The following is a 98395-nucleotide window of genomic DNA, read 5'->3' as shown; positions in this document are numbered from 1 at the left end:
TTATGTTGCACGGAAGGAGCAAATGGCACAGAAACAGGTATTGCAGTTTTCTGAGCATAAAACTATACTCCCTGCATAGAGCAACAGCTTCTATACAGTTTAAGTAGGCCCCGTTAATCTTCTATCCCGCCAAGAATGGAAAGATTATCGGGGTTTTTGCTTTTCTGGCTCCGGGTAGACACCTCATCAGAACCAGTTCCCTGCCACCTTACGGCGTGGCCAGCCATCAAAATTCTTTATACGAACAGGAATTTAGCATTCAAAGACAGTTCGATCAAGAAACGTGACTACTCACCTAACAATTCTCGTTTTATGAGTAGCTCTATCGCTTCAGCCTGAGTTAACCCATTTTCCTGACAAAATGCGTCCAGTTTATCTTTATGAGAATTCTGAATGAACACATTTACAGGTTTATGGGTCTCCCTTTTACGGGATACCGAACGCATTTTCCTCTCACTTACACTAAGAGGCGTACCTTTTCGGTAAGCTCGTTTCGATGAGGAAGTTACTGCATTTTCGACCTGCGACATCTCTGCCTCCTCAAGGATCAAATCAGGATCTTTGCAGAGAGTACTACAGATTCCTGAAATCAGCGACTTACTTTATGAACGTAACCTGTGTTGGCGCACGGTTTACGTTTCAGGATCGTTTCTGGGGATGTCAGTACGTCTGTTTCCAGTCCGTTCCCTGCGCCCAGCGGGATGTCCAGTGGTTCAGGTAGCTGCGGGCTAAGGCCGGGTCATCCCAGACGACAAGCACGTTCTCCGAATTCGAACGGTCTGCAGCCTGGCTGAAGTTAAATGAGCCGACCTGGGTGTTGCGGCCATCAACGACGATCACTTTGTCATGGAGAATTTTGTAGGCACTGACTGTACGAACCGGAATACCAGCACCAACCAGAATGTTCATGGCTGCTTTACTGGCGTTGTTGTTCTTTCCGGTATTAGCTTTCCAGTCCAGAACCACGCCCACATCTACGCCCCGACGTTTTGCCCTGACAAGTGCCCTGGCCACCTCCGGAGAGGTGAAGGAATAGCCCATCAGACGGATTTCCTGTTGCGCGGTCTCAATTGTCTTAAGAACCAGCTGGAGAGCTGTACCTTCCGGAGAAAATCCTGCCTCAACGGTGGCTGCGTAAGTATTCGGTACTGGCGCGCACAGAACCAGACCGAGCAGGCCGGGCAGAAACCATCGGCACATATGTTTTTTAGGCATTGCTTGCATGGTATTTCCTTCGCTGGATGTATTCAGAAACGCCGGAATCGGGGGAAACTCGTTTTTCCCCGATTGCCGGGGTTGGACAACGACGCACTGCGGAGGCGTCAGGCCGTTTAGTTGAACAAACCAGGATCAGGCGGAAGTTTTTTCGGCCCTCAAGCTTTGTTCCCCTCGATCCATTGCGGGTAGTCCTTGCTGATATCGCATCGCAGCGTTTTATTGCCAACGCTGATGATGTAACCCGGAGAATACTTCTTCTCACCATCGCTACAGCGGTTATCCTCCTTCAGGCTGTTTGCCTTTATCACCTCCGCCAGAATCTGTCGCAGAAGCACGTTAGTCGTGACCTGCTCAGCCACTGCGGTAGGCTCTGCCATAATTTGTTCAGGTAGTTCTGAATAGATAAGTACAGGCCCTTTTGACGAAGCAAACGTCGGCCCGCTTAATGACAGGCAACCGGAGATAACCGCAGATAAAACGATTTGCTTATTTTTCATGTGAATTCCTTTTGTTTGATTGAAGCAACAGTAAAGACAGGTCAGAGAACACTGACCAGAAAACCAATACACAGCAGATGGAGGGCATACGCTGGTGCAAACCACCGTCCGGCCTGCAGGCGTCGCCCGGGAGCCGGTACCAGGCCGTGCACACAAAACAGCACAGTCAACGTCAGCAGTACGCCGGAGAGCATCATCACATCACCGTGACGGGCATTAAGCAGGGCTACCAGCAACAGCCAGACAGCAAACAGGGCTGGCCGCAGTGAGTCCCGGACCTGCCAGATAAGAACCGCGCCGGCGAGCATCAGCAGACCGGGTATACCGTAACTGGCAGAGCTAAGCGGCAGATACCCCACCAGGGCTGAAAACGCCGCAACGCCATTAAACACGGACGCAGCCTGCAGGAATCGAGCCACCTGCATAACTACGGCGAAGGCGAACAGGATATTCAGTTGCCACCACATGAGTCCGGCTTCCCTGAAGGCCAGCCAGTAACCCGGCTGGGCCATGAATGCCACTAGCCACAGGTGGTTGAGGCTGTGCTGACGCAGGGTTTTGCCTGCCATGTTGCAGCCGCTGACCAGCGCAAACAGGGGGAATGCACAACGCCCGGCCATGTTCAGTAAGGGCATCTCCAGCTGGAAGGCAGTGGCGATGTGGTCCCCCACCATTGCCATAAACGCGACCATCCGGATGACATCGCGCTGCAGCGCGGAGAAATTCAGGACCGGCCTGAAAGGATGCAGGGCAACAGATTTCCCCGGACTCATGTCGCAGTCTCCGGTCGTTGTGCACAAAGGTGTGCCCTGACGCGCTCAGCCAGTAGCTGCTCATCATCGCCACGCAGCAGCGGGATACCAGCCTGTTTCAGCACCTCATCCAGCAGCAGGTCACGTCGCTGACGTTTCGGCGCCTGATGGGAACGGTCGTCCAGCTCCACTGCCACAATGATTCTTCCGGTGCGGTCCGTGATAACCACATCGCAGTGCCACTGCGATACCAGGCGGAACAGTTGCCACCATTCACGGCTCCCGGACTTACGGTCGGGCGCCACTCTGACGATATCGGCCACTCGAACCTGCGGACACAGCCGCCACTGGCGGGTATCGGTCACCCTGTCGAGCCGGCGCAGAAAACGCTGCTCCCGCTCCGTCATCAGCTGACCGGCACTGACGAACGACGGTCGGCGGCACAGCAACAGTTCAGTTTTGCCCGGCCGAATCCCTTTTTCTCGCAGCATCTGCAAAAGCGGATGCCGGGCCGAACCGGCCTGCCTGAGCAATACCACAAATCCGGCGAGCAGAACGGCAATGATGAATATTCCGGTAAACATACACATATCCTCCCTGAATCAGTCCCCACCGAGCGTTTTTTCCAGCTCAATGTCTTTTTCCGGTACATTCGCCACCCACTCACGCTCGGTACGCAGCATCTGTTCGCGCACCTGCTGGCGGATACCCCGACCGTCTGCCACCGCTTCCTGAATAGCCTCTTCCAGCTCACTTTCTCCCCGTGCTGTACCGTCACGCAGCCGACGTTCTTCATCGGCAGACAACCGTGTTTCGGGTCTGGTGCTCTCCTCACCCGGCACTGCCGGCAGCAGTTCCTGCCGGGCCTGCTCCGCCAGCTCCCGGGCCGCTTTTTCCTGTGCCTCTGCCAGTTTCTGCTGCTCATCCGGAGGCAGCGTAATGGGGTCTTCCGCTTTCGCCGCCGATTCAGCCTCCGCCACACTGCGCACTGTTCGTGCAACCTCATCAGGTTCCATGATTCGTCCCCCGGTCAGGCGGGCTGCATTGAGCAATCGTTCTTCACCGTGCAGGCGTATCACCACCCCGCTCTCCGGGTTCTCCTGTGCCAGGCGCAGCGCCGTCTGTGCATCATCAGCAATGAGTGTCTGTCCGTTACGGCTCGCCTGCAGGCCGGCGAACTGCGCATCCTCCCCACCACGCAGCCGGGACTCATCACTGAGCACCACGCACATTCCGTCATCCTCAATCCGGATTTCGGTCAGCAGTGCCCCGGCTTCTTTTCCGTGACGGGTCCACGCCGGCAGGGCTACATAAGGTGTCGGGTATTTCCTGCCGGCAGCAATGAAGCGCGCCATTGTTTCGCCCTCAAGGCCGTTTTCCGCCAGAACCCTGCGTCCCAGTGCTGTTTTATCCAGTCGTGAGGCGGTGGCCAGCAGTCGGTTGCCGGTGTCGGATTCGTGGTCACTTTTCTGGTGCAGCAGGTCGTGAGCGGTCTGTCCGGCATTTGAGTGCCGGGCATCGGTACTCCAGCCAGCCAGATCGTCGGTATAGACCTGCACATGCTCCTTTGCGCGTGACAGCGTCACGTAAGTGGACTCCAGAGACGCCATTCTTTTCCTGCCACCTTCGGTACCGGTCAGGGCAATGGCAAAGCGTTCACTGGCCCCCTGCACGCCATACACCGTCAGGGCATAGGCGAGGTCAATATGACGGTCCTCCGTCATGGCCTGCGGGTCGACAATTTTCTCTTGATCTCCCTGGCGAAAGCGGATGGCCCCGTCGTCAGTGAACCCGGCCACCTCCCACAGGCTGTTGGCCACATAGCCGCGGTCGGTGTCCGAGCGGGTAAAGCGCACCCTGTCCCCCTGGCTGATCGTCAGATCGCGGGGTGTGAAGAGGGAAATATCCTGTGCAGTGTTCTGCTGAGGAGAGATCAGCACCGACTCCCCGTCAGCATTACGCAGCGTGACCACGGCGTCCTGCATATCCACCTCCGCCACAGTCCAGTAGCGCTCGTTCATCATGGCCACGGCGCCGGTGTACTCAGCAAAGGTTTCAGCCGCACGCAGGGCGTTGTCAGGCACCCGGAGCGGCTCCAGGACGGTGAACGTGCGTTCTTCAGCACCTGTATCGCCTTTCTCATGCCGGGCGGCATGTATGGCATCATTGATGGCATGACGGTCGGCGTTGAGTTCTGCCACAACCAGCGTCTGCTGCTGCGCCTCCGGGGTGCGCCCCATCCAGTCATCCCGGATGGCTTCAATGATGTCGGTCCGGACCAGTGACAATTGCTCTGGTGTCAGTGTCTGTTCACCGGCGACAGGAGTGTCCTGCTCCTGGTCCTTTTTCGGCGCACGGATTTCCATGACGGAATTCCCGGGCACCCAGGCTCCTTCCTGACGTGGTACCTGTTGCGGGCTGACGTCATCCACCTGGCGCAGTGATGTATCAACCTGACCTGCGATGATGCTTTCAATCGCCGGGCGCAGCGCCGGGGTCTGGCGGACAATCTCCTGCATCACCACCGTATCGATGGCGCTGCGCTGCTGCACCAGGCGGAACGGCAGACCGGTTGAGATGGCCTGCAGCTGTGCGGTATCCCCGCTGGAGACCATTCGTCCGCCGCCTGCGGCAACCAGCTGATAGAGCTCGGCCATATCACGGTTACCCACCATCGAGCTCTCATCAGTCAGGAACAGGACATTGCGGAAGTCCGGTGTTTCCCCGGCTTGTATGGCCAGCCGGGTTTCACTCAAAAAACTGGCGAGCGTTCGTGCCTCCACCCCGGCCTCACACATCTCATGCACGGCCCGGTGCGTGGGTCCCAGACCAATGACCTGCGGGCGCACGGATTCAGACAGGGTGTTCAGGGCACCCATCACCGCCCGGAACTGGGTGGTTTTCCCCACACCGGCATACCCCTGAATGGCCATAAAGCGGTCGGTGTTTTCCAGCACTGTCCGCGTGGCCTCCCGCTGGCCTGCCGTCAAACCGGCCAGCACTGAGGCAGGCGTCAGCGCCATCAGGGGCTGTACCGCATCCTTACCCTCAGCAATATGGCGGATGATGGTCTTTTCCATCTCATACGCCACTCGCGGAACCAGCACCCTGTTTCCCGCCCCGGAAACTGAATCCAGTTGTATCAGATCCCCACTGTCCACCTGCCGGGCGATTTCAGTCCGGACATCAGTCAGCGGCTGGCCGGATTTTACCGCTTCTGACAGCAGGGCAATTTCACTGAGGTGTACCTGTCCTTGCTGCGCGCGCGGGATGGCCAGACTCACCGCCTGCTCAGCATCCGACATCAGGCGGTCACGACTGGCCTGTATAGCAGTATCCAGATTTGCCTCGCCGGTCGACTGACGGACCTGGTCACTGGCCAGTCGCACGGCAGACACACTCTCCACTTTGCGTGCTACCTGCCGGCCTTCCAGCGGCGTATAAATCCGGATGTCGCTGCCGCTCTGCGCCAGCGCGTTCAGGGTCTGTTTATTAAGCCCGCGCGGACCGACGGCGGCCAGTACCGTGCGCGACGCGCTGGTACCCGCTCCGGTCCCTTCCACATAGTCATGGGCCAGCTTCACGGCCCGTTCAGTGGGCAGACGCAGTTCCCGGTCGCCGCTGCGCAGCCGTACCACGCCATTTTCCAGCCCCGCCACGGTGAACTGCTCTTTCGCTTTGATGGCTCCCTTCAGCTCTCGCCCCAGCGCCCTGACGCGGTCCCCTTCAGAAACCTCCAGTGTCCGGCTGCGGTACAGGCTCCAGCTGCCGTCCAGTTGCGTCACCTTCAGGGTCAGCCTGGTGCCGTCTTCCCCCTGCAGCACCAGGCTGTTGGTGGCCTCAGCCACCCGGTCAATGGTGTGCCGCGTCATTGTTTTCTTCTCAGCGTCCCACTGCTCCATCACCATCCCGGGCCGGTAGTTATCGCGCTGATGACGGGTTTTGCTGTCCAGCCACACCGGCTCCAGTACCCGTAGTGTCACCTGCTCCCGGCCCAGCTCTCCGGCCTCACGCCGCGTATCCCGGATAACCTCCGTCAGTTGCTGCTGTTCCCGGGTACCGGTCACCTGGGCCACGACATCCCGCCCTTCAGCAGACAGGCGCACGTACTCTTGCGCCAGCTGGCCATAACGGCTCCGTTTATCCGCCTCGCTGACCAGTCGTACCTCCGGCAGCTGCGTGCCGTAAAACCGGTACTGGGGAATATCTGCCTCTTTCAGCACCGACAGGGCATTGCCCGTTCCCTGCCGGTTCTCCGTGTCCATAAATATCAGCTGCGCCCCGGCGCTGAGCGCCTTTTCCTGCAGCAGCACGGTTTCTTTCAGCGACAGTCTCTCCGCCCGGTCAACGATAACCGTGCCCTGCACCGGCAATACGGTGTCTGCATTCATCTGCGAGCGCAGCATTACATGGCCTGCCAGATGCGGGCTTTCTGACAGAAACTGGCCACTGCGACCGTCGGCTGCAATCACCATCACCTCACGGCCCTGTGAGCGGGCCATCATGGCCACATCTTCCGTGCGATCACGCAGGGTCTGCGCGCCTCCGCGACCGCTGAGAATGGCCACAGGGCTTTTATCCTGCGACAGCACAGAGACAGCATCCCCGGCAGGTATATCGCGCTCCTGTGCCCGTTCAGGAAAGACCAGCACGGTTTGCTCCGCAACAGCCGTACGCGCCAGCTGATGGACGCTGAGTTCGTTCAGCAGGTGAATATCGGAAGTAAAAATACCCTTTTCACGGTCAAGCGGGATAAGTCGCTGCCCTTCAATCGCGGCCTCAATGCCGGCACGAGCCTGCTCAAACAGACCTGACGCTGACGGCAGACGACTGACCGTGCCGGCCAGCATTTCCGACCAGGTAAACTGGACCTTTTTGTCCGACAGCGCGGAGATTGTGTCGCTGACCGCCTTCTGCACCAGTTCGTCAGCTGCTTCGCCGGAAGACGCGATCCCCGGCTGGCCCGGCGCCCGCATCCCCCCCTGGCCAGCAACAACAGAACCAGTAATTTCCACACGCGCCTGCGCCTGACTGATGTAATGTCCGATATCAAATTTTTCGTCCGTTAAGCGTCGGCGCCAGTCGGCTTTCAGCAAATCCGGGTCAGCCCAGGCTTTAGCCTGTCGTGTATCGAGTGCGGCAACATCACGCGATTTTGCTGACGCATCAGGCCCGGCGGCTTCCCGAATTGCCTGACTGCGCGAGGAAAAGATGTCCACCGGCACATCCTTCAGCTCCCACAGGCCATGTTTACCCGCCGCCACCGTTTCGAATCCCATCGACTCAATGTCTTCACGTAAGGCAGAACGGTACAGGTTTCCCAGCGCTATCTTGGTGGCGTACAGATTCTCAGAAAAGCCAGTTTTCATCCGGGTATCGCTGGCCAGAGACCGCCATTTTTCATCGGCGAATGTCGCATTAAAGACCAGGGCGTGGGTGTGCACCTGCGGGTCCAGGTCCCGGGAGGTGTCATGGTTATACAACGCAGCCACCATACTGCCAGTCAGCACCGTTTCCGTTTTTCCCTCCTGCGTGATGCGGGCGCTGACCAGTTGCTCCACCTCCTTCATCACCACCGCCACGGCCCGGTTATGCGCCTCAATAAAACGCCGATCTTCCCCGACCAGCGCCATGACGGACACACTTTTGGGGGCGGAGAACGTCAGGTCATAGCCACTGCGGTGTTTGTTGACACCATCCACCATCCGGGACAGGTCACTGCCATCAGGCAGTCTGCCCTGGCGGACCGCATCCATATCGGCGCTGGCCACTTCCCCCTTCAGGCCCAGCTTCTCCGCGCCTTCCCCCATCCAGCGGGAATCCAGTGAACCGCTGGCATAGTAGTTGTCTTCGTGGCTGTAATAGCCCGCATCACCCTTGATGGAAGAAATGGAGAGCATCAGTATTCCCTCCCGTCATCCATCTCATGCGTTTTATCTTTCGCATGGTTAATGTTGACCTCTTCCCTGCGGGTCATATCGCGAGTCTGGTGTGAGGTCTGAGCCCATGCCTCATACGCTGCGAAATCCACAACCTCACCGTCGCTGTTCAGGCCCGGGGGAATATCCTGTGGTAAATCCTGTTCGATATCCCGCTCAGTCCCTCCGGTCGAGGCTGAGGCGCCTTCAGCGGCAACTGCAGTGGAAGCCGTGTTTTCGGTATCTGCATCGCCGGAAGCACCCTTTGTCTGCAATGGCCACGTCGCAGGAGGCGTGTTCGCTTCCGCAAGAACAGCAGCCACCAGGTCGGCAGAAGGGGGAGGAGTATTCGAAAGATTACCCTCCGGTATAAACGCACCGCCCGGAACAGCCTGAATTAACGATTCTCCCTCAAACAATCCGGCAAACTTGTGCCGTTCTTCTTCACTACGGCGCCGAATTTCATCCTCAAGCGTCTGGTCGAGACTGGTCTGCACATCCCGCAACAGCAGAGCGTCAGCCACTTTGGGCATCGCCTCATACTTCATTGTCAGTTTCACGACCGGATAATTTCCCGGCAGGGTGACAAAACACTGCAGGTCGTTCAGGGACTGCACATCGGAATAACTGACGATACTGACGCGTTCTTCTTCCTTGCCAAAAGAAATCCCGTCACGCACCTGTTCATGACCAAAGCTGGTCTGTTCACTGAATTTTTTTCGCCAGGTTTCCCCAATATCTTCCTCCACAAACTTCGCAATCTGGGCGCTCGGGGAACGGAAGAAGAACTTGGTATTCAGCAGGTCAAACAGCCCTGCAGCCGCTTTCGGGCCGTAGATTTCTTCCATCTGAGCTTCGTTCTGAAAACCCAGCACAAAACAGCCGCCAAACTTACGCGCTTCGGCAATGATGCGCGGTAGCGTGGCCAGTTTGTGCAATGAAGGCAGTTCGTCATAGAAAAACCAGACGCGTCGCTGACGGTTTTCCCCCATCGCCAGCAGACTGGTGGCGGCAATACTGAGCCACATGGAAATCAGCGGCTTGAGCGACTCATGGTTCTGTTCATCAGAGGTAATAAACAGCCAGCCATTCTTCGATTTATCAGCCTGGCCCTTCATCCATTCCCGTATGGTGAATTTCTCCCGGCCCGGACGATCGATGCCCTGTAGGTATCGCATCGCCTTGACATAGTTGGTCAGCACACTTCGGATGGAGATGGCTGTCTTCTCAATCTTACCGTCAACCAGCGTGGAGGCCGGTGTACCGGCAAGGAAAGACCGCAACTGATCCAGCTTTATGGCCAGAAGTGTACGGAGAAATTTGTTGTAGCTGCGGTCTTTATCCTGGCGCATGCGCTCTGCGCCTTCAGCAAAGATAGTACGCGCACTGCCTTGCCAGAACGGGTCTTCGCCACTGCTGGCAGGTATTAACGTTGTTGCCGCATTCTCCAGTTCGGAGATGTCCCGGCACTCCTCCCACATGTCCCAGTTAGGACAACGGGCATCTTTTGCGTTAAGCACCTTGTCCCGTGATTCGTCATAGAAGTCTTCAACAAAAGTGCAGCCTTTATCGTAAATAATCACCAGGTCACCACGGTCACGCAGCTGCTTCAGGATCTTACGCATTAACTGGGACTTACCGGAGCCGACCGTCCCGTGCATGGCGAAGTTTTGGATTTCAGAATCGAGTTTCAGCGGCAGGCCATCGATACGGATATCGGATGCTTCTCCGCGTTTTTTCATCATCCGGGCGACTTCCTTTGGCGATTCGCAGAGTACCCGGCCCCCGATAATTTCATCCTCACTTTGTTTACGGCCAGCACGCCCGAGATACCAGTACACGGCCAGAGTGGCCAGAAAGGCGATCAGTAGCGCGGCACATCCTGCAATAATCAGTTCCTGTTTCAACAATTGGCCACAGTACATGGTGTAACTGTCACTCAACACCTGCCTGGCGCTGTACTGCAGGTTATGTTCGTAATAACGGATGGTATAGACAGGCTGACTAACCATTTTTTCAGTAAAAGGCGACATTACCCGGACAAACCAATAAATAATGCCGTTGGTCAGATTCTGAATACTCATACGCATCAGCAGTACGGCAATACCAAATAATACCGTCCCCATAATAACGTAATAAGAAATCAGGTTATTTATTTGCAGGAACATTTTCAGGCGCATAAAAGCGACCTGACCGCCCTGCGTTAAGTCGCGAGGATTCAGGCTCATTATATTTTCCCGGAAGCAGGTAACCAGCAGACATGCCGGATACAGGTCTGTCTGCATGCGCTAAAAGATTATTTAATGTAATTAAATAGTGTGATGTATTTCAGGAAATGAAATTTAAAACAGGGTGGCCCGGCGGCCACCTTGAGTGTATTACAGAATATTGGCGACAGATTTCGCCAGCTGATCTTCGAGGACAGGTTTTGCTTCTTCGAATTTCAGGTTAACTTTATTGGCAGATGACACGATACGGGTCTGGTATTTATGCTGATTACCGGTCTGCGTGCTGGTCTGCACTTTATATCCAGAAGTACCCTGTTTCAGGGCGGCGACATTATCGGTCTGCACGCTTGCGGTGGTTTTTTCAGAAATCTGAATATCCGTCACCATCGTATAGTTGATATCTTCCACCATCGCGTCAGCGGCCATTCCCACCAGGCCCGCCGCCAGGCCAACACCTAATGTCGCGCCGGCAGAACTGGAGTTATAACCGGTGATCCCCGCACCTAATGCAGCGCCCGCTATCGCGCCTTCGTATCCCTGGCTCAGGAACCCCTGGGCGGTACGCAGGTCCATTTTATCGGCTTTCAGGACATTGGCCTGAATCCAGTAGTGTGCGCTGTCCGGTGATGACGTGATGGTATAGCCCTTATCCTGAACAGCTTTGGTCACTTTCGCCTGCAGGCCGGACATGTCTTTGTCAGAGGTATTTTTTATCTGGAGATACACGGTTTTCTGTGAGGACGGCTCCAGCCAGATAGTTTCACTCATCTGAGTTTTGACTTCGAGGTTACGTTTCTTAATCGCTGTGCTCATCGCGCCACATCCAGAGAGCACGAGGACGGAGGATAAAACGGCAGTCATTGCCATCAGCTTAACGTTGTGTTTCATATAGTTTTTCTCATTTCCATATAAGTCGCATGTTATATGCCATACCCGGAGGTACTTATTGTTATTACTCCACACATTCAATGTGTGTATAGTTAATGTACAGGCAGAAGCACAACCACATCAACACTATGGTTGTACTTTGCGAATTTTCAGAGTGCGTCACAAAATCAGACGCTTATTTTGTGGAGGCAGAAAGTAACTCTTTCACTTTAGATAAACTGCTTACCACTGCAGGGGTCATGTATCGGGATAGTGATGTCTGAAACGCTATAATCCCCATAATGTACGTTACAAACCATGCTGCACCGAATCCAACAACAAAACCATCATCTATAAAAAGCAATACAATGCCAACAGCACAATTCAAAGCAAACAGCACATGCCAATAATGTCTTACTTTCTTTATTAACAACTGAACAACTAAAGAACTTTCTTTTATTTCATCAGTTAATGACAGATACATACTAATCGGCTGATACAAAGACGCGATGAAAACAAGGCTAAAAATCGCAAGAGGCAATATAGAAAACACAAGCACTGCCAGAAGGTCACGCCATTCATCCTGATACAACAAAAAGTTCAAACTAACTAGCACTACTCCAATAAACGTTACCATGAACAATTTCCGCAGGAGAATCTTCATAACACCAGAATTCTCCGGAATATCATAGTCACTGGAAACTAATCTTTTCAGTAAATCATCAACATCTTTTTCAAGCTCTGACTTTTTCATAAATCCCTCTTACATTAAATCTTTTGATTTCTTTCCTAGCTCGTCCTTTATATCCTTAATTTTATCTTTATAATCCGTAAAAGCATCATTCTTATAGAATTTTTGCCTTTCATTTTCAGATAATTTCGCTTCATTAAAGTTTTTATTACCCTGTTCATGCTCACTCTGCAAGCGATTGTATTCTTCCTTCGGTGTATTGCCGGATGAGATCACAGTATTTTTTTCACTATTTACCTGAGATTCAGCGTGACGGCGTCTGTCAGCCACATCACTGCTGACATCATCCTGCAGTCTCACGCCGCCAGCATTTGCCCGGTTTTCCATTTGTGTCTGTTGCGTATCATATTCACTCTGCAGATTACCGCCACCAGAGGAAGCTCCCACACTTCCCATCCCCTCACCGGTACGGCCCCTGTTCTGCTCAAACTCCTGCAGCAATTGCGGCTTCATGCGGTCTTCCACAAATGCCTGCGCCAGTCTGTCACGCTCAGCACGGACTTCCGGGCTGGCCGCGTCAGAAAGCAACTGGTCAGCTTCACCCGGACGCTTACTGGTGACATACCCGACAAACTCCTGCGAGTAGTTCTGGTTAATACTGGCACTGTTGTTCTCTGCATAGCTGGCCAGCTGTGAGTATTCATGGCTGCGGGTAACCGCATCATTATACTGCGATGCCTGGCTTTTCAGGCTGGAGAAGGTGGACGACAACTGGTTCGCCAACGAGGCCGAGGCATTGTCCGTATGGCTGCCGCTGTCGGTGACGCGGCTGGAGGTCACCACGTCCATTGCATCGCGGAAATCCTTAAGCTCCTGAGCACTGAACCCTTTGCTGGTCCCGCCCTGCTGGGTCAGATCGGAACTGGTGCCGTGCGAGGAGCCGCTTCTGCCCGTATACTCACCTTTCAGATGCGCTTCCCCTGAGACTTTCCCTCCGGTCACAAGGCCGGCAACTTTGCCGAGAATCTGACGGTCTGAGTCAACAGAACCCTGCACACTGGCCCCGGCGCCAAAACTCATATCCTGACTCTTCGTTGCCGCTGCCCGAATCCCTTCCGCCAGAGTGGTATTTTCATCCCGGGCATAGCGGGAACCAATAGACTGAATGGTGTTCAGCGCTTTGGTCAGATTGCTGCTGGCAGAGGCATCGCTGCCTGTCACCGTGGTGTCGCTGTTTCCCCTCTGCTGGCTCCACTGACTCATCTGCGAGGTGGCCAAGCTGGAGGTCTGTGACAGACTGTTGCTGAGGCTCTGCGCTTCGCTCAGGGCATCACGTTGCTGCTGCTGCCAACTGCTGGATGCAGTTTTACCCAGCGCAATATCGACCGGTAGTTTTGAAATTGCTTCCGTGGTGTTGTAGACCGACTGCCCGGATGACGTCAGGGTTTTCGTCGCCCCGCTCTCAAGCTGGTTAGTCATATGACCTTCACGATGGCTGTAGTTGGTATCCCACTTGTTACCCTGTACATTCCCGGTCGTCATATTGTTATACGACCAGTTGCCGTCAATGGCCTGCGAGGAAGACTGTGTGGAGGCAGACTGAAGGGTCTGTCCCAGATAGTTCCCCGCCTGCGACACTACCCTGCCCAGTCCCATCACCAGTCCGTAGGCAATAAACGGGATGGACAATGCCAGCCAACCTGCTGTGGTCCCGATATCTGAGTAGGTATTCTGTACCTGGTCAAAGGTGGCCAGCGTCACCGGCGTGCCGTTGAGTTTGCCCTGCAGGTAGAAGTTCATCGCATGGTTCAGTATGGAGAACAGAATGGGCCACATCTGCAGATAGGCAATGGTGTAGATATAACCTTTGATAATGGTCCAGGACAGGGAACTCACCACAGCCAGCACAATCAGCACCGGGAACAGCGCCATTGTCATGCCCAGCAAAACGCTGTGCATCACCGGCAGCGTGTTTGCAGCGATGGACGCACTGGTCGCCTGAGACAGCCGCATTTTTGCCATCGATGTCTGCGTTGCGGTGTTCACCAGTCCGGCCGTATCGCCATTCTGCGCTGAAAAGCTCTCCAGACCACTGCGCAGGCCATTCATCACCACGTTCTTGCGGATGATTTCGGTGGAGGTCATGGAATTGCCGTGAAAATAGTTATAGCTGTCGCCCAGCATTTCGGTGAACAGTGCCGTACTGGCACCGTTTGTCGGCCCGAACACCTGGTTCGTGAAACCGTGCATCCGGTTAAGCACCTGCTGGAGAAACGGAAACATATTCCGGCCACTGATATCACTCGAATCAGTGTTTATTTTGGTTGTGGCCTGCTCACAGGTCAGAAAATTGCGGTTTTTGTCATACAGACCACGCAGCGGACTGGGTTTACTGAATATCAGCGCGTAGGGGTCAGTGGAATTCATCAGGTCACCAATGCTGTACTTGTTGTTCAGCATAATGTCACCCACCACGCAGTTATGAACGTAATCAGAGAACATGCGCTGAATTTCCGGCTCAGAGAACCGGAAATCACTGCTCCCCGCCGCCAGCTGCGCGCCGAACAGCATCCCGGTTTTGCTGTAAGTCAGCGCGTCCGGGCGGGCAAACACAAAATCGTAAACCTGTGCCATTCCGGCACCAATACGGGTGATCAGGCTGGCCGGGGCTGCAAGGCCGGTAGGGACATTATCCACCTGATAGATGGCCGCTGGCTCAGACAGGTCAATAATCTGCACGTTCCGCTTGTCCCCGACCAGAACGGCAATCACCAGGACATAAAACCCGGCCCATTTGACCAGGTCCATAATATTGCGTGTCCGGATATAGGTTGCCGCCCCGACAATCACCGATACGGCGGTGGCCATAGCAATCAGTGAGTCTCCGGCCCTGCTGTTAAAAAATGCCGCCACGCCATTGAGCGTATCCTGAAACCATGCCCCGCCGGCAACGGTGTAAATCGTATCAACGGCCATATTAATTCACCCTGCTGAACTGGTAGTTACCCAGCACACGGTCGCTCATCTTTGAGGAGACCTGCTGGCGGATAAAGCGGATTTGCTGCTGCGCGGAGATAAGGGCATCTTCTTTGATCTGCACTTCCATACGCAGCGAGTTAAGCGCCTGACGCGCGTCGGCCAGCCCGCTTTTCAGCTCTTTCATGTTGGCGCCAGGGTAATCTTTGGTGGCAAGCGATCCGTTAACCACCTTCATCACGGCTTCCAGGTACTGCAGATAGATGTCGACCGCGATGTAATCCGTCAGCTGGGCAAACAGGGACTGCGAGATGCTCAGTGACGACTGGTCCACAATCCAGGAGAGAATGGGGATGGAGGTACTGTTGATGAACTGCTTCTCTTTTTCCGTCAGAGGCGTGTCGGTGATGGCCTTGTTCTCGATGCTGGTCAGCATGTCCTGCACCATCTTAATCAGCGATTTGTCTGCGGAAATCGTCACGTTATTGAGGGTCGGGGACAGGCATTTATTCTGGTTATCACAGACGTATACTTTCGCACTACCGCCGCTCATCATCGCTGTCAGCAGGCTCCTGTCGGATGCCATGGAAGACAGGATCCGCACTTCCCCGGAACTGCCGAAAATCACCGAGCCACTGATGCTCATGGCAAACTGACGCAACTCTGCATTGCTGCTGAGCGAGCTGTTGCCGAGCGCATCCCACATCAGGTTAATATCCTTCAGGACCTGGTCCTTTTCCGCGCCGGTGGCTTTGTCCGCGACGGAGCCGTATTTCCCGCCGGAGGTGCAGCCCTGACGGGATGCCACCCAGTCCGAGAATACGCTTTTCTGCCCACCAACAGACTGGCAGACGTTCTGCTGACTCTCACCCCACAGCGATGCCACGCTGTCGACCATCGCCTTTGCCGCCTGACAGCTGGACATATTGAACCGGTTAATATCAGCGGCCATCTTCTGCAGGAAGTCTTTCGCGGCCTTCAGTTCCGGGACCGTGGTTTCCAGCGCAAGGTCAAAGAAGTAGCCCGCCGCGTTGGCCATCGTCTGTTTCACAAACGCCATAATCTGGTCGGAGTTTATGAAAGAGAACGCGCCCAGATACACATCAATCCCGCCACACCCTGCGTTAATGGACGGCAGACTGATGGAAACCAGTTGAATGTTCTTGTTACCAGTGCGCGCATAAAACGAGCCTCCGGAGACATAACGTGCAGCCTGCCCCTGCCAGGCTTTGGCAGACGTGGCGTTACTGGCGTAGCTCATGTCATTGAAGAAAGAATTCATATCATCCTGCAGCCCGGCATGCGCCGTTCCTGCACTGTACAGGCCCAGCGCAAAGGCCAGGCAGAGCGGTTTCAGTCGCATTATTTTTGTCCCTGCGCGTTGAGTGGAATGCTTTTCCCTGACTGCCGATCCTGTGCCATACGCAGCACCTCATCGAGCCGGCTGCGAAACTCACCAGTCTCTGCGGCCCCCTGCAGCAGCGGCCAGGTTTCCATCGTGTTGACGTTGGTCAAAAAGGTGGTTGGCGTGGCCACCGGCAGGCCGCTCTGGAAATATTCCACCATCACATCCGGGGTTGCTGGCAGAACATCGGGGAATTCGGCATCTCCCTTCCCGTCAAGGCTGATTGGGAAAACGTCAAGACCGGTTTGCTGAGAAAAGGCTTTAAGAACCGGCGCAAACTGACGGCAGTACTGACAGGTCGACTGCATGAACAGCACTACCTTCCAGTCCTGCAGGTTAACTTTTCTGCCATCACTCAACGAATACCAGACGGGTGAAGTATTCTGAACAGCACGCTCTGCGGTTTTTGCTGCCCCGTTTTCTGGCAGGATGAGCGAATCCATTGCGGGTGCGCTCCGGCCCGTTTTTCCGGCTTCAAGAGTACGAATATCATCCAGTGTCCCGGCCTGCAGACAGCCGGACAGCATCGCCACCATCAGGATGGCGGTCTGCAATACAGAAATAATCATGGATTACCTCAAACAGGTGTTATCAGTAGTCAGGTGCAAAGTGGGTAAGGACGCTGACCATCTGACGGTCCAGGTCGTCGTGGCTCATAAACCCCCAAGCAAGGGGTTGCCACTGGTGAGTTTTCGGGTCGACCAGAAACGTGGCCGGGAAGTGGGTGACGCGCATTTTTTCAGCCTGTCCGGTGTCAGGGCGAGTTTGCGGAAGCTGGTCGCTGAGTTTACCGTCCACGCTGACGGCCATCAGGCTAATTCCCCGATCTTCACAGAAAGCCCGTATCACCCCGGCCATCAGGTTGTCGACGGCATTGTTGCCCCGGTAGAAAAAGAACAGGCCATAACGCTGCGCCACCTGGCTGATAACCGCATTCTGGACCTTCTTCTCTTCAGTCAGGCGGGCTTCCACCGTGCCGTTGTAATGGCTGCGCTTCACGTTGTAATCCAGCTCCGGATACTTCAGCCGGGCCAGTTTCGCCGTCTGGGTGAAGTCCGTTGCCCGGTCAGTCCAGAAGTTCTGCAGCGTCATAAAGCGGCGAAAATTCTCCGCAGAGGGATACAGAATGGCGGTGTCCAGCGCTTCACGGGTAGCCTGCTGGAGCACCTTTTTCTGCTCTGATGGCGTCATGCTGGCCAGACGTTCCCGTAGTGTCGGCGGCGACGCCGGTTCGGGTTCGGCCTCTTCAGCACTGGGGTTGTACCACTGCCATCCCTCTTCCCGGGCATACTCAGGTGCCAGTACATCCTCGGGAGCTGCATGCAGTGATGCTGCCATTATCAGGGCAAGCGCACCGGCAATACATCTCATGGCACGTTCTCCTGCATTTTTTCGGCAATGATGTCCTGCGCCTTTTTCAGTAATGCCTGGTCTTCCGGGATTTCACTGCCGGCATTAAGATCATCATAGAAGTCGCTGAAGTTCATCACGCCAAAGTCGAGTCGCTGCAGTTCATCCACCGTGATGCCCCGGCAGTCCGGTGACTTGCCTTTACCGAACCCCACGCCCAGCTGGTCACGACGCCCCTGCTCCTGGACGATACGCGCCAGTTTGGAATCAAACACGCAGTAACCCCGTTTTTTCTCGAGACACACGCCCAGCACTTTCTTGCTGCAGTATTCCCCGACATACACCGTCAGCTTTTTATCCTTCGCTTTGCCGAGCGCTTTTTCCTCGCTGCTGCAGCTCGACAGGCCCACATCCTGGCCCCAGCCGGAGTCCTTGCAACAGTTATTGAAGCCCACCGCCATCTTCTTGCAGTGCTGCGCTTCGCCGGTAAAGGCGCGGACGTCCACACCATTGAGCGCGGCCACATCCTCGCCAGCGGCGGCCACTGCCGCGAGCGCCGAGACGGCCTGACCGAACATGTTGCTGGTTCCTGTCTGCGCCTGGGCGCAGCTGCCGTCCTTGCAGAAGAATTCCCCACCGCAAATCTGGCCGTTACCCTCCTTTTTACGTTCACAGGAGTAGGTCACCTGCTGGCTGACGCAGAAGCCGTCGACCGTATCGGCACACTCGCTGCGGGCCACCGTGCAGGCCGGATTCTTTATGAACTCCCCGCAGGTGCCTTCAGTCTCGGTCTGGGTCAGGTAGGTGTCCTGCCATTTCCAGCAGTCCTGATGAATGCTGTACGTTTTACCGCCCACAACAACGGTCCGTGTCTCCCCCGGCTCCACACACTGTGAGCCGGTCATGGCCCCTTCGGTCTTACTGAACGGGCAGCTTTCAGACCATTCAACCCGTGGCACCCATTCTTTTTCGCTGACTCTGACGTACATGGTGAGCGTAAACGTCGATTTCCCACTGGCCAGCGATTGATAAACCTGCCAGTCCCCGTTACCACCGCTGATACAGTTGCCGTTAGCTGTGCAACCGGAGCCCGTCAGCACCTGTCCTTCGGTAATGTTCAGCCCCGGCGCACCACTCAGAGTGAACGTATCCGTCGCGCCCGGTACGGTCCCGACGTTGAACACAGAGTTCATGAATGTATAACGGGAGTTAAGAAAATAAAAACTGGAATACACCTTCAGTTGTGCATTCATCACGACGCCCGTAACCGGAGAGGTCACGCTGAATACCAGTTGCTTTCCGTTCTGGCTGTAGCGAAACTGCCCCGGAGAAATCGTCACATACCGGTAAACCTCGGTGTTTTTCCAGTCCCCGGTAATGGTCGCGGTGCGTGTGCAGTACTGCTCAATTTTGGTGTCCCGCAGGCACTGGTGAGTGGTGATTTCGGTAAAGCTGGCAGGCTGGTCCACGCAACCGTCAAACCCGCCGCCGGTGATGGCCTCCGCCTTGTCTTTCATCGCCAGCCCTTCAGAGATAAACGGCGCATCCAGTGAAGGCTTGTTATCCGGCGGCGTGTTCAGAATTGATTCGGTGATGGTTTTCCCGGCCTCAGACGTGTTCAGCGCCGTCGAACCGGGAGAGGTCATGTCCCCCCCGGACGACGTGACGCCCCCGTAATAGCCGCTTTCAGCTGGCGAGTCGGTATAGCCGGGGATCACTTCCGCCGGATTAAACCCCTGTATAGCGCTGGCCCCCTGCCCTTTGCTGGCGTTACCCTGCTGCATGCCCTGATTAAACTGGTCATTGGCGACAAGCGGCGCGACCAGACAGAACGATGTCATCGCCATCAGTAAAGGAAGATAGTGTTTCATTGCACCTCCCCACGCAGCAGGTTCCGGGCCGTGTCAGCGCAGTCCCCCTCCTCCGCCACCCGCTTCAGGGCCTGATGTAAGGTCAGGTCCCCCTGAAGCCGGTCAACTGTATCGCCCTGGTTGCCGCAGGCGACAATCAGTACCGGTACGGCGGTAATGTTGTACTTACGAAAGGTGGTCGGGTCTATCTGCACGCCTCCGGTATTGCTCTCTTTTACCAGACCAGCTACAGCATTCGCCGTAGCCCGCATGTCGCCGTTCACCATCCCCCGGATAACCACCGGAATATTGAGTTCCGCCGCATCCTTCACGCGCTGCTTCAGTTCATCCGGAGGCATCGAGAAGGACACAAACACCAGGGCCGCATCCACCGGGCGTTCCCCGGGTTGCATGGCCTGACGGAACTGTGAAGCCAGTGAGTCCAGAAAAGCCTGATCCTGTGGTGCTACCGGGCGTGGCTGTTGCAGAAATTCGGGCGTCTGCAGGGCACGAAAACGCTGGCGGTCCAGCTGCAGCTGGTCGTGAATAAACTGGCGGTTCTCAGTATGATCGCTGGCCATCCCGGCCCCGCAGGTCAGAAGCAGGGCCAGCGATATCAGTACGCGTTTCATTTTTTTTCTCCCTGTGACTTGTCGCGCACGATTCCATAAGCGTGATCTGCAGAGCGAGTTTTCAGCATGTCCTCCCACATCAGCCGCTCCCGGTCGGGCATCCGTCGTGTCAGGGACGGCAGCAGGGCACTTACCCACCGGTCAATAAACGCCAGGCGCTCCAGCGTCAGCCACACCTGTTCACTGCCCGGCGTGGATACCGCCATCGCCGCTTCACGACACTCCAGAATGCACTTGTACGGTGTGCCATGTTTATCAATCGCCCCGTTCAGCTCGGCAAGTTGCCGCTCCAGCAGGTCCGCCCGGGAGGTGGCCTGTTCGTAGCGGTCGAGCAGAAAGTCATACTTTTTTTTACTCACGATCATGCTTTGCTCCTTACAGGAATACGCAGTTGCGTTTGCGCCAGAAGAGGTAGCCGAAGTTACGCCGGTCATTGGGCATGTTTTTGCCGGTTTCCCAGCGGGTCACACTACGGCCCAGCGGATGACACTGGCCTGCATCGGGGTATTTATTAACCAGGTGATACCGCCAGCGGCTTTTAGGGATGATCGGGGACGGATATTCAAAACACACGGCGGTGTTTTCACCGATACTGTTCATCACCATGCCCTGACGGTGCAGTTTGAACGCCATACGTTCACTGAGCAGTAAAGAGGTCTGCAGCGGGCTGAATTCGTTAGAGACATAGCCGTTAAACGGATACATGCTGCCCTGGCTACCGGCACACCAGAACAGGGCATCAATGGGTTTCCCCACCAGACTCGCCACGGCGTCTGCCGCACAGGCCCCCTGCGCAATAACGTTGCCAAAGAGAATGGCTTCAGGCTGGATGATCATGCTCAGCGAACTGCTGTCCCACATCGGGTCCAGCTCGGACAGATAACCAATATCCAGGTCGCCGCCCTGAAGGCAGCCCATTGAGGTGATAATGTTGAGCCAGTAGGTGAGCGGGTATTTGTACCAGTGGACATGGTAGAACGCGCCGGGATTTGCGCGGTTTTCCTGTCCTCCGGTCCCGCTGCCGACGTTACCGATATTGATATTGAACCCACCCAGATTCACCATGCAGTACGGTGAACGCGTCACGTCCGTCAGCGCCATCGGCTCCCAGTAGCCAATGGCCAGCCCCACCCGGTACAGAATGCCCATCGGGCAGAACTGGATGGGCATCGACGGGTTCGGCGTGTCCGGCTGGCGACCTTTGACTACCGGCACATTGCCGATGGTCACCGGAAAGATGCACTCCCAGCAGACATCGGTGATCGGGTTAACAAAATTCCCCTCACATTCTGCTGAAGCCGCCTGTGCCGTGCCGCTCATCCCGGTCAGACACAGCAGCATCAGCCCCAGACCGGCCAGATAACGTTTCATGGCTTCACCTCCGGCGCATCCAGGGCGAACGTGTCCACCCGCAGACGGCGGCGATCTTCTGCCAGCGTCACCCGGGCCGGGATAGCTTTCAGCTTAAACTTCCGGCAGAGTGAACCGTCCTGGTCAAAATAGATACGGGTATTGAGGGCGTTCGTGGCCTCACGGACATCCCCGTTAACCAGAATGACGCGGTACGTCAGTGTCCCGGGCTTCTGTGCCTTCATCCATGCCAATTGCTGCGGGTTATCTGCATCAATAAAATAGAGCGTGTCGGTGAACGGCACCGTATCCAGCGGGTTAATCACCTGCCCTTTATGGGCGAACACCCGCCCCTGATGGTCTTTCAGGTCTTCACTGACCGTCAGCGATGGATCGATATAGTGCGTGGTGTTCTCCTGCGCCAGTGTCAGTCCTTCAACCGGCCTGGGACGCAGAGTATTTTCAATGACGCGCTGTTTGAATGCTTCCTGCTCCCGGGCCATCTCACCACTGGCCTCCATTGCCTTCAGGCGTGTCTGGATGGTAGTGAGCATGTCCTGCTCAGCAATGGGGTACATTTCCCCCCATGTCCCCAGATTTTTTGCCTGTGCTACGCCGGAAATCAGCAACAGTGTCAGCAGCCCTTTTTTCATCAGTTGCCGCCTCCCGCCGCCATTCGGTGTGCCACCCCTGTCTGAATCTCACCAGTGATGTCGCCCGCCCCACTGACCACAGCAGGCGTCACCAGGATGAGTGCATCATGGCGGCGCTGCCAGTCCTGCAGCTCCGCATTGAGGCTGGTCATAAATCGTTCGGTAAGAGCCTTAGTCTGAGCCTCATCCAGTGACTGAGCGCTGGCCTGTTCTGTGAACTGATCCAGCGTTTTTTTCATATCAAAGGACACCACCGTCGGCGTACGCCAGCTAATCAGCAGCGTCGTTACCGCCGCGTTGATACACATAATGGTGGCAGCGACCAGTAGCAGATTGAGCAGGCAACGACGGCGACGTTGCTCCCGCCTGTGTCCTCCCGCTGTGATGTTTATCCCCTTCCTGACGTCATCGGAAGTGAGAGGGGATTCAGACTGAGCAGGAGTAAGTTTTTGGTCAGTAGTCATGCAGCCTCCGCGAGCGCTTCCAGTTCGCGCATCTCATCAGGAAAGTTACGTTGTGCCAGCTGGTATACAGCGTCATGGATATCCATGTTTTGTTCCCGGCACTGGCGGATAAACTCGAAATCATCACCCTTTGAACTGAACATCGCTCGACTGAGCGGATCGACAAAGAGACGATGGAAACTGCAGGTATCGTTGATGCGCAGCATAAAGGAGGAGAACCACTGGTCTTTGGCATCACCGAACTTGCCGATAACACTACGCTCCAGCTCGCTGAACTGGTTGGGACGGTTCTGGTTATACTGTTTAAACTCAGAGGCATCCTGTTTGAGGATCACCTTGAAGGCTGAGTTACCCCAGGCCGCTTTTGCAGCTCCGGAAGCATCATCGGCGTCAAAGTCTTTGATGTTCTGGCTGATGGTGATGAACGCGCCACGGTGGCGGCGTACCGTACGGTAGCCGGTTTCAATGAACTGACCGACCTTCTCATTTTTAAAGTTGAGCAGCTTCCAGCCTTCGTCGATGGTGCAACATTTCTTCAGGCTGCGCGGCGTGCGGTACATTTTGTCTTCGATGTAGATGATGAGAGAAAACATTACCGCAACCAGCAGGTCAGGCTTGTCCTGCAGGCCCCCCAGTTCCAGGACGATAAAGCGGGCATCATCGGTCAGTGACGGCTCGTCGCTGTTAAAGTATTCGCCGTAAATTCCCCAAGAGCAGTACTTACCGAGCAGTTCGATAATTTCATCCAGTCGGTTGGTGATACCCGGTGAGTTCTGGTATTTATCATCCTCACGGATGGTCGTCAGCTTCTGCACTACATGGTCAATTCGGGCTTTTTCTCTGTGCGCTTCCCATGCCTCCTGAACCCCGCGCAGCAGCAGACTGTGATGGACTTCATCCAGCGTACCGTTAGGGCTTGCCAGCACAGCCAGCTGGTCACGGATACGTTCCCCGGACTCATTGATACTGGAGATGTTGGCAAACGGATTGAATTTGAGTGACTTACCGTCAAGGTACGTGCCACCCACGTTCTCACAGAACGATTTGTAGCCGTCCCCCATGTCAAACACCCAGGCGATACCGCCGGAGTCCAGTACGCTGCGCAGGATAGGCTGGACCAGACCAGTTTTACCGGCTCCGGACGTACCGGTGACTGCCATGTTGTAGTTGGTGTTGCCCATCCCGTCGCCGTAGATATCGAGGAATGCCAGTTGGTTACGGTAGGACGGCGTCAGCAATCCTCCCTGACACAACCGGTTGTCAGCCACCACCGGCAGCAGGTTCACGGCCTGGATACTCTCCGCCCGGCACGTGGCTCCGCCCATTTTGATGTCTTCCCAGAGCCCTTCCGCATGAATGAAGGGGATCATCGCTATCCAGTTACGGAACTGCATATAGGTCGGGGAAAACAGATCTATGCCGTTCTTCTTGAAGGTATTAATGACCTGCTGTTCGCAGACCAGCGCATCCTCATCTGTATCCGGACAGAACGTGGTGACGTTATAGTAATAGCGGACAATACAGGTCTGGTTGCTGTTAAGATGTTCGCGGATTTCCTTCCATTCTTTGGCCTGTTTGGCCACGCCGGGAAACAGGGTGGCATAGGGCGAGTTTGCTTTTTTCTCCCGGTCGAGATACTTGCGCGTGGCTTCTCCCTGCGTCGCCACCTGGTCTTCGGCCTCCATCACCATCGTGATGACGAACGGGCTGGCGATTGTCAGGTCCGGGCTGAGCAGGTTGGACAGGTTATCGCCCCCCATCCACAGCATGAACATATCCGGGTTGTTCTCCAGCATGAAATTCATGGCCCGCGTGGAGGTCACGCTGCCCTGACGGTCGGCAAGACTGATGAGGACATCATCCGGACGCACATCGATACCGATGCGCTGGTCAACACAGCGCTGATGCAGCTCATCAAATTTGCCGACACGAACCTCATCCGGGTACAGCTGATCATGACGGGCATTCAGCATCCCGTGAACCAGTGTGGCCAGCTCCTGGTCATCGGCCGCCTGCGTGTAAATTTTTGCCGCGTCCAGAGAAGAACGCAGCACTTTCAGGGTATGAGCGACTTCCGTCATCACGGCCGCCGTCCGCTTCTTCGCCTTCACGCAGTAAGAAATATACAGACGGTAGTCACGCAGGGTCAGCGGCAGGCCGGTCGGGCTGTTGAACTGCTGCTGCGCTGCGCGCTGATAATATGCCCGTGTGATACGGTTAAATTTGTCTGCATGCTTCCCCTGCCAGCGGAACTCAGACAGGCCGCGGTCAAGCTGATCACCGATCAGCTTGCTGGAGACCAGGTGGAATGATATTGGCGTTTTACGCGGCAGCTTGCTTTTGATGAGATCTTCCAGCACATACACAATCTGTTCGTTAGCGCCGATAAGAGGCTCTGCACGTAGCAGAAAACCCACCGTACTGCGGTTCACAAACAGCCCACTGTCACGGTCATAGTCACGGTATGGCAGGACGCTGGTCAGCTGCGGAAAGTCCAGGCTGGCCAGATTGCGCGTCATCTCCGACGCGCCATCCGGCATCCGGAAGGCGTTCTGCAGATTTTCCAGTACGTTCAGAAATTTTTTCACCCGAAACTCCTTAATTTACCCGGGCCGGAAGAACCCAGTCGGCAGGACTGACCACAAATGACACCCGGCCGGGCTGATGGAAGGCGTTATCGCTGTCCACCCAGGGCGCAATCCAGACCGTGGCTATCTGGTCCTGGCTGCGTTGTGGGTGCACAGAGCCGGGATTGTCACAACGCACGTTCTGGCATGACAGTGTCGGTGTGACCACAGAGACGACCGGACGGTAAGCCACTGATGACGGGGTGGTTGTGACCGACGTTCCGGCAACCGGACGGGGCGTCAGTGTTGACGTTGCCGTGTTTGTGTTTACACCTGCGGACGTGCCTGCAGATACGGTGGGCGTGGTGCTGACGGTCCGCGTGCCGGAAGGGGGACTGACGGCGGAACGGGATGCTGACGGGCCCCCCACCGCAGAGGTGGCCGGTAAATTAACCAGGGAAGGCAGTCCGCCCGCAGCCGGCTTTCCCGCCTGTTTTGCCGCCTTATCGCGGGCCAGTTGATTAGCCTTTGTCATGGTCATACAGGTATCAGACGTTGTGGCATCGCAGTCGAAACTGCTTTTGACACCGGCACAACCGGATAACAGCAGGGCGCTGCCTGCCAGCAAAAGTGTGATTTTTTTCATTGATGTTTCCTGAACAATTATGCGCTGAAGGGTCTGGCTGGGAGTGTCGTGGTTTTACCGCTACCGGTTTTCCCCACGCCCATCACATTGGCTTTTCTGCTTCCCATCCTTCACCTCTGATAATTTTTTTCCCGAATTTCCAGTACCCGCTGACACTCAGTGCAGGTACGCACGCCAGGTATCGCTTTCTGGCGCCGTTCCTGAATACGGTTTCCACAACATTCACACCGGGTAAGGCTTTCGCCTTTAACACTTAACTGTTGTCTGACCGCCTGAATGTGCAGCCTGTGAATCAGGTCTTCCTGCTCCTGCAACTGGTCCAGTACGTCTGCCATCACTCTTTCCTGTGTATGCTGCCCGGACACGCTACCGCCCATCCCTTTCTCGTCTTCCAGGGCACTAACTATTCCGGATTGTGTTGTTGTGGCCGGTTTCCCGGCCCCGTTTACTGTGTGACGACCTGTCCGGTCGTCGGATCAACGGTGTCCCCTACCCTGAAGTCCTGTAGCTGCTTCAGCATGTCCGGGGTGTTACCTGGCATGGCAGCAGGCGTGGATGAGGCAGGAGGCTGATTTTGTTTCTTACGTGCAGCCGCTTTCGCGCGCGCTTCTTCCAGTGTTTCGAGCTGGAAACCGTCCTGGAAAACCAGCGTGACTTCATTGCCCGCACCGATTGGAATGACGGGGTGGTACTGTTCGGCGCGTTTGATGTAGTAATCAGAGAGTGTTTTGGCCGCAGAACTGACACCACCGCCGAGCCCTGCCTGGCCGATATCGCCGGCGCTCATGCTGGCAGTTGCGCCGACACCCACGGTAGTGGAGGAGGCTTTCTCAATGCCCTTGCCGATCCCGTCCAGGAAGCCCGCGCCCCCGGCATACAGCAGGATCTGGCCGTTACGCATAACCACTTCGCCCTTGATGCCGTTCTTGCCCATAAAGGACACATGACCGGCAATCTTCTGGTCGATGTCGTCATCACCCAGCTTGCAACTGATTGAGCGACTACGAACGATGGCTCGTTCACTGGAAACATCCCCCCATGCCTCCAGGGTCACAAAGCAACCCGTCAGATCGAACTCTTCATCGTTAGGCATCTGAACTTTGCCGGTGAGACGCAGCTGCATCGGGGCGGTATTTTTATCGCCGGTAACGGACGCATTGGCATCAGCCCCTTCCACCACGATCGCTTCAGCAAAACTGCCGGAAGAAATCCACGGGAAACGGGGCTTTTTAGGCCCGGTATCCGGCAGACTAAATTCCTGACTGTCCATCATTCCTGGACGCTGAATGGGGGTCATCACCGGCGCAGCCGGGGCCTGTCCGCCGCCTGCTGGCCAGAAACTGGTCGGGGGTGGAACATTACCCGCGGGTGCAGGTTTCCCCTGAGAGGCCAGCGCCCCCGGCAGAGGTTCGGCACTGAGAGAGTCAAAATTCTTCCCGGCCTCAAGCTGTGTCTGCAGCAACTGGTTCTGGTCTTCCAGTTCACGAATGCGATCCTGACTGCCTTTAAGGTCGCGACTGACAAGCCCCATTTCGGTACGCAGTTTTTTAATCTCTGTCTGCGTTTCCTTATTAAGCCGCTGGGCTTCCGCGATGGCAGAACGCTGGACTTTGTTATCAAATGACTGATTGACCACACCGGTCATATCCGGCGCGGGTTCTCCTTTTGGCGCTTTTGCGGGCGGCGCTTTCTTCAGGTTCATCTCTGAGACCATCCATGTCCCGGCACCGCCAGCACCAATCCCCAGCACAAGAGCTATAAGCAGGGCAACCTGACGACGGCGGACGACTTTATTAACGTTGGCCATCTTCACCCTCCCCGTTTCCACGGATAACGGTGACGGTCATTCTTCCTCCGCCAATCAGAGTCTGTGCGTTGTTATCAAACATCACGGCACGCACCCCGGGCTTCCAGAAGTCCTGCTCCCGCAGCGCCACCCCCCAGGTATTGGCATTACGCAGCTCATAACGATCGGCACGCAGCTGGTCGCCCGCCCAGGCTTTCAGGGGGGTAACAGAAAAACCACCGGGGAGACGAATACCGTCAGAAAGAGGTTTTACTTCGCCGTAGCCATCAGGTATGTCGCCCGTCAGCACGGCACGGTTAAGGCTGATGAGCAGCTTTTCGTAAGCCTGAGCGGTTTCCCATTTACGGGTTTCAGGCCGTGAGGGCGGTTCTGCGCTCATCAGTCGATAGACGCGACCTTCTCCTTTCACCGGAGTAGCCACGACAGAGAAGGTCTGGCCCAGCGCAGTTTCTACAAAAATCGTGAAAGTCCGGGTGGCCACCGAGGTGAACAGCACACCGCCAGCCGTTGTCAGTCGCTTGTCTGCCAGCATTCCCCCAGGCGCTGTGATGGCGGTGACTTTGTCTCCTGGGATAAAAATCATGTTGGGATCGGTATTGCTGATACTCAGCCGGAACTGGCCGCCCTGTGGCAGGCTTATTGTGGCAGGTGACTGTGCCTGCGCAGCCGGGGGCATAACAACCATCATGGCTGTACCAAACAAAAACGCCGGAAGGTTATTTTTCATTCGTCACCTCATAGAACCGACCGATACGGGTAAAGCCTCCGGTGTACTTCAGACGAAGCCGGTAGGTTTTTATTTCCGTGGAAGGCCTGGAGTTACCAATCCACATTTTCAGCACGCCACGCACATCGATGCGGCCGTCAACGGGATAGACATTGATTTCTGTGGTGTAGAACGTGGAATTCACATCATTGGCTTTAATCTGTGCAGCCTCTTCCTGGAGGACTTTTTTAAATTCCTCCCGGGCCTCTGGTTCGACAAAAGACATCAGAAAAGCGTGGTTGGAATCGACCGTTTCAGGCGAGACATTGAGACGCAGGGCCAGGAAGGACAGCGTCATCATCCGGAAATACTCGGTATCGGCTTTCGTTTCGGATACCACAAAAGGAGCGTTGTAGGTCATCGGTGTGACGACTGTACGTTGCTCGTGGATGAGTGCTCTGTTGGTCACAGCCAGCCATGCCACGGCAAAGCCCAGAATAAAGACCAGTGTCGTGAGCGACAGAATAATAACGGCAATAATTTTGGTGGATGAATTACGAGCGCTAATTTCCATAATATGGCCCTGCGGTAATTTATTTTATCCATTTCCTGAAACTGGAATCGGGAATAACGCGGTAGACAACCCGGAATAATTCAGTAGGCAGATACCAGTAACACCAGTTGTATAACCAGCGGGAGCTTTTTCCGCGTTTCGCCGCCCTGATCAGTTGCCAGATAACTGCCGCAATAATCAGACTGAATAAATATTTCTTGGTGAAAAATCCCCACAGCAAAACAACCGCTGCGGGGATAGCTTCATCAAGGGGCAGTCCAATAATACGGTTCTGCTCTGACAGGGTTTTCGGGAAACGGTATTTGTCTAAATCGTTTCCCTCCATATCAGTTGATGAAGGTAAGACCGACGGTAGTGAAGACGATAACCACAACCAGGCCCAGCAGGATCAAGAGGTTCTTGGTGCGGATATACATCGCCACACCGACAATCAGTTCGGCGATGATGATACACATCATGACGAATGAGTCGGCACCGAAGGTGGCTTTCACATCATCCTTGCCCCCGGCCAGCAGGTCGGTTGCATTGGCCATCTGTCCCACACCGAGTAACAGCAGCGGAGACAGCGCGGCCAGACGGGACAGCGCTTTTTTACTGGTCACACCACGCCATGCCATCTGGCAGTACTGCCATGCACGGTTTTTTACAGACGCGGGGAGGCCGCCTTTTGATAAGGATAAATTCATAGAAACTCCATTTATATTATTTACAAAACAACCCAGAGCGGTATTGACGGGTTAAGTCAATCCGGCACAGAACCATCAGATAAGACCAATGATTCTGAAACAGAAAACTTAACGTATTAATCCACTTTTTTTTCAATATACTGTTCTTCAGCAGGTACGAGAGAAAATCTGCGTAAATGATCCTCCAGTCTTAATTCAGCTTCTCTTTTTTTACTCCTCCCACTCTTGAGTGCACTCTCCATTAATAGTTCATCAATGGCTTCATCCAGACTACAGCTAATATTCACTTTCTTGCCAATTAACCCACCAATGTCAATTAGCTTTCTGATATTAGATTTTGGCTCCTTCATCTCTCGCTACCTGTTTTAATTTGCGATAGGGATATTAGATAGAGTCAATTTCCTCCATTCAAGGGTTTGGGGTAAATTTATTTTTCATCGAAAAAACAACATATTATTTTTCAAAAGGTGAGTTAATTCACAAAATCGACGAAATAAAGATTGAGCTAAATCAAAAAAACAAGCTCCAATAAGCACTCAGATAAACACTTAAAACTTACAAAAAAACTGTAATCTTCATGAAAAAAAGCATCCTGAGAGACTCCAAATCTTCAATGCCAAGGTTGTTCCTGATTTTAATTAGCTCATCATATATATCACATCGATATATATCAAAACGCCGGGCAATTGTTGACCTTTTTGGATAGAAGGAAAATGCAGACAGAATATTTATCTGTTCTGATGTTAACTCTGGAAAAACTCTCTCAAAGTTAACAAACTTATTTATTACTATGAAGTAAAGCTCAAAGTCGCTCTCAACACCCATTTTTTGCCTGCAACTCTTCAAATGCTTAATGATTACATCAGGCTTACGATTCTGATAATCAGCAACCATCTGAACATTCATCATCTGACAGTATAAAACTAACGTTTCAAACTCTTTATCTGTCAAAGATGGAAAATGATTACGTTCATACATAAAACGTGCCGGGTCAACAACAGGCATCCACGCCTCCTGAAAAAAGACAAAAGAATCCCACAAGCAATGAACAGGTCCATTGCAATTTTTAATACATGGTGGAGTTATTTATCATTGCTGGCTTTTAAATTTTTCACACCCTCATTTGACTTAGATAAATTAATAATAGCGACCAGACGTTTCAAATCCACCAGAACATTCAAAGAGCCAGATTTATGTGACGTGAGTCGCTAACGCGAATGTAAAGATTCCATATTTTTAAAGAGACCCAAAAAAAAAGCCGGAATCAGGGAAATGATTCCGGCTTTTAGAAATGAAACCAGGTTCACTCCTGATCATCCTCATCATCAGGGAAAAATATACTGACCTGCTCTCTGGCAAACTTATCAATAGCGGGTTTGATAACGGCGTAATCAAAATTACCGCTGGCAATCGACTCCTGGTTTAAGACGCTCATTTTTAGAATTTCTGTACACATAGCACGTACCCGCGAAACGTTTTCCAGCATGAGTTTGTTGTACTCCATCTGATTAAAGCCCCCCTCTCTCTTTTCCTGCTGAATCATATAGACGCGCAGGCCCAGTTCCAGCAGCATTGAAGAAACATTGGAAAGCGATGCTTCTTCTATACCTTCCTGTTTCCTGATGGTAACGAGATCGGTGATCTGTTCATAAACATTATTGTTCACATAAGTCTGTATTTTTGGCATTTCAAAAACCTTATTAGAAATTTAAATTTATCTGATTATCAAGAGTCACATGTGAATCGGCCATTTATTTTATTAGAGTCAGCATGGATTCACCAACTTCATACAGGCGAATCTGTTATACCGAAATTAAGGATTCGAATCCAGATTCGAATCCTTTAATTTGTCTTAATTTAGTGGTCTGATTCGTAGATGAATCTGGATTCAACTCCTTTACGATTCACTAAAGATTTGCATGTGAATCTAGTATCTATATCGGACATAGAATAACGATAAAAATATTAACCTAAAACACTGAAATAAAATGATAATCATGCAAAATTAAATCTTGCGACGGGTGTGGGGCTTTGATGTTAAGGAGCAGGCATACAGAAATATGCTGGCCGGGCAGGATTCCGTATTTACGGGCATTGCCGTTTTTTATGAAAAATGGCACTCTGGCTAAAGAGAAGAGAATGAGGAATAGCTGACGTGAGGAAAACTCTGATTACTGGGCTACTGGCGATAACATTTTCTGTTAATGCGCAGGACTGTTTTGAAATGGCGGGCAGGGATTATAGGATCGAGCCGGATCTGTTACGGGCGGTTTCGTTCCGTGAGTCGTCCTGGCGTGATAACGCGCTCAACGTTGTATCACAGAGCGAATATGCTGTCGGTAAGATGCAAATACACTCACAAAATTTTTCGCATCTGGCTCAGTTCGGGATCACTCCCCAACAACTTTATACTGACAGTTGCCTTAACATTTACACTGGCGCTTACTACCTTGCCATTGCTTTTAAACGCTGGGGATACTCATGGCGGGCTGTAGGGGCTTATAATGCAGGATTTCGTGAAACGGAAGTACAGGAGAAAAAGCGCCAGCAATATGCAAAAGAAATTCAGGCAATTTATGTTGCCATCAAAAAAAATGCGCCACCAGAGTGACGCAATTGTTTTAATCGATAGCCCGCCATATCAATCCACGTTCCGGATGTTGAATAAGACTGACATAATCCTTCAGGGCATCCTGACGGGCGACAAGATATTTACAGACTTTCGCATATTCAGCCCCCATATCGGCTGCCTGCCAGGACAGCCAGTTCATTATCATCAACGTTGCAATAATTCCGGCAGCATCGGCACTGACCTCTGATTCAAAATAATTACCAGGAATGCACATGTTATATCGTTGTTCTCCTGCAGGTGCGATATATCCGGTTTGTGTAGTAGTGAAGATAATTTTGTTCGGTGCCACATTTCCACCAACACCCTGCGGAATGATCCAGTAGTTCCAGAAACCGCCATCATAATCTGAATGCTGGCGTAACCAGCTGGCGATCATATTGTCTGCGGTTGGTGTAAAAAAGAGGGCAGGGATGAAATCAAGTCGTTCATTATCATCGATTACACAATCGCGCTGGAATTTATCTGTTTTAAATTGTTCGGCTGATTCACGAGTGGCGGTTTTGACGTTAATTGTGTGCATTCTGGTTTTCTCCTTATGGATTTATTAAATCGTTCGACTTCATCACTGAGCGGCAAAGGGCAATGAGCAGCTGCCAGGAATAAATAAAAGGGCGCGCAGCGTTTATATACCCTTTTATTTATTCCTGACTGATGCTAAAAGCAGCCCTCCGCGAATTGATGAAATCGGGCGATATATACTCAGGGAGAATGCACACAATCCGGAACGGAAAATCGGCGCGAGACGAATTACCGTTCCGGCCATTAAAGTGGCGGGAATTTATTACCGCCACGGTTCAGGCGGCGCATCCTTAAAGGATGCAGCAAGCGGCATTTTGATGTTGCGACAGCCTGGGATGGAAACCCGCTGCCCCGCAGGGGCCGGGCAGAGACAGCGCAGCTGGCTCGGTGCGAAGCATGACAGCCCCGGTTCCCGTCAGGGAAGTCGCCCGGTTTGATATTTATTATTTTATATACAATGAATAAATACCAAAAGAGACAAACAGAATAATTCCGGATGAGAGGTGACAGGCAGGAATAAATAATAATATGACAATTACGCGCCTGAGTAATATGTGCGGCGCGTAGCGCAGCAGGTATTACTCTGCGCCGCAGGCGCGCGGCCTTTAACAGCAGTCGGGCAGGTTATCCCCTGCCCTTCTGGTTACTTACGCGGCATCCGATAGTCCGCGCATAAATGCCAGCATAACCCTGTGTCGGTTCAGGTCCGTCAGACGTTTTTCAAAGTCGTTGAAGTAATACACTGGCGTATACCGCACCCGGTTAAACTGCATAGTGAGTGTGTTACCCGTCACCACTTCCGCAGCAATACCCAGCAGTGACAACTGGATAAAAGCCATATCAGCCGCCACAGGATCGATATCGATGCAACTGCCGAACATGTGCCAGGAAGGATTGATATCTGCTTCAAGCAGACACTCGGCATAAGCAATCAGCATTCCCGCCGCACCACTGGCGGGGTCACTGACTGTCACTATTCCTTCCCGCCGGATGGTGTCCTGAATTCCCGGCATCAGCAGGCGCGCCATCAGGCACTGTACGGAATAGGGGGTAAAATACTGCCCGCGAAAATTATCTCCGAGTTCAAGCTCCATGAAAATCGCGCCGAGAAAATCATGAAATTTTGCCTCCAGCGCACACACCATCAGGCTGAACATTTCGTTCATGTTCTCAATATCGGCGGTGGTGTAGCGATCGCAAATTTTCCGACAGTGCGCCATACTCTCCGGCGTTCTTATCCGGGCCATATCCAGCTCACTGGCTGCCAGCGCCAGAAAATCGCTGAACACTTCCCAGCGCCGAAGATGGCAGCCTGTGGACCTGAACACGCTGATAAAGCGGCTCCGGCTGTACTGTGCACTCATCAGCCTGTGAACAGACGGGAAATACCCGTTACCCGCCTGCGCATCCTGAGTGACACAACAACCGCCAGCGCTCTCTCTGGCCATATCAAAGACATCGACAAAATTCAGTTGTGACATGAAAATCTCCTGTAATGCCGTCCCCGAAGGGACGGCAGGTTTCACATCACGCGAGGCCGAGGCCAGCGTATACCACTGTCATGAACTGCTGCCAGTACTCCAGTTTTAAGGCCGGAACACGGGCGCGTTTACCACTGCGCAGGGCATTTACAAAAGCGTTCGCCTGTGCGACGATTTGCGGGTCAAATTGCATGGTTTAATCTCCATGTTGATTTTGCGTATGCCGGATGCAAACTTTTGCGGGTGTGTCATCCGGCGTGGAATGAGCAGGCTTATGCCTGCTTTTTTCATTTCTGGCTCTTGTCTGATACCTCCTTAACGCGGGCCAGAATTTCCGCGTGGTCAAGGTTGCTGTAGTCACGCATCCGGTAATAACGGATACCGATTCGTGCATAAATTTCGGTCACGTTGCCGCAGATCATTTCTGCCAGCATGAAGGTTTCGCACTCACCGTTCTCACTGCTTCGCCAGTTCATCGGATACATCAGCCCCAGCGCATCATGGAAAGCGTGTACGTCGATTTCAGCAGGGGCTTTCACCGCCGCCTGTTCACGCCTCAGCCAGTAGGCCCGCTCAGCCTCAGCGGTGGTCTGCATCCCCGGCACAGCGGAAGATTCAGTCAGGTGTAAATGCATGTTGTTCTCCTTCTGTTAAAAAGGGCCAGCACACCGCTGCCCCCGATTCATGGATCAGTAATCTGCCGCCAGTTCGTTCATCAGATCGTCACATTCACCCTGTGCGCGTTCTTCCTCTGCCAGTGTCAGCATGTAGCCTCTTTTCGCCGCTGTGCCGATAAATACAGGACGGTCTTTCAGTGGCAGTTCTGCCAGGTAATTCATGGCCATACCTAACAGACGGGACTCATAAATCTCGTAGTGCAGGCCACAGCCACGATTGGCCTGTTTTTCCATGCGAGCCAACACCACATCTGCGCGAATAACGTCGAACGCGTTACGGGAATAGATATTGCGAACAAAACCATCAGTACGCAGATTCATATTTCTACGGTTCATAACAGTTCTCCTTCAGTGGGTTAATTCACACCTAAACGCTGGAACATATCTGCGATAATGTTCCGCCGTGCATATGACGCACCAACTGCCTTCAAATCAGCCAGGACGTTAAATGCATAGCTGGCGTCCTGTCCGTGGAATGCCAGTACCTTTGCAGCAATAGGTTCAGCGCCGGACATAACCCATCTTTCGGAAGATTCTTTGGTGGCGGTTTTGACCTTGACGTTCTGTGTGTTCATTCTGCTTTTCCTCTTGTCTGGTGGTTAATCCATCTCTCGGTGAGTTCCCTGGCGGCAAAGGGCAAAGGAGCAACGACGTACGGAGGAAGGAAAGGGGCGGAGACAAAAGTTTTTGCGGTCCCAGGCAAAAAGTTTTGGCGGAGTTTATATACCCCTTGGATGACGACACGGCGGTGCTACGACCAGCCCTCCGCCCGGGGACTTAACGTGAGATGGCTCACCAGATGTATGAGAAGAGGATGAACACACCCGACACGGCGGAACGGCGTGGCGTCACTTGAATGCCGGCGGCTTTATCGCCGGCACGGTGAAAAGCGGCGCATCCGTTTACGGATGCAGCAAGCGTGGTGTTGACGTTGCGACAGCCTGGGATGGAAACCCGCTGCCCCGAAGGGGCCGGGCCGGGACAGCACTGCTGGCCCGGTGCGAAGCATGACAGCCCCGGTTCCCGAAGGGAAGTCGCCCTCAGTCATGGCCTGTAACCCCATCCGACAGCAGGCAAATTTGAAAAAGTAATCCAGACAACAGCCATCACAATTGGCAGAGTCCGTTCTTACAGGGAGATACTCACCCGGGTATGACAAAGAATGAAGGTTAAAAAAAAGAGCAGTCGTGCCGCAGGCACCACTGCTCTTTTACTTTCCTGCCCTCATTCTGGCGAATTATTTGTTACCTTTGCCTCCAGGATATCCAGGCACTAACCAGAATCACAATACCGCTCAGCAATGCCAGATTTGGCAGAAGGATGTCAAAAGCGCTGGTGAAAACTTCATCGGGGTTATGATTCCCCCAGAATTCCAGCTTGTATCCGATACCCCAGAAAAAAAACGCCAGACCTGAAGCCACAATTCCCCACTTAATGAGAAACAAGAGCGCGTTGTCCAGCATCCCTGGAGGATCTCGCCAGGTAATAACTATCGCTATAAGAGCACAGATCCCAGCGCCGACATAATGCTCAGTGCTTCCGAACATTTCCGGCGCGGCAAAGTGCATGACCAGCGCAAACAAGCCATTTAGCAGAACAACCAGTATCCAGTATCTCATATATAAATTGCCTCTTTTAAGTTCCCTCTTGTCCCCTGCTGACTGTATATCGTGAAGGAAATATATCGATCATTCATGTGATATTACTGATTAACAGGCTTATCAGTCTTTACCTCAACACAGCGAACCAGGCTTACCCGAGGGAAATTAAGGTCAAATCCCCGGGGTTTAGTAATACTTTCGCTGAACTTATTGCAAACATCCATATTAGGCATAGGGGTTACGTTCCAGCTACTGCCACCGTGTACAGATGAAGCGATAACGAGATAAACAAATACGTGAGTCATAGTCTTTCCTTACCAAAAGTGTTTTAACAGATGTAAATCCGTTGTCTGACCATACTGCTCATAACCTTCAGCATGACTCCCCTCCTTTGGGAGGCATATTCATGGTTTTTCCCTGAAAATATGCAGGTCGTTCTTCCATTTCCCGTTCGATGAATTCATCAGCAAACAACGGTGCAATCCGGTTCACGCGACGTTCCAGATTCCGCCGACGGGCAGCCGCTTTACGTTCATCACTCCAGCGCCTGATCTGCCTCTCATCCAGGAAATCCACACACACCGCATACCCGGCCCCTGCTACCCAGCGGGCCATCACCGATTCCGGGGCGGGCTGCCCGGCCTCCACCACTTCCGATACCAGTTCATGCGCACCCGGACACGGTCTGTGCGGCAGCTTCCAGCGCAGCGAGTAACGCCACTTCATACATGGCTCCTGTGCGTCAGTTTGTTGGGGACCATCCAGCGCTCCATTTGTCTGACCGGTTCCGGGCTTTCTTTTGCGAGAACATCAGATTCCACCATCACACTCCAGAAGGGCTGATTCGCCATCATCCAGCGTTCCATTGGTGCCAGCGACGGAAAACGCTCACTCCAGCGCCAGAACATTTCCTCCAGGTCGTACTGGTGCACTTCAGTACCGGACCAGCGGGCGCTCCAGCTACTGACCGTTTCTGGGGTATGAAAAGCCAGCTCAATTTCCGCCTGTCCCGCCAGCGCCTGATACGCCGTTTCGCGCTGGCACGCCTCCTTCCGGCGCTGGCGGGTGTATTTTTCAGCCCCCAGTTCACTGTGCCGGCGGGTACGCTCCTGCATCTGAAACTTTGTTTCCGGGAAAAGTCGCCAGCCATCCGACAGCGACAGGGGTAGCCAGCAACATGCGCCCCGGCTTTCAATCAGCCGGTCAATCGCCGCCAGCCAGTCCCGCTTATTTCCCCGCAGGGACTGTCCTGTCAGCCCCGGAGAGAACCAGCCGATATCCTTTACAGTGACACGCTTACTGCCGTTCAGGATGCGGAAAAAGGTGCGGGCATAGGGAAATTCAGCGACACAGATACCGCGCTCGTACTTTGCTTCCACCTCTGCGATGGCCTGCATCACCGCACGACGCTCATGACTCAGAGGGACCAGTGACAGGTTTGCCGGGATCATAATGCCCCCTCCATCGCCAGAACGCTGATGATACTGGCCTGACTGTAACCATCGGCATCGAGGCGGGCGACGAGACTCAACGTGTGGCTGATAACCTCCGGCGACCAGGCTGTCAGTGTGCGGATGACAGAGAAAGGACGACCACTGGCAGGAATAAACACCACCATCCAGGATGGGCTGATATCACCGGGACTGCACACTGCCAGGCTGAAATTGCCGTGGGATGGCGTGAAACGGATCTGCACCGGGAAAAAACCGCCGAACTCGCTACGGTATTCGCCGTTCATATCCCAATTAGCCGGACAGTCAAGGTCACGCATCACGGCATGGGTCAGTTCGCGACGAAAATCTTCTCCACCTTCCCGCCAGTCTTCGAATTCCTGGGGGATCATGGTTTTCAGTACATCGGGGGTAATAATGTTACGCATCATGTTCTCCTTACTGCCGCCCCCGAAGGGGCGGCCTCCGTTATCAGGCTGCATCAGGAATGTTGTTGTGAGCCACAGGCGGGACGTCAGTGGCGGTAGCATCAGAAGCGTTATTTGCTGCTTCAGCATCCGGCGTTTTTGCATCAGGGGCGCGCATCCAGACAGGCACCCACTGAGGACAGTGACGGGCCATCATGGTTTCAGCCAGGTCCGCTGCGTCAGATTTCTTCATTTTCAGCGCATCGCTGGCGGCCCCGGTCAAACCGTTCTCACTGAGGATTTGAACAATCTGTGGCTTTTTCAGGTAGTCGAAGAAATTGTTCTTCGTCGGCTGCCACCATTCATACAGATTGAAATCAACAGCACATTCAACACCATCAAGATCACTGCGCGTCGTATGTCCCATCGTTCTGGTCTGCACTCCATCGACAGAACAGGCCGTACAGAAGACCATCAGGGACATCAGCGTCTTTCCGTCAAGGGTAAAAAAGGTAGTGAAATCCTTTTTCCAGCCTTCCGGCAACAGCGCCTCCAGACGGGCTTTTTCCTGCATAAGGGACTGCCATGCTTTTCCCTCTTCACCGGACGGGGCTTCACTGACCAGACGGTTGTGATGCACCTCCAGACGCATAACGAAGGGATCACGAGTCGTGTTGCAAGAATCGAAAACGCAGGTACACAGACGCCAGACCATCAGAGCTACCGTTTTCTCTGGCTTCTGTACCAGCGCAGCCTGAAGGGCCAGCGTACGTTCAGAGGACATCTTCGTCAGCAGAGGCAGACTGATTTCGTCAACGGGTTCGGGCTGGCGCTTATATACCGGAACCTGAGCAGGTTCGTCTTCCGTTTCAGACTGTTCACGCAGGAAAATCCCGCGCTGGACACAGATTTCACAATCACGCCATGACACCACCACGCCGGACTGTGCGCGCATTTCCGGCGTCCATGCCCGGAGCTGTGCCGCGCATTCGATGGCCTCCATCTCTGACTGCATCGCGTCGGTTTCATCGCTGGCGGTCTGGTTCTCGTCATACTGATCCTGCAATTCATCCATGCGCTGCTGTTCCTGCTCCGTGTAAACCGCATCAGGCTCATCCTGAATACGATAGACCGCGCTGTCCTCGCCGTGAGAACTGACGGCGTCCAGACGTCCGGAGGCCCATGCCCAGCCCTCAGCCTCTTTCAGGCACTCCGCAACCACCTGGAGTTTTTCCAGCAGGGCCGTATCCAGCGCCAGTTTGTCCACAAAACAACCCTGTTCGTCACTGAACAGGTCAGCGCGGATTTCATCGCCGGAGAATGCCTTTTCCCCTACAAATGCGTACTTGCTGTTGTTGAGGGTGGAAACCTGGCTGTCGGTGATCAGATTACGTATCACACGCACTTCCGGTTTATTGTTCCAACTCTGACGACACGCAGCCTCATACACCTGCACCTGACGGTCGGGATTATCTTCCAGCGCCAGCGCCTGACAGTGTTCGGTGGTTATTTTGTCCTCTGCCAGTGCCTGAAGAAGAACCGGAGCCAGTCCTGCGAGCCTGAGCATGCGCTGGACGTGCTTCACACCGTAGCCCAGCAGGTCCCCGATTTGCGCTGGTGTTTTCCCTTCTTCTGCCAGAGAACGGAATCCGGCGATCTGCTCGGCAGGGTGCATTGTCTTGTGTCTGCCGTTTTCAGTCAGGGAGATAGCCCTCGCCAGTTCGCGGGGAACCACTTTGCAGGAGATCCATTCGTGATCGGGGTCGACCTTCCCTTCTTCAACCAGCAAACCGATGGCTTTGGTACGCCCACCGCCGCATACCACTTCCAGCCGACCATCATCACATTCCACGACCACGATGTTATGGATTTGCCCGACCGCGAAAATACTGTCGGCATAACCCCTGATTTCTTCCGGCGTGTGCGGGATAAGACGGCAGTTGAGATCCCCGATAAACAGGCGGGACCATGCGGTGTAACTGACAGGGGCACTGTCCAGTACGGCAACCAGGACGTCTGACTGAGCATCTGCTTTACGCGTTGACGCTTTGGGGCTGGCTTTTTTAACCTTTTTTGCTTTAGACTCGGTTACTGACATAGTTGATACTCCTCACAGATATTGATTACTGTCCGGCCCTGCGGAGTGGCTGCTCCGGCAGGGCACCTTTTTACTGCTGTTTACGGATGCCGTAGTCCCGGATATAACGGTTCATCAGGTGCTCACCACCCGGCTCAAAATTCCATACCCGCCATACCATTTCGCCGTTCTGACGAACCACCAGGCGAAAGTGCGTTCCCTGATCGTCTTCAATCGCGACATTCTGATACTGAGCTACGACCGCTTTAGCCTGTTCGCGAGTGAATGTGCCATCTGGCAGTGACTGAAGGGGCGGTATAACGCTGCTGGTCATGTCTTTCTCCTTTTCCTGCCCCGCAGGTTGCGGGGCGTTTTCATCATGCAGGTCAAAATGGGGCATCATCATCCATAGGCGGATAATCGTCCGGTAACGGCTGCGGCACCTGCTGAGACGGTGCGGCGCTCTGACGGGGTTTTCTGCCGCCTTTTTTCGGGGATTTTTCAGGGGAGCCAGCAGGTTGTGCCGGAGCGGCAGGACTCTGCGGTTGTGCGGGTTGCTGCGGAGCCGTGTTCTGTGGCTGACCGCCGTCACGACGACCGCCCAGCATCTGCATGGTGCCGTTCTGTCCGACAACGATTTCAGTGACATAGCGCGTTACGCCGCTGTCGTCCTGCCAGTTGCGGGTACGTAACTGCCCTTCGACGTACACCTGAGCGCCCTTGCGCAGATACTCGCTGGCCACTTCCGCGAGCTTGCCAAACAGCACCACGCGATGCCATTCGGTGTTTTCGCGCATCTCTCCGGTTTGTTTATCGCGCCAGGACTCAGAGGTGGCGAGGCTGAGATTAGCGACCGCGCCGCCATTGGGCATATAACGGACTTCCGGGTCCTGGCCCAGATTACCCACGATGGTGACTTTGTTGATGCCGCGTACTGTCATGATGAATCTCCTTCCGTTTGTTTTGCTTTTAAAAACCATCACCCGTTGAGTTGCCGGGGCCGCGGTTTTGACGTTTTGCGGGGACCTGCTGAACGCGCCCGCTGGTTGTTACCTTCACCCGTTTGAGAGCCGTTCGCCGCAAGGGCGTAAACCAGCGCGGGCGATGGCGGATGTCCAGGGCGCGGTTTACCGCGTGCCATTTACCCTGGACAGCTGACAGCGACTGTGCTTGTCTCAGCCCCGGCGAAAGGACTCAAAAGGGTGAAAAAACCAGGCAAGGAATGAGCAGGAACCCGCCGCAACGACGGAAAGCGCGGGCGCGAAACGGCGTTGCGCCTTACATCCCGGCGTCAGTTTGCCGGGGTGCAGAAAGCGCAGGATACGGCGCGTAAAAAGGGCGGCGTGACCGGAACGGTCGCAGCAAGCCTGCCGTTGACGTTGCGACAGCCTGGGATGGAAACCCGCTGCCCCGAAGGGGCCGGGCAGAGACAGCGCAGCTGGCTCGGTGCGAAGCATGACAGCCCCGGTTCCCGTCAGGGAAGTCGCCCGTAGTGAAAACGGGAACGGGAGGATAAGAATGGATTACATGCGGCTTAGTGGGAAACCTCGCCAACAGGGCGGGGAGCAGTCACGAGATGGCTGACAATTATCCGGCTTAATACCTGCCGGGAACATCAGGAGCGAAAATGCTTTTCTTTTCTTTTCTGTACTGCACAACGCTGTACCAGGCCGAAGCCAGGAAAGCAAAAACGGTGATCAGCACTCTTAATTCGTCCCCCGGCTCCTTCCCCTTCAGCATCAACGTTATGATGATGCCGGCAACGATAATCCATGCAACGCCACTCCAGAGACGCAGTTTATCCGCCGCGACATTAATCAGGATAAAAGCAACGGCCAGGATTCCCCCCCACAGAGCCGGTACAGGCTGAAACGGAATAAACAACAGGTTAATACCGGTTAAAAGAGTCACGGCTGCAAACATCAGAGACATACGCATAAAATTTCCTCCCTGGACACTCTGACTATACGGATCACTTCTGCTGCTCATCTCCGGGTTTATTATATTCGGGCGCATTTGCGCGCGGCAGCTGCTGACTGTTCTGCCGATGAACGTCAAGCCGTTCACGGAAATACTGGCGAAGATGTTCAGGCTGTTCCCGTTCAACAATCTCAGGCACCACAGGCTTGTTCATCCGTTCCTGCCAGGCAACGGCAGCGGCGGCTTTATCGACCGAGACCTTATCCTGCTCTTCTTTTGAGAAAGAGGCGATATTCCACTTTGACATATGCATCACCGGTCTGCTTTACAGGAAGATATCCCGGATAATACGCGCATTCCAGGGCTTCAGCGACTGACAACGGAGAGGAGAGTGCGCGGCGCCGGAGGCGCGGCGAAGTTTCTCTCCGGCAGGCGCAGCCTGCCCGGGTTTTCGCGCGGGCTGACAGGCGCCCTCCGGCCCGGACGCCTGCCATCATACTTACTGGCCTTTTCCACCCTGTAAGATGAAATGACCGCCGATGTACACGGCACACTGACAGGTCATGTATTCGCAGATTTCATCCATCACCTGCGCGGTGGTCAGTTCCCGCTGACCGGCATCACGGCGGCGGGCATTAATCAGGGCTTTGTACTGTCGCAGGATCTCACGGCTTTGTGGTGCAAGTTTCATATGTTTTCTCCTTAACCGGCGGGTTTCCCCGCCGGACATTAATCAGTTGCTGAAGACATAGCCGTCATGGAACACATAGCCGCTGCTGAACAGGTCACGCGCCCAGGCTTCAAAATCGAAATAACTGCGCAACGGCTCCGGCACCTCATTCAACAGGCCGTTGTCCTCAACCATCTCCCGCGCAAAGTCCTCCTCGCTTTCCGCCTCGCCCCGGTACGCATCATCAAACGCGTCATAATCACACTCGCCGGTATACTCCGCCCAGGCGATAAAAGCGGCTTCCCTGCCCTCTTCTTCGGCGCGTTTGTAAGCGGCGATAAAATCCCAGTCAATGGAGCATTCAGAGACGAACTGCGACGGGATACCTTCCCAGTCCTGAAACATAAACTCGGCATCCCATTCATCGGCATGCAGCGCCTGACAGGCCTCGTAAAAATCCTCCCTGCCGTCAAATTCCGTCAGATCAAACCATTTGCCGAAAATGCTGCCGCAGTTGTATTTGTGATACGTGCCCACGTAAACAGCGGGTGTGGTGGTCGTAGTGCTCATAAAAAATCCTCCCTAGTCGATGTCGTCTGAGTTCCGGCTTACGCCGTGCCGACACGACAGCCGGGCGAAAAGCGGAGGATGCAAGGGCGTCACCGAAGCCGCAGCGCAGTAAAAAAGCAGGAGCAGGCTGGACGGTTTGACGGCGAAAACTGAGCCGGAAAACGACGGGAAGACGGCGGATAACGTATGAAATAAACTGCGACCGGGTGAAGGTGACGGCGTTTACGCTTCCCTTGCATCAGCCGCGGCCCGGCTACAGTAGAGGCACGGCGTTTGCCGCAGGCCGCACGGGACGTAACTCACTGCGAAGCCGGAACAACGTGGAGGAAGAGCCATAAAAGCGGAGCCGGCGACATCCTTATCCTTCGTGCCAGATTCAGGGGGCCGCCGCCCCCTGCTGTTCGCTACACTGGCCGTATTGCTGACAGGGCATTGCGGACAAGACTGATTTCTGCACGCGCTTCTGCCATGACCTCATGTAAAAGGGTTAAATCCATCCACCGGCGCGGAGGCTCGCCCGGAATACGCAGCACATCGCACATCTGGCCACATGCCAGGATTTGATCCACTTTGTCGCTGATAACAAAGAACTCAACGCTGCTGTAGCGTGCCCCTTTGTTCAGGATGGCATCGAGCACCACCGGCAAATTGTCATCATCGTCCAGCCAGCAGGGCATATCATTTTCCTTCACAACCAGACGGAAATTTCGGGTCTGGCGATAAAACAGCGTTTCCCCGCGCGTGTTCAGTGCCGCCTTTATCCGGCGCGCATCCTCCCATACCTGCCGGGATACATCCCGCACGGCGCGGGACAGGCAATCCGTTACAGCCTGAATCTCCGGCTCCGTCAGCCATTCCCCGGCCCAGGGGAAAGCTATCTGTGTTCCGTCCTCCGGAAGCTGCGGCGCGTCAGCATAGCGGCTGCCGGATAAAATAATCTGCGCTGGCGTCCCGGCTATTTTTGTCATGGCTCTTTGCAGCTCTGCGGGTACGTCACCGGTACAAAGCAAAGGAAGCAGTTGAACAATATTTGCCGCATCCAGACGGACATAAATGCTTATCCAGCCCGGTTTATTGACCGGATCACGCTGATCAACATCGGTATGGTCAGGCCATCCATAATCAGCAATCAAATCGCGCGCACGGCGCATAACAAGGGCGTTTAACGTGGTGGTTTCCTGCATAATGGGTTCCTCTGAACGGGGTCAGTACACGCCGCCCGGGCGGCGTGTTGATTTCATTTTTTCAGTAAGGCGCGAACTTTCGCCGCATCAGCCAGGCGACGGGTAACGCTTTCCGGGACCGGATGATTGCTGTCACGGGCGGTCCATTCCCTGTGCCATAACGCCTGTTCGGCAGTGGTCAGCAGGGTTTCAAGCAGGTCCGCCGGCACCATCACCGCCGGAACTGCCTCTTTCACCTGTTCAATAAGATCCATCACCGCACCGGCAGACACGCCCGACTCAAGCCGTTGTTCCTCCGGAATGGCATCCATACGCGCCAGTACCGCCCTTGTGTCCTGCTCCGAAACGGCATATTCCATTCCGTCGGCCAGTGCTTCGATATCCGCCGGGGACCAGATAATGAGGTTCAGCGGGGTTTCTGCGGGATACTGCTCACGCAACAACCGGCAGAGGGTTTCACAGGTTCCGTACATGTTTTTCTCCTTAGTCCTTAAAGCAGGCATCCAGCTCAAGAATTTCGTTGTATGCCGCCATAAACAGGGCATTGATGCGAAAAAGGGTCTGACGGGTCAGGCGTTCGGCCAGCACATCGGAATCAAAGCGATAGCGGTGCTCCATACCATTCAGCGCCGCACGCAGGTCACACATGCTGTTGGCGACTTCCGCCACTTCTGCGCGGAGTTTTTCGTGTCCTGCATAGTTCATTACGCGGCCTCCGGGAACTCGTCGTTAGCGGCCGGGTACTGCATGGCACGCCGGACGGCGGCCAGACGTTGCTGTCCGGCCCGGTGATACTGCTCCAGCAATTCAATACCGATGTAACGACGGCCAGCCCGGAGGGCGGCCACGCAGGTGGAGCCACTGCCGGCAAAGGGGTCGAGCACAATCGCGCCGGGATGTGTGAAGGACTCGATCAGCGGTTGCAGGCTGGTTACGGGTTTTTCTGTCGGGTGGTGCCGGTTGCCGCTGTATTTCCAGCCCAGCACGTCCGGCAGCGGGTTTTGTGGCAGACGTGGACGGCCTTTTGCAAGGATGTAGGCGCATTCGTGGCGATAGCCCACGTATGCGGCCTTCGATGTGTAGGTTTTGGTAAACACCAGGTGGCCGACAACGCTGAATCCCGCATTTTTCCAGGCAGCCATAAAGCGATCGACGCGGTTCCAGCCGTAGAAGCTCACCATCAGCGTGTCTTTTTTCAGCACGCGATACATCTCATGGCAGGCGGGTTGCAGCCATTCATCGGTTTTATCGCCGGCGATGGTACGCCCCTGACGGTCACGAAAACCGACGAGATATGGCGGGTCGGTGAGAATGAAATCGACAGCATTATCCGGAAAGCCGGACATGATATGGACGCAATTACCCTGGATAAATCGGGACATGGTAGTTCTCCTTTCTCAAATGCGGCGCCAGTTACGCCGTGCCGATACGACAGCCGGGCGAAAAGCGGAGAATGCAGGGGCGGTGCCGCAAGCCGCAGCGCAGTGAAAAAGCCCACGCTGGCTGGACGGTTTGACGGCGAAAATTGAGACGGAAAACGACGGGAAGACAGCGGGTAATGCCTTTGAAATTAACTGCGACCGGGTGAGGACACCGGCGGAGCGAACCCTTGCATTCGAAGCGGCCCGGCTACAGTAGCGGCACGGCGGCCACAGGATGGCAGGAACCTCAAATACGGCCTATGTTCAGAACTGAAGAAAACAAAGATTTCGCATGCGAAATCTTCACCGGAGCAATGCTAATGTGCGGTCGGTTTACGCAATACAACTCCCGCGAGGAGTACCTGTCCTTTCTCGGAGAAGAAGCAGAACGGAATATACCGTATGATCCGGAGCCCGTCGGCCGCTACAACGTTGCGCCCGGAACCCAGGTATTGCTGCTGAGTGAACGCCGCTCGCAGCTGCATCTCGATCCTGTTCACTGGGGTTATGCCCCGGAGTGGTGGAACAAGCCCGCTCTCATCAACGCCAGAAGTGAAACTGCGGCCAGCAGCCGGATGTTCAGGCCACTCTGGGAGCACGGACGGACCATTGTCTTTGCCGACGGCTGGTTCGAGTGGAAACAGCAAAACGGCGTTAAACAGCCATTTTTCATTTACCGTAAGGACGGAAATCCACTCCTGCTCGCAGCCATAGGGAAACCACCCTTTGAGAACGGCAATGACCACGAAGGATTCCTGATCGTCACGGCAACTGCGGATGAGGGGCTGCTGGATATTCACGATCGGCGACCGCTCGTGTACTCACCGGCTGCCGCACGGGAATGGCTTAGCGAAAACACTACCGGTAAAGAGGCAGAAGACATTGCCCGTGAGGGCAGTCTTTCCGCCGAAGATTTCACATGGCACCCCGTCAGCCGGGCTGTTGGCAATCCGGGGAACCAGGGCCGGGAACTGATAGAGCCACTGGCTTAGCAGACGGTGAGATACCCGGCATCCACTCACAGGGTTATGCACCGTTTCTGTGGATAACCCAGAGCCTGTTTTATCCGCCAGAACAATGACCTGGCAGGAGCAGGTAAAATTCTTCTTGCAGGACGGGAAATATCTTAAATAATACTGTATATAAAAACAGGTATTTTAAGAGGTATGCCATGTTACTTTTTGTCGCCCCCGAACAGGAGCCGGTGCCGTCCACTGCCCCGCTGTTCACCGAACGTTGCCCGGCGGGTTTTCCGTCGCCGGCCGCCGATTACACGGAGGAGGAACTGGACCTGAATGCCTATTGCATCCGGCGTCCGGCTGCAACGTTCTTCGTCAGGGCTATCGGGGATTCGATGAAAGAGATGGGCCTGCATTCCGGCGACCTGATGGTGGTCGACAAAGCCGAAAAGCCGCTGCAGGGTGACATTGTCATCGCGGAGACTGATGGCGAATTCACAGTTAAACGCCTGCAGCTGACACCCCGTATCGCCCTGCTGCCGATGAACCCGGCCTATCCCACTCTCTATCCGGAAGACCTGCAGATTTTTGGGGTGGTGACAGCCTTCATACACAAAACACGGGGCATGGACTGATGTACGCGCTTGCTGACGTGAATTCGTTCTATGCCAGCTGCGAAAAGGTTTTTCGCCCTGACCTGCGAAACAAACCCGTCGTCGTTCTCTCAAATAACGATGGCTGCGTCATTGCGAGAAGTCCTGAAGCGAAGCGGCTGGGTATCAAAATGGGGGTACCGTGGCTTCAGCTGAAGTCGATGAAATTTCCGGAGCCGGTTATCGCGTTCTCCAGTAATTACGCCCTCTACGCATCAATGTCGAACAGGGTCATGGTTCACCTGGAAGAGCTGGCGCCGCGCGTGGAGCAGTACAGCATCGACGAGATGTTTCTGGACATTCGCGGTATAGACAGCTGCATCGATTTCGAGGATTTCGGCCGGCAGCTGCGTGAGCACGTTCGTTCCGGCACAGGGCTAACCATCGGCGTCGGAATGGGACCGACCAAAACGCTGGCTAAAAGCGCACAATGGGCGTCGAAAGAGTGGCCACAGTTTGGTGGCGTGCTGGCGTTAACGCCAGACAATATCCGCCGTACGGAAAAACTGCTGTCACTGCAGCCGGTGGAGGAAATCTGGGGGGTTGGCCGCAGGATCTCAAAGAAGCTGAGCACAATGGGGATAACAACTGCACTGCAGCTGGCGCGCGCGAACCCTGTATTTATCAGGAAAAACTTCAATGTAGTTCTGGAGAGAACGGTCCGGGAACTCAATGGAGAAAGCTGTATTTCCCTGGAGGAAGCACCTCCCCCCAAACAGCAGATAGTCTGCAGCAGGAGCTTTGGGGAGCGTGTCACGACGTATGAAGCCATGCGACAGGCAGTCTGTCAGTACGCTGAGCGTGCAGCTGAAAAGCTGCGCGGAGAGCGTCAGTTCTGCAGGCATATTGCCGTGTTTGTGAAAACATCGCCGTTCGCCGTAAATGAGCCCTACTACGGTAATCTGGCCAGTGAAAAACTACTCATCCCCACGCAGGACACACGGGACATCATTGCCGCTGTCGTCAGAGCTCTGGACAGGGTCTGGCTGGATGGTCACCGTTACGCAAAGGCAGGCTGTATGCTGAACGATTTCACGCCAACCGGGGTATCGCAGCTGAATTTGTTTGATGAAGTACAGCCGCGGGAACGGAGCGAGCAGCTGATGCAAGTCCTGGATGGTATTAACCATTCCGGTCTGGGGAAAGTGTGGTTTGCGGGACGTGGGATTGCGCCTGACTGGCAGATGAAACGAGAAATGCTTTCCCCTGCGTACACAACGCGCTGGAATGATCTTCCGGTGGCAATGATAAGATGATCTGCCACCGAAAGATTTCGCATGCGAAATCTGGGTTACATCTACCCGTCAGAATTCGTCATCCGAATAGCCAGATTTCGCATGCGAAATCACTTCTTTTGTGCGGCCTTCCGTTAAATAGTGCGTGACTGTTGTTTCTGATGTGGAGTAATCAACACCCTCTATTTTATGAACTTCTATGCCATCGAGTTTTAGCTCAAGTATATCTTCCCTATTTTTCTTACGTGATAGCACCTTAAATTCACGACGGAAATCATCGGGAGTCGTCCTTATCTCTGGGTCAAAGTATGAAATATCCTCATCATGCTGATACATATTTACTTCAGCTTCCCGGAACCTTCGGTCTGCATTCAGTACCCCAGACGATTTATGAAACAGGATAATATTCATGACAGAAGGGTCTGTACTTTCCTTTGGCTTTTGCGCGGAAGTAAACAGTATCCCATCGAGTTCGCAACGCTCAAATGTTGAGAGATAATCAGCGATAGCTTGCGTCAACAAGTAATTTGTTTCTTCAAGCTCAGGAACAACCGGCATAACAAGTTTTCTGGAGAGATTCTGAATAAAACTACTGCGCTCATATCGAAGTAGATACTCCGGATCAAAGCGGCTAAATCCGTTAACAGCCAGCCCTTTCAGACTGGAGAGGTCGAGTAATCTGACTGTCCGCAACAAAGTGAACTCAGCAACAGCAACATAACTACCTACAGGTGGCCGCACTTCGGATATGGCATTTTTTCTGGACGTAGCGCCATAGAAGACTGAGATACCTCTAGCATTCATTCTGCCGGAAGGTGTCAGTTCAGGAGGAGGAGGACCGAAACTCGACTCGGGCATACGTAATGCGATTTCAAGTGCATCCTCTGACTGAAAAATACGACCACGGAAAATTGGTTTGTTAGGCTCAAAATCGATGAATGCTGAGGGATGATTTTCGTGAAGGTAAGTAAAAACCTCTTCGAAAGTTGCCATCGCGTCCATATTAAAGAATCGATTACTCTCCCGAAGTTTCCTTTCCATTGAATTCCATTTTCTGGACAGGTTTCCTGAGATGGTTACAGCTTCAACAAAATGAGGCTCATCACCATATTTTCTATCATGTGAGCTCCAGTCAAACCATAACTCCTCGAGCAGTTCCGATAAGTCATCAATGATATTATCATTGGCTGTGACCTCTTGCTCCAGAACTGAGAAGAGAGGTTCACCTTCATACTCTTCCAGATAATGGTTACATTCTCCGCCCCTATAATAATTTTCAATCAACCAGTCGACCTTTTCAGCCAGTGTTTCCATCGACATCGTCATCTCTTCGGAGTCACAATAATCGCATGATTCTGAGGCATCAGGATCGCTTGCGATGATGTTGTTCAGATAACGGTCATCGTTCAGACACTGCCTGCAAATTCTCTTTGAACCCGGCACTCTGTTTAATCCTTAGGTTAGATAGATTTCGCATGCGAAATCTTTCGGTTTAATCTCGTCGATGCAGCTGTATAAGAGCCTCAGAAGGACGATAGTGCTGCTTTGCCCACCGCCCGTAATTATTAACGGACTCATACTGACGTTCTGCAGCACCATCACGGTAATACAGTATATGGATAATCCCGTGTAGCTGCAGATAACTGGCTACAGTGGTTACATTATTACGAACGAAACGCGTGTGGCTCTGGAAGATATCAAGATCAACTCCGTCCTGTCCGTCATCAAGCGCATCAAGAATAAAAGCGATTAATGCAGAAGCGATAGAACGTCTGCCAGAGCCTGCGATACAAGCATCAAGCTCTTGAAAAGTCATCTGGATTTCCTGTTGTTACGGTAGCTGGAATCCTCTTCAATTGCAGCCACGAACCATCCGGTAGCAGTTTGCCTGTCTATGCTATCAGGCAAGGAAGCCACTAACTGCTCAAGTGGAAGTGTACGATTGGCTCTGAATATCAGCGCCGACATACCACACCAGTCCTGGTTACTTTCGGGCTTCCAGCCGATGCTGAGCATCAATGTTAACGCCGTCTGAGCTGCCCACAACGGAGTTTCAGCCGGGTTAGAGGCCCATGAAAGTAATGCCGCGCCGGGTACGGGCCTGCTTCTTGTAACGTATCCTAGATTGATAGCCGCTTCTGTTAATGCGGCAGCTGCTTCGGATTGCGTTCCGGGATAACGAAGCGCCCAGTGGCGGACAATTTGGCCACGGAATGCCGTGGCCATTTCGGTGAACGGGGTTGATTTCATCACTGAGAGCGCATTCCTTTGACGCGTAGTTCAGAAGCCTCAACTGAAATCTCACCAATGTCCATTTTCACCCACACATACCCAGCTTTGTCTGGCGCACGGTCAGTCATTATTACCCCTTGCTGATCGTCTATCTCGACAACAACCTGCCAGGTTTTTACATCTGAATTGCTGCCCAAAGGCTTGGTTGGTTTTTTGTTCTGAGCCTTAGATTTCGCATGCGAAATCTCACCTTTGTTTTTGTTTTTTACTGCATCAAGAACAGCTTTAACCTGCGAACGTGAAATACCAGACTCTCGCGCAGCTGCGACAAGCTTCTCGGCCTCTTCGGGAGACTTTTCATTTACCTGTATCAGTGTGTATGCCAGATCGACATCAGATGTGACTTTATCCCGGAGAAGGGCGGTAACATTTTCTGGTGCATCAATGAGACGAAGGTGTTTACTGACAAATGAGGTAGGCTTCCCCATTGTTTTTGCGATTTGCTCACCCGTCATATTGAACTCATGCTTGAGCTCATAGAACGATTTTGCAGTCGCTAATGGTTTCAAACCAGACTGCTGCAGGTTTTCAATGAGCTGACCGATGATGCGTTCTTTTCTTTCCCGTGGTGGTTTACCAACATAAATATCAATGTGGGTATCACCACGCTTGCGGGCAGTGCGAACACGCGTTTCGCCTAACCATATCTGGTAGCCACGTCTGTCACGAGGATAACAACGAGGTGGGGTAAGCATCCCTATCGTTTCGAAGGTATCAGACATACCATCGATGATATCTTCCTCGAAGTCTTCTTCAGGTCGCACTTGATCTTCAGCATAAACCAGATTTATATCGACGCGTATTATCTGACCATCAGGTTCGATATCCGGGCGTGCAATATCCGCCATAATCTGGTGTGCAGCTATATCATGGCTCTGCTCATCTGGCTGTTTATTTGCAATGACTTTTTCAATATCAGAAACAACAGCAGAATTTTTTTTCATTTCCTGCTGCGCCTGTAGTCGCTTCATAAAAGGTTTCTTGGCCATTACTTACCTCCTGCGAGCATAATAATTTTCTGGGTAAGTTCTTTATACTGAATTGCAGGAAGACATTTTGGGTCGTATTCATCAAAGGAGAGACCAAGTTCGATCGCTTCTTTTGCAGCAGCAGGTACAAATGATATATAGGCGAGAATGTATTCTTCAGAGTAGCCTTTTCCCTGAAGGATCTCGATGAGGAGATTCAGATTCAGTGTATCAATAGGCCCCAGATATCCTTCTTTAAGTGGTTTTTTATAATTTTTCACCTGCGTCTGGGTCACGTAAGTCCCCATGAACTGCAGCGAAGGATTGTAGTTCCGCTTAATTTTCTGCATATAAGTAAGCTGTTTACCAACTGCATTACGGGCCTGCTTCTCCAGCAGGGTAGGGATCAGAAGATAATCAGCTGACATATGCGCTGCGATCATAACATTTGAATAAGATGGCGCTGAATCAGCAATAATAAAATCAAACTGTTTCTTCAGTTCTTCAATACGTTCCCTGAAGTCGAACATGCAGTCGCTGTTTCGGTAGTTAATTTCATTAAGTTCACTGGTAGCACCGATAAAAAAGCGCCCGCCAGGAAGCTCAATCGGTCGAATCTCTGTTTCAGAAAAGAAAAGCTGATATGTATTCGCTTCACCGGGTGTAAAACTGTTACTTAAAGGTTCGCGTTCTATCTCATAAGGTAAGCCGTCAGGGAATGCCCTCTCCGTCAGACCAGTTGTCCAGTCCATATCAATTTCAAGCACGCGGAAACCAGCTTTACGAAGATCATGTGCAATTTCACTGGATGACTGCGATTTAACGATTCCGCCCTTCTGACTACATACAACGATCAGTTTTCCGATAGGTCCAATTTTCAGTGTCATGTAACAGTCCTTAAGATTTCGCATGCGAAATGTTTGAGAAGGGGCGGCACGGCTTGAAAGAGTATTTCAATAATGAAATGAATTCATTGCGGGATTTCATACACACTCCTGTGAGTCAGGCGTTTCGCCAGGTGCAGAAGCAGCTATCTGCCACTGCGTTTGTTGTCGAGCTTTCATGACGACATAAACAGTATACAGATAAACATTAGAGTATCAATAATGATACGCAATAGATTTCGCATGCGAAATCACATTTTGATTATTTCTGGTGATCGTAATTGATTTTGTTGACCCACTACGCAAACCGTGAGTCTGTTCAGAGCTTGCATCTGAGCAGGCGAAGGGTTGGACAAGCCCGATGGGCGCGTCAGCCTGTCACATTTGGGTATCCCCAAAGATGACCATCCAGTTTGATTTAGAATATTTGATATGATACCAATATAAAGTTACCACCATATATTAGACCATTCATATTAGACCATGAGTATAAAAAATGTACATCTACGCATATCTTCGAGCGTCAACTGCTGAGCAGGATGCGTTTCGTTCAAAGAACAGGCTAAAAGAATTTGCAGCGCTTCATGGTCATCGAATTGCTGGCTGGTATGTTGAAAATGCATCAGGCGCATCCCTGAACCGTCCGGAATTAACTCGGATGCTTGCAGATATGGAGCCTGGGGACGTTATTTTGATTGAACAGGTGGACCGGCTATCCCGTCTGAATGATGCTGGCTGGGAGATTCTTAGAAAAGAGATAACAGATAAACGGTTATCTGTTGTCAGTCTTGATCTTCCAACCAGCCATATGGCCCTGACCAACGCAGTCAGCGATGACTTCACCAAAAGCATGTTAAAGGCCGTAAATGGCATGATGCTGGATATGCTCGCCGCTATTGCCCGAAAAGACTACGAGGACCGGCGACGTCGTCAGTCAGAGGGAATCAGTAAGGCCAAAGCTGAAGGCAAATACCGGGGCAGGGTGGCCGATGCGCAGAAACATGAACTAATACGCACTCTGCGACTGGTCAACGGAAAATCACTGCGTGAAACAGCCCGGCTAGCTGGCGTATCAAAGATGACAGTAATCAGGGTCTGTAACGGCAATCAGAAACAGGATACTGATTGACGATACTTATTCACGTTAGGTTCAGATCAAACAATTAAGCTTATGGAGCGAATATGGCTGAAAGATTATCTCAAAGAGAACATGAGATGTTGGAGGAATTCCTTTGTACTGTTCTTGATGATTTCAGTAAAGGCAATATAACCCGCCATCAGGCTGTCAGCGGTATCGCGACATTATATACAGCTGCCGCAGAAGGACGGAGAGAAGAGATTTTAGAATATCTGAGAAAGGGAAGAAAGTTGCTAAGAGGGGAGCCCGCAGAATTCGGAAAAAATCGTACGCTAAGGTTTTCCGGGCATCCGTAAGGGCCGAAACTTCCCGTCTTCCAGTCTGCGGCTCTGCCGCCAGACGTAATCGCCGGTTAGGTTGATGTGCTCCCAGCCCAGCGGCGACAGGAATTGCAGCAGCTCGCCGTCCACCGGCTTGCCGGCCTCGACCAACCCCTGGGTGGCGCGTTCCAGGTACACCGTGTTCCACAGCACGATAGCCGCCGTCACCAGGTTGAGGCCGCTGGCCCGGTAGCGCTGCTGCTCGAAGCTCCGATCCCTGATTTCCCCAAGGCGGTTGAAGAACACCGCCCTGGCCAGCGAGTTGCGCGCCTCACCTTTGTTCAGGCCGGCATGCACGCGGCGGCGCAGTTCAACACTTTGCAGCCAGTCCAGGATGAACAGCGTGCGCTCGATCCGGCCCAGCTCGCGCAGGGCCACGGCCAGTCCGTTCTGGCGCGGGTAGCTGCCGAGCTTGCGCAGCATCAGCGAGGCGGTGACGGTGCCCTGCTTGATCGAGCTGGCCAGGCGCAGGATGTCGTCCCAGTGGGCACGCACGTGCTTGATGTTCAGGGTGCCGCCGATCAGCGGGCGCAACGTCGGGTAGGCTTGCACGCCCTGCGGCACGTACAGCTTGGTTTCGCCGAGGTCGCGGATGCGCGGCGCGAAGCGGAAGCCTAGCAGGTGCATCAGGGCAAAGACGTGATCGGTGAAGCCGGCCGTGTCGGTGTAGTGCTCCTCGATCCGCAGGTCGGACTCGTGGTACAGCAGGCCGTCGAGCACATAGGTGGAATCGCGGACGCCGACATTCACCACGCGGGTGCTGAACGGCGCGTACTGGTCGGAGATATGGGTATAGAACAGCCGTCCCGGCTCGCTACCGTACTTCGGGTTGACGTGCCCGGTGCTCTCGCCCCGGCCACCCGCGCGGAAGCGCTGGCCATCGGAGGATGAGGTCGTGCCGTCGCCCCAGTGGGCGGCAAAGGCGTGGCGATACTGGTGGTTGACCAGCTCGGCCAAGGCCGCCGAATAGGTTTCGTCGCGGATGTGCCAGGCTTGCAGCCAGGACAGCTTGGCGTAGGTCAGGCCGGGGCTCGACTCGGCCATCTTGGTCAGCCCGAGGTTGATCGCATCACCGAGGATTGCGGACAGCAGCAACGTCCTGTCTTTGGCCTCGGCCCCGTCCTTCAAGTGGGTGAAGTGGCGGCTGAAGCCCGTCCAGTCGTCCACGTCCATCAGCAGTTCGGTGATCTTGATGCGCGGCAGTAACTGGCTGGTTTGGTCGATCAGCGCCTGCGCCCGATCCGGCACCGCCGCATCCAGCGGGGTGATTTTCAGCCCTGACTCGGTGAGGATGGCATCGGGCAGCTCGTTGTCCTTGGCCAGGCGGGTGACGGTGGCCAACTGCTCGTCCAGCAGCTGCAAACGCTCTTCCAGGTACTGGTCGCTGTTCGGGTTGATCGCCAGGGGCAGGGCCTGCTCGCGCTTGAGTGCGGCGAACTTCTCGGCCGGCAGCAGGTAGTCGTCGAAGTCGCGGAACTGCCGCGAGCCCTTGACCCAGATGTCGCCGGAGCGCAGGGCGTTCTTCAGCTCGGACAGGGCGCAGATTTCGTAGAATTTCCGGTCGAGGCCTTCCGGGGTGATCACCAGCGGCTTCCAGCGCGGCTTGATGAAGGCCGTGGGTGCATCGGCCGGCACCTTGCGCAGGTTGTCGGCGTTCATCTCACGCAGGGTCTGCACGGCTGCCAGCACGCCTTGCGCGGCCGGCCCGTGCTGTTCCCCAACTTTTCGCTCGGCGAAGTGTATGAACATGCGCCGCCGGCGACGAATCGCCAAATCTCACCGTATCTCCCGAGCGGACGATTTCGCACCGGTCTGCCCGTCGAAGGGCTTGCGATCGAACGGGGCGACCTTTTCTATGCATGTCCGCGAGCCAGCGTCTTTTATGGCACGGCGCTCGACGCCGACCTTCGGACGCGCGGCGTAAGCACGCTTGTCATGGCCGGGATAAGCACCACCGGCGTTGTTCTTTCAAGCGTCGCCTGGGCTAGTGATGCGGACTACGACGTGCGTTTGGTCCAGGACTGCTGCTACGACCCGGATCGGGATGCCCACGAAGCTCTGTTGCGTTCCGGGTTCGGCGGACGTGTACAGGTCGTGTAATTTTCGGGCCTCGCATGATCGCGGCCATAGCCGCAGGTGGATTGGTGCGAGGCAGGGCCAGTCCAAGTCAGGGTGCGGTCATCGCGGCGCCTGCAACTCTCAAAAACCCATCGCCGTAGCGGAGGTCTTGTAATCGCATGTCATTACGCACGCCCGATTTATTGTTCACAGCGATAGCACCTGCCATTTGGGGCAGCACCTACATTGTCACCACCCAATACCTGCCGAACTTCTCACCGATGACGGTCGCGATGCTGCGGGCGTTGCCGGCGGGTTTATTGCTCGTGATGATCGTCCGACAGATTCCAACGGGAATCTGGTGGATGCGCATCTTCATCCTCGGCGCACTTAATATTTCGCTATTCTGGAGCTTGTTGTTTATTTCGGTCTACCGCCTGCCGGGCGGGGTCGCGGCGACGGTAGGCGCTGTGCAGCCGCTGATGGTCGTGTTCATCTCTGCCGCTCTGCTAGGTAGCCCGATACGATTGATGGCGGTCCTGGGGGCTATTTGCGGAACTGCGGGCGTGGCGCTGTTGGTGTTGACACCAAACGCAGCGCTAGATCCTGTCGGCGTCGCAGCGGGCCTGGCGGGGGCGGTTTCCATGGCGTTCGGAACCGTGCTGACCCGCAAGTGGCAACCTCCCGTGCCTCTGCTCACCTTTACCGCCTGGCAACTGGCGGCCGGAGGACTTCTGCTCGTTCCAGTAGCTTTAGTGTTTGATCCGCCAATCCCGATGCCTACAGGAACCAATGTTCTCGGCCTGGCGTGGCTCGGCCTGATCGGAGCGGGTTTAACCTACTTCCTTTGGTTCCGGGGGATCTCGCGACTCGAACCTACAGTTGTTTCCTTACTGGGCTTTCTCAGCCCGGGGACCGCCGTGTTGCTAGGATGGTTGTTCTTGGATCAGACGCTGAGTGCGCTTCAAATCATCGGCGTCCTGCTCGTGATCGGGAGTATCTGGCTGGGCCAACGTTCCAACCGCACTCCTAGGGCGCGTATAGCTTGCCGGAAGTCGCCTTGACCCGCATGGCATAGGCCTATCGTTTCCACGATCAGCGATCGGCTCGTTGCCCTGCGCCGCTCCAAAGCCCGCGACGCAGCGCCGGCAGGCAGAGCAAGTAGAGGGCAGCGCCTGCAATCCATGCCCACCCGTTCCACGTTGTTATAGAAGCCGCATAGATCGCCGTGAAGAGGAGGGGTCCGACGATCGAGGTCAGGCTGGTGAGCGCCGCCAGTGAGCCTTGCAGCTGCCCCTGACGTTCCTCATCCACCTGCCTGGACAACATTGCTTGCAGCGCCGGCATTCCGATGCCACCCGAAGCAAGCAGGACCATGATCGGGAACGCCATCCATCCCCGTGTCGCGAAGGCAAGCAGGATGTAGCCTGTGCCGTCGGCAATCATTCCGAGCATGAGTGCCCGCCTTTCGCCGAGCCGGGCGGCTACAGGGCCGGTGATCATTGCCTGGGCGAGTGAATGCAGAATGCCAAATGCGGCAAGCGAAATGCCGATCGTGGTCGCGTCCCAGTGAAAGCGATCCTCGCCGAAAATGACCCAAAGCGCGGCCGGCACCTGTCCGACAAGTTGCATGATGAAGAAGACCGCCATCAGGGCGGCGACGACGGTCATGCCCCGGGCCCACCGGAACGAAGCGAGCGGGTTGAGAGCCTCCCGGCGTAACGGCCGGCGTTCGCCTTTGTGCGACTCCGGCAAAAGGAAACAGCCCGTCAGGAAATTGAGGCCGTTCAAGGCTGCCGCGGCGAAGAACGGAGCGTGGGGGGAGAAACCGCCCATCAGCCCACCGAGCACAGGTCCCGCGACCATCCCGAACCCGAAACAGGCGCTCATGAAGCCGAAGTGCCGCGCGCGCTCATCGCCATCAGTGATATCGGCAATATAAGCGCCGGCTACCGCCCCAGTCGCCCCGGTGATGCCGGCCACGATCCGCCCGATATAGAGAACCCAAAGGAAAGGCGCCGTCGCCATGATGGCGTAGTCGACAGCAGCGCCGGCCAGCGAGACGAGCAAGACCGGCCGCCGCCCGAAACGATCCGACAGCGCGCCCAGCACAGGTGCGCAGGCAAATTGCATCAACGCATACAGCGCCAGCAGAATGCCATAGTGGGCGGTGACGTCGTTCGAGTGAACCAGATCGCGCAGGAGGCCCGGCAGCACCGGCATAATCAGGCCGATGCCGACAGCGTCGAGCGCGACAGTGCTTAGAATTACGATCAGGGGTCTGTTGGGTTTCACGTCTGGCCTCCGGACCAGCCTCCGCTGGTCCGATTGAACGCGCGGATTCTTTATCACTGATAAGTTGGTGGACATATTATGTTTATCAGTGATAAAGTGTCAAGCATGACAAAGTTGCAGCCGAATACAGTGATCCGTGCCGCCCTGGACCTGTTGAACGAGGTCGGCGTAGACGGTCTGACGACACGCAAACTGGCGGAACGGTTGGGGGTTCAGCAGCCGGCGCTTTACTGGCACTTCAGGAACAAGCGGGCGCTGCTCGACGCACTGGCCGAAGCCATGCTGGCGGAGAATCATACGCATTCGGTGCCGAGAGCCGACGACGACTGGCGCTCATTTCTGATCGGGAATGCCCGCAGCTTCAGGCAGGCGCTGCTCGCCTACCGCGATGGCGCGCGCATCCATGCCGGCACGCGACCGGGCGCACCGCAGATGGAAACGGCCGACGCGCAGCTTCGCTTCCTCTGCGAGGCGGGTTTTTCGGCCGGGGACGCCGTCAATGCGCTGATGACAATCAGCTACTTCACTGTTGGGGCCGTGCTTGAGGAGCAGGCCGGCGAGCGCGGCGGCACCGTTGAACAGGCTCCGCTCTCGCCGCTGTTGCGGGCCGCGATAGACGCCTTCGACGAAGCCGGTCCGGACGCAGCGTTCGAGCAGGGACTCGCGGTGATTGTCGATGGATTGGCGAAAAGGAGGCTCGTTGTCAGGAACGTTGAAGGACCGAGAAAGGGTGACGATTGATCAGGACCGCTGCCGGAGCGCAACCCACTCACTACAGCAGAGCCATGTAGACAACATCCCCTCCCCCTTTCCACCGCGTCAGACGCCCGTAGCAGCCCGCTACGGGCTTTTTCATGCCCTGCCCTAGCGTCCAAGCCTCACGGCCGCGCTCGGCCTCTCTGGCGGCCTTCTGGCGCTCCTGCTGCGGCGTCCGCTCGTGGGCCGTGGCGCGGGTCCGCGCGCCGGCCTCGTGCGCCTGGCGCTCGCGGGCGAGGTCCAGGGCGGCCGTCTTCACGTTCTGCCTTGCGCAGATGAGATAGGGGAGCCCGCAGAATTCGGAAAAAATCGTACGCTAAGGTTTTCCGGGCATCCGTAAGGGCCGAAACTTCCCGTCTTCCAGTCTGCGGCTCTGCCGCCAGACGTAATCGCCGGTTAGGTTGATGTGCTCCCAGCCCAGCGGCGACAGGAATTGCAGCAGCTCGCCGTCCACCGGCTTGCCGGCCTCGACCAACCCCTGGGTGGCGCGTTCCAGGTACACCGTGTTCCACAGCACGATAGCCGCCGTCACCAGGTTGAGGCCGCTGGCCCGGTAGCGCTGCTGCTCGAAGCTCCGATCCCTGATTTCCCCAAGGCGGTTGAAGAACACCGCCCTGGCCAGCGAGTTGCGCGCCTCACCTTTGTTCAGGCCGGCATGCACGCGGCGGCGCAGTTCAACACTTTGCAGCCAGTCCAGGATGAACAGCGTGCGCTCGATCCGGCCCAGCTCGCGCAGGGCCACGGCCAGTCCGTTCTGGCGCGGGTAGCTGCCGAGCTTGCGCAGCATCAGCGAGGCGGTGACGGTGCCCTGCTTGATCGAGCTGGCCAGGCGCAGGATGTCGTCCCAGTGGGCACGCACGTGCTTGATGTTCAGGGTGCCGCCGATCAGCGGGCGCAACGTCGGGTAGGCTTGCACGCCCTGCGGCACGTACAGCTTGGTTTCGCCGAGGTCGCGGATGCGCGGCGCGAAGCGGAAGCCTAGCAGGTGCATCAGGGCAAAGACGTGATCGGTGAAGCCGGCCGTGTCGGTGTAGTGCTCCTCGATCCGCAGGTCGGACTCGTGGTACAGCAGGCCGTCGAGCACATAGGTGGAATCGCGGACGCCGACATGGCACTGTTGCAAATAGTCGGTGGTGATAAACTTATCATCCCCTTTTGCTGATGGAGCTGCACATGAACCCATTCAAAGGCCGGCATTTTCAGCGTGACATCATTCTGTGGGCCGTACGCTGGTACTGCAAATACGGCATCAGTTACCGTGAGCTGCAGGAGATGCTGGCTGAACGCGGAGTGAATGTCGATCACTCCACGATTTACCGCTGGGTTCAGCGTTATGCGCCTGAAATGGAAAAACGGCTGCGCTGGTACTGGCGTAACCCTTCCGATCTTTGCCCGTGGCACATGGATGAAACCTACGTGAAGGTCAATGGCCGCTGGGCGTATCTGTACCGGGCCGTCGACAGCCGGGGCCGCACTGTCGATTTTTATCTCTCCTCCCGTCGTAACAGCAAAGCTGCATACCGGTTTCTGGGTAAAATCCTCAACAACGTGAAGAAGTGGCAGATCCCGCGATTCATCAACACGGATAAAGCGCCCGCCTATGGTCGCGCGCTTGCTCTGCTCAAACGCGAAGGCCGGTGCCCGTCTGACGTTGAACACCGACAGATTAAGTACCGGAACAACGTGATTGAATGCGATCATGGCAAACTGAAACGGATAATCGGCGCCACGCTGGGATTTAAATCCATGAAGACGGCTTACGCCACCATCAAAGGTATTGAGGTGATGCGTGCACTACGCAAAGGCCAGGCCTCAGCATTTTATTATGGTGATCCCCTGGGCGAAATGCGCCTGGTAAGCAGAGTTTTTGAAATGTAAGGCCTTTGAATAAGACAAAAGGCTGCCTCATCGCTAACTTTGCAACAGTGCCCTCGCAGCCCATCCGTGCATAGGTTACGCGCCATGCCCCATACTGCTTGAGCGACCACGGCCACAGCCACCACTTTTAAGCCATGCAACGCGCCCTGCGAGACGTAATCGCCATAGCTGGAGATGCCGAGCGCAAAAAGGATCAAGGCTATGGCAGACGGCAGCGTGAAGCCAGCCCAAGCAGCCAGCGCCCCGCTGTATCCAGCCCGAGACAGTCCTACCGCTATGCCGACCTGGCTGCTTGCAGGCCCTGGCAAGAACTGACAAAGCGCGACCAAGTCAGCATAGCTCCGTTCGGAGAGCCAGCGCCGCCGTGTGACAAATTCGGCGCGGAAGTAGCCCAAGTGCGTAATGGGGCCGCCAAAAGATGTCAATCCAAGCCGCAGAAAAATAAGAAAGACCGACCATGGTCTGCTGTCATCGGTAGGGTTATTCGTCATACTTTCGCCTTCATGATCTGCAACGAGTTGATCAATAATAAGCGAAATTCGATAACGAAATTCGATATAAATCTAGAAAAAAATACCTCTATGTGTACTACGCAGTTTTAGCTGTGGCTTTCACAGGAGCACGCTTACTTACGGCTTAGCGTGCTTTATTTTCCGTTTTCTGAGGCGATCCCTAGGAGCTCGGATCTCAGGACGAAGGTCTCCGCGAATGTCCGGTCGATCCGCGCGACGTCCCAGGCGGGCGTTCCCTTGGCGGACATCCACGCCGCAGCGTCGTGCATCAGCCGCACAACCTCGTCGATATCACCCGAGCAGGCGACCCGAACGTTCGGAGGCTCCTCGCTGTCCATTCGCTCCCCTGGCGCGGTATGAACCGCCGCCTCATAGTGCAGTTTGATCCTGACGAGCCCAGCATGTCTGCGCCCACCTTCGCGGAACCTGACCAGGGTCCGCTAGCGGGCGGCCGGAAGGTGAATGCTAGGCATGATCTAACCCTCGGTCTCTGGCGTCGCGACTGCGAAATTTCGCGAGGGTTTCCGAGAAGGTGATTGCGCTTCGCAGATCTCCAGGCGCGTGGGTGCGGACGTAGTCAGCGCCATTGCCGATCGCGTGAAGTTCCGCCGCAAGGCTCGCTGGACCCAGATCCTTTACAGGAAGGCCAACGGTGGCGCCCAAGAAGGATTTCCGCGACACCGAGACCAATAGCGGAAGCCCCAACGCCGACTTCAGCTTTTGAAGGTTCGACAGCACGTGCAGCGATGTTTCCGGTGCGGGGCTCAAGAAAAATCCCATCCCCGGATCGAGGATGAGCCGGTCGGCAGCGACCCCGCTCCGTCGCAAGGCGGAAACCCGCGCCTCGAAGAACCGCACAATCTCGTCGAGCGCGTCTTCGGGTCGAAGGTGACCGGTGCGGGTGGCGATGCCATCCCGCTGCGCTGAGTGCATAACCACCAGCCTGCAGTCCGCCTCAGCAATATCGGGATAGAGCGCAGGGTCAGGAAATCCTTGGATATCGTTCAGGTAGCCCACGCCGCGCTTGAGCGCATAGCGCTGGGTTTCCGGTTGGAAGCTGTCGATTGAAACACGGTGCATCTGATCGGACAGGGCGTCTAAGAGCGGCGCAATACGTCTGATCTCATCGGCCGGCGATACAGGCCTCGCGTCCGGATGGCTGGCGGCCGGTCCGACATCCACGACGTCTGATCCGACTCGCAGCATTTCGATCGCCGCGGTGACAGCGCCGGCGGGGTCTAGCCGCCGGCTCTCATCGAAGAAGGAGTCCTCGGTGAGATTCAGAATGCCGAACACCGTCACCATGGCGTCGGCCTCCGCAGCGACTTCCACGATGGGGATCGGGCGAGCAAAAAGGCAGCAATTATGAGCCCCATACCTACAAAGCCCCACGCATCAAGCTTTTGCCCATGAAGCAACCAGGCAATGGCTGTAATTATGACGACGCCGAGTCCCGACCAGACTGCATAAGCAACACCGACAGGGATGGATTTCAGAACCAGAGAAAGAAAATAAAATGCGATGCCATAACCGATTATGACAACGGCGGAAGGGGCAAGCTTAGTAAAGCCCTCGCTAGATTTTAATGCGGATGTTGCGATTACTTCGCCAACTATTGCGATAACAAGAAAAAGCCAGCCTTTCATGATATATCTCCCAATTTGTGTAGGGCTTATTATGCACGCTTAAAAATAATAAAAGCAGACTTGACCTGATAGTTTGGCTGTGAGCAATTATGTGCTTAGTGCATCTAACGCCGGAGTTAAGCCGCCGCGCGTAGCGCGGTCGGCTTGAACGAATTGTTAGACATCATTTACCAACTGACTTGATGATCTCGCCTTTCACAAAGCGAATAAATTCTTCCAAGTGATCTGCGCGTGAGGCCAAGTGATCTTCTTTTTGTCCCAGATAAGCTTGCTTAGCTTCAAGTAAGACGGGCTGATACTGGGCAGGTAGGCGTTTTATTGCCCAGTCGGCAGCGACATCCTTCGGCGCGATTTTGCCGGTTATTGCGCTGTACCAAATGCGGGACAACGTAAGCACTACATTTCGCTCATCGCCGGCCCAGTCGGGCTGCGAGTTCCATAGCTTCAAGGTTTCCCTCAGCGCCTCGAATAGATCCTGTTCAGGAACCGGGTCAAAGAATTCCTCCGCTGCCGGACCTACCAAGGCAACGCTATGTTCTCTTGCTTTTGTAAGCAGGATAGCTAGATCAATGTCGATCATGGCTGGCTCGAAGATACCCGCAAGAATGTCATTGCGCTGCCATTCTCCAAATTGCAGCTCGCGCTTAGCCGGATAACGCCACGGGATGATGTCGTCATGCACGACAAGGGTGACTTCTATAGCGCGGAGCGTCTCGCTCTCGCCAGGGAAAGCCGAAGCCTCCATAAGATCATTGAGCAATGCTCGCCGCGTCGTTTCATCAAGCTTTACGGCCACAGTAACCAACAAATCAATATCGCTGTATGGCTTCAGGCCGCCATCCACTGCGGAGCCGTACAAATGCACGGCCAGCAACGTTGATTCCAGATGGCGCTCAATGACGCTTAGCACCTCTGATAGTTGGTTCGAAATTTCGATGGTCACCGCTTCCCTCATGATGTCTAACGGGCGAGGTAAGCCGACCGCAGAATGCGGGTCGGCTTGACCGAAATGTTAGAACCAGAAGCCAAAACGGATAACTTGAATTTGGCGACGGGCGCTAACCGTGAAAAAACGCTGCGCCACCGAGGCGGCACAGCACTGCAAAAACGATAGCTGCTTGCGCTTGCTACGCAAGGGCTAGAGGCCAAAAAGACTGAAAACCTGCGCAGCCCATGCAGGCGAAGCCCGGAAAAAAGGCAAAACAGGCACTGAATAACGCCTGAAAAGCTAAATGCCGTTTGAATAAACATGAGCTAAATAAAGCTGGGTTTCAGTGGTGCTAACGTTGGACGTAACGAGAGCCGGAGCGCAGCGGAGGGAACCAAAATGCGCAGCATTTTGGCGTCCCGTTGACGGAATGGTTAGCCGTTTCGACGCGCATAAACGGAGTGGGTGTACGGAATTACAGCTTGAATGGTTTCGGTTGAGACAAGCTCGAATTCTGTTTCGTTGAGCATTGGGAAGAAGGCGTCACCCTCGAAGGTTTGATGTACCTCAGATAGAAACACGCCGTGGGCGTGAGGTAGTGCCAGAGTGTATATCTCAGCTCCGCCCGCGACGTAGAGTTCATTGCCGAGTTCGGATGCCAAAGCGATAGCGTGCGACAGCGTTGAAACAACTACGCAGCCAGTGGCGCGGTAGTTAGCTTGGCGTGAGATTACCAATGTGTGACGGTTCGGTAGAGGCTTGCCGATAGACTCAAAGGTCTTTCGCCCCATGACAACGACTTTTCCCTCAGTGAGTCTGCGAAAAATCTTCTGCTCACCCGGAATTTTCCAGGGGATATTAGGACCATTGCCAATAACCCGATTGGCTCCCATCGCAGCAACGAGATAAATGCGTACTGATTCCGAGTTCATATGGCTAACTTTGTTTTAGGGCGACTGCCCTGCTGCGTAACATCGTTGCTGCTCCATAACATCAAACATCGACCCACGGCGTAACGCGCTTGCTGCTTGGATGCCCGAGGCATAGACTGTACAAAAAAACAGTCATAACAAGCCATGAAAACCGCCACTGCGCCGTTACCACCGCTGCGTTCGGTCAAGGTTCTGGACCAGTTGCGTGAGCGCATACGCTACTTGCATTACAGCTTACCAACCGAACAGGCTTATGTCCACTGGGTTCGTGCCTTCATCCGTTTCCACGGTGTGCGTCACCCGGCAACCTTGGGCAGCAGCGAAGTCGAGGCATTTCTGTCCTGGCTGGCGAACGAGCGCAAGGTTTCGGTCTCCACGCATCGTCAGGCATTGGCGGCCTTGCTGTTCTTCTACGGCAAGGTGCTGTGCACGGATCTGCCCTGGCTTCAGGAGATCGGAAGACCTCGGCCGTCGCGGCGCTTGCCGGTGGTGCTGACCCCGGATGAAGTGGTTCGCATCCTCGGTTTTCTGGAAGGCGAGCATCGTTTGTTCGCCCAGCTTCTGTATGGAACGGGCATGCGGATCAGTGAGGGTTTGCAACTGCGGGTCAAGGATCTGGATTTCGATCACGGCACGATCATCGTGCGGGAGGGCAAGGGCTCCAAGGATCGGGCCTTGATGTTACCCGAGAGCTTGGCACCCAGCCTGCGCGAGCAGCTGTCGCGTGCACGGGCATGGTGGCTGAAGGACCAGGCCGAGGGCCGCAGCGGCGTTGCGCTTCCCGACGCCCTTGAGCGGAAGTATCCGCGCGCCGGGCATTCCTGGCCGTGGTTCTGGGTTTTTGCGCAGCACACGCATTCGACCGATCCACGGAGCGGTGTCGTGCGTCGCCATCACATGTATGACCAGACCTTTCAGCGCGCCTTCAAACGTGCCGTAGAACAAGCAGGCATCACGAAGCCCGCCACACCGCACACCCTCCGCCACTCGTTCGCGACGGCCTTGCTCCGCAGCGGTTACGACATTCGAACCGTGCAGGATCTGCTCGGCCATTCCGACGTCTCTACGACGATGATTTACACGCATGTGCTGAAAGTTGGCGGTGCCGGAGTGCGCTCACCGCTTGATGCGCTGCCGCCCCTCACTAGTGAGAGGTAGGGCAGCGCAAGTCAATCCTGGCGGATTCACTACCCCTGCGCGAAGGCCATCGGTGCCGCATCGAACGGCCGGTTGCGGAAAGTCCTCCCTGCGTCCGCTGATGGCCGGCAGCAGCCCGTCGTTGCCTGATGGATCCAACCCCTCCGCTGCTATAGTGCAGTCGGCTTCTGACGTTCAGTGCAGCCGTCTTCTGAAAACGACAATGGAGGTGGTAGCCGAGGGTGTGGAAACACCCGACTGCCTTGCGTGGTTGCGGCAGGCGGGTTGCGACACGGTGCAGGGTTTCCTGTTCGCCAGGCCGATGCCGGCGGCGGCCTTCGTCGGCTTCGTCAACCAATGGAGGAACACCACCATGAACGCCAATGAACCGAGCACCAGTTGCTGCGTGTGCTGCAAGGAAATCCCGCTCGATGCCGCCTTCACGCCGGAAGGGGCCGAGTACGTGGAGCATTTCTGCGGGCTGGAGTGCTATCAGCGCTTCCAGGCGCGGGCCAGCACTGCGACCGAAACCAGCGTCAAACCGGACGCTTGTGATTCGCCGCCGTCAGGTTGAGGCATACCCTAACTTGATGTCAGGCAGGGCCGCGCCGCTTCGTCAGAATAGAGTCTGCTTTCCCATTTTTTGACACATGCCCGCGAAGGTTATAGATTTCAGCCTGACAGAAATGGGCTTTGAGGCACAACGGAACAGAAAGTGCACTTAAGCCGCCTTCAACCAAGGAGACATCGTGCAGGGGCACCGCATCGGCTACGTCCGGGTCAGCAGCTTTGACCAGAACCCGGAACGCCAGCTGGAACAAACCCAGGTGAGCAAGGTGTTCACCGACAAGGCATCGGGCAAGGACACCCAGCGCCCCCAGCTCGAAGCGCTGCTGAGCTTCGTCCGCGAAGGCGATACAGTGGTGGTGCACAGCATGGATCGGCTGGCCCGCAACCTCGATGACCTGCGTCGCTTGGTACAGAAGCTGACTCAGCGCGGCGTGCGCATCGAGTTCCTGAAGGAGGGCCTGGTGTTCACTGGCGAGGACTCGCCGATGGCCAACCTGATGCTGTCGGTGATGGGGGCCTTCGCTGAGTTCGAGCGCGCCCTGATCCGCGAGCGGCAGCGTGAGGGCATCGCCTTGGCCAAGCAGCGTGGCGCGTACCGGGGCCGCAAGAAAGCCCTGTCCGATGAGCAGGCTGCTACCCTGCGGCAGCGAGCGACGGCCGGCGAGCCCAAGGCGCAGCTTGCCCGCGAGTTCAACATCAGCCGGGAAACCCTCTACCAGTACCTCCGCACGGACGACTGACACATGCCGCGTCGCTTGATCCTCTCGGCCACGGAGCGGGACACCCTGCTTGCGCTGCCGGAAAGCCAGGATGACCTGATCCGCTACTACACCTTCAACGACTCCGACCTGTCGCTGATCCGCCAGCGACGCGGCGACGCCAACCGCCTCGGCTTCGCCGTGCAGCTCTGCCTGCTGCGCTACCCCGGTTACGCGCTGGGAACCGACAGCGAGCTGCCCGAGCCGGTCATCCTGTGGGTGGCGAAGCAAGTCCAGGCCGAGCCGGCGAGCTGGGCAAAGTACGGCGAGCGCGACGTGACCCGTCGCGAGCATGCCCAGGAACTGCGCACCTACCTGCAACTGGCCCCGTTCGGCCTGTCCGACTTCCGCGCCCTGGTGCGCGAGCTAACCGAGCTGGCCCAGCAGACCGACAAAGGCTTGCTGCTGGCCGGTCAGGCCCTGGAGAGCCTACGGCAGAAACGACGCATCCTGCCGGCGCTGAGCGTGATTGACCGGGCCTGCTCGGAAGCCATTGCGCGAGCCAATCGGCGGGTCTACCGCGCCCTGGTCGAACCACTCACGGACTCGCATCGGGCCAAGCTGGACGAGCTGTTGAAGCTCAAGGCCGGCAGCAGCATCACCTGGTTGACCTGGCTGCGCCAGGCACCGCTGAAACCCAACTCTCGGCACATGCTGGAACACATCGAGCGGCTGAAGACATTTCAGTTGGTGGACTTGCCCGAAGGCCTGGGCCGGCACATCCACCAGAACCGCCTGCTCAAGCTGGCCCGCGAGGGTGGGCAGATGACGCCCAAAGACCTCGGTAAGTTCGAGCCGCAGCGCCGCTACGCGACCCTGGCCGCCGTGGTGCTGGAGAGCACCGCGACCGTGATCGATGAGCTGGTCGATCTGCATGACCGCATCCTGGTCAAGCTGTTCAGCGGCGCGAAGCACAAGCATCAGCAGCAGTTCCAGAAGCAGGGCAAGGCGATCAACGACAAGGTGCGCCTGTACTCCAGGATCGGCCAGGCGCTGCTGGAAGCGAAGGAAAGCGGCAGCGACCCCTATGCCGCCATCGAGGCGGTGATTCCCTGGGACGAGTTCACCGAGAGCGTCAGCGAGGCCGAGCTGCTGGCCCGGCCGGAAGGCTTCGACCACCTGCACCTGGTCGGCGAGAACTTCGCCACCCTGCGCCGTTACACGCCGGCCTTGCTGGAGGTGCTGGAACTGCGCGCCGCGCCGGCCGCGCAAGGCGTGCTGGCAGCCGTGCAGACCCTGCGTGAGATGAACGCCGACAACCTGCGCAAGGTGCCGGCCGATGCACCCACGGCCTTCATCAAGCCGCGCTGGAAGCCGCTGGTGATCACCCCGGAAGGCCTCGACCGGAAATTCTACGAAATCTGCGCCCTGTCCGAGCTGAAGAACGCCCTGCGCTCCGGCGACATCTGGGTCAAGGGCTCGCGGCAGTTCCGCGACTTCGACGACTACCTGCTGCCGGCCGAGAAGTTCGCCGCACTCAAGCGCGAGCAGGCCCTGCCCCTGGCGATCAACCCGAACAGCGACCAGTACCTGGAAGAGCGTTTGCAGCTGCTGGACGAGCAGTTGGCCACCGTCACCCGCCTGGCCAAGGACAACGAGCTGCCCGATGCCATCCTCACCGAGTCAGGGCTGAAAATCACCCCGCTGGATGCGGCGGTGCCGGATCGGGCGCAGGCGCTGATCGACCAAACCAGCCAGTTACTGCCGCGCATCAAGATCACCGAACTGCTGATGGACGTGGACGACTGGACGGGCTTCAGCCGCCACTTCACCCACTTGAAGGACGGGGCCGAGGCCAAAGACAGGACGTTGCTGCTGTCCGCAATCCTCGGTGATGCGATCAACCTCGGGCTGACCAAGATGGCCGAGTCGAGCCCCGGCCTGACCTACGCCAAGCTGTCCTGGCTGCAAGCCTGGCACATCCGCGACGAAACCTATTCGGCGGCCTTGGCCGAGCTGGTCAACCACCAGTATCGCCACGCCTTTGCCGCCCACTGGGGCGACGGCACGACCTCATCCTCCGATGGCCAGCGCTTCCGCGCGGGTGGCCGGGGCGAGAGCACCGGGCACGTCAACCCGAAGTACGGTAGCGAGCCGGGACGGCTGTTCTATACCCATATCTCCGACCAGTACGCGCCGTTCAGCACCCGCGTGGTGAATGTCGGCGTCCGCGATTCCACCTATGTGCTCGACGGCCTGCTGTACCACGAGTCCGACCTGCGGATCGAGGAGCACTACACCGACACGGCCGGCTTCACCGATCACGTCTTTGCCCTGATGCACCTGCTAGGCTTCCGCTTCGCGCCGCGCATCCGCGACCTCGGCGAAACCAAGCTGTACGTGCCGCAGGGCGTGCAAGCCTACCCGACGTTGCGCCCGCTGATCGGCGGCACCCTGAACATCAAGCACGTGCGTGCCCACTGGGACGACATCCTGCGCCTGGCCAGCTCGATCAAGCAGGGCACCGTCACCGCCTCGCTGATGCTGCGCAAGCTCGGCAGCTACCCGCGCCAGAACGGACTGGCCGTGGCCCTGCGCGAGCTGGGCCGGATCGAGCGCACGCTGTTCATCCTGGACTGGCTGCAAAGTGTTGAACTGCGCCGCCGCGTGCATGCCGGCCTGAACAAAGGTGAGGCGCGCAACTCGCTGGCCAGGGCGGTGTTCTTCAACCGCCTTGGGGAAATCAGGGATCGGAGCTTCGAGCAGCAGCGCTACCGGGCCAGCGGCCTCAACCTGGTGACGGCGGCTATCGTGCTGTGGAACACGGTGTACCTGGAACGCGCCACCCAGGGGTTGGTCGAGGCCGGCAAGCCGGTGGACGGCGAGCTGCTGCAATTCCTGTCGCCGCTGGGCTGGGAGCACATCAACCTAACCGGCGATTACGTCTGGCGGCAGAGCCGCAGACTGGAAGACGGGAAGTTTCGGCCCTTACGGATGCCCGGAAAACCTTAGCGTACGATTTTTTCCGAATTCTGCGGGCTCCCCTAAGACAGTAATTGATGATGAGTAAAGATGGTTTAGGAAGGGGACCGAACCACCCCGGAACGGCCCCCTGAAGGAATGGCAATTCCGTTCACCACCAATATTAGCTTTTTCCGGGCTGTGATAACATCTCCGGGTCATTTTTCAGAGCCAGGGCAGATGAAGAAGAAAAACAGCACACCCACTCCTCACGATGCCACGTTCAGGCAGTTCCTGACGCAACCGGATATTGCCCGGGATTTCATGGAAATCCACCTGCCTGCAGAGCTGCGAGCAGTCTGCGATCTCAGCACGCTGAAACTGGAATCAGGCTCGTTCGTTGAGGATGATCTCCGCCAGTATTTCAGCGACGTCCTCTATAGCCTGAAAACTACAGCCGGCGACGGCTATATTCATGTTCTGGTCGAGCACCAGTCAACGCCGGACAAACATATGGCTTTCCGCCTCATACGCTATGCGGTAGCCGCCATGCAGCGCCACCTGGAGGCTGGGCATAAAAAACTGCCACTGGTGATACCGGTGCTGTTCTATACCGGTAAGCGCAGCCCGTATCCGTACTCTACTCGTTGGCTGGATGAATTTGACGCTCCCGAGCTGGCAGGCAAACTCTACAGCAACTCTTTCCCGCTGGTAGACGTTACGGTCATTCCGGATGATGAAATCGCTGGCCATCGCAGCATGGCCGCCCTGACTTTACTGCAAAAGCATATTCACCAGCGGGACCTGGCAGAACTGGTCGACCGGCTGGCACCCATCTTGCTGGCGGGATACTTGTCTTCATCGCAGGTGATATCGCTGGTACACTATATAGTGCAGGCAGGCGAAACATCCGACGCCGAAGCCTTTGTACGCGAACTGGCACAGCGTGTGCCGCAACACGGAGACGCACTTATGACCATCGCACAACAGCTTGAACAGAAGGGCATCGAGAAGGGGATTCAGCTCGGTGAACAACGCGGCATTGAAAAAGGCGAGCGCGAAGCCACCCTTAAAATTGCACGAACCATGCTCCAGAACGGCATTGACCGCAATACCGTCATGAAAATGACCGGTCTGACTGAAGACGACCTGGCACAGATCCGCCACTAATCACCCTTTCCTGGCACTCCCTGTCTGGTCATCAGCGAATACTGGTGGGGCAGGGAGTCACCAGACTCAAGTTCAGCCAGCCACAGCGATTAAACAGCTTCATCACCTCGCCACATTTCCCCGTCAGACACGCTGTCAACGGATTTATCTGTAAAACGACATAGAGATTGGTCCGTAAGAGATAAATGCCGTTCACACCCGCACTGAGCGCCACAGCATTCCGACCGGCCCCCAGTTAGCAGCTTCTCAGTCGGGCACAATCCAGTAAAAAAGCGATGAGTCATCGATGGAGATACAGGCTAGAAAAGTGCGGTTCTGGCTTGTTCATATCCCGAATGACCACGTGCGTAACATTTTCATTAAATACAATTATGTCAATTATTTTTATTCACAATATGTTGATAGTGTAGCGTACGCGCCAGCAAGTAAATATTGTTAAAATTTTAAGCAATAAATGTACTCACATTCGTCCAGTAAAAAGCGTAGATCATTGAAAGCATTGTACGATTGTGTTGAGCTGAGACTACCTCTTCGTCGCGGATAATGACCATACATTACATTGAGACTCAGTCTGGTGATATGGTATGCTCAAGTTGAGGATGATGTAATCAAGTTATCCCAGTAACAATTTCTTTTTAGGAAAAATAGCAAACATATTTTCCGGGGCTGAAAATATGGGATTATGCAGATAATTGCAAGTTCGCACCCATGCCGGATATCGAACTGTATGTTTTTATTATGGGGGAATGACCGTGATCAAAAAAATTTGCCAGGTAATTGATGGGGAGTACGTCTGCGACATTGATATCAGTGTTGAAGAATGGAAAATATTATTAATGAATGAAAAAGTTTTTGATTCTAAAAGCATTGCAGCATTAAAAAAATGGTTCATTGAACCAAGTCATTCTTGCACGTGTTTCGATATAGGTAAAAAGTACGGTCTGCACAGTATGAGTGCTAATGGTGTTATTAATGGACTGGGTGGAAGAGTTCAAAAAGAACTTGGTAGATTCGAAGTTAAAGGGATCGGAAATATAGCATCCGGCACAAAATTCATTACAGTCATGAAAAGTAAAGAAATCGGCGGAAAACCAAAAAGAAACTTATGGACTATTCGTGAAGAACTTGTCCAGGCAATTAAGGATCTGGATTTTTTTGGTACAACAGAAATCACCAGTAATGAATTTTACTCTGACGATGAGTTGGTCAATGCCATGGAGAAAAATAATAACTTTGATGACGATCGAACATTTGAATATACCGGAAAAGCTAAACCAAAGAAAAAAGCAATAGAAGTAAAAAATGGTCTCTCATACCCAAGAAATAAAGTCGTATCAAAAAATGCATTGAACAAAGCAGGATACAGATGTGAAGTCGATAACGATCATCCAACATTCAGAAGGCGAAACTCACCCTTGCACTACACGGAACCTCATCACATTGTACCTATGTCCAGGCAAGATGCTTTTGATACTTCTCTTGACGTCGAAGAAAATATAATATCTCTGTGTTGCAATTGCCATAAACAAATTCACCTTGGTCAGGGATATGAAGATATGCTGGAGAAAATATATAATGAGAGAAAAGAATTATTAAAAAAAGTAGATATAGATATATCACTGGAAAAGTTGATTATTTATTACAAAATGGAAAGTAAGTGAGTTTCAAAGGAGAGTGATACCTTCGTTTTATTGGTCGAGATGAACAGCAGATGATGTTTCCGGCAAGTATCTGGTTCAGGAATTTTCTGTTAAAAAATAGATAAAAGCAGTCTTGAGCTCTGACTGCGAATTGCCATTGCGAATTGCCATTGCGCATGACCAGAGAACAGGACGAGCCCCCTGTCGAACCCAGGCATAAGAAACAATTTTAAAACAGAGGCTTAATTAAAATTAGCAGTTCCCGTCGAAATAATAGGCAAGCAGAATTGGCTCAAGTGAATATCACTCGGTGCAGTACAAACGTTGGTAGATTTAAAAGGAAAAACCCGAGATGAATCGGGTTTTGATTAATTAACGATTAACAGGCTCCCGTGCCCGGGAACACTCTGACTGTACGCACAATATCATATTTCCGCAACCATTATTTTTGATTGCCAAGCCATTTATTCATCTGCTCAATTTCACCTTTTTGAGCTTTAATGATATCCTGCGCGAGCTTTCTCATTTCCGGATCTTTTCCGTATTTGAGCTCAGTTTCCGCCATTGCGATTGCTCCTTCATGGTGTGCGATCATACCTTTTGCAAAGGCCTTGTCGGGGTCGGGCTCATTAACGGCGGCCATCATTTTGTCATGCATGTCTTTCATGCCAGCCATATATTCCTGTGACGATGCTGAGGAGGTCATATCTGACATTTTCATGTCCGAATGCTCAGCGGAAATGGCTGGCAGGGATAACATTAATATTACAAAAAAGGTGTTTTTGATTTTCATTAAATAAATCCTTGTCAGGTAGGTACCGGTTAATTATAGCTGAGTCAGATAAAAAAGCCCCCAGATGGGGGCAAAAATGTCACAACATATCCGGTTAAGGAATAATCTATCAAGGAAAGGGTAATTGCACGGATACTACTGTTGCATTCAGCCAGCACTGATCATGCGGCGGTGTGCTTCGGCCATGGCCTCATGTGGGCCGGACTGACCGTTATTCATAAATTCATGGGCAACTGCAGCTCTTTCATGCTCATTCATCGCCGCGAATGACGTTGACGGCCCGGTAGGGGAAACGGTCTGACTTCCCATCATCCTCTGATGACTTTCAACCATTTTCTGGTGCGCATCCGCCGACCCGTTCGTCATGGTTTCATGAGCAATAATGGCCTGTTCATGCTGGTCCATACCGGCCATACGAGGAGCAGTCCCCTGGATCCCGACAGGAGCCGCAGCAGACTGCATCTGGTGAGCAGGAGCCTGTGCATTGTTGACCCGCTCATGGATATTCACGGTTTCAGTGGCCCAGGCCGAAGAAATTAAACCAAAGCCCAGCAAGGATGCTAATACGATATTTTTCATGATAAATCTCCATTTCTGAATTAGTGATGTCCGGGGAAGTACAACCGACGTTTTCAGTTCCATAACAGAAACAGGTTCGGCAGTGTTTATTTCTCCGGGAGAGGACTGGATATTCATTTCCTGGCGTACTCTGACGCCGGGTATTGATGAAGCAATCCAGCCTTCCTGATAAGTTGCACTAATTATATCGAATGGCTTCTGTTTGCTGCATGACAGGCTAATGACATCTTTGTCATTTAAATCTTATTCTCAGTATTGGGTATCCGGAATCAGTTTCTCCAGTCTGGGTACGGATAAGATAAAACGAGTTGAGCGTACGTCCGATTCCACCTGCACTCTTCCGTGATGTGCTTCCACGATTGACTTCACAATCGCAAGGCCGATGCCACTGCCTTCTCCTTTTCGTTGTCTGGACGGATCCACCCGATAAAAACGATCAAACAGCCTTGATAAATGCTCCTCAGGGATTGGTTTCCCCGGATTTTCAATCACAAGGTCAAAAAAGCTCTCCTGCTCTCTTATTGAGACGGTGATTGCCTGTCCCTCTGGGGTATAACGCAGGGCATTGGATAACAGATTATTGATCGCTCTTCTGAACATTTGTGGATCTCCCTCAACCAGGCAGGGCATCCCGTTAAATTTGAGCGTGATATTTCGTTCTTCGGCCCAGGCTTCGAAAAACTCGAAGACTTTCATGACTTCCGCTCTGAGGTCAAACCGAACCCTGTCAGGTATCAGCTGATTATTGTCCGCCTGCGCCAGGAACAGCATGTCGCTGACCATTTTTGTCATCCGGTTATACTCTTCAAGGCTGGAATAGAGGACATCCTCAAGTTCCTTCTGGGTTCGATCCTGACTCAGAGCGATTTCAGTCTGCGTCACCAGATTGGTGATGGGTGTTCTGATCTCGTGCGCGATATCGGCAGAGAAATTGGCCTGGCGGGTAAAAACATCCTCAATCTTTCCAATCATATGATTGAACGAGATAACCAACTGCTCCAGCTCAATGGGAACGCGTGTCGGTTCCAGCCGAGCATCAAGATTCTCGGAGGTGATGTTTTTAATGGCATTGCTGACATTACGAAGTGGCAGGTGCCCCTGACGGACAGCAATGCGAATGATCAGAACAATTAGCAGACTTATCACGACAGCGATCGCAATCAGATTTTTTTTCAGCGCATCGAGGTAATGGAGATGGAAATTAATGGAGAGGCCAGTCAGCATGACATAGTTCTGCTGTTTGCCCTGAAATATCGCCTGACCAGAGGAGGCGATAATTCTGTATGTTTCCATCTTCATTCCGGATCCGGTATCCATCGGTCCCGCAGGATCCTCCACCGTCCAGAGAAAGACATCACGTGCACGGCTATGCTCGCTAAAATCGGCTGAATTCACAGCAGAGCGTAAAGCAGCCCCCTGCACAGAGCTGTACAGCACCTCTCCCCGGGGATTAAGTAGCAAAAGAGCAACGTTACGGTAGCTGGCGATCGATTCCTTTATTTTGCTTATTTTCTTTTCATCCGGATCAACCGGAGACTGCAGGATACGGTTTAGTGTGGTGCTGATTTGTTGCAGATCGCTGACATCCTGCTCGGCAAAATGCTTATCAACAGAATGCAGCATAAACCAGGTGAAGGCGATAAACGCCAGTATTGTGGACAGGCTGATAAAAAAGGTCAGCCGCAGAGCGAGTGAGAAAGGTCGTCTGGACGGTTTGCTATGCATCCGGGATCTCCAGCATGTAGCCCACGCCCCGCACTGTCTGGATCAGTTTTGTCTCGTAATCGTTGTCAATTTTAGCGCGGAGTCGCTTTACTGCGACATCAATCGCGTTAGTGTCGCTGTCAAAATTCATGTCCCAGACCTGGGAGGCAATCAGGGAGCGGGGTAACACTTCTCCCTGATGGCGAATGAAGAATTCCAGCAGGCTGAACTCTTTACTGGTGAGCACAATGCGGTTCCCGCCGCGGCTGACTTTTCTGGATACGAGATCAACCGAGAGGTCAGCCACTTTAAGCTGGCTTTCCGTGATCATCGTGTTTCCCCGCCTGAGGAGGGTTCTTACCCGGGCGAGCAGTTCAGCAAACGCAAAGGGCTTCACCAGATAATCATCCGCACCCAGCTCAAGTCCTTTGACCCTGTGTTCAATCGTGCCAAGGGCCGTCAGCAGTAATACCGGCATCCCCTTTCCGGCACTGCGCAGCATACGGATGATATCCCAGCCGTTTACATCAGGCAGCATGATATCCAGGATGACTAAATCATACTCGGCTGTCATGGCAAGATGATATCCGGTCAGACCATTATCAGCGTGATCCACGACGAACCCCGCCTCTGTCAGCCCCTTGCTGAGATATTCACCTGTTTTAATTTCGTCTTCAACGATTAATATTTTCATCATGCTCCCCGGCTGGCTGCTAATGTCATTTTATTGCGCCCACGATCGTTATCAACGGATTACAGCAAAAATGACAACATTGTCATTATCCTGTCACCCGGCAAACAGAGAGCGTTCGGTAAAGTATCCCTATCAATACTCTGGACTTCGTTTGAACCATTTACCAGGTCTGCCTGTACGAGAAGCGTTATGTTCAAATTAAAATTACTTAGCATCAGTACCATATTCATCCTGGCAGGTTGTGTTTCTCTGGCACCTGAATATCAGCGTCCGCCAGCTCCGGTTCCCCAGCAGTTTTCATTGTCTAAAAACAGTCTGACGCCTGCGGTAAACAGCTATCAGGATACGGGCTGGCGAAACTTTTTTGTCGATCCCCAGGTCAGCAGGCTGATCGGTGAAGCCCTGAATAATAACCGTGATTTGAGAATGGCTGCCCTGAAGGTTGAAGAGGCCCGGGCCCAGTTCAACGTCACGGATGCAGATCGTTATCCCCAACTGAATGCCTCATCCGGGATCACATACAGCGGTGGTCTGAAAGGTGACAAGCCGACCACACAGGAGTACGACGCGGGTCTGGAGCTCAGCTATGAGCTCGATTTTTTCGGCAAGCTTAAGAATATGAGTGATGCTGACCGCCAGAACTACTTTGCCAGCGAAGAAGCCCGTCGTGCCGTACACATCCTGCTGGTCTCCAACGTTTCACAGAGCTATTTCAGCCAGCAACTGGCGTACGAACAACTCCGTATTGCGCGGGAAACGCTGAAAAATTATGAACAGTCTTATGCATTCGTTGAGCAACAACTGGTGACCGGGAGTACGAACGTTCTGGCGCTTGAACAAGCCAGGGGGCAAATCGAAAGTACCCGCGCCGAAATAGCCAAACGAGAAGGCGATCTGGCTCAGGCAAACAATGCCCTGCAACTGGTGCTGGGAACGTACCGCGCAGTTCCGTCAGAAAAAGGGATGAAAGACGGGGATATCGCCCCAGTAAAACTGCCACCAAATCTGTCCTCGCAAATTTTACTACAACGCCCGGATATCATGGAAGCGGAATACCAGCTAAAAGCGGCTGATGCCAATATTGGCGCAGCGCGAGCGGCCTTTTTCCCGTCCATTACCCTGACCAGTGGCCTTTCCGCAAGCAGTACGGAGTTGTCCAGCCTCTTTACGTCAGGAAGCGGAATGTGGAATTTTATCCCTAAAATTGAAATTCCTATTTTCAATGCCGGCAGAAACAAAGCCAATCTGAAGCTGGCTGAAATTCGCCAGCAACAGTCAGTGGTTAATTACGAACAAAAAATTCAGTCGGCCTTTAAGGATGTTTCCGACACGCTTGCACTGCGCGATAGTCTTAGCCAGCAACTCGAGGCACAGCAGCGTTATCTTAATTCACTCCAGATAACCCTCCAGCGGGCCCGGGGATTATATTCAAGTGGTGCAGTCAGTTACATCGAAGTGCTGGATGCAGAGCGCTCGCTGTTCACTACGCAGCAAGCCATTCTCGACCTTACCTATTCCCGACAGGTTAACGAAATTAATCTGTTCACCGCACTGGGTGGCGGTTGGGTAGAGTAAATTTATTCAATTAATCAGGAAATTAAAAATGCGTAACTCACTTAAAGCCGTTTTATTTGGTGCTGTCTCTGTCATGTTTTCTGCCGGCCTTCATGCTGAAGCACATCAGCATGGTGATATGAACACTGCCAGTGATGCCTCGGTACAACAGGTTATCAAGGGCACCGGTGTCGTTAAAGACATTGATCTAAAAAGTAAAAAAATTACTATTTCTCACGAAGCCATCCCTGCAGTGGGCTGGCCTGCAATGACCATGCGTTTCACTTTTGTTAATGCTGATGTAAGTATCAAAGCGCTGAAAATTGGTAGCCATGTTGATTTTTCATTTATTCAGCAGGGCAATATCTCCTTGCTCAAAAGCATTAACGTTACGCAATCCTGATTAACAGTCCGGAGCGAATACATCCAGTGCGCCTGAACATTCATTATGGGATTACTGTGAATGAATAATCGGGCGCATATGCCAGGTGTTTTGATTTTTCAGCGAGAAATAGTATGGCTTCTTTAAAGATAAAATATGCTGCAATAATTATCAGCAGCCTCATAGCAGGAGGGCTGATATCAGTTACTGCCTGGCAGTATTTAAACTCATCACAAAAAACAGTACCAGCAGAACAAAAGGCACCGGAGAAAAAGGTACTTTTCTGGTATGACCCGATGAAACCGGATACCAAATTTGATAAACCCGGAAAATCGCCTTTTATGGATATGGACCTTGTGCCGAAATATGCTGATGAAAGCGGCGAAAAAAGCAGTGGCGGGATCCGTATTGATCCAACGCAGGTTCAGAACCTGGGATTAAAAACGCAAAAGGTCACGCGGGGAATGCTGAATTATTCTCAGACCATCCCGGCTAATGTCAGTTACAACGAGTATCAGTTTGTCATTGTGCAGGCGCGCTCTGACGGATTTGTCGAAAAAGTGTATCCCCTGACGATTGGCGATCATGTGAAGAAAGGCACTCCGCTTATCGATATCACCATTCCTGAATGGGTTGAGGCACAAAGTGAGTATCTCCTATTATCCGGTACAGGTGGAACGCCAACGCAAACCAGAGGCGTTCTTGAACGTCTTCGCCTGGCCGGTATGCCGGAAGAGGATATTCAAAGGCTGCGTTCAACCCGCACAATCCAGACCCGTTTTACCATTAAAGCACCTATTGATGGTGTCATTACTGCATTTGACCTGCGCACCGGCATGAATATTTCGAAAGATAAGGTGGTGGCTCAGATTCAGGGGATGGACCCGGTCTGGATCAGCGCTGCAGTGCCAGAATCTATCGCCTATCTGCTGAAAGATACGTCGCAGTTTGAAATTTCGGTACCGGCTTATCCGGATAAAACATTCCATGTCGAAAAATGGAACATTCTTCCCAGCGTGGATCAGACAACCCGCACGCTTCAGGTCCGTCTCCAGGTTTCTAATAAGGATGAGTTTCTCAAGCCGGGCATGAATGCCTATCTCAAACTGAATACCCAAAGCCAGGAGATGCTGCTGATACCAAGCCAGGCCGTTATCGATACCGGCAAAGAACAGCGCGTGATTACTGTTGATGATGAAGGCAAGTTTGTGCCGAAACAGATCCACGTTCTGCATGAATCACAGCAACAGTCCGGCATTAGCTCCGGCCTTAATGAAGGCGATACCGTGGTGGTCAGTGGCCTGTTCCTCATTGACTCCGAAGCCAATATTACGGGCGCGCTGGAACGTATGCGCCACCCTGAAAAAACAGAAAACAGTATGCCAGCCATGTCTGAGCAGCCTGTAAATATGCATTCAGGGCACTGAGGAGACGACGATGATTGAATGGATTATCCGGCGCTCTGTCGCCAACCGTTTCCTGGTCATGATGGGTGCCCTGTTTCTCAGCATCTGGGGAACGTGGACGATTATTAACACACCGGTGGATGCCCTGCCTGACCTGTCAGATGTGCAGGTCATTATTAAAACCAGTTATCCAGGACAGGCTCCACAGATTGTAGAGAACCAGGTCACCTATCCGCTTACCACCACCATGCTGTCCGTACCTGGCGCAAAAACCGTTCGCGGATTTTCTCAGTTTGGTGATTCGTATGTGTATGTCATTTTTGAAGACGGAACCGACCTGTACTGGGCCCGTTCACGAGTGCTGGAATACCTGAATCAGGTTCAGGGAAAACTTCCTGCAGGTGTGAGCTCCGAAATTGGACCTGATGCCACGGGGGTGGGCTGGATATTTGAATATGCTCTGGTCGATAAAAGCGGAAAACACGATATTTCAGAACTTCGCTCCCTACAGGACTGGTTCCTGAAATATGAACTGAAGACTATCCCCAATGTCGCAGAGGTAGCATCCGTTGGTGGTGTGGTTAAGCAGTATCAGATCCAGGTTAATCCAGAAAAACTAGCACAGTATGGTGTCAGTCTTCCCGAAGTTAAACAGGCTCTTGGATCGTCTAACCAGGAGGCCGGTGGTTCATCCGTTGAAATGGCAGAAGCAGAGTACATGGTCCGGGCCAGCGGGTATCTTCAGTCTATTGATGATTTTAATAATATCGTCCTGAAAACGGGCGAGAACGGTGTGCCGGTTTATCTGCGTGATGTCGCTCGCGTACAGATCGGGCCGGAAATGCGACGCGGGATAGCAGAGCTGAACGGTCAGGGAGAAGTTGCCGGCGGCGTGGTGATCCTGCGGTCGGGTAAAAATGCGCGTGAAGTTATCACTGCAGTAAAGGACAAACTGGAAACGCTGAAGGCCAGCCTGCCTGAGGGGGTCGAAATCGTGACCACCTACGATCGCAGCCAGTTAATCGACCGGTCAATTGACAATCTGAGTCATAAACTCCTCGAAGAGTTTATCGTTGTTGCAATCGTCTGTGCTCTGTTCCTCTGGCATGTCCGCTCTGCACTGGTAGCAATTATTTCTCTGCCACTTGGCCTGTGTATCGCCTTTATCGTCATGCACTTCCAGGGACTGAACGCCAATATTATGTCGTTGGGAGGGATAGCGATTGCCGTCGGCGCGATGGTGGATGCCGCCATTGTGATGATTGAAAATGCGCATAAACGGCTTGAGGAATGGGATCACCAGCATCCGGGTGAGCAGATTGACAACGCCACCCGCTGGAAAGTAATTACCGACGCCTCTGTGGAAGTGGGACCCGCACTCTTTATCAGCCTGCTGATCATCACCCTGTCCTTTATTCCTATCTTTACCCTGGAAGGTCAGGAGGGACGCCTGTTTGGTCCGTTAGCATTCACGAAAACGTACTCCATGGCGGGAGCGGCCGCGCTGGCCATCATCGTTATTCCGATCCTGATGGGATTCTGGATACGGGGGAAAATTCCTGCCGAGACCAGTAACCCCCTGAACCGGGTGCTAATCAAAGCGTATCATCCATTGCTGCTGCGGGTTCTCCACTGGCCAAAAACAACGCTACTGGTTGCAGTTTTATCCATCTTCACGGTTATTTGGCCCCTGAGTAAGGTTGGCGGCGAGTTTCTGCCGAAAATCAATGAGGGTGATCTGCTGTATATGCCATCAACCTTGCCTGGTGTGTCTCCGGCTGAGGCCGCTGAGCTCTTACAGACCACGGACAAGTTAATCAAATCAGTACCAGAAGTGGCCTCTGTTTTTGGCAAGACCGGTAAGGCTGAGACTGCAACGGACTCCGCACCACTCGAAATGGTGGAAACCACTATTCAACTGAAACCAGAGGATCAGTGGCGGCCCGGAATGACGATTGACAAGATTATTGATGAACTTGACAAAACAGTACGTTTACCCGGTCTGGCTAATCTCTGGGTTCCGCCAATCCGTAACCGTATTGATATGCTCTCTACCGGAATCAAAAGTCCAATCGGTATAAAGGTTTCAGGAACTGTTCTTTCTGATATTGATGCAACAGCTCAGGATATTGAATCTGTAGCCAAAACAGTACCGGGTGTGGTGTCTGCTCTGGCAGAACGTCTGGAGGGCGGACGCTACATTGATATCGATATCAACCGGGAAAAAGCGTCCCGTTACGGTATGACGGTTGGTGATGTACAACTGTTTGTCTCCTCAGCTATAGGAGGAGCGATGGTAGGTGAAACCGTTGAAGGAGTGGCCCGATACCCGATCAATATCCGTTACCCACAGGATTACCGGAATAGCCCTCTGGCTCTGAAACAAATGCCAATCCTGACGCCAATGAAGCAACAAATCACGCTGGGTGATGTCGCTGACGTTAAAGTGGTTTCCGGACCAACCATGCTGAAAACAGAAAATGCCCGACCAGCCAGCTGGATATATATCGATGCGCGAGACAGGGATATGGTGTCGGTGGTCAATGACATTAAGACGGCTATCAGTCAGAAAGTGAAACTGAAACCGGGTACCAGCGTGTCATTCTCCGGACAATTTGAACTACTTGAGCATGCCAACAAGAAACTGAAGTTGATGGTGCCGATGACGGTGATGATCATTTTCATTCTGTTGTATCTGGCGTTCCGCCGGGTTGATGAAGCGTTGCTGATCCTGATGAGTCTGCCGTTCGCCCTGGTTGGCGGGATATGGTTCCTGTACTGGCAAGGCTTCCATATGTCAGTCGCAACCGGAACCGGGTTTATCGCCCTGGCCGGTGTGGCGGCAGAGTTTGGCGTGGTCATGCTCATGTATCTGCGTCATGCCATTGAAGCGCATCCGGAATTGTCAAGCAAAGAGACGTTCACACCGGAAGGTCTTGATGAAGCCCTTTATCATGGTGCCGTGCTGCGTGTCCGGCCGAAAGCCATGACCGTGGCGGTGATCATCGCGGGTCTGCTGCCAATACTCTGGGGTACCGGCGCAGGTTCAGAAGTCATGAGCCGTATCGCGGCCCCCATGATTGGCGGGATGATCACAGCTCCGCTGCTGTCCCTGTTCATTATTCCTGCCGCCTATAAACTCATCTGGCTGCGCAGACATAAAAAGAGCGTGTCATAACCCTGAAAGGGCACCCCTGCGGGTGTCCTTTTGCATAAATTCACCCTGACGTCAGGGTTTATATCGATAACATACAGAGGTGAGTATGAAAAAAATAATTTTAATGACCCTGGCTTTTGGCCTTTCACTTCCGGCAATGGCAGGTGAAAAAGTAATAGACATGTACAAGTCTGAAAACTGTGGTTGCTGTTCCCTGTGGGGCAAGGCGATGGAAAAGGACGGGTTTGAGGTACGGACCCACGTCATGGATGATCAGGCTCTGTCAGCCCTGAAAGAAAAATATGCTGTTCCTGCTGAGCTGAGAAGCTGTCACACCGCAGTTACTGGTAATTTGATCATTGAAGGTCATGTGCCTGCAGCCACGATACATAAGGCAATGCAGTCTGGTTCAGGGATTTATGGCCTTGCCACCCCCGGCATGCCTGCGGGAAGCCCGGGAATGGAGATGGGGGCCCGTAAAGAGGCTTACGATGTTATCGCATTCTCTCCGGAGGGCAGTAAAAAAGTCTTCCAGCGAATCGAATAGTCAGCGGAACGGCTGATAACGGGACGCCGGTAGCAGGCACTCCTGTGCCGGCGACATTCGTGGTAATCGCATCCATGACATACCCTGAATACAGAAGACGCTTCAGGTTTGCATAAGGAGAGTTACTGTGAAAAATGACAATGCAGTGCAACACAATAACCAGACTGCTTCTGAACAGACATTATCCCCGGACGAGAGTCACGTATTGCATAAGGTGAGAGATCCCGTGTGCGGGATGGCATTCCTGCCCGATAAGGCGCACAGCAGCATTCGATACCAGGAGCATCAGCTTTATTTCTGCTCCGCCAGCTGTGAGAGCAAATTTACAGCTCATCCCGATCATTATCTTACCGAAGATGCCGGTGAACATTCCCATCACCACCATCACCACGAGGTCATCCCTGATCAGATAAAACAGCCTCACCACCAGGCGGAGAACGATATTTCTGAAGGTGTGTGGACATGCCCGATGCACCCGGAGATACGCCGTCGTGGTCCCGGAAGCTGTCCTGTCTGTGGAATGGCACTGGAACCACTCGTAGCCACGGCATCCACGGGGCCGAGTGATGAACTTCGCGACATGACAAGACGCTTCTGGCTGGGGTTGTTGTTGGCGTTTCCGGTTCTGATACTCGAAATGGGATCTCATCTGTTTCCCGCCTTGAGAAATACAGTATCGCCACAGTACAACACATGGCTGCAGCTGCTTCTGGCCTCTCCTGTTGTGTTGTGGTGTGGCTGGCCATTTTTCGCCCGGGCCGGGATGTCGTTACGTAACCGTTCCCTGAATATGTTTACCCTTGTTGCTATGGGGACCGGCGTAGCCTGGGTTTACAGCGTCATTGCAACTGTCTTCCCCTCCTGGTTTCCTGCATCGTTCAGAAACATGGATGGCCTGGTGGCCGTTTATTTTGAAGCCGCGGCAGTAATTACGGTGCTTGTACTGCTGGGACAGGTTCTTGAGCTGCGGGCACGGGAACAAACCTCAGGTGCCATTACTGCGCTTCTGAACCTTGCCCCCAAAACCGCCAGGCGGCTGGACCATGACGGTCATGAAACGGATATTAATGCGGAAGATGTCCTGCCTGGCGATAAGCTCCGCATCAGACCTGGTGAGAGTATTCCGGTCGACGGTATCGTGGTCGAAGGCACAACAACCGTTGATGAATCGATGGTGACCGGGGAGTCTATGCCGGTTACCAAAACGGAGGGTGCCCCTGTCATTGGGGGGACGATTAATCAGACAGGTAGTCTTATCATCCGTGCAGAGAAAGTCGGTGATGAAACGATGCTCTCACGAATTGTTCAGATGGTCGCTGATGCACAGCGTTCGCGAGCCCCCATCCAGAGAATGGCTGACAGCGTTTCAGGCTGGTTTGTTCCTCTGGTGATACTTATCGCGGTTGTTGCTTTCGTGATCTGGTCTGTCTGGGGGCCCGAGCCCAGGATGGCGCACGGTCTGATTGCGGCTGTGTCGGTCCTGATTATTGCCTGTCCCTGCGCGCTGGGGCTGGCCACGCCGATGTCAATAATGGTGGGGGTGGGCAAAGGAGCCCAGGCCGGGGTGTTAATCAAAAATGCCGAAGCCCTTGAGCGTCTTGAAAAAGTGGACACGCTGGTTGTCGACAAAACAGGCACGCTCACGGAAGGTTCACCTACGGTGACAGGAATTATCAGTCTCAGTCCGGGTGGGGAAACATCTCTTTTGCGTGTAACGGCCGCAGTGGAAAAAGGCTCGCAGCATCCGCTGGGTATGGCAGTAGTTAAAGCAGCACAGGAAAAGGGGATCGCAATACCCGCAGTCACTCATTTCGATGCGCCGTCGGGTAAAGGTGTCACAGGCGATGTCGAAGGTCAACGGGTTGTTATTGGTAATGAACTGGTTATGCAGGAAAACAGTATCGTTATTGATAATCAAAAGGCCGTTGCGGATACGTTGCGGATGGAAGGCGCTACCGTTATCTATGTGGCAACGGACGGGGACCTTGCAGGCCTGATAGCTATTTCGGATCCCGTGAAAGCAACCACACCGGATGCACTTAAAGCGTTGCGTCAGGCGGGGATCCGCATTGTTATGCTCACCGGGGATAACCAGCTAACAGCTGAAGCCGTCGCACGAAAACTGGGAATAGAGGATGTTGAAGCCGGGATTCTGCCGGATGGCAAAAAAGCAGTGATAACCCGACTGAAAGAGTCTGGCCATGTGGTTGCGATGGCCGGAGACGGTGTGAATGATGCCCCGGCGCTGGCAGCGGCTGACGTGGGTATAGCCATGGGAACGGGTACAGATGTGGCAATTGAAAGTGCCGGAGTCACCCTTCTCAAAGGCGACCTGATGATACTGAACAGGGCCCGTCATTTGTCAGAGATCACAATGAAAAATATCCGACAGAATCTGTTTTTTGCATTTATCTACAACGCACTTGGTGTGCCTGTGGCTGCAGGCCTGCTTTATCCTGTGTATGGAATACTGCTGTCGCCAGTTATTGCGGCGGCGGCCATGGCTCTTTCTTCCGTCAGCGTCATTGTGAATGCGTTGCGTCTGAAAAGTGTCAGGCTCGGGAAATAACACTGGTGAAGGGGTTGTTACGAACAGAAGGAGTCCAGTATGAAAAGTACCACCTATGCGCTTATTGCTGTCGCCGCGATCGCGGTATTTGCCCTCCTGCGAGAACACTGGTCACATGTGGCAGGTTACTGGCCATATCTGTTATTGCTGGTCTGCCCGCTAATGCATCTTTTCCACGGCCACGGAGGGCATGGAGATCATCAACATCACGGAAGTGAAAACGATAAAAAAAATTAATCCGGCAAACGGGGCCGCGTCGCGGTCCCGTTATCAGTCCAGGTATCGTTCGTAGTCTCTGGCATGCGCAAAGGCATGCTGTTCGAGTTTGTTATCAGCGGGTGCCGATGCCCGGAACGCCAGTGAGTTAACAGGATTGTTATTGATCACCAGCTCGTAATGTAAATGAGGACCGGATGAACGTCCGCTGTTACCGGATAACGCAATAGCACCTCCCCGGGTAACTCTGGCCCCTTTAGTAACGAGTATTTTATTGAGGTGGAGATAGCGAGTTTTAACACCGGCTTTTCCCGTTACTTCAACAAAATATCCCATGGTACTGTTGTATTCGGCCCGGGTGATTTTTCCGTCGATGACGCTGACTATTTTCGTGTTCATGGGCATGGAGTAATCAATGCCATTATGGGGACTCACTTTTCCCGATACCGGGTTAAGTCTTGCAGGATTGAAAGGTGAACTGAGTCTTGCTGTGGCTGGTAATGGATAATCGAGACTGCCTTTCCCGGAAGTATCGGAAAGATTATAGAACTTTTTGTCTGATATACGATACGCCGTGTAATTAAATGAGCCGGACGTAAATTTATAAGCCACTACACGTGATTTTCCCGCTTTTTTTTGCAGTACGAGTTTTAATGATTCATTCTTTTGTAAGTGCCGCAGATCGAACCGGGAAGGCAAAGAGCGCTGAAGGATAGCGATCTCGCTAGATTCCAGCCCAGAGCGGGTGGCTGAAAGGTAAGCATTTTCTTTTACGACATCGGTAGAATACATTTACTGGAATTCGCCGTTAGCATGAACACTGCGGCGTATGCTAGGGGTTTTCAGGAGGCGTGTCATCTGCCAGTTAATCGGGAGCACCGTTGATGGTCGTCATTTTTGTAACATATCTTGTTTCCCGTTTGCTCCTGAAGCTCTGGGAAGTGTATGACCAGCCCGGCGGTGATGATTAACGGGTCTGAAACAGGTTACGGCAGAGCAATATGAAGCTCATGTCCTGCGACGTAACCCGTCAGTGAAACCCTGCTGCGCACCTGACGCTAAGCACTAACCCACCTGCCTTTACCTGGACGAATACAGCCCACGAAGCTTTCTTGCCTGCGTCTGATGAGCTTCCGCAGCGGCATTATTGACCTGCTCATGCACGAGGGCAGCTTTCTCTCCGGCATTCAGTTCGTTAAAAGAAGAAGATGATGTCTCTGAATTTGCATCACTCCCGATCAGCATTTTTTTATGTTCCTCAATCATTTTTTGATGTGCATAGGACGCGCTGTTGTTCATAAATGAATGCGCAACAATGGCCCTTTCATGTTCATTCATTTCAGAGAATGATGGCGTGCTGTTTTTATTAATCCTGCCCGGCAAGTTTTCATGCGTCGAGGAATTAACATGACTGACGGCTGAGGCATTATTCACGAATCGATGTGCTTCATGGGCAATATCACTGGACTTGGCAAAAACTGCCCCACAAAATAAAGCTGCAAACGCAGTGGTAGTGATTAATATATTCATGTGTGATTACCTTCTTAGGTACATAAAAGATGTCATCACGATCATATATAAAAATAATCAACCTGTGGTGAAGATGACGTAAATGTAATACAGCTACGTACATTACACGATTGTAATGAATTTGTTTCTTAAGGTGTGCTAGCTTCATTTCATTGTAAGAGGATGAACCAGAAATTTAATTTAAATCGGTTCTCGAACTTTGTCAGTAACCATACTTTAAATAAGGGAACGCGCATGCTGTTGAAAACGTCTCGACGAACTTTCCTGAAGGGATTAACCCTCTCTGGCGTAGCCGGAAGTCTTGGCGTATGGAGTTTCAATGCGCGTTCCAGTCTGAGCCTGCCAGTTGCCGCATCCCTGCAGGGTACTCAGTTTGACCTGACCATTGGTGAAACGGCCGTCAATATCACTGGCAGTGAGCGTCAGGCCAAAACAATCAATGGAGGCCTGCCGGGGCCCGTACTTCGCTGGAAAGAAGGTGACACCATTACCCTGAAGGTCAAGAACCGTCTTAATGAACAGACGTCCATTCACTGGCACGGCATTATTCTTCCAGCCAATATGGATGGTGTTCCGGGGCTGAGTTTTAGGGGCATAGAGCCTGATGATACCTACGTTTACACCTTTAAGGTTAAGCAGAACGGGACTTACTGGTACCACAGCCATTCCGGTCTGCAGGAACAGGAGGGGGTATACGGTGCCATTATCATCGATGCCAGGGAGCCGGAACCGTTTGCTTACGATCGTGAGCACGTGGTCATGTTGTCTGACTGGACCGATGAAAATCCTCACAGTCTTCTGAAAAAATTAAAAAAACAGTCGGATTACTACAATTTCAATAAACCAACCATTGGCTCTTTTTTCCGCGACGTGAATACCAGGGGGCTGTCAGCCACTATTGCCGATCGGAAAATGTGGGCTGAAATGAAAATGAATCCGACTGACCTCGCGGATGTCAGTGGCTACACCTACACCTATCTCATGAACGGTCAGGCCCCGCTGAAAAACTGGACCGGGCTGTTCCGTCCCGGTGAAAAGATACGCTTACGGTTTATCAACGGTTCGGCAATGACCTATTTCGATATCCGCATCCCCGGGCTGAAAATGACGGTCGTGGCTGCAGATGGCCAGTATGTAAACCCGGTTACCGTTGACGAATTCAGGATTGCCGTTGCCGAAACCTATGATGTCATTGTGGAGCCTCAGGGTGAGGCCTATACCATCTTCGCACAATCCATGGACAGGACCGGCTACGCTCGGGGGACACTGGCCACGAGAGAGGGGTTAAGTGCTGCCGTTCCCGCCCTGGATCCACGTCCTCTGTTGACCATGGAAGATATGGGTATGGGAGGAATGGGGCATGATATGGCAGGAATGGACCACAGCCAGATGGGTGGCATGAATAACAGCGGAGAGATGATGTCTATGGACGGTGCTGAGCTTGCGGATAGCGGGACATCCTCCGCGCCCATGGATCACAGCAGCATGACTGGTATGGATCATTCCCAGATGGCCGGAATGCCGGGTATGCAAAGTCATCCTGCGTCAGAAACGGGTAACCCACTGGTTGATATGCAGGCGATGAGCGTCTCTCCGAAATTAAACGATCCGGGTATTGGTCTTCGAAATAACGGAAGAAAGGTTCTCACGTACGCGGATTTGAAAAGCCGCTTTGAGGATCCTGACGGACGTGAACCTGGCCGCACCATAGAACTGCATTTAACCGGTCACATGGAAAAGTTTGCCTGGTCATTTAACGGAATCAAGTTTTCAGATGCCGCACCGGTGCTGCTGAAATACGGTGAGCGACTCAGGATCACTCTGGTCAACGATACCATGATGACTCACCCCATTCACCTGCATGGTATGTGGAGCGATCTGGAAGATGAAAACGGTAATTTCATGGTTCGTAAACACACAATAGATATTCCCCCTGGTACAAAACGCAGTTACAGAGTGACAGCAGATGCGCTTGGCCGCTGGGCGTATCACTGCCATTTGCTCTATCACATGGAAATGGGAATGTTTCGTGAAGTCCGGGTGGAGGAATGATGCGAATGAAGAGAAGTTTTAAGGCCATAACTGTTCTGGTCGCTGGTTTGTTTACCTCACCGTTTTCTATTGCGGCGGGCTCCGTCTCTGCAGATCCTCATGCCGGGCACGACATGTCTTCCATGCAGATGCCGGTAGATGAGAATTTCACTGAGATGACGTCAATGGAGCCCATTGTAACTGAGAGCAGAACGCCAATTCCGCCTGTTACCGATGCCGACCGGAAGGCTGCATTCGGCAATTTACCGGGGCATGCGATTCACGACAGTGCGATTAATTATCTGGTCTTGCTGGATCAACTGGAATGGCAACGGTCGGATAACACCAATAATTTCAGCTGGAGTGTTAACAGCTGGATTGGCGGCGACACTGACCGGCTCTGGCTAAAGAGTGAAGGCGAACGAAGCGGGGGGAAAACGGAGATGGCAGAAGCCCAGCTACTCTGGGGGCATGCGGTTGGCCCCTGGTGGGATTTGGTTGCGGGTGTAAGACAGGATTTCAGACCTGCTTCAGCCCAGACCTGGGCTGCTGTCGGTTTTCAGGGGCTCGCGCTCTATAATTTTGAGTCTGAAATTACGGCTTTTGTCAGTAATGACGGAAAAGCAGCCCTCCGTCTGGGGGGAGAATACGACGTTTTACTGACTAACCGGCTCATACTCCAGCCATCCTATGAGGTAAATCTCTACAGTCAGGATGATGAATCGCGGGAGCGCGGCAGAGGATTAGCTGACACAGAGCTGGGCCTTCGGCTGCGCTACGAAATACGCCGTGAGTTTGCACCCTATATAGGCGTCTCCTGGAATCAGCTTTACGGGAAAACGTCCGATATGGCGAAAAGAGAGGGTGAGAAAGACCATCAGGTAGTATTCCTGGCGGGAGCCAGAATCTGGTTTTAATGCGTTGACTTAAAACACTAAACTAAACAGGTAAATAATATGTCGATTTTACATAAAGCCATTCTTACAGGTGGCCTGGTTATGGGCGTCGCTTTTTCTGCTATGGCCCATCCGGAATTAAAAAGCTCTGTGCCACAGGCTGATTCGGCCGTAGCGGCCCCGGATAAGATTCAGCTTAATTTCTCGGAAGATCTGACCGTGAAATTCTCAGGTGCAAAATTAACGATGACGGGTATGAAAGGTATGTCATCACATTCTCCGATGCCGGTCGCGGCAAAAGTGGCACCAGGCGCTGACCCTAAATCGATGGTCATTATTCCGCGAGAACCTTTACCCGCTGGCACTTATCGTGTTGACTGGCGCGCGGTTTCTTCAGATACGCACCCTATTACCGGTAATTACACCTTTACAGTGAAGTAATATTATGAACGACCTGATGATGATTGTTATTCGTTTTCTTCTTTATCTTGATTTGATGGTAATATTTGGATTGCCATTTTTTCAGATATATGGATTAAGTGGTGTCAGACATGAAACGTATAACCTGACTAATTTCAGGTCGTTTATAACCTTTGCTGTTGTTGCAGGCATCATTCTTACTGGCATTAATATGATCCTTGTATCTAATGCCATGAGCGGAGTAACTGATCTCAGGGAATTATCCATCCATATTATCGAGATGGTTATAGAAGAAACTGATGTAGGTATTAGCTGGATTGTCAGACTCTGTGCACTGTTTACCACTCTCGGTGCTTTGTTCCTTTACACTAACAAGAGACTATTGTCCTGCCTGCTGATGACGATGAGTGGGGGCGTGGCGCTGGCTACACTTGCCTGGGGAGGACACGCCGTCATGCATGACGGTCTGCATTACTATCTCCATTTACTGAGCGATCTGACTCATCTCGGCGCTGCAGGTGCCTGGACAGGTGCTCTGGTTGCATTTGCTATCCTGCTGATGCGCAGAAACGCGCATAATGCACAGAGCGTCATTGTGATATCTGACTCCCTGGCAAAATTTGCCACGGCAGGTACGGTGATTGTTGTAGCCCTGATCCTGAGTGCGATGGTCAACTATCTGTATATTGCTGAAGGTAACTTAACCCCCTTATTCAACAGCTCCTGGGGGGGAATATTGCTTGCTAAGACGGCTCTGTTTGTTCTGATGCTTCTTCTGGCTGCAGCAAACCGGTTTCACCTGGGTCCCCGGCTTGAAGTTATGGTCAGGGAAGGGAATTATGATCGCAGCGTTGCCCTGATGCGAAACAGCATCCTGACAGAATTCGTTGTTGCGATTATCATTCTGGGCGCCGTAGCGTGGCTCGGAATGCTTGCTCCGTCTCAGGTCAGCTAAGGGACAACTAACGCTCACGCGTGAGATTTTTACTTTCATATCAGCGAGTTGACCATGCAGCGTATTTTAATCGTTGAAGACGAACAAAAAACAGGTCGTTACCTGCAGCAGGGACTGGTTGAGGAAGGCTATCAGGCCGATCTCTTTAATAATGGCCGCGATGGTCTCGGGGCCGCGCAGAAGGGACAGTATGATTTGATAATACTGGACGTGATGCTGCCTTTCCTCGACGGGTGGCAAATCATCAGCGCACTGAGGAAGTCCGGGCACGAAGAACCGGTCCTGTTTTTAACCGCAAAAGACAACGTGCGGGACAAAGTGAAAGGACTGGAGCTTGGTGCAGATGACTACCTGATTAAGCCCTTCGATTTTACGGAGCTGGTTGCACGTGTAAGAACCTTACTGCGGCGGGCACGCTCGCAGTCCGCAACGGTTTGCACCATCGCCGATATGACCGTTGATATGGTGCGCCGAACCGTGATCCGTTCGGGGAAGAAGATCCATCTCACCGGTAAAGAATACGTTCTGCTTGAGTTGCTGTTGCAACGCACCGGAGAAGTGTTACCCAGGAGTCTTATCTCGTCCCTGGTCTGGAATATGAACTTTGACAGTGATACGAATGTGATTGATGTCGCCGTGAGACGTCTGAGAAGTAAAATTGATGATGACTTTGAACCAAAACTGATCCATACCGTTCGCGGTGCCGGATATGTCCTGGAGATCAGAGAAGAGTGAGGTTCAAAATTTCCCTGACCACTCGCCTGAGCCTGATTTTTTCTGCAGTGATGCTTACGGTATGGTGGTTATCAAGTTTTATCCTGATTAGCACCCTTAATGGCTATTTCGATAATCAGGATCGCGATTTTCTGACTGGTAAACTTCAGCTCACCGAAGAGTTTCTTAAAACAGAGACGTTCAGGAACAAAACGGATATTAAGTCATTATCAGAAAAAATAAACGATGCGATGGTGGGGCACTATGGCTTATTCATTTCTATAAAAAATATGGAAAATGAAAAAATTGTGGAACTGTATGCCAAAAATTCTGTTGTTCCAGCGATCCTGCTTAATAAGTCGGGGGATATTCTCGACTATATGATCCAGACGGAAGAAAATAACACCGTGTACCGCAGTATCTCGCGGCGGGTTGCCGTGACGCCGGAACAGGGTAAAAGCAAACATTTCATCATTACGGTTGCCACGGATACCGGGTATCACACCCTGTTTATGGATAAGCTCAGTACCTGGCTGTTCTGGTTCAATATCGGTCTGGTCTTTATTTCTATTTTTCTGGGCTGGCTGACCACACGTATTGGTCTGAAACCGTTACGGGAAATGACCAGTCTGGCTTCCTCCATGACCGTACATAGCCTGGATCAGCGTCTTAATCCCGATTTGGCTCCGCCGGAAATCTCTGAGACCATGCAGGAATTCAATAACATGTTCGATCGCCTGGAGGGTTCATTCCGGAAACTGTCAGATTTCTCGTCTGACATCGCGCATGAGCTGCGCACACCGGTCAGTAATCTGATGATGCAGACGCAGTTTGCACTGGCTAAGGAAAGGGATGTTTCGCATTACCGTGAAATTTTATTCGCTAACCTGGAAGAACTGAAAAGGTTGTCCCGAATGACCAGTGACATGCTTTTTCTGGCACGTTCAGAGCATGGTCTGCTGCAGCTGGATAAACATGATGTGGATCTGGCCGCCGAACTGAATGAATTACGTGAGTTATTCGAGCCCCTGGCTGACGAAACAGGAAAGACAATCACGGTTGAAGGAGAGGGTGTTGTTGCCGGAGACAGCGATATGCTGCGACGTGCTTTCAGTAACCTGCTTTCCAATGCAATCAAGTATTCTCCCGATAACACCTGTACAGCGATACGCCTTGAGCGTGACAGTGACTGTGTGAACGTGATGATTACAAATAAAATGTCTGGCCCGGTTCCCGCTAATCTGGAACGTTTGTTTGATCGGTTCTATCGTGCAGACTCATCGAGGGTCCACAACACAGAAGGCGCGGGTCTGGGATTGTCAATTACGAGGTCGATCATTCACGCTCATGGCGGCGACCTGTCAGCAGTACAGCAGGGGCGGGAAATTGTATTCAATGTACGTCTGTTAAGAGGTTAATACCGTTATTCAGAAAAAATATGGAAGGTGACAAAAATGTCATCATTCAGTCACGCGAGAAACAGAGACGGTTTTTTATAATCTTTCATAAATCAGGAGCAGGGTGATAACGCAATCACCGGGTTCCTGGAGTGATGAATAACCCGCCCTGTGATCAAATGCTTTCTCTGTTATAAGCCGTTTTGATTGTTGGGGGATGAAAACACCGGAGACCCAACCATGAAAAAGATCCTTGTATCATTTGCTGCCATTATGGCTGTCACTTCAACCGCCATGGCTGCAGAGACAATGAACATGCATGACCAGGTAAATAATGCCCAGGCACCTGCTCATCAGATGCAGTCAACCGCTGAAAAAAGCGCTATTCAGGGAGACAGTATGACGATGATGGATATGAGTGGGCACGATCAGGCTGCCATGTCCCATGAAATGATGCAAAACGGCAACGCTTCTGCCCACCAGGGCATGGCGGAAATGCATAAAAAAATGATGAAAGGAAAATCAGGAGCCACCAACGAAACAGCAAAGTCATTTTCTGAAATGAACGAACATGAAAAAGCCGCTGTTGTGCATGAAAAGGCGAATAATGGTCAGTCTTCCGTTGTTCACCAGCAGCAGGCTGATAAGCATCGCAGTCAGATCACCCAGAATTAACCCGCAGCTCCACTTGTTAGACCCTCATTTGACGCCGAAGTCACTGGCTTACGCTCCTGCCCGGAGCGTTTTTTTTAATATCATTTCGTGCCATGCTGGAGAATGGTATCGACCGTAATTACCTACGAGAGAAAACCGTCACCCTATCTGACGAGCGCTAGTGCAGCCACACTCACTCTTCATTTTGGCTTTCAGATAGCAGGTCTGCTACTGTTTTTCCGTCTGGCGACTGAAATGGCGCCGGGGCAAACGTATCCCAAAACGTAGCTACATATCCAAGTTAAGAATGCCGAGCAGCGCGCAGGCATTCCTAGAATGCGCCAAAGGCGCATAGAGGCGCCCTCAGAAGTTGACAAGATAACCGTGGTTAATGGCGCCGTAGCCCGGCGCAGCCGGTTACGCTGTTGATAGGTTCCACCAATCCGTCCCTTCGCCCTGCTAAGCCATAACCCGCTCATAGCCATGATGTGGTTTCATTAAGCCCTTTTAACTCCGGTGAGCGGGCTGTACGGCGCTTGCGACGTACAGGGCGTGATTTCCGGAGCCGTGGCGCCGGCAAAGCCGGTGCCCGGGGGCTGTACTGAGAACTTGCGCGATGTTACTGGCAGCCACTCAAATGTTTAGTTACATCATCCAGCATTAAAAGCGATGTTGTTCCGGGCCTTTGGCCCGGGGCGGCTTCGCTTTTCAGTGGTGGGTAGGGGCTGAGATAGTTCAGATCGGCACTGTTGGTGTTTTTGAGGAAACACTTCGTATGTTGTAACTATGAGTACGGTTGGGGCCCGTCGCATAGCGACGGGAGCTACTTGAGGTAGTTGCCGAACCGGCGCGGACGTGAGTCCGCTGCAAGGGCGGGCATTCTCAGGAGCCTGTCCACAGGTCAGGCGACGAATAGGTTATGTATTTATAAGAATAACAAAAGGATATTTAAAAGAAGTACAGAGCAGGTTTTTAAAGGAAACCACGCACTTTGAAATTACTTCGCCTGGCGCTCTGTAAGCATAACGGTTGTAGCTTTATAGAAAGTTCCCTTGCAGTTATTTGTGGATAACTGAATCTGGCGACCAGATGTGGCCACTCTGATGCAATTTCTGGCCATTCTGATGGCGGAATGGGGTGAATGTCAGGAAGGACGGCCGTCCTTTCGTGCAGAAAACCGTCAGCCGGGAGCTGCAGACGTGCGAAACCCTCCGGCGCCAGCCGGATTTTTCAGTCAGTTAGGGTTATATGGGGACTGTGGCCAGCCGCGTGTAGTTGTTACCACGCGACATCAGCATGCGCTCTTTCACGCGGCGCTCCAGCTCCCGCTTCATGGCATCAAGACCGCCGGTGAATCGCCCGCTGGCGTATTCCCGCGTCAGCTGTTGCTTCACCAGTGTCACAATGTCCTTACGGGTTCTGTCCGAGTCACGACGTGCACGGGCGCGTTTCAGGCCATGTAGCTTACGCTCGGACTGGTAACTGCGGAACCGTTCGCGCACAAAACGCCAGGCCTTCGCTATCAGCTCGTCCATCTCCAGTGGCTTCAGGTTCTGCTTCTTACGCTGCTGATTTTCCCATTCGACGCGGCTGCGGCGTGCGGCCACAACAGCAACGTCAGAGACGTCGAGCGCAGAGAACAGTGCCGGCGTAAAGGTGATATCAGTCGGGATGTTGCAGCCAATCTGCGGATCATACTCGGTCTGGTAGGTAATCAGCCCCAGCTCCGCCATAAACTTCAGCGCCCGTGTGGCACGGGTGATGGACAGATTGCCACTTTTTGACTCGGTGGCCAGACCGCACTCGATGGCAAGATTTGTGATGGAGCGCTGTACACGGTTGGCCAGCGGGTCATAGTGGAAGCACAGCCCCTGCAGCAGCGCGTCGATGGCACGGCGGCGCAGCACCGGCGGCATGCGATGACGCTTGCCCAGCGAGCGCACGAAGGCCACGTGGACGGAAAAATCAAAACGGGACGTGAAGCCTTCGGCTTTCGCCATCAGCTTACGACAGAACGGCAGCGTCTTTTTCCCTTCTCGCGGTGTGAATGCCGGATTCGGGTTTCTGACCTGACGATAATGGGAGAACAGGGTCTGAGCGTCAGTCACACCTTCCCGCAC

100 protein-coding genes and 7 pseudogenes are annotated in these 98395 nt (G+C 53.5%); 32 read left to right on the top strand and 75 right to left on the bottom strand.

What is annotated here, in order from left to right:
* The first annotated feature begins 116 nt into the window (after positions 1 to 116).
* Positions 117 to 287: pseudogene (locus tag HV261_RS27860) on the top strand (replication protein RepA).
* Here HV261_RS27860 and repA (HV261_RS26655) read toward each other — a convergent pair.
* The 30 genes from repA (HV261_RS26655) to traM all read right to left on the bottom strand — a co-directional run bounded on the left by repA (HV261_RS26655) (position 288) and on the right by traM (position 31524).
* A complete protein-coding gene (repA, locus tag HV261_RS26655; RefSeq protein ID WP_096151983.1) occupies positions 288 to 530 on the bottom strand; it encodes a replication regulatory protein RepA in 243 nt (80 codons plus the stop codon). It lies immediately after the preceding pseudogene.
* 130 nt (positions 531 to 660) lie between these two features.
* Positions 661 to 1224, bottom strand: coding sequence for a phospholipase D family nuclease (locus HV261_RS26650; RefSeq protein ID WP_202039859.1), 564 nt, complete (start codon positions 1222 to 1224; stop codon positions 661 to 663).
* A gap of 149 nt (positions 1225 to 1373) precedes the next feature.
* On the bottom strand, positions 1374 to 1715 hold the full coding sequence (locus HV261_RS26645) for a hypothetical protein (protein WP_202039858.1): 342 nt from the start codon (positions 1713 to 1715) through the stop codon (positions 1374 to 1376).
* A 41-nt stretch (positions 1716 to 1756) separates the two neighbouring features.
* On the bottom strand, positions 1757 to 2488 hold the full coding sequence (traX, locus tag HV261_RS26640) for a type-F conjugative transfer system pilin acetylase TraX (RefSeq protein WP_202039857.1): 732 nt from the start codon (positions 2486 to 2488) through the stop codon (positions 1757 to 1759).
* Positions 2485 to 3051, bottom strand: a complete 567-nt coding sequence (locus HV261_RS26635) for a DUF2726 domain-containing protein (RefSeq protein WP_202039856.1) — start codon at positions 3049 to 3051, stop codon at positions 2485 to 2487. Before HV261_RS26635 ends, traX begins: the two co-directional genes overlap by 4 nt.
* Positions 3052 to 3069: 18 nt before the next feature.
* Complete coding sequence (traI, locus tag HV261_RS26630) at positions 3070 to 8367, bottom strand: conjugative transfer relaxase/helicase TraI (protein WP_202039855.1); 5298 nt, start codon at positions 8365 to 8367, stop codon at positions 3070 to 3072.
* Positions 8367 to 10613 carry a type IV conjugative transfer system coupling protein TraD gene (gene traD, locus HV261_RS26625; RefSeq protein WP_202039854.1) on the bottom strand — a complete coding sequence of 749 codons (2247 nt, stop codon included), beginning with the start codon at positions 10611 to 10613 and terminating at the stop codon, positions 8367 to 8369. The genes traI and traD overlap by 1 nt, the downstream gene beginning before the upstream one ends.
* Positions 10614 to 10763: 150 nt before the next feature.
* Positions 10764 to 11501: a conjugal transfer complement resistance protein TraT gene (gene traT, locus HV261_RS26620; protein WP_023197467.1), complete on the bottom strand. Its 738-nt coding sequence runs from the start codon at positions 11499 to 11501 to the stop codon at positions 10764 to 10766.
* A gap of 175 nt (positions 11502 to 11676) precedes the next feature.
* A complete protein-coding gene (locus HV261_RS26615; protein WP_202039853.1) occupies positions 11677 to 12234 on the bottom strand; it encodes a protein traS in 558 nt (185 codons plus the stop codon).
* Positions 12235 to 12243: 9 nt separating this feature from the next.
* Positions 12244 to 15147, bottom strand: coding sequence for a conjugal transfer mating-pair stabilization protein TraG (gene traG, locus HV261_RS26610; protein ID WP_202039852.1), 2904 nt, complete (start codon positions 15145 to 15147; stop codon positions 12244 to 12246).
* Position 15148: 1 nt separating this feature from the next.
* Positions 15149 to 16510: a conjugal transfer pilus assembly protein TraH gene (gene traH / locus HV261_RS26605; protein WP_079951799.1), complete on the bottom strand. Its 1362-nt coding sequence runs from the start codon at positions 16508 to 16510 to the stop codon at positions 15149 to 15151.
* Positions 16510 to 17121 (bottom strand): type-F conjugative transfer system pilin assembly thiol-disulfide isomerase TrbB, encoded by a 612-nt coding sequence (gene trbB, locus HV261_RS26600; RefSeq protein ID WP_202039851.1) that lies wholly within the window; start codon positions 17119 to 17121, stop codon positions 16510 to 16512. Before trbB ends, traH begins: the two co-directional genes overlap by 1 nt.
* Before the next feature lie 22 nt (positions 17122 to 17143).
* Entirely contained in the window at positions 17144 to 17923 is a 780-nt protein-coding gene (gene traF / locus HV261_RS26595; protein ID WP_202039850.1) for a type-F conjugative transfer system pilin assembly protein TraF, read from the bottom strand.
* Entirely contained in the window at positions 17920 to 19773 is a 1854-nt protein-coding gene (gene traN / locus HV261_RS26590) for a type-F conjugative transfer system mating-pair stabilization protein TraN (RefSeq protein WP_202039849.1), read from the bottom strand. Before traN ends, traF begins: the two co-directional genes overlap by 4 nt.
* Positions 19770 to 20384: a type-F conjugative transfer system pilin assembly protein TrbC gene (gene trbC / locus HV261_RS26585; RefSeq protein WP_202039848.1), complete on the bottom strand. Its 615-nt coding sequence runs from the start codon at positions 20382 to 20384 to the stop codon at positions 19770 to 19772. Before trbC ends, traN begins: the two co-directional genes overlap by 4 nt.
* On the bottom strand, positions 20381 to 20749 hold the full coding sequence (locus HV261_RS26580; protein ID WP_202039847.1) for a hypothetical protein: 369 nt from the start codon (positions 20747 to 20749) through the stop codon (positions 20381 to 20383). The genes trbC and HV261_RS26580 overlap by 4 nt, the downstream gene beginning before the upstream one ends.
* A gap of 10 nt (positions 20750 to 20759) precedes the next feature.
* Positions 20760 to 21755: a conjugal transfer pilus assembly protein TraU gene (gene traU / locus HV261_RS26575; protein ID WP_004558357.1), complete on the bottom strand. Its 996-nt coding sequence runs from the start codon at positions 21753 to 21755 to the stop codon at positions 20760 to 20762.
* Positions 21752 to 22387, bottom strand: a complete 636-nt coding sequence (traW, locus tag HV261_RS26570) for a type-F conjugative transfer system protein TraW (protein ID WP_000715590.1) — start codon at positions 22385 to 22387, stop codon at positions 21752 to 21754. Before traW ends, traU begins: the two co-directional genes overlap by 4 nt.
* On the bottom strand, positions 22387 to 22851 hold the full coding sequence (gene trbI / locus HV261_RS26565; protein ID WP_003830754.1) for a type-F conjugative transfer system protein TrbI: 465 nt from the start codon (positions 22849 to 22851) through the stop codon (positions 22387 to 22389). The genes traW and trbI overlap by 1 nt, the downstream gene beginning before the upstream one ends.
* Complete coding sequence (gene traC / locus HV261_RS26560) at positions 22848 to 25439, bottom strand: type IV secretion system protein TraC (RefSeq protein ID WP_079840526.1); 2592 nt, start codon at positions 25437 to 25439, stop codon at positions 22848 to 22850. Before traC ends, trbI begins: the two co-directional genes overlap by 4 nt.
* Before the next feature lie 10 nt (positions 25440 to 25449).
* The gene (gene traV, locus HV261_RS26555; protein WP_202039846.1) at positions 25450 to 26064 is read right to left on the bottom strand and encodes a type IV conjugative transfer system lipoprotein TraV; all 615 of its coding nucleotides are present in this window, start codon (positions 26062 to 26064) and stop codon (positions 25450 to 25452) included.
* Positions 26065 to 26174: 110 nt separating this feature from the next.
* Positions 26175 to 26399: a TraR/DksA C4-type zinc finger protein gene (locus HV261_RS26550; protein WP_008455352.1), complete on the bottom strand. Its 225-nt coding sequence runs from the start codon at positions 26397 to 26399 to the stop codon at positions 26175 to 26177.
* A gap of 110 nt (positions 26400 to 26509) precedes the next feature.
* A complete protein-coding gene (gene traB / locus HV261_RS26545; protein ID WP_202039845.1) occupies positions 26510 to 27871 on the bottom strand; it encodes an F-type conjugal transfer pilus assembly protein TraB in 1362 nt (453 codons plus the stop codon).
* The gene (gene traK / locus HV261_RS26540; protein WP_079825283.1) at positions 27858 to 28598 is read right to left on the bottom strand and encodes a type-F conjugative transfer system secretin TraK; all 741 of its coding nucleotides are present in this window, start codon (positions 28596 to 28598) and stop codon (positions 27858 to 27860) included. Before traK ends, traB begins: the two co-directional genes overlap by 14 nt.
* The gene (gene traE, locus HV261_RS26535; RefSeq protein ID WP_001535119.1) at positions 28588 to 29151 is read right to left on the bottom strand and encodes a type IV conjugative transfer system protein TraE; all 564 of its coding nucleotides are present in this window, start codon (positions 29149 to 29151) and stop codon (positions 28588 to 28590) included. Before traE ends, traK begins: the two co-directional genes overlap by 11 nt.
* A gap of 19 nt (positions 29152 to 29170) precedes the next feature.
* Positions 29171 to 29476 carry a type IV conjugative transfer system protein TraL gene (traL, locus tag HV261_RS26530; RefSeq protein WP_000398849.1) on the bottom strand — a complete coding sequence of 102 codons (306 nt, stop codon included), beginning with the start codon at positions 29474 to 29476 and terminating at the stop codon, positions 29171 to 29173.
* A gap of 1 nt (position 29477) precedes the next feature.
* Positions 29478 to 29837: a type IV conjugative transfer system pilin TraA gene (traA, locus tag HV261_RS26525; protein WP_001054221.1), complete on the bottom strand. Its 360-nt coding sequence runs from the start codon at positions 29835 to 29837 to the stop codon at positions 29478 to 29480.
* A 116-nt stretch (positions 29838 to 29953) separates the two neighbouring features.
* Positions 29954 to 30187 (bottom strand): TraY domain-containing protein, encoded by a 234-nt coding sequence (locus HV261_RS26520; RefSeq protein ID WP_000662610.1) that lies wholly within the window; start codon positions 30185 to 30187, stop codon positions 29954 to 29956.
* 205 nt (positions 30188 to 30392) lie between these two features.
* Positions 30393 to 30842: a helix-turn-helix domain-containing protein gene (locus HV261_RS26515; RefSeq protein WP_202039844.1), complete on the bottom strand. Its 450-nt coding sequence runs from the start codon at positions 30840 to 30842 to the stop codon at positions 30393 to 30395.
* 298 nt (positions 30843 to 31140) lie between these two features.
* On the bottom strand, positions 31141 to 31524 hold the full coding sequence (gene traM, locus HV261_RS26510; protein ID WP_015062650.1) for a conjugal transfer relaxosome DNA-binding protein TraM: 384 nt from the start codon (positions 31522 to 31524) through the stop codon (positions 31141 to 31143).
* Positions 31525 to 31992: 468 nt separating this feature from the next.
* Between traM and HV261_RS26505 the strand changes: the two genes are divergently transcribed.
* The gene (locus HV261_RS26505) at positions 31993 to 32448 is read left to right on the top strand and encodes a transglycosylase SLT domain-containing protein (protein WP_202039843.1); all 456 of its coding nucleotides are present in this window, start codon (positions 31993 to 31995) and stop codon (positions 32446 to 32448) included.
* Between the two features lie 10 nt (positions 32449 to 32458).
* Here HV261_RS26505 and HV261_RS26500 read toward each other — a convergent pair.
* The 13 genes and pseudogenes from HV261_RS26500 to HV261_RS26440 all read right to left on the bottom strand — a co-directional run bounded on the left by HV261_RS26500 (position 32459) and on the right by HV261_RS26440 (position 41623).
* A pseudogene (locus tag HV261_RS26500) lies at positions 32459 to 33045 on the bottom strand (antirestriction protein).
* A gap of 590 nt (positions 33046 to 33635) precedes the next feature.
* On the bottom strand, positions 33636 to 34469 hold the full coding sequence (locus HV261_RS26495) for an N-6 DNA methylase (RefSeq protein ID WP_042005171.1): 834 nt from the start codon (positions 34467 to 34469) through the stop codon (positions 33636 to 33638).
* Positions 34470 to 34515: 46 nt separating this feature from the next.
* Positions 34516 to 34662, bottom strand: a complete 147-nt coding sequence (locus HV261_RS26490) for a hypothetical protein (protein WP_001159046.1) — start codon at positions 34660 to 34662, stop codon at positions 34516 to 34518.
* 94 nt (positions 34663 to 34756) lie between these two features.
* On the bottom strand, positions 34757 to 35104 hold the full coding sequence (locus HV261_RS26485; RefSeq protein ID WP_202039841.1) for a hypothetical protein: 348 nt from the start codon (positions 35102 to 35104) through the stop codon (positions 34757 to 34759).
* 54 nt (positions 35105 to 35158) lie between these two features.
* Positions 35159 to 35482 carry a hypothetical protein gene (locus HV261_RS26480; RefSeq protein WP_202039840.1) on the bottom strand — a complete coding sequence of 108 codons (324 nt, stop codon included), beginning with the start codon at positions 35480 to 35482 and terminating at the stop codon, positions 35159 to 35161.
* Between the two features lie 20 nt (positions 35483 to 35502).
* On the bottom strand, positions 35503 to 35661 hold the full coding sequence (locus HV261_RS26475) for a hypothetical protein (RefSeq protein WP_231592907.1): 159 nt from the start codon (positions 35659 to 35661) through the stop codon (positions 35503 to 35505).
* A gap of 729 nt (positions 35662 to 36390) precedes the next feature.
* Complete coding sequence (locus HV261_RS26470) at positions 36391 to 36765, bottom strand: hypothetical protein (protein WP_202039838.1); 375 nt, start codon at positions 36763 to 36765, stop codon at positions 36391 to 36393.
* Positions 36766 to 37119: 354 nt separating this feature from the next.
* Complete coding sequence (locus HV261_RS26465) at positions 37120 to 37473, bottom strand: theronine dehydrogenase (RefSeq protein ID WP_202039837.1); 354 nt, start codon at positions 37471 to 37473, stop codon at positions 37120 to 37122.
* On the bottom strand, positions 37470 to 38198 hold the full coding sequence (locus HV261_RS26460) for a plasmid SOS inhibition protein A (protein ID WP_202039836.1): 729 nt from the start codon (positions 38196 to 38198) through the stop codon (positions 37470 to 37472). Before HV261_RS26460 ends, HV261_RS26465 begins: the two co-directional genes overlap by 4 nt.
* Positions 38195 to 38629, bottom strand: coding sequence for a conjugation system SOS inhibitor PsiB (gene psiB, locus HV261_RS26455; protein WP_202039835.1), 435 nt, complete (start codon positions 38627 to 38629; stop codon positions 38195 to 38197). The genes HV261_RS26460 and psiB overlap by 4 nt, the downstream gene beginning before the upstream one ends.
* A 40-nt stretch (positions 38630 to 38669) precedes the next feature.
* Positions 38670 to 40703 carry a ParB/RepB/Spo0J family partition protein gene (locus HV261_RS26450; RefSeq protein WP_202039834.1) on the bottom strand — a complete coding sequence of 678 codons (2034 nt, stop codon included), beginning with the start codon at positions 40701 to 40703 and terminating at the stop codon, positions 38670 to 38672.
* A 70-nt stretch (positions 40704 to 40773) separates the two neighbouring features.
* Complete coding sequence (locus tag HV261_RS26445) at positions 40774 to 41016, bottom strand: DUF905 domain-containing protein (protein WP_202039833.1); 243 nt, start codon at positions 41014 to 41016, stop codon at positions 40774 to 40776.
* Positions 41017 to 41068: 52 nt separating this feature from the next.
* Complete coding sequence (locus HV261_RS26440; protein ID WP_202039832.1) at positions 41069 to 41623, bottom strand: single-stranded DNA-binding protein; 555 nt, start codon at positions 41621 to 41623, stop codon at positions 41069 to 41071.
* Positions 41624 to 41953: 330 nt separating this feature from the next.
* Here HV261_RS26440 and HV261_RS28065 point away from each other — a divergent pair, with 330 nt between their 5' ends.
* Entirely contained in the window at positions 41954 to 42175 is a 222-nt protein-coding gene (locus HV261_RS28065; RefSeq protein WP_059356368.1) for a hypothetical protein, read from the top strand.
* 103 nt (positions 42176 to 42278) lie between these two features.
* Here HV261_RS28065 and HV261_RS26430 read toward each other — a convergent pair whose 3' ends face one another.
* From HV261_RS26430 to HV261_RS26395, 8 genes are all read right to left on the bottom strand, one after another.
* Positions 42279 to 42620 carry a hypothetical protein gene (locus HV261_RS26430; protein WP_202039831.1) on the bottom strand — a complete coding sequence of 114 codons (342 nt, stop codon included), beginning with the start codon at positions 42618 to 42620 and terminating at the stop codon, positions 42279 to 42281.
* 34 nt (positions 42621 to 42654) lie between these two features.
* Positions 42655 to 42909, bottom strand: a complete 255-nt coding sequence (locus tag HV261_RS26425; RefSeq protein WP_181008689.1) for a DNA polymerase III subunit theta — start codon at positions 42907 to 42909, stop codon at positions 42655 to 42657.
* Between the two features lie 192 nt (positions 42910 to 43101).
* Positions 43102 to 43293 (bottom strand): hypothetical protein, encoded by a 192-nt coding sequence (locus HV261_RS26420; protein WP_015059779.1) that lies wholly within the window; start codon positions 43291 to 43293, stop codon positions 43102 to 43104.
* Positions 43294 to 43335: 42 nt separating this feature from the next.
* Positions 43336 to 43842 carry an antirestriction protein ArdA gene (locus tag HV261_RS26415; protein WP_015062672.1) on the bottom strand — a complete coding sequence of 169 codons (507 nt, stop codon included), beginning with the start codon at positions 43840 to 43842 and terminating at the stop codon, positions 43336 to 43338.
* Positions 43843 to 44246: 404 nt separating this feature from the next.
* Positions 44247 to 45026: a YubG family protein gene (locus tag HV261_RS26410; RefSeq protein ID WP_042005159.1), complete on the bottom strand. Its 780-nt coding sequence runs from the start codon at positions 45024 to 45026 to the stop codon at positions 44247 to 44249.
* Positions 45027 to 45079: 53 nt separating this feature from the next.
* Positions 45080 to 45499, bottom strand: coding sequence for a DUF1380 family protein (locus HV261_RS26405; protein WP_079826286.1), 420 nt, complete (start codon positions 45497 to 45499; stop codon positions 45080 to 45082).
* Between the two features lie 10 nt (positions 45500 to 45509).
* Positions 45510 to 45731, bottom strand: coding sequence for a YubE family protein (locus tag HV261_RS26400; protein ID WP_001104890.1), 222 nt, complete (start codon positions 45729 to 45731; stop codon positions 45510 to 45512).
* Positions 45731 to 46408 (bottom strand): DNA methylase, encoded by a 678-nt coding sequence (locus tag HV261_RS26395; RefSeq protein ID WP_079951814.1) that lies wholly within the window; start codon positions 46406 to 46408, stop codon positions 45731 to 45733. Before HV261_RS26395 ends, HV261_RS26400 begins: the two co-directional genes overlap by 1 nt.
* A 359-nt stretch (positions 46409 to 46767) precedes the next feature.
* Here HV261_RS26395 and HV261_RS26390 point away from each other — a divergent pair, with 359 nt between their 5' ends.
* The 3 genes from HV261_RS26390 (at position 46768) to HV261_RS26380 (ending at position 49315) form a co-directional block, all read left to right on the top strand.
* Positions 46768 to 47439: an SOS response-associated peptidase family protein gene (locus HV261_RS26390; protein ID WP_202039830.1), complete on the top strand. Its 672-nt coding sequence runs from the start codon at positions 46768 to 46770 to the stop codon at positions 47437 to 47439.
* A 179-nt stretch (positions 47440 to 47618) separates the two neighbouring features.
* Complete coding sequence (locus tag HV261_RS26385; RefSeq protein ID WP_022652242.1) at positions 47619 to 48041, top strand: translesion error-prone DNA polymerase V autoproteolytic subunit; 423 nt, start codon at positions 47619 to 47621, stop codon at positions 48039 to 48041.
* Entirely contained in the window at positions 48041 to 49315 is a 1275-nt protein-coding gene (locus tag HV261_RS26380) for a Y-family DNA polymerase (protein ID WP_202039883.1), read from the top strand. Before HV261_RS26385 ends, HV261_RS26380 begins: the two co-directional genes overlap by 1 nt.
* A 48-nt stretch (positions 49316 to 49363) precedes the next feature.
* Here HV261_RS26380 and HV261_RS26375 read toward each other — a convergent pair whose 3' ends face one another.
* The 5 genes from HV261_RS26375 to HV261_RS26355 are packed head-to-tail and all read right to left on the bottom strand — an operon-like array spanning position 49364 to position 53441.
* Positions 49364 to 50737 (bottom strand): RES family NAD+ phosphorylase, encoded by a 1374-nt coding sequence (locus HV261_RS26375; RefSeq protein WP_202039882.1) that lies wholly within the window; start codon positions 50735 to 50737, stop codon positions 49364 to 49366.
* Positions 50738 to 50786: 49 nt separating this feature from the next.
* A complete protein-coding gene (locus tag HV261_RS26370) occupies positions 50787 to 51110 on the bottom strand; it encodes a hypothetical protein (protein WP_040118449.1) in 324 nt (107 codons plus the stop codon).
* Positions 51107 to 51544 carry a hypothetical protein gene (locus HV261_RS26365; protein WP_061285225.1) on the bottom strand — a complete coding sequence of 146 codons (438 nt, stop codon included), beginning with the start codon at positions 51542 to 51544 and terminating at the stop codon, positions 51107 to 51109. Before HV261_RS26365 ends, HV261_RS26370 begins: the two co-directional genes overlap by 4 nt.
* Complete coding sequence (locus tag HV261_RS26360; RefSeq protein WP_061285224.1) at positions 51544 to 52575, bottom strand: ParB/RepB/Spo0J family partition protein; 1032 nt, start codon at positions 52573 to 52575, stop codon at positions 51544 to 51546. The genes HV261_RS26365 and HV261_RS26360 overlap by 1 nt, the downstream gene beginning before the upstream one ends.
* On the bottom strand, positions 52575 to 53441 hold the full coding sequence (locus tag HV261_RS26355; RefSeq protein ID WP_061285223.1) for a ParA family protein: 867 nt from the start codon (positions 53439 to 53441) through the stop codon (positions 52575 to 52577). Before HV261_RS26355 ends, HV261_RS26360 begins: the two co-directional genes overlap by 1 nt.
* A gap of 493 nt (positions 53442 to 53934) precedes the next feature.
* On the opposite strand from HV261_RS26355, the gene HV261_RS26350 reads away from it, so the two are divergent.
* Entirely contained in the window at positions 53935 to 54567 is a 633-nt protein-coding gene (locus HV261_RS26350) for a recombinase family protein (protein WP_202039881.1), read from the top strand.
* A gap of 53 nt (positions 54568 to 54620) precedes the next feature.
* Positions 54621 to 54872, top strand: coding sequence for a hypothetical protein (locus HV261_RS26345; protein ID WP_202039880.1), 252 nt, complete (start codon positions 54621 to 54623; stop codon positions 54870 to 54872).
* Here HV261_RS26345 and HV261_RS26340 read toward each other — a convergent pair.
* Positions 54849 to 56600: pseudogene (locus HV261_RS26340) on the bottom strand (Tn3-like element TnAs1 family transposase); the annotation flags it as partial. The gene HV261_RS26345 and the pseudogene HV261_RS26340 overlap by 24 nt on opposite strands.
* A 3-nt stretch (positions 56601 to 56603) precedes the next feature.
* Between HV261_RS26340 and HV261_RS26335 the strand changes: the two are divergent.
* Both HV261_RS26335 and HV261_RS26330 read left to right on the top strand, forming a co-directional pair.
* The gene (locus HV261_RS26335) at positions 56604 to 56996 is read left to right on the top strand and encodes a cysteine hydrolase family protein (protein WP_052247502.1); all 393 of its coding nucleotides are present in this window, start codon (positions 56604 to 56606) and stop codon (positions 56994 to 56996) included.
* A 137-nt stretch (positions 56997 to 57133) separates the two neighbouring features.
* Positions 57134 to 58018 (top strand): DMT family transporter, encoded by an 885-nt coding sequence (locus tag HV261_RS26330; RefSeq protein WP_000058717.1) that lies wholly within the window; start codon positions 57134 to 57136, stop codon positions 58016 to 58018.
* A gap of 31 nt (positions 58019 to 58049) precedes the next feature.
* On the opposite strand, the gene tet(A) is transcribed toward HV261_RS26330, so the two are convergent.
* The gene (gene tet(A), locus HV261_RS26325) at positions 58050 to 59249 is read right to left on the bottom strand and encodes a tetracycline efflux MFS transporter Tet(A) (RefSeq protein ID WP_000804064.1); all 1200 of its coding nucleotides are present in this window, start codon (positions 59247 to 59249) and stop codon (positions 58050 to 58052) included.
* 105 nt (positions 59250 to 59354) lie between these two features.
* Here tet(A) and tetR(A) point away from each other — a divergent pair, with 105 nt between their 5' ends.
* Positions 59355 to 59990 carry a tetracycline resistance transcriptional repressor TetR(A) gene (tetR(A), locus tag HV261_RS26320; protein ID WP_039045916.1) on the top strand — a complete coding sequence of 212 codons (636 nt, stop codon included), beginning with the start codon at positions 59355 to 59357 and terminating at the stop codon, positions 59988 to 59990.
* A 31-nt stretch (positions 59991 to 60021) separates the two neighbouring features.
* Here tetR(A) and HV261_RS26315 read toward each other — a convergent pair whose 3' ends face one another.
* Positions 60022 to 60264 carry a transposase gene (locus tag HV261_RS26315; RefSeq protein WP_000844627.1) on the bottom strand — a complete coding sequence of 81 codons (243 nt, stop codon included), beginning with the start codon at positions 60262 to 60264 and terminating at the stop codon, positions 60022 to 60024.
* Between the two features lie 57 nt (positions 60265 to 60321).
* A pseudogene (locus HV261_RS26310) lies at positions 60322 to 61116 on the bottom strand (Tn3 family transposase); the annotation flags it as partial.
* Positions 61117 to 61178: 62 nt separating this feature from the next.
* Here HV261_RS26310 and HV261_RS26305 point away from each other — a divergent pair.
* Positions 61179 to 61883 carry an IS6-like element IS26 family transposase gene (locus HV261_RS26305; protein ID WP_001067855.1) on the top strand — a complete coding sequence of 235 codons (705 nt, stop codon included), beginning with the start codon at positions 61179 to 61181 and terminating at the stop codon, positions 61881 to 61883.
* 53 nt (positions 61884 to 61936) lie between these two features.
* Here HV261_RS26305 and HV261_RS26300 read toward each other — a convergent pair.
* The 7 genes and pseudogenes from HV261_RS26300 to dfrA12 form a co-directional block, all read right to left on the bottom strand.
* Positions 61937 to 62374: pseudogene (locus HV261_RS26300) on the bottom strand (chromate transporter); the annotation flags it as partial.
* A 155-nt stretch (positions 62375 to 62529) separates the two neighbouring features.
* On the bottom strand, positions 62530 to 62733 hold the full coding sequence (locus tag HV261_RS26295) for a hypothetical protein (protein ID WP_000376616.1): 204 nt from the start codon (positions 62731 to 62733) through the stop codon (positions 62530 to 62532).
* A gap of 127 nt (positions 62734 to 62860) precedes the next feature.
* Entirely contained in the window at positions 62861 to 63700 is an 840-nt protein-coding gene (gene sul1, locus HV261_RS26290; protein WP_000259031.1) for a sulfonamide-resistant dihydropteroate synthase Sul1, read from the bottom strand.
* Positions 63694 to 64041, bottom strand: a complete 348-nt coding sequence (locus HV261_RS26285; RefSeq protein ID WP_000679427.1) for a quaternary ammonium compound efflux SMR transporter QacE delta 1 — start codon at positions 64039 to 64041, stop codon at positions 63694 to 63696. Before HV261_RS26285 ends, sul1 begins: the two co-directional genes overlap by 7 nt.
* A gap of 163 nt (positions 64042 to 64204) precedes the next feature.
* The gene (locus tag HV261_RS26280; RefSeq protein WP_001206356.1) at positions 64205 to 64996 is read right to left on the bottom strand and encodes an ANT(3'')-Ia family aminoglycoside nucleotidyltransferase AadA2; all 792 of its coding nucleotides are present in this window, start codon (positions 64994 to 64996) and stop codon (positions 64205 to 64207) included.
* A gap of 5 nt (positions 64997 to 65001) precedes the next feature.
* A complete protein-coding gene (locus tag HV261_RS26275) occupies positions 65002 to 65292 on the bottom strand; it encodes a DUF1010 domain-containing protein (protein ID WP_001336345.1) in 291 nt (96 codons plus the stop codon).
* A gap of 111 nt (positions 65293 to 65403) precedes the next feature.
* A complete protein-coding gene (dfrA12, locus tag HV261_RS26270; RefSeq protein WP_001083725.1) occupies positions 65404 to 65901 on the bottom strand; it encodes a trimethoprim-resistant dihydrofolate reductase DfrA12 in 498 nt (165 codons plus the stop codon).
* A 144-nt stretch (positions 65902 to 66045) separates the two neighbouring features.
* Between dfrA12 and intI1 the strand changes: the two genes are divergently transcribed.
* From intI1 to HV261_RS26245, 5 genes and pseudogenes are all read left to right on the top strand, one after another.
* Positions 66046 to 67059, top strand: coding sequence for a class 1 integron integrase IntI1 (gene intI1, locus HV261_RS26265; protein WP_000845039.1), 1014 nt, complete (start codon positions 66046 to 66048; stop codon positions 67057 to 67059).
* A gap of 202 nt (positions 67060 to 67261) precedes the next feature.
* Positions 67262 to 67612, top strand: a pseudogene (locus HV261_RS26260) (DUF3330 domain-containing protein); the annotation flags it as partial.
* A 175-nt stretch (positions 67613 to 67787) separates the two neighbouring features.
* Positions 67788 to 68348 carry a recombinase family protein gene (locus HV261_RS26255; RefSeq protein ID WP_001161490.1) on the top strand — a complete coding sequence of 187 codons (561 nt, stop codon included), beginning with the start codon at positions 67788 to 67790 and terminating at the stop codon, positions 68346 to 68348.
* Between the two features lie 3 nt (positions 68349 to 68351).
* Positions 68352 to 71318, top strand: coding sequence for a Tn3-like element TnAs1 family transposase (locus tag HV261_RS26250; RefSeq protein WP_001138014.1), 2967 nt, complete (start codon positions 68352 to 68354; stop codon positions 71316 to 71318).
* A gap of 189 nt (positions 71319 to 71507) precedes the next feature.
* On the top strand, positions 71508 to 72437 hold the full coding sequence (locus HV261_RS26245) for an Rpn family recombination-promoting nuclease/putative transposase (RefSeq protein WP_202039879.1): 930 nt from the start codon (positions 71508 to 71510) through the stop codon (positions 72435 to 72437).
* Here HV261_RS26245 and HV261_RS27845 read toward each other — a convergent pair.
* A pseudogene (locus tag HV261_RS27845) lies at positions 72434 to 72666 on the bottom strand (DUF2913 family protein); the annotation flags it as partial. The gene HV261_RS26245 and the pseudogene HV261_RS27845 sit on opposite strands and share 4 nt — an antisense overlap.
* Positions 72667 to 73189: 523 nt before the next feature.
* Here HV261_RS27845 and HV261_RS26240 point away from each other — a divergent pair.
* Positions 73190 to 74098, top strand: a complete 909-nt coding sequence (locus HV261_RS26240; protein WP_202039878.1) for an HNH endonuclease signature motif containing protein — start codon at positions 73190 to 73192, stop codon at positions 74096 to 74098.
* Between the two features lie 421 nt (positions 74099 to 74519).
* Here HV261_RS26240 and copM read toward each other — a convergent pair whose 3' ends face one another.
* The 4 genes from copM to silR all read right to left on the bottom strand — a co-directional run bounded on the left by copM (position 74520) and on the right by silR (position 77847).
* A complete protein-coding gene (copM, locus tag HV261_RS26235) occupies positions 74520 to 74870 on the bottom strand; it encodes a CopM family metallochaperone (protein WP_202039877.1) in 351 nt (116 codons plus the stop codon).
* Positions 74871 to 75017: 147 nt separating this feature from the next.
* Positions 75018 to 75449, bottom strand: coding sequence for a silver-binding protein SilE (silE, locus tag HV261_RS26230; protein ID WP_202039876.1), 432 nt, complete (start codon positions 75447 to 75449; stop codon positions 75018 to 75020).
* Positions 75450 to 75698: 249 nt separating this feature from the next.
* Positions 75699 to 77174, bottom strand: a complete 1476-nt coding sequence (gene silS / locus HV261_RS26225; RefSeq protein WP_202039875.1) for a copper/silver sensor histidine kinase SilS — start codon at positions 77172 to 77174, stop codon at positions 75699 to 75701.
* On the bottom strand, positions 77167 to 77847 hold the full coding sequence (silR, locus tag HV261_RS26220; RefSeq protein ID WP_202039884.1) for a copper/silver response regulator transcription factor SilR: 681 nt from the start codon (positions 77845 to 77847) through the stop codon (positions 77167 to 77169). Before silR ends, silS begins: the two co-directional genes overlap by 8 nt.
* Before the next feature lie 189 nt (positions 77848 to 78036).
* Here silR and silC point away from each other — a divergent pair, with 189 nt between their 5' ends.
* The 7 genes from silC (at position 78037) to HV261_RS26185 (ending at position 87699) form a co-directional block, all read left to right on the top strand.
* A complete protein-coding gene (gene silC / locus HV261_RS26215) occupies positions 78037 to 79422 on the top strand; it encodes a Cu(+)/Ag(+) efflux RND transporter outer membrane channel SilC (RefSeq protein WP_202039874.1) in 1386 nt (461 codons plus the stop codon).
* A 28-nt stretch (positions 79423 to 79450) separates the two neighbouring features.
* Positions 79451 to 79804, top strand: coding sequence for a cation efflux system protein CusF (locus tag HV261_RS26210; protein WP_202039873.1), 354 nt, complete (start codon positions 79451 to 79453; stop codon positions 79802 to 79804).
* 113 nt (positions 79805 to 79917) lie between these two features.
* Positions 79918 to 81210, top strand: a complete 1293-nt coding sequence (gene silB, locus HV261_RS26205) for a Cu(+)/Ag(+) efflux RND transporter periplasmic adaptor subunit SilB (protein ID WP_202039872.1) — start codon at positions 79918 to 79920, stop codon at positions 81208 to 81210.
* 10 nt (positions 81211 to 81220) lie between these two features.
* Positions 81221 to 84367, top strand: coding sequence for a Cu(+)/Ag(+) efflux RND transporter permease subunit SilA (silA, locus tag HV261_RS26200; protein WP_202039871.1), 3147 nt, complete (start codon positions 81221 to 81223; stop codon positions 84365 to 84367).
* An 85-nt stretch (positions 84368 to 84452) separates the two neighbouring features.
* Positions 84453 to 84893 (top strand): DUF411 domain-containing protein, encoded by a 441-nt coding sequence (locus HV261_RS26195; protein WP_202039870.1) that lies wholly within the window; start codon positions 84453 to 84455, stop codon positions 84891 to 84893.
* A 127-nt stretch (positions 84894 to 85020) separates the two neighbouring features.
* On the top strand, positions 85021 to 87462 hold the full coding sequence (gene silP / locus HV261_RS26190; protein WP_202039869.1) for an Ag(+)-translocating P-type ATPase SilP: 2442 nt from the start codon (positions 85021 to 85023) through the stop codon (positions 87460 to 87462).
* 39 nt (positions 87463 to 87501) lie between these two features.
* Positions 87502 to 87699 (top strand): DUF2933 domain-containing protein, encoded by a 198-nt coding sequence (locus tag HV261_RS26185; protein ID WP_202039868.1) that lies wholly within the window; start codon positions 87502 to 87504, stop codon positions 87697 to 87699.
* Between the two features lie 33 nt (positions 87700 to 87732).
* Here HV261_RS26185 and HV261_RS26180 read toward each other — a convergent pair whose 3' ends face one another.
* Both HV261_RS26180 and HV261_RS26175 read right to left on the bottom strand, forming a co-directional pair.
* Positions 87733 to 88470 carry a peptidoglycan DD-metalloendopeptidase family protein gene (locus HV261_RS26180; RefSeq protein ID WP_202039867.1) on the bottom strand — a complete coding sequence of 246 codons (738 nt, stop codon included), beginning with the start codon at positions 88468 to 88470 and terminating at the stop codon, positions 87733 to 87735.
* Positions 88471 to 88758: 288 nt separating this feature from the next.
* Entirely contained in the window at positions 88759 to 89208 is a 450-nt protein-coding gene (locus tag HV261_RS26175; RefSeq protein ID WP_202039866.1) for a PcoE/SilE family metal-binding protein, read from the bottom strand.
* 234 nt (positions 89209 to 89442) lie between these two features.
* Between HV261_RS26175 and pcoA the strand changes: the two genes are divergently transcribed.
* From pcoA to HV261_RS26140, 7 genes are all read left to right on the top strand, one after another.
* Positions 89443 to 91260 carry a multicopper oxidase PcoA gene (pcoA, locus tag HV261_RS26170; protein WP_032662218.1) on the top strand — a complete coding sequence of 606 codons (1818 nt, stop codon included), beginning with the start codon at positions 89443 to 89445 and terminating at the stop codon, positions 91258 to 91260.
* 5 nt (positions 91261 to 91265) lie between these two features.
* On the top strand, positions 91266 to 92156 hold the full coding sequence (locus HV261_RS26165) for a copper resistance protein B (protein WP_202039865.1): 891 nt from the start codon (positions 91266 to 91268) through the stop codon (positions 92154 to 92156).
* A 39-nt stretch (positions 92157 to 92195) separates the two neighbouring features.
* Complete coding sequence (gene pcoC, locus HV261_RS26160; RefSeq protein ID WP_032662224.1) at positions 92196 to 92576, top strand: copper resistance system metallochaperone PcoC; 381 nt, start codon at positions 92196 to 92198, stop codon at positions 92574 to 92576.
* A gap of 55 nt (positions 92577 to 92631) precedes the next feature.
* Positions 92632 to 93510: a copper resistance inner membrane protein PcoD gene (gene pcoD, locus HV261_RS26155; protein WP_326929183.1), complete on the top strand. Its 879-nt coding sequence runs from the start codon at positions 92632 to 92634 to the stop codon at positions 93508 to 93510.
* A 54-nt stretch (positions 93511 to 93564) separates the two neighbouring features.
* Positions 93565 to 94245 (top strand): copper response regulator transcription factor PcoR, encoded by a 681-nt coding sequence (gene pcoR, locus HV261_RS26150; protein ID WP_202039863.1) that lies wholly within the window; start codon positions 93565 to 93567, stop codon positions 94243 to 94245.
* Positions 94242 to 95642: a copper resistance membrane spanning protein PcoS gene (gene pcoS, locus HV261_RS26145; protein ID WP_202039862.1), complete on the top strand. Its 1401-nt coding sequence runs from the start codon at positions 94242 to 94244 to the stop codon at positions 95640 to 95642. The genes pcoR and pcoS overlap by 4 nt, the downstream gene beginning before the upstream one ends.
* Positions 95643 to 95861: 219 nt before the next feature.
* Complete coding sequence (locus HV261_RS26140; RefSeq protein ID WP_202039861.1) at positions 95862 to 96296, top strand: PcoE/SilE family metal-binding protein; 435 nt, start codon at positions 95862 to 95864, stop codon at positions 96294 to 96296.
* 1223 nt (positions 96297 to 97519) lie between these two features.
* On the opposite strand, the gene repA (HV261_RS26135) is transcribed toward HV261_RS26140, so the two are convergent.
* Positions 97520 to 98395, bottom strand: a complete 876-nt coding sequence (gene repA / locus HV261_RS26135; protein ID WP_202039860.1) for an incFII family plasmid replication initiator RepA — start codon at positions 98393 to 98395, stop codon at positions 97520 to 97522.

The organism is Citrobacter sp. RHBSTW-00671, assembly GCF_014103415.1.
In the GTDB taxonomy this organism is placed as follows: domain Bacteria; phylum Pseudomonadota; class Gammaproteobacteria; order Enterobacterales; family Enterobacteriaceae; genus Citrobacter.
This window is presented reverse-complemented; position numbering and strand designations above follow the sequence as displayed.

Coding starts and splice junctions, on each gene's coding strand:
- repA (WP_096151983.1), bottom strand. CDS start 530: ATGTCGCAGGTCGAAAATGCAGTAACTTCCTCATCGAAACGAGCTTAC.
- HV261_RS26650 (WP_202039859.1), bottom strand. CDS start 1,224: ATGCAAGCAATGCCTAAAAAACATATGTGCCGATGGTTTCTGCCCGGC.
- HV261_RS26645 (WP_202039858.1), bottom strand. CDS start 1,715: ATGAAAAATAAGCAAATCGTTTTATCTGCGGTTATCTCCGGTTGCCTG.
- traX (WP_202039857.1), bottom strand. CDS start 2,488: ATGAGTCCGGGGAAATCTGTTGCCCTGCATCCTTTCAGGCCGGTCCTG.
- HV261_RS26635 (WP_202039856.1), bottom strand. CDS start 3,051: ATGTTTACCGGAATATTCATCATTGCCGTTCTGCTCGCCGGATTTGTG.
- traI (WP_202039855.1), bottom strand. CDS start 8,367: ATGCTCTCCATTTCTTCCATCAAGGGTGATGCGGGCTATTACAGCCAC.
- traD (WP_202039854.1), bottom strand. CDS start 10,613: ATGAGCCTGAATCCTCGCGACTTAACGCAGGGCGGTCAGGTCGCTTTT.
- traT (WP_023197467.1), bottom strand. CDS start 11,501: ATGAAACACAACGTTAAGCTGATGGCAATGACTGCCGTTTTATCCTCC.
- HV261_RS26615 (WP_202039853.1), bottom strand. CDS start 12,234: ATGAAAAAGTCAGAGCTTGAAAAAGATGTTGATGATTTACTGAAAAGA.
- traG (WP_202039852.1), bottom strand. CDS start 15,147: ATGGCCGTTGATACGATTTACACCGTTGCCGGCGGGGCATGGTTTCAG.
- traH (WP_079951799.1), bottom strand. CDS start 16,510: ATGCGACTGAAACCGCTCTGCCTGGCCTTTGCGCTGGGCCTGTACAGT.
- trbB (WP_202039851.1), bottom strand. CDS start 17,121: ATGATTATTTCTGTATTGCAGACCGCCATCCTGATGGTGGCGATGCTG.
- traF (WP_202039850.1), bottom strand. CDS start 17,923: ATGAGATGTATTGCCGGTGCGCTTGCCCTGATAATGGCAGCATCACTG.
- traN (WP_202039849.1), bottom strand. CDS start 19,773: ATGAAACACTATCTTCCTTTACTGATGGCGATGACATCGTTCTGTCTG.
- trbC (WP_202039848.1), bottom strand. CDS start 20,384: ATGAAACGCGTACTGATATCGCTGGCCCTGCTTCTGACCTGCGGGGCC.
- HV261_RS26580 (WP_202039847.1), bottom strand. CDS start 20,749: ATGATCGTGAGTAAAAAAAAGTATGACTTTCTGCTCGACCGCTACGAA.
- traU (WP_004558357.1), bottom strand. CDS start 21,755: ATGAAACGTTATCTGGCCGGTCTGGGGCTGATGCTGCTGTGTCTGACC.
- traW (WP_000715590.1), bottom strand. CDS start 22,387: ATGAAAAAAGGGCTGCTGACACTGTTGCTGATTTCCGGCGTAGCACAG.
- trbI (WP_003830754.1), bottom strand. CDS start 22,851: ATGACTACTGACCAAAAACTTACTCCTGCTCAGTCTGAATCCCCTCTC.
- traV (WP_202039846.1), bottom strand. CDS start 26,064: ATGAAAAAAATCACACTTTTGCTGGCAGGCAGCGCCCTGCTGTTATCC.
- HV261_RS26550 (WP_008455352.1), bottom strand. CDS start 26,399: ATGGCAGACGTACTGGACCAGTTGCAGGAGCAGGAAGACCTGATTCAC.
- traB (WP_202039845.1), bottom strand. CDS start 27,871: ATGGCCAACGTTAATAAAGTCGTCCGCCGTCGTCAGGTTGCCCTGCTT.
- traK (WP_079825283.1), bottom strand. CDS start 28,598: ATGAAAAATAACCTTCCGGCGTTTTTGTTTGGTACAGCCATGATGGTT.
- traE (WP_001535119.1), bottom strand. CDS start 29,151: ATGGAAATTAGCGCTCGTAATTCATCCACCAAAATTATTGCCGTTATT.
- traL (WP_000398849.1), bottom strand. CDS start 29,476: ATGGAGGGAAACGATTTAGACAAATACCGTTTCCCGAAAACCCTGTCA.
- traA (WP_001054221.1), bottom strand. CDS start 29,837: ATGAATTTATCCTTATCAAAAGGCGGCCTCCCCGCGTCTGTAAAAAAC.
- HV261_RS26520 (WP_000662610.1), bottom strand. CDS start 30,187: ATGAAGGAGCCAAAATCTAATATCAGAAAGCTAATTGACATTGGTGGG.
- HV261_RS26515 (WP_202039844.1), bottom strand. CDS start 30,842: ATGCCTGTTGTTGACCCGGCACGTTTTATGTATGAACGTAATCATTTT.
- traM (WP_015062650.1), bottom strand. CDS start 31,524: ATGCCAAAAATACAGACTTATGTGAACAATAATGTTTATGAACAGATC.
- HV261_RS26495 (WP_042005171.1), bottom strand. CDS start 34,469: ATGTCACAACTGAATTTTGTCGATGTCTTTGATATGGCCAGAGAGAGC.
- HV261_RS26490 (WP_001159046.1), bottom strand. CDS start 34,662: ATGCAATTTGACCCGCAAATCGTCGCACAGGCGAACGCTTTTGTAAAT.
- HV261_RS26485 (WP_202039841.1), bottom strand. CDS start 35,104: ATGCATTTACACCTGACTGAATCTTCCGCTGTGCCGGGGATGCAGACC.
- HV261_RS26480 (WP_202039840.1), bottom strand. CDS start 35,482: ATGAACCGTAGAAATATGAATCTGCGTACTGATGGTTTTGTTCGCAAT.
- HV261_RS26475 (WP_231592907.1), bottom strand. CDS start 35,661: ATGTCCGGCGCTGAACCTATTGCTGCAAAGGTACTGGCATTCCACGGA.
- HV261_RS26470 (WP_202039838.1), bottom strand. CDS start 36,765: ATGAGATACTGGATACTGGTTGTTCTGCTAAATGGCTTGTTTGCGCTG.
- HV261_RS26465 (WP_202039837.1), bottom strand. CDS start 37,473: ATGAAGTGGCGTTACTCGCTGCGCTGGAAGCTGCCGCACAGACCGTGT.
- HV261_RS26460 (WP_202039836.1), bottom strand. CDS start 38,198: ATGATCCCGGCAAACCTGTCACTGGTCCCTCTGAGTCATGAGCGTCGT.
- psiB (WP_202039835.1), bottom strand. CDS start 38,629: ATGATGCGTAACATTATTACCCCCGATGTACTGAAAACCATGATCCCC.
- HV261_RS26450 (WP_202039834.1), bottom strand. CDS start 40,703: ATGTCAGTAACCGAGTCTAAAGCAAAAAAGGTTAAAAAAGCCAGCCCC.
- HV261_RS26445 (WP_202039833.1), bottom strand. CDS start 41,016: ATGACCAGCAGCGTTATACCGCCCCTTCAGTCACTGCCAGATGGCACA.
- HV261_RS26440 (WP_202039832.1), bottom strand. CDS start 41,623: ATGACAGTACGCGGCATCAACAAAGTCACCATCGTGGGTAATCTGGGC.
- HV261_RS26430 (WP_202039831.1), bottom strand. CDS start 42,620: ATGCGTATGTCTCTGATGTTTGCAGCCGTGACTCTTTTAACCGGTATT.
- HV261_RS26425 (WP_181008689.1), bottom strand. CDS start 42,909: ATGTCAAAGTGGAATATCGCCTCTTTCTCAAAAGAAGAGCAGGATAAG.
- HV261_RS26420 (WP_015059779.1), bottom strand. CDS start 43,293: ATGAAACTTGCACCACAAAGCCGTGAGATCCTGCGACAGTACAAAGCC.
- HV261_RS26415 (WP_015062672.1), bottom strand. CDS start 43,842: ATGAGCACTACGACCACCACACCCGCTGTTTACGTGGGCACGTATCAC.
- HV261_RS26410 (WP_042005159.1), bottom strand. CDS start 45,026: ATGCAGGAAACCACCACGTTAAACGCCCTTGTTATGCGCCGTGCGCGC.
- HV261_RS26405 (WP_079826286.1), bottom strand. CDS start 45,499: ATGTACGGAACCTGTGAAACCCTCTGCCGGTTGTTGCGTGAGCAGTAT.
- HV261_RS26400 (WP_001104890.1), bottom strand. CDS start 45,731: ATGAACTATGCAGGACACGAAAAACTCCGCGCAGAAGTGGCGGAAGTC.
- HV261_RS26395 (WP_079951814.1), bottom strand. CDS start 46,408: ATGTCCCGATTTATCCAGGGTAATTGCGTCCATATCATGTCCGGCTTT.
- HV261_RS26390 (WP_202039830.1), top strand. CDS start 46,768: ATGTGCGGTCGGTTTACGCAATACAACTCCCGCGAGGAGTACCTGTCC.
- HV261_RS26385 (WP_022652242.1), top strand. CDS start 47,619: ATGTTACTTTTTGTCGCCCCCGAACAGGAGCCGGTGCCGTCCACTGCC.
- HV261_RS26380 (WP_202039883.1), top strand. CDS start 48,041: ATGTACGCGCTTGCTGACGTGAATTCGTTCTATGCCAGCTGCGAAAAG.
- HV261_RS26370 (WP_040118449.1), bottom strand. CDS start 51,110: ATGACTTTTCAAGAGCTTGATGCTTGTATCGCAGGCTCTGGCAGACGT.
- HV261_RS26365 (WP_061285225.1), bottom strand. CDS start 51,544: ATGAAATCAACCCCGTTCACCGAAATGGCCACGGCATTCCGTGGCCAA.
- HV261_RS26360 (WP_061285224.1), bottom strand. CDS start 52,575: ATGGCCAAGAAACCTTTTATGAAGCGACTACAGGCGCAGCAGGAAATG.
- HV261_RS26355 (WP_061285223.1), bottom strand. CDS start 53,441: ATGACACTGAAAATTGGACCTATCGGAAAACTGATCGTTGTATGTAGT.
- HV261_RS26350 (WP_202039881.1), top strand. CDS start 53,935: ATGTACATCTACGCATATCTTCGAGCGTCAACTGCTGAGCAGGATGCG.
- HV261_RS26345 (WP_202039880.1), top strand. CDS start 54,621: ATGGCTGAAAGATTATCTCAAAGAGAACATGAGATGTTGGAGGAATTC.
- HV261_RS26330 (WP_000058717.1), top strand. CDS start 57,134: ATGTCATTACGCACGCCCGATTTATTGTTCACAGCGATAGCACCTGCC.
- HV261_RS26305 (WP_001067855.1), top strand. CDS start 61,179: ATGAACCCATTCAAAGGCCGGCATTTTCAGCGTGACATCATTCTGTGG.
- HV261_RS26295 (WP_000376616.1), bottom strand. CDS start 62,733: ATGGACAGCGAGGAGCCTCCGAACGTTCGGGTCGCCTGCTCGGGTGAT.
- sul1 (WP_000259031.1), bottom strand. CDS start 63,700: ATGGTGACGGTGTTCGGCATTCTGAATCTCACCGAGGACTCCTTCTTC.
- HV261_RS26285 (WP_000679427.1), bottom strand. CDS start 64,041: ATGAAAGGCTGGCTTTTTCTTGTTATCGCAATAGTTGGCGAAGTAATC.
- HV261_RS26280 (WP_001206356.1), bottom strand. CDS start 64,996: ATGAGGGAAGCGGTGACCATCGAAATTTCGAACCAACTATCAGAGGTG.
- HV261_RS26275 (WP_001336345.1), bottom strand. CDS start 65,292: ATGTTTATTCAAACGGCATTTAGCTTTTCAGGCGTTATTCAGTGCCTG.
- dfrA12 (WP_001083725.1), bottom strand. CDS start 65,901: ATGAACTCGGAATCAGTACGCATTTATCTCGTTGCTGCGATGGGAGCC.
- intI1 (WP_000845039.1), top strand. CDS start 66,046: ATGAAAACCGCCACTGCGCCGTTACCACCGCTGCGTTCGGTCAAGGTT.
- HV261_RS26250 (WP_001138014.1), top strand. CDS start 68,352: ATGCCGCGTCGCTTGATCCTCTCGGCCACGGAGCGGGACACCCTGCTT.
- HV261_RS26245 (WP_202039879.1), top strand. CDS start 71,508: ATGAAGAAGAAAAACAGCACACCCACTCCTCACGATGCCACGTTCAGG.
- copM (WP_202039877.1), bottom strand. CDS start 74,870: ATGAAAATCAAAAACACCTTTTTTGTAATATTAATGTTATCCCTGCCA.
- silE (WP_202039876.1), bottom strand. CDS start 75,449: ATGAAAAATATCGTATTAGCATCCTTGCTGGGCTTTGGTTTAATTTCT.
- silS (WP_202039875.1), bottom strand. CDS start 77,174: ATGCATAGCAAACCGTCCAGACGACCTTTCTCACTCGCTCTGCGGCTG.
- silR (WP_202039884.1), bottom strand. CDS start 77,847: ATGAAAATATTAATCGTTGAAGACGAAATTAAAACAGGTGAATATCTC.
- silC (WP_202039874.1), top strand. CDS start 78,037: ATGTTCAAATTAAAATTACTTAGCATCAGTACCATATTCATCCTGGCA.
- HV261_RS26210 (WP_202039873.1), top strand. CDS start 79,451: ATGCGTAACTCACTTAAAGCCGTTTTATTTGGTGCTGTCTCTGTCATG.
- silB (WP_202039872.1), top strand. CDS start 79,918: ATGGCTTCTTTAAAGATAAAATATGCTGCAATAATTATCAGCAGCCTC.
- silA (WP_202039871.1), top strand. CDS start 81,221: ATGATTGAATGGATTATCCGGCGCTCTGTCGCCAACCGTTTCCTGGTC.
- HV261_RS26195 (WP_202039870.1), top strand. CDS start 84,453: ATGAAAAAAATAATTTTAATGACCCTGGCTTTTGGCCTTTCACTTCCG.
- HV261_RS26185 (WP_202039868.1), top strand. CDS start 87,502: ATGAAAAGTACCACCTATGCGCTTATTGCTGTCGCCGCGATCGCGGTA.
- HV261_RS26180 (WP_202039867.1), bottom strand. CDS start 88,470: ATGTATTCTACCGATGTCGTAAAAGAAAATGCTTACCTTTCAGCCACC.
- HV261_RS26175 (WP_202039866.1), bottom strand. CDS start 89,208: ATGAATATATTAATCACTACCACTGCGTTTGCAGCTTTATTTTGTGGG.
- pcoA (WP_032662218.1), top strand. CDS start 89,443: ATGCTGTTGAAAACGTCTCGACGAACTTTCCTGAAGGGATTAACCCTC.
- HV261_RS26165 (WP_202039865.1), top strand. CDS start 91,266: ATGAAGAGAAGTTTTAAGGCCATAACTGTTCTGGTCGCTGGTTTGTTT.
- pcoC (WP_032662224.1), top strand. CDS start 92,196: ATGTCGATTTTACATAAAGCCATTCTTACAGGTGGCCTGGTTATGGGC.
- pcoD (WP_326929183.1), top strand. CDS start 92,632: ATGGTAATATTTGGATTGCCATTTTTTCAGATATATGGATTAAGTGGT.
- pcoR (WP_202039863.1), top strand. CDS start 93,565: ATGCAGCGTATTTTAATCGTTGAAGACGAACAAAAAACAGGTCGTTAC.
- HV261_RS26140 (WP_202039861.1), top strand. CDS start 95,862: ATGAAAAAGATCCTTGTATCATTTGCTGCCATTATGGCTGTCACTTCA.